This is a genomic window from Providencia heimbachae ATCC 35613 (genome assembly GCF_001655055.1).
GTDB classification, from domain to species: Bacteria; Pseudomonadota; Gammaproteobacteria; order Enterobacterales; family Enterobacteriaceae; genus Providencia; species Providencia heimbachae.
On the sequence record NZ_LXEW01000017.1, the window covers coordinates 1 to 102,166 of the forward strand.

The following is a 102,166-nucleotide window of genomic DNA, read 5'->3' on the forward strand; positions in this document are numbered from 1 at the left end:
CGAACCTGCGACCAATTGATTAAAAGTCAACTGCTCTACCAACTGAGCTAACGGCCCATCTGTACAACGATAAGTTTTTGAGAGCTATTTTAGATGGTGGGCCGTGCGGGATTCGAACCTGCGACCAATTGATTAAAAGTCAACTGCTCTACCAACTGAGCTAACGGCCCATCTAAAACTTTTTTAGCTAACCACAGTTTCTTACCCTTCGGGTTGAACCTGCGAACATCTTGTAAATCTTAACTTTAGATGGTGGGCCGTGCGGGATTCGAACCTGCGACCAATTGATTAAAAGTCAACTGCTCTACCAACTGAGCTAACGGCCCATCTAAAATTTTTCTAACTAATCACAGTTTCTTACCCTTCGGGTTGAACCTGCAACCATCTTGTAAAGCTTAACCAATCTATCAACTGAGCTAACAGCCATCTTAAATTTTTGACCTTGTTGATACTGCTACAAAACTCAAATTTATGCGTTTTCTAACGGAACGTATTCTCGTATCAACGGCGGCTTATATTACTGATTTCTGACGCTGGTGCAATGATTTTTTTGAAAAAAAGGTTTGAATGCGCACTTATCATACGGATAACCCCGAAATATTCGGTAATATTGCTTCGGGGTTATAAATTAAAGTGTGCTCAGCTTTTTTTCAGCCAATTTTGCGCCTGAACTATTTGGATATTGCTTTAACACTTGCTGGTAAACAGCTTTTGCTTTATCTGTTTGTCCCTTGTCTTGCATGATCAACCCTACTTTATATAGGGATTCACTGCTTTTTTGGGATTTTGGGTACTGCTTAACTACCGTCGCAAAGTAGAATGCTGCATCATCTTTGCTGCCTTTGTTGTAGTTTAGCTGTCCCAACCAATAGTTAGCGTTAGATTGGTATCCTGACTTCGGATAGGCTTTAACAAAACCTTGTAATGCGCCTATTGCCTCATCAATTTGTGCTTTTGATTTACTTTCCATCGCAAGCTTGACTGCGGCATTGTAATCATCTTTTTCATTTCCACCGGCATTCGATGCTGCGGATGAATTATCTGAAGATGACTGGCTATTTGATGCACTTGTATCGGATGCACCACTTGAATTAGCTGAATTACCGCCCCCTGCATTGTCTAATTGCATATACAAATCTTTTTGGCGCTCAACAACTTGATTCAATTTATATTCACTTTCTTGAATCTGTCCGCGTAACATATCGATGTCACGTTGATTGTCAGCGAGTTGTTGCTGGATTTGATACAGAATTTGACCTTGAGAGCTAACAGCAGTCTCAAGCTGGGAAAGACGGTCGCCTGGAGAACCAGATCCGACATTGTTGATTGGCGCTTGGGCAATAGCGGCCCAAGGGGCCGCTACGCCAACCAATAACGACAGACCGACTAGTAAGTGTCTGAAGTTACTGTTCATAATAGATAATTTCGCTTATCTATTAGTATGCAATGACTGCACGACGGTTTTTCGCGTAGTCTGCTTCAGTATGACCTAACACAGCTGGTTTTTCTTTACCGTAAGAAACCAGTGAAACTTGGTCACCAGAAACACCTTTGCTTTGCAGATACATTTTAACTGCATTAGCACGACGCTCACCCAGCGCGATGTTGTATTCTGGAGTACCACGCTCATCCGCATGACCTTCAACAACAACACGTACAGATGGGTTGCTACGCAGGAATGCTGCATGTGCATCTAACATATCAGCGTATTCTGGAGAAACGCTATATTTGTCGAAACCAAAGTAAACAGTGTTGTTTTGTTGCAGCTGTTCCATTTGCTGACGTGCCAGCTCTTCCGCAGACAGACCAGTATTAGTTTGATTTGTAGAAGTATCAACACCATCTTGGTCATTGTTTTTGTTAGAGCTACAAGCTGCGACTGCCATGATTGGTAACGCGATCATCAGCCCTTTAAGCACTTTATTCAGTTGCATCGTTTTGATCCTTAATATTTTTGCCACACATTATTATTATGCATCACAGATACGGCGACCAGGCAGGAAATTTAACCTGTCCATCGGTAGCCGGAAGACGCGCTTTGAAACGCCCGTCGGTCGAAACTAGCTGCAATATAGTCCCCAAGCCTTGAGAGGAGCTATAAATTACCATAGTGCCGTTAGGTGCGATACTCGGCGTTTCATCTAGGAACGTTTTCGTTAAAAACTCAACGTTATTCGTTGCCAGATCCTGTTTGGCGACGTGCTGCTGACCGCCCCCGGAGCTGACCATCACTAAGAAAGTTCCATCCGGGCTTACATCAGCGTCCTGATTTTGAGATCCTTCATAGGAAACTCGTACAGGACTGCCACCATTAATATTCATTTTATAAATTTGCGGGCGTCCCGCCTGATCTGAAGTATAGACTAAAGTTTGGCTATCTGGCATCCAGCTTGGTTCAGTATTATTACTGCGACCATCGGTTACCTGACGAATTTGCCCACTTGCTAAGTCCATAACATATAAATTCAGACTGCCTGTTTTTGATAGCGCAAACGCTAATTTAGTCCCATCAGGTGAGAACGCAGGAGCACCATTATGACGAGGGAATGATGCAACCTGACGAACAGCGCCACTTGATAGCGTCTGAATGACCAAGGCTGAACTACCACTTTCAAACGTTACATAAGCCAGTTTTTCACCATCAGGTGACCAAGCTGGCGACATCAGAGGCTCTGGAGAACGATGAACCGTAAATTGGTTAAACCCGTCGTAATCAGAAACTCGTAATTCATAAGGGTATTGACCGCCTTTGTTGACAACAACATACGCGATACGGGTACGGAAAGCACCTCGAATACCTGTTAATTTCTCAAAGACTTCATCACTTGCAGTATGACCTGCATAACGTAACCAGTCTTTGGTGACTTTAAATTGGTTTTGAGCAAGTACCGCACCTGGGTTTGCTGCAACATCGACCAATTGGTAGCTAATAACAAAGCTGCCATCTGCTGCTGGCTGAACTTGCCCAACAACAACAGCATTAATGCCTAGCGCGGTCCACGCTTCTGGTGTTACCTCAGAAGCTGTGCCTGGTTGCTGTGGCATACGGCTTGGCTCGATTGGGTTAAATTTCCCACTATTACGTAAATCAGCGCTAACAATTTGACCAATCTCTTGTGGAGGTGCACCTGCGCCTGACCATTTAAAAGGGACAACGCCAATGGGTTGAGCAGAGTTAACACCCTCTGTGATCTCAATACGTATTTCAGCCTGAGCCACTGTCGCCCATAGCATTAGGAACCCGATAACTACTTTAAAAGCCTGCTTCATCCTTAATCTCCCTTACTGCGATATTCATCACCGCAATAATTCGCTGAATTTTAACAAAGGTACAATAACAAAACTAGATAGTGTAGAAACTATTTATTCTATTGCGTTGATAATTTCAATACAGATAGCTCTGAGTTATTGAAAATCAAGGCTTAAACACTACCGTACTACCTGCTTTATTAAATGTATCATAAACATCTCTGCTAGGTGGTTTAGGCATTGTAGCAAGTTTAGCTGCTCTTATTGCCGCATCACATAGCGCTGCATCGTTAGTTGGGCTATTTTTTGGCGTAATACTAACCAATAACCCATCCGGTGCTAGCTTCAATTGGAGCTCGCAAGTTCGTCCACGATAACTTTCTGAATCATAGAACTTACTTTGGATCGCCGCTTTTACTTTACCTGCATAACTATCAACATCGGCATTAGAAGCGCCAGACTTTTTACCGCCTCCACTACCCGCTGCTGCTTGCCCGCCTTGCTTGCTTGGGCCTGATGCAGTTAAATCACCCAGCAAATCATCAACGGATGAAGCACTTTTGGCTGCTTCAGCTTTTGCTTTATCCGCTTTAGCCTTAGCATCCTTTGCTTCTTTATCTGCTTTAGCCTTAGCTTCTTTATCGGCTTTGGCCTTAGCTTCTTTCGCTGCTTTTTCTTTAGCTTCTTTCGCTTGAGTCTCAGCTTTAGCAGCTTCAGCTTTGGCCTTAGTGGCTTCTGCTTCTTTTTTAGCTTGAGCTTCAGTTTTTTGTTGCTCAGCTGCCTGCTCTTTAATCAGTTTTTCTTTTTCAGCTTTTGCTTGCGCAGCGGCTTCTTCGGCAATTTTTTGCTCTTCCTTTGCTTTCTTCGCCGCTTCTAGTGCTTGTTTTTGCTGCTCTTCAGCTTCTTTTTTCTGTTCAGCTGAATCACGCTCAGTTTTAATACGCTCTTCTTCAAGTTTCTGCAGACGCTTTTGTTCCTGCTCTTGCTTTTCCCTAAGCTCAGCATCTTGTTTCTGTTCTTGTTCTTTACGCTCTTTAGCCGCTTGCTTAGCACTATTTTGCTGCTGTTGAGTCTGATTATATTGCTCAACAATTGCACCGGGGTCGACCATCACTGCATCAATCACAGTGCCTTCTTCTCCCCCGCCGCCAAGTTTAACGACTGTCACTAAAGAGCCTATAATAATTAAGCCAATCAATAGGATATGTAAAACAACCGACATCACTAATGACCGTTTTAAGTTATCTTGTTTCTCTTTTGTCTTTCCCACTCTGGCATCCAAAAAAAGAATCCTGACTCATCAAAACTAAATCACTCAGCCTAAATAGGCTGAGTCATCAAGCCAACCGACTTAATTCCTGCACCATGCAAAATATTTAGCGCCTTAATCACTTCATCATAAGGGACTTCTTTTGCACCGCCAATCAAGAACACCGCTTTCGGATTTTTCTCTAGCTGTGATTTTGCTTCTGCAGAAATTTGTTCTGGTGGAAGGAGCTCTAAACGCTCTCCATCGATCAACATATTATATTGATCCACCCCTGCCACTTCTAAAATGATTGGCGGGTTATCACTTGATGATACGGTTTGCGTATCTGTAGCATCCGGTAGATCAACTTCCACGCTTTGAGAAATAATGGGTGCAGTTGCCATAAAAATCAGCAATAGCACCAACAAAACATCCAGTAATGGAACGATGTTAATTTCGGATTTCAGCTCACGTTTGCGTCTACTATTGCGCGCCATTCGCTTTTCTCCTCGTATTATTTCTTATCAGCAGAGAATGCCTGACGATGCAAAATTGCCAAAAACTCTTCCGTAAAGTTATCGTAGCTTTGCTCTAATTTATTGACTCGCAAGTTTAAGCGGTTGAATGCCATTACCGCAGGGATAGCGGCAAATAGACCAATCGCTGTTGCGATAAGGGCTTCAGCAATACCTGGCGCAACCATTTGTAGCGTCGCTTGTTTTGCTGCACCCAATGCAATAAATGCGTGCATAATTCCCCATACCGTACCAAATAGACCAATGTAAGGGCTAATCGACCCTACGGTACCCAAGAATGGGATATGCGCTTCTGCGGATTCAAGCTCACGATTCATCGAAATACGCATTGCACGAGACGCTCCGGTAAGAACGGCATCTGGCGCATGGATATTCGCTTGATGTAAACGTACAAACTCTTTAAAACCGGAATAGAAAATTAATTCTGTCCCACTTAACGCATCACGGCGAGCTTGGCTTTCTTTGTACAAGCGAGATAGCTCGATACCTGACCAAAACTTATCCTCGAACGCTTCGGCTTCGCGGGTAGCGGCATTTAAAGTTTTTGTTCGTTGAATAATGATCGCCCAAGATGCAATGGAAAAGCCGATCAAAACGAACATTATAAGCTGAACCAAAAGGCTAGCTTTTAGGAATAAATCCAGGATATTCATGTCAGTCACTGTTTAAACTCCGCGACAATAGACTCAGGAAGCGCTTTAGGCTTCATTTTTGATATGTCCACACAAGCAATAAGGGCTGTAGCCCCACAAAGCAGGTTACCTTGTGAATCAACCAACCTTTGATGAAAGGTTAATGAGGCGCGTTTCATTTGCACGATTTGCGTCTCAACTTCCAACAGGTCATCTAACCGAGCACCTCTAACAAAATCAATTGTCATGCTACGCACAACAAAGCCAAGGTTATCAGCGAGTAAACTTTGCTGATTGATACCTTTATTTCGCAACATCTCGGTTCTTGCTCGTTCAAAAAAAGCTAAATAGCGCGCATGATAGACCACGCCCCCCGCATCTGTATCTTCATAATACACGCGGACAGGCCAGCGAAATAACATATCAACCACTCCGTCTTAGGTTAAATTAATTAACGGTGTCACTATACGCAAGACGGTGACGCTTTGGAATCACTTTGAAAGTAAAGATATCAAAAATAATTATGGGCCAACTGACCCATAATTAGAAATTTAGATTAACTAAAGACTCTAATGAGTCCCCAGATAAGTATGATACCAGCAGGAAGTGGATGGAAAATAGCGCGCCAGATGACTTTATTTGGTTTAAAACCCACACCAAAAATCATTGCGCTGCACGTTGCCCATATTAATAACAACCCTTGCCAGATTTGAAATGAGCTGGTATTGGCTGCAAAGAGGGTTGGATCCCAAATCACAGTCCCAGCGGTAACTAAAGCTAAAATAAGGATAAGGGCCCTTACTGGCCCCTTATCCAATAGCTGATAGGTTTTATCCACCAGCATTTATTTACTCACCATCTTTAGCTGTTTTAGCAGCTTTAGAGTCTTCAGAATGCTCTAGCGCTAAGGCTGCAATCACTGCAAAACTACAAGCTAACAGAGTGCCGAGGATCCAGGCGAAATACCACATATGTTATGCTCCTTAATACAGTGAATGCTTGTTGCTTTCGATGAAGTTTTTGTCCAAACGGCCAAACATTTTGTAGTAACACCACGCCGTGTAAGCCAGAACGATTGGAACAAAAATGATAGCAACAACAGTCATAACTTGTAGAGTAAACAGGCTAGATGTTGCATCCCACATGGTCAAGCTTGCATTAGGCATGATGCTTGATGGCATGATGAATGGGAACATTGCAACGCCACAGGTTAAAATGATACAAGCGATAGTCAGTGATGAACTCACGAACGCTAAACCATTTTTGTCTGCTTTACTAAACAACATGGTGAACAGAGGTAGTGCTACACCCAGAGCAGGCAGAGCCCACAACACTGGATAAGTTTCAAAGTTCACTAACCATGCACCAGAAACCACTTCTACCGTTTTGTTCAGTGGGTTTGACACGCCGTAAGTATCGAGAGTTGAAGTGACAACATAACCATCAATACCCATGATCAGCCATACACCCGCACCCGCAAACGCTAACAAAGTGACTAATGACGTGATATAGGTTGTTTTACGAACACGTAAGTAAAGTTCGCCTGCGGTACGCATTTGCAGATAAGTTGCACCTTGAGTAACAATCATCATCAAGCTAACAACACCCGCCAACAAGCCGTACGGATTCAACAGACCAAGCAGATTACCTGAGTAGGTTAAATATTGTTGGTTATCAATTTGCAGTGGAACACCGAGTAATAGGTTACCAAAAGCAACACCGATAACTAATGGTGGAACGAAACCACCGATAAATAGACCCCAATCCCACATGCTACGCCATTTTGGGTTCTCCAGTTTTGAACGGTAGTCGAAACCAACCGGACGGAAGAACAATGCGGCTAATACCAAAATCATAGCGACATAGAAACCAGAGAACGCAGCAGCATAGACTTGTGGCCATGCAGCGAACATTGCACCACCCGCGGTGATTAACCAAACTTGGTTACCATCCCAGTGCGGCGCAACGGCGTTAATCATGATACGGCGTTCAGTATCCGTTTTACCTAAAATAGGTAATAAGAAGCCGACGCCCATGTCAAAGCCATCCGTGACAGCAAATCCAATCAGCAGTACGCCGATAAGAATCCACCACACAAATCGAAGAACTTCATAATCAAACATAAGTGGACTCCTATTTACTGAACGTCGTGTGTTGAACTGTTTTTCTGTTCAAAATGGTAACGACCCGTTTTCAGGCTGCTAGGCCCTTTACGAGCGAATTTGAACATCAAGAACATTTCAGCAATTAAGAACAGTGTATACAGACCACAGATCAGGACTAACGAGAAGATCAGGTCATGGGTTGTTAGGTTAGAGTGTGCGACTGAAACCGGTAACACCTCACCAATTGCCCACGGCTGGCGACCATACTCAGCAACAAACCAACCTGATTCAATTGCAATCCATGGTAATGGAATACCATACAGTGCTGCACGCAGTAACCATTTGCTTTGGCCAATACGATTGCGAACAACCGCGAGGAAAGCGAGTCCAATAATAAGCAGCAGTAAGAAACCAACACCAACCATGATACGGAATGCCCAGAATAGTGGACCTACGTTAGGGATGCTGTCTTTAACGGCTTGTTGAATTTGTGCTTCTGTTGCATCAACTACGTTTGGTGCATATTGTTTTAGCAATAGACCATAACCAAGGTCGATTTTGCTTGCTTCAAATGCTGCGCGCAGAGCCGGATCTTTATCACCTGCTAACAGTTGTTGTAGCTGACCGTATGCAATCATACCGTTGCGGATACGCACTTCATGCTGTTTCATTAAGTCTTTAAGACCAAGAACAGGTGTATCAACTGAACGCGTAGCAATAATACCCATCGCCCATGGAATGGAGATAGCGAATTTATTTTCTTGCTTTTCAGTATCCGGCCAAGCAATCAGGTTGAATGCCGCCGGTGGTGCATGGGTTTCCCATTCTGCTTCGACAGCCGCTAGTTTGGTTTTCTGTACGTCACCCATTTCGTAGCCTGATTCATCACCAAGAACGATAACAGATAGAACGGCAGCAATACCAAAGCTCGCAGCAATTGCAAAAGAACGTTTAGCAAAAGCAACATCGCGCCCTTTAAGCAAATAGTATGAACTAATACCAAGAATAAACATGGCACCAGTACAGTAACCTGCTGCAACGGTGTGGACAAACTTAACTTGTGCGACTGGGTTTAATACTAGCTCCGAGAAGCTAAGCATTTCCATACGCATGGTTTCAAAGTTGAAGTCTGAAGCAATTGGGTTTTGCATCCAACCGTTCGCGACCAAAATCCACAACGCAGAGAAGTTAGAACCTAAAGCAACTAACCATGTTACGGCTAAGTGTTGCGTTTTGCTTAAACGATCCCAACCAAAGAAGAATAAACCCACAAAGGTAGATTCTAAGAAGAAAGCCATCAAACCTTCGATTGCAAGTGGTGCACCGAAGATATCTCCGACATAGTGCGAATAGTAAGACCAGTTAGTCCCGAATTGGAACTCCATAGTCAAACCAGTAGCAACACCCAAGGCAAAGTTAATACCAAATAACTTACCCCAGAACTTAGTCATATCTTTATAAATTTGCTTACCAGACAGGACATATACTGTTTCCATAATCGCAAGCAAAAACGCCATACCGAGCGTTAATGGTACGAATAGAAAGTGATACATCGCAGTTAAGGCAAACTGTAATCTTGACAGTTCGACAATATCAAACATCTTGACTCCTTGCTCCTAGCAGGAAGACACCGACTTGCGGCAACCCAGTCCCCAGTTTAAAACGGGAGAACCTCTTAACTACCAGCAAAAAATGCCTCAAAACAACAAATAATTAACAAAATAGAAAGAACTAACGACACTATAATAATAGTACGCTTATCTTTACATACAATAAACTTCTTTTACGTGATTCAGATTTGAATTCTGAATTTATATCAATAATTATACTCTTTAATAGATAAGGGCATATTTGATCGAGCACCAATTTAAGCAATTTTAACAAATAAAGCCAGTGGCAATGAATTGATTTGAGTCAATTTTTTGCCCTTTGTTAATTGACTTGAGCCTCAGTCAATTAATCGTTATTTAGTTGTTAACTTACTGTTATTGATAATGATGCAAATAGGTTTGTTTTTTTAAAAGATTAACAAAAAATATAACTTTCTTTTAAACACTCGAAAAAAGAATATTTAATTTATAATAGTATCTTATTTTCGATTTATTATGAATTTTATTAATAAAAGAACCTATCTCAACTAATTGTCAATTTGCCGATAATTAAAATACATTTAAATCACTAAAATTGATTTACTACCAATTTATACTTTTTGGCACATAATGCCTTTTATCTCTTATTTCCTATTTTAGAATAAGGCAAAAAAATAACATTAAGTAACCATAAGCTCAGTATAGAGCATAGCGAGTGAGTGTGTTGGAATACCGTATAGCGGCTTCAAGCATTTTTTACGAATAAATACCCAGATAATAAAAAACCCGTATTCACAATGGAATACGGGCTTCCGTCTCTTACTTAATGCTACCCCACATATTTCAATATACGGGGTAAAAACATCTCACTACTTGTTCAGTAATGCGGTAACCGCATCGCCAATGTCTGCAAGGCTACGAACAGTCTTCACGCCTGCGGCTTCTAACGCAGCAAACTTCTCATCTGCTGTACCTTTACCACCTGCGATAATTGCGCCAGCATGACCCATACGCTTACCTTTAGGTGCAGTCACACCAGCAATATAAGCAACAACCGGTTTAGTCACGTGGTCTTTGATATATGCTGCAGCTTCTTCTTCCGCGTTACCACCAATTTCGCCGATCATGACGATCGCTTCAGTTTGTGGATCTTCTTGGAATAATTTCAGGATATCAATAAAGTTAGAACCTGGAATTGGGTCACCACCGATACCAACACAAGTCGATTGACCTAAGCCTGCATCCGTTGTTTGCTTAACCGCTTCATAAGTCAGCGTTCCTGAACGAGAAACGATACCGACTTTACCCGGCATATGGATGTGACCAGGTTGAATACCAATTTTACACTGGCCTGGAGTGATAACACCCGGACAGTTTGGACCGATCATGCGAACACCTGCTTCGTCCAATTTCACTTTTATCGTCAACATATCCAACGTTGGGATACCTTCAGTAATCGTGATAATCAGCTTAATACCTGCATCGATAGCTTCTAAAATAGAATCTTTACAGAATGATGCAGGAACATAGATAACAGAGGCTGTCGCACCGGTTGCTTCAACAGCTTCACGAACAGTGTTGAAAACTGGCAGGCCTAAATGGGTTGTGCCGCCTTTACCCGGCGTCACACCACCAACCATTTTTGTACCGTAAGCTATCGCTTGTTCTGAGTGGAATGTACCTTGACCACCCGTGAAACCTTGGCAAATTACTTTGGTGTTTTTATCGATTAAAATAGACATTATTTAGCCTCCGCTGCTGCTACTGCTTTTTTAGCTGCATCAGTCAGGCTGCTAGCAGCGATAATATTTAATCCGCTGTCTGCCAATTTCTTCGCGCCTAACTCTGCATTGTTACCTTCTAAACGCACAACAACTGGTACATTTACACCAACTTCTTCTACTGCACCAATGATGCCGTCTGCAATCAGGTCGCAGCGAACGATACCACCAAAGATGTTAACAAAAACCGCTTTCACGTTTTCATCTGAAAGAATGATTTTAAACGCTTCAGTTACACGTTCTTTTGTTGCACCGCCGCCAACATCTAAGAAGTTAGCTGGCGCGCCACCGTGCAGTTTAACGATATCCATGGTACCCATTGCTAGGCCCGCACCGTTAACCATGCAACCGATGTTGCCATCAAGTGCAACATAGTTCAGTTCCCACTCTGCCGCTTGTGCTTCACGGGCATCTTCTTGGGAAGCATCACGCATTTCGCGCATTTCTGGTTGGCGATACAATGCGTTGCTATCAATACCCAATTTGCCGTCTAAGCAAATCAAGTCACCTTCAGTATTAATAACTAATGGGTTGATTTCTGCTAATGCAAGGTCGCGCTCAAGGAATAATGTTGCCAGACCCATGAAAATTTTAGCAAATTGGCTAACTTGTTTACCTGTTAAACCCAATTTAAACGCTAATTCACGGCCTTGGAAAGGCATTGGACCTGTCAGCGGGTCGATAATTGCTTTATGAATCAATTCTGGTGTTTCTTCAGCAACTTTCTCGATTTCCACGCCACCTTCAGTCGATGCCATGAACACCACACGACGTGTGCTACGGTCAACAACGGCACCTAAATAAAGTTCTTTTGCAATATCCGTCGCTGTTTCAACAAGAATTTGATTGACTGGCTGGCCGTTTGCATCTGTTTGATAGGTCACTAATTTTTGACCTAACCATTTTTCAGCAAATGCGCTGACATCATTGATATCACTAGTGACTTTAACGCCGCCAGCTTTACCGCGTCCACCTGCGTGAACTTGGCATTTAATCACCCATGGGCCATTACCAATTTTCTTAGCAGCCTCTACGGTTTCCGCGACTGATGAACAGGCATAACCTGTTGGTGCAGGCATCCCATAACGTGCAAACAACTGTTTTGCCTGATACTCGTGTAAATTCATGATGTTCTATCCATAATTGAGTCTGAAGAGGCGTTTATTCGCCTCCTGCAATTGTTACTGATTTAGCAACCAGCGAACTGGTTGCATCGGTTACTTCAGACCGGGCAGGTTGTACCCTGCCCTGTTATGTTGCTATACGTCCAGCAGTAAACGAGTTGGATCTTCCAGCATATCTTTGATAGCAACTAAGAAGCCGACTGATTCACGACCATCAACCAAACGGTGATCATAAGACAGGGCTAAGTACATCATAGGAAGAATTTCCACCTTACCATTTACAGCCATAGGGCGGTCTTTAATGGCATGCATGCCTAAAATTGCGCTCTGTGGTGGGTTAATGATAGGTGTGGACATCAGAGAACCGAATACACCGCCGTTAGTGATAGTGAAATTACCACCCGTCAAGTCTTCAACAGTTAATTTACCGTCACGACCTTTAACAGCCAGTTCTTTAATATTTTTCTCGATATCAGCCATGCTCATTGCATCAACATCACGCAGAACCGGAGTTACCAGACCACGAGGTGTTGAAACCGCGATACTGATATCAAAATAGTTATGGTAAACCACGTCAGTACCATCGATAGAAGCATTCACTTCTGGATAACGCTTCAGTGCTTCAACCGCAGCTTTAATATAGAAAGACATAAAACCTAAGCGAACACCGTGGCGTTTTTCAAAGGCTTCACCGTACTGGGTACGTAAGTCTTTAATTGGTTGCATATTGATTTCATTGAATGTCGTCAACATTGCAGTGGTGTTTTTCGCTTCAAGTAGACGCTCAGCAATACGCTTACGTAAACGTGTCATTGGAACGCGTTTTTCGCTACGATGAGCCAGTGGCGCAGCCGGTGCTGCCGGTGCTTGCGCCGCTGGAGCTGCAGGTTTATTGCTAGACAGATGTTTCTCAACGTCTTCACGCGTTAAACGACCACCAACGCCCGTGCCTTTAATATCAGCAGGGTTCAAACCATGCTCTGCAACTAAACGGCGAATTGCTGGCGTTAGCGCATCATTACTTTCCGCTTCTAAGCTTGCAGTTTGGCGTTGTGCAGGCGTTGATTCCTGAGATCCTTTAACTTCAGCAGCGATACCGGTGCTATCACCTAAACGAATACGACCTAATAGCTGTTTAGATAAAACAGTTGCGCCTTCTTCTTCTGTAATCGCCTCTAAAATACCCGCTTCACTTGCAGGAACTTCTAAAACAACTTTGTCTGTTTCGATCTCAACCAGCACTTCATCACGCTCAACGCTATCACCTGGTTTTTTATGCCAAGTGGCAACCGTGGCATCAGCAACGGATTCAGGAAGATCGGGAACAAGAATTTCTATGCTACTCATTTTTTATCCTTTATTTATTCAATGTCCAAAGCGTCATTAACCAAGGCTTTTTGCTGTTCTTGGTGAACGGACGTGTAACCAACTGCTGGAGAAGAAGAAGCAGCTCGGCCTGCATAGCGTAAAGTCGCCCCAGCAGGGATAGCTTCGCGGAAATTATGTTGACTACAATACCAAGCACCTTGGTTTAATGGCTCTTCTTGACACCAAACATAGTCTTTCGCATTAGTGAATTGCGCTAATGCTTTTTGGATATCTTCGTGTGGGAACGGATATAACTGTTCAATACGCACGATAGCAACGTTAGTTTGTTCATTTTTACGACGCTGTTCTAACAGATCGTAATAGACTTTGCCTGAACACAGCACGACGCGTTTCACATTTTTCGCATCGATTGCATCTATTTCACCGATAACCGTTTCAAATGCACCATTCGCTAGCTCATCCATGCTGGATACGGCTAATGGGTGACGTAACAGTGATTTCGGCGACATCACAATCAGAGGACGACGCATACCACGTAGAGACTGGCGGCGTAACATGTGATAAACCTGTGCTGGCGTTGATGGCACACACACTTGCATGTTTTGATCTGCACACAGTTGCAGGTAACGCTCTAAACGTGCTGAGGAGTGCTCTGGGCCCTGACCTTCATAACCATGAGGCAGTAGCATAACCAGACCACACATACGACCCCATTTCTGCTCACCTGAGCTGATAAATTGGTCGATAACCACTTGTGCACAGTTTGCGAAGTCACCGAACTGAGCTTCCCAAATGGTCAGCGTGCGAGGGTCAGTCGTGGCGTAGCCATATTCAAATGCAAGTACCGCATTTTCAGTCAGGACAGAGTCCCAAACATTAAATGTACCTTGGCCATTATGAACATTTTGCAGCGGAACATAGACTGAACCGTTAGTTTGGTTATGGACAACTGCATGACGATGGAAGAATGTACCGCGGCCAGCATCTTCACCAGATAAACGAATCGGGATACCTTCATCAACCAATGTTGCATACGCTAATGTTTCAGCCGCACCCCAATCGAGTAATTTCTCACCTTTCGCCATTTCTAGGCGATCCGCATAAATTTTCTCAACACGGGACTGAGCAACAATACCTTCAGGGATTGTACTTAACTTAGTCGCAAGCTCAGTTAGGCGTTTGATATCAATAGTTGATTTATATGATGCATCCCACTCATGGTTTAAATATGGCGCCCATGTGTAAGCATTGAGTCCCATTTCACGGTACTCTTCAACCACGCAGTTACCCGCATCTAGTGCATCACGGTAAGAATTGACCATTTCAGTCACTTCATTTGCAGACACAACACCGCTTTCAATTAAGCGATCTGCATAAATTTTACGTGGCGTTGGATGCTGTTTGATTTTTTGGTACATAATTGGCTGAGTTGCATTTGGCTCATCAGCTTCGTTATGGCCATGACGGCGATAACAGACTAAATCAATCATCACATCGCGTTTGAATGTGTTACGGAAATCAAGTGCCAAACGCGTAACAAACGCAACGGCTTCAGGGTCATCCGCATTAACGTGGAAAATTGGCGCCTGCACCATTTTCACGATATCCGTACAGTACTCGGTTGAGCGCGTGTCTTTTGGATTTGAAGTGGTAAAACCAATTTGGTTATTAATCACGATACGCATGGTACCGCCAACTTCATAACCACGAGCCTGAGACATGTTCAAGGTTTCTTGAACAACGCCTTGACCTGTTACCGCTGAGTCACCATGAATGGTAATCGGTAGAACCATGTTGCTGCGGCCTTCGTCCAAACGATCACGACGAGCGCGGACAGAACCGATAACAACTGGGCTAACGATTTCAAGGTGAGATGGGTTAAATGCCAATGCCAAGTGAACACGAGAGCCTGCGGTTTCAAAATCAGAGGAGAAACCTTGGTGATATTTAACGTCACCTGCACTTGAATGGTCTTTATGCTTACCGGCGAATTCATCAAATAACTCTGCGGGCTTTTTACCTAAAATATTGATCAGGACGTTAAGACGACCACGGTGAGCCATACCCAGAACAACTTCACGGGTATCTTGCTTGCCAGCATGGTGGATCAAATCCTTCAACATTGGAACTAAAGCGTCACCACCTTCCAGAGAGAAACGTTTTGCACCCGGGAATTTCGCACCTAAGTAACGCTCAAGGCCTTCGGCTGCTGTTAATTCAGCTAAGAAACGACGTTTTTCTTCTTTCGAAAATTGCTCAGCAACATTCACAGACTCTAAGCGCTGTTGGATCCAACGTTTTTCTTCTGTGTTGGTGATGTGCATATATTCTGCGCCGATTGAACCGCAGTAAATGCGCTTCAGCTCTTCATATAGGTCACTTAATTTCATGGTTTCTTTGCCAATAGCAAAAGAACCCACGTTGAATGTTTCGTTGAAATCTTCTTTGGTTAAGTTATGGAATACGGGATCCAGATCAGGAACAGATTCACGTTTCCAAAGTCCTAACGGGTCAAGATTAGCATTTTGGTGTCCGCGGAAGCGGAATGCGTTGATTAATTGCAAAACTTTAACTTGTTTTGCATCGATCGTCGGATCGCTAACAGAGGTGTGATAACGCGTAGAATCTTTTGCTAAGCGACGGAAATAATCGCGCGCTTGCGAGTGTAATTGCTCACCATTACTGCCTGAACCAGGCAATTGCTGGAAGATTTCTCTCCATTGAGCATCTACAGATGTAGGGTCAGTCAGATAATCTTCATACAGCTGTTCTATATAAGACTGGTTCGCGCCTGCCAGAAAGCTTGAATCCAGCCAGTCCTTCATTACGCCGTTCTGCATTGTGATCCCTTAAGCTTTTATAAGCTTTAGTTTTCGCCGTGGTTAACTAATTGTCGCATTTAAGCGACCTCGATAAAGGTTCTCTTGGACGTGCTTTATGCACGTTCTCACTTTGGGAGGCCCTTATATCAATTGAGGGTTTCCCTTTTAAGGAACCTTTAAAAACTGGCTGCGGTTTTTAAAGGTTCCTCGCTTACGCTCGTGTCTTCATCTTGTTTTGCAGTTGGCTTTTTGCTTTCACTTTTTTTACTTTATGCTTAATTTTACTGTTGAGGCGCTATTTTACTTTACGCTTTATTTTTACTTTATGTGTTTATTTCGTGCTATTGCTTGTTTAGCCTGCGATACCAAGGCATCGCAGGCTAATATCTGCTTTTAAGCACTATGTTTTAGTAACATAGATTTAATATGGCCGATAGCTTTCGTTGGATTTAGTCCTTTAGGGCATACATTGACACAATTCATGATGCTATGACAGCGGAAAACACTAAAAGCGTCGTTCAGATCATCTAATCTTGAATCCGTTTCAGTATCTCGACTATCTATCAAGAACCGGTACGCTGCTAACAGCCCCGCAGGTCCAATAAATTTGTCCGGATTCCACCAAAACGATGGGCAAGAAGTCGAACAACATGCACACAAAATACACTCATATAGACCATCGAGTTTTTCACGCTGTGCAGGCGTTTGTAAATTCTCACGCGCAGGTGGATTTTTATTATCATTAAGAAGATACGGACGAATTTTTTCGTATTGGGTATAAAATTGTGTCATGTCGATGATCAAGTCACGCACAACTGGCAGACCCGGTAATGGACGGATCACAACTTTCTTCCCACCTTGCATCAACGCGGATAATGGCGTGATACAAGCCAGTCCGTTTTTCCCGTTCATGTTCAAACCATCAGAGCCACATACGCCTTCTCGGCAAGAACGACGAAATGAAAGCGTTGGATCCTGTTCTTTAATCAGAATCAACGCATCCAATAACATCATGTCACGCCCTTCAGGTACTTCAAGGGTGTACTCTTGCATGCGTGGCGCGTTATCCACATCAGGGTTATAGCGATAAATCGAAAATTGTTGTTTCATAATTCATTTCTCCGCAACTGGATTAACACCACGCATTAGTAGGTACGAATTTTCGGTGGGAAAGCCTCACGCAACTTAGGTTGCATGTTCACTTCGCGACGAGTCATCGTTTCAGATTGCGGTAAATACAATGAGTGACATAACCAATTCGCATCATCACGATCTGGGTAGTCAAAGCGGCTATGTGCGCCACGACTTTCTGTCCGGAAATTAGCGGCTTGTGCTGTCGCATAAGCTGTTTCCATCAGGTTATCCAGTTCTAAACATTCGATGCGCTGAGTATTGAACTCGGTTGAGGTATCATCAAGACGTGCATTTTGCAGACGCTCACGGATCACTTTCAATTCTTCTAAGCCTTTCGCCATTGCATCACCTTCACGGAATACCGAGAAATTGTGTTGCATACACGTTTGCAGCGCTTTACGAATTTCAACTGGGTCTTCACCGGTACGTGCATTTTCCCAGCGGTTAAAGCGAGACATTGCCGCATCGATATCCGATTCAGAAGCATCACGCATTGAACCTTGTTCCATGATGGATTCTTTCAGATGCACACCCACTGAACGGCCAAACACCACGAGATCAAGCAATGAGTTACCGCCTAAACGGTTAGCACCATGCACAGATACACAGGCTATTTCACCCACAGCAAACAAACCTGGGATCACTTCATCTTCGCCTTTTTCGTTATAACGAATAGCTTGACCAGTGACTTTGGTTGGGATCCCCCCCATCATGTAATGACATGTTGGGATGACAGGGATTGGTTCTTTGATTGGATCAACGTGAGCAAAAGTACGAGACAACTCAAGGATGCCGGGTAAGCGCGATTCCAGAACATCTTTACCTAAGTGATCCAGTTTCAGTTTAACGTGTGGTCCCCAAGGACCCTCGCAACCACGACCTTCACGGATTTCAATCATAATTGAACGCGCAACAACATCACGACCGGCGAGGTCTTTGGCGTTTGGTGCATAACGTTCCATGAAGCGCTCACCGTCTTTATTCAGCAGGTAACCACCTTCACCACGACAACCTTCAGTCACAAGCACACCTGCACCGGCAATACCGGTTGGGTGAAATTGCCACATTTCCATGTCTTGCAGAGGAACGCCCGCTCGCGTTGCCATCCCAACACCATCACCCGTATTAATATGCGCATTGGTCGTTGACTGATAAATACGGCCAGCACCACCGGTTGCTAGAATAGTGGCTTTACCTTTGAAATAAACCAGTTCCCCCGTTTCCATACAGATTGCGGTACAACCAACAATATCACCATCCTGATTTTTAACTAAATCAAGGGCATACCACTCTGAGAAAATGGTTGTGTGGTTTTTTAGGTTTTGCTGATACAGGGTATGTAACAGTGCGTGACCTGTACGGTCAGCCGCTGCCGCAGTACGTGCTGCCTGCTCACCACCGAAATTTCTAGATTGGCCACCAAATGGACGTTGATAAATTGAGCCGTCATCAAGACGCGAGAAAGGCAATCCCATATGTTCTAATTCAAGGACGGCTTCTGGCCCTGTCTTACACATGTATTCGATAGCATCTTGGTCGCCGATATAATCGGAGCCTTTAACGGTGTCATACATATGCCATTCCCAGTTATCAGGATGTGTATTACCAAGTGCAACAGTAATACCACCTTGCGCTGATACCGTATGAGAACGCGTTGGAAAAACTTTAGATAACAAAGCACAAGAGAGGCCTTGTTGAGAAATCTGTAGTGCGGCACGCATACCTGCGCCGCCAGCACCAATAACGATAGCGTCAAACTCTCTGATTGGCAGATTCATTATGCACCCCACACAACAATTGTTCCGTAAATTAAGTAAGCCAGCAGAGCAACAACGATTGCCAGTTGCAGCACTAAGCGCAACGCGATCGGCTTAACATAGTCGGTCAGTACTTGCCACATGCCAATCCAAGCATGCACAAGAATTGAGAACAACGTGAGGATAGTGAATACTTTAGTCACAGAGGAAGCGAAGAAGCCACGCCATACTTCATAAGTAATATCATTAATTGCAACGAAGCCAACAATGTAAAGTACGTAGAGTACGATAACGATTGCAGAGGCTCGGATGAATAGCCAGTCCTGAATACCAGTACGGCCTAAAGCAGAAGCATTACTTACCATACGAGTATCCCCGCCAGAATTGCCAGAATTACAGTAATAACAAATGTAATTTTTGCAGATGAGTTTCCTGCAGCAAGGGTTTCATCAACACAGCCAAAATCCATCAGCATATGGCGGATACCACCACAGATGTGGTAAGCCAGTGCAGTCAAGATGCCCCAAAGAATGAACTTAGCAAAAAAGCCAGTCATCATTTCAGACGCGTATTGAAAACCTTCTGGAGAGGAGATAGATATCCCTAGCAACCAAAGCAGAATACCAACTGCGATGAGAGTAATGACGCCAGAGACACGGTGCAAGATCGACGATATTGCAGTGATCGGGAAATGAATCGTCTGCAAATCTAGGTTGACAGGTCTTTGTTTTTTCACAATTTTGCCCACACAGCTCTTTATTATTTTCCATCCTCCGGACCTGGGGTGGAAATCAGACAGCGACAGGGGTACTAAATGCAACTTAACACAAACTGTAATCCATCATGTTTAAATAAAGCTGCATACTGATCACGCTGGGAACTCCTACTACAGGGTAATCCGGAGACCTGCCGCCAGTATAAAGTCTTCACATAGCTATTACAATTCCCACACAAAATGTTTGGGGACATTTAGCCCGAACAGTGAGAAGGATCACGATTTAAACATTTTGTATAAATGTGCTTATCTTATTTGACAATGATTCAACATTTATCTTACATATAGGTCTGGCAGAATTATCTGAACGGTGTAGATTTGTCTCCATCGAAAAAATGAAAACAGATATGTTGTAATGTATATACCTTGATTAACACGGTTGTATGTCTGTGCTGAAGTGATGAAAACAGCAGCAAATTTCATGCAATTTGAAGTGTGGCAGGTATTAACAACAAAAGTTATGAAAGTTGTTCCCCTTACCACAAATAATGATATTGTAGAGAAAACAACAAAAAAGAACATAACATCTATACACTCATGAACAACCTAATTACATTGTCGTCGGTCGTCAGATTTCAGGTTTTATGTGATAACTCGCTGATTTCCTCAACACACCGGTAGAACAATGCGTAAAGACACAGTATAACGCTGGGTTCAAGGTTGTTGAGTGTTGATTATCAAGCGCTAAAGGAGACCATAAATGGCTGGTAACAAAGCTAAGCTAACGACCGTCGGCACAGGTGAAATCGAACTAGACATTCTCGAACCCACACTAGGTCAAGACGTTATCGATGTCCGTACTTTAGGTTCAAAAGGGTATTTTACTTACGACCCTGGTTTTACTTCTACTGCCTCATGTGAATCAAAAATCACCTATATCGATGGCGATGCGGGCATCCTGTTGCACCGTGGTTATCCGATTGATCAACTAGCCACTAACGCATCCTACCTTGAAGTCTGTTATATCCTGTTATACGGCGAAGCGCCGACCCAAAAAGAATACGACACCTTCAAACAAACGGTAACCCGTCATACCATGATCCACGAGCAAATCACTCGTATGCTTAATGGTTTCCGTCGTGACTCCCATCCAATGGCAGTCCTGTGCGGTGTAACGGGTGCACTTGCTGCGTTCTATCACGATGCGTTAGATGTCAATAACCCGCGTCACCGTGAAATTACAGCGTATCGTTTGCTATCAAAAATGCCAACTGTCGCAGCAATGTGTTACAAATATTCTATTGGCCAACCTTTTGTTTATCCTCGTAATGACCTGTCATACGCGGGTAACTTCTTGCACATGATGTTCTCTACACCTTGTGAAGAATACGTGGTTAACCCCGTCCTTGAACGCGCAATGGACAGAATTTTAATCCTACACGCTGATCACGAACAAAACGCATCAACTTCGACTGTACGTACAGCTGGCTCATCGGGTGCTAATCCATTTGCTTGTATCGCTGCGGGTATCGCGTCTCTATGGGGGCCGGCTCATGGTGGTGCTAACGAAGCCTGTTTACGCATGTTAGAAGAAATTCAAACCGTTGAGCATATCCCTGCATTTATTGAACGCGCGAAAGATAAAAATGACTCTTTCCGCTTGATGGGCTTTGGTCACCGTGTTTATAAAAGCCACGACCCACGAGCAACAGTGATGCGTGAAACTTGCCATGAAGTTCTAAAAGAACTTAATTTGAATGATGGCTTGTTAGAAGTGGCGATGGAGCTAGAACGCATTGCATTAAACGACCCATACTTCATTGAGAAAAAACTGTATCCAAACGTTGACTTCTATTCTGGTATCATCTTGAAAGCAATGGGTATTCCATCCACCATGTTCACCGTTATCTTTGCTATTGCTCGTACAATTGGCTGGATTGCTCACTGGAACGAAATGCACGATGACGGCTTGAAAATTGCGCGTCCTCGTCAGCTATACACGGGTTATGACAAACGTGAATTTGAATCAAAATCAGAAAAAAAATAATATTTAATTAAATCCGATATCCTACATGTACTTAAAGCCTCGATTTTTCGAGGCTTTCTTATTATTCTTCATACTTTAAGCTACAGCGTTGTTGGCTGCTCTCGGCTCCCCGAATCACATACTCACGAGGCGTAACGCCACTCATCTTGCGAAAAAAACTGATTAATGCGCTATCACTGGCTAACCCAAGCTCTTGAGTAATAAAGTGATATTCCTTTCCTTGTGACAATAATTCGATTGCCTTGATAAAACGCCATTGCTGACGCCATGTTTGATAAGTCATACCGGTTTCTTTGAAAAAGATCCGCGTAATAGTCTTTTCACTTGCACCAACAGTTTGTGCTAATTGGTTTAATGCGGGTGGCAACATTTCAATATTGAGGTGCTTAAAACGCCTATCTTGGGGGATTGCGAGCAGTGTTGGCTGTAGCGTTGCACTTTGTAATTCATCAATAAAAACAGGCAATAAATTAGCTAATCGCCCTTCCTTCCAATTACTCTCAAAGGGGGTTATGGCGATACGCTCAAGCAATTCTCTAAGGAGTGGAGAAATCGATAACACCATCACTTCATTGCCAATTTCTTGTGCATATTGCTCACTCAAATAGACTGAACGATAACCAACTGAAGCGCTCATTTGTGCTCGATGACTCACAAAAGGCGGTATCCAAGCTACTCTGCCCGGCGGTAATAATGAAATTCGATTATCTAAAGAAATACGGATACAGCCTTGTTGGGTAAATAAAAGCTGCCCCATTTCATGAACATGAAAACCTGAATCATGTCGCCCCATATCCGCAGCAATACCCAAAATGGGTGCACTGTACCAATCAGTTTGAAACCCATCTGTTTGCATTAACCAAGCCATAATGTCTCTTTTTTGATATTTATTGTCTTTATTGTTGTAATAAGCCATTAAAAATAACATTAAACTGCCTGCCATTGAATATCAATGCAGGAAAATTAAAATGAGACATCTTCTCTCACTCAGGTTAGCCGTTGCTTTAATGATGTTTCCACAAATCGTCGAAACCATTTACAGCCCAGCGTTAACCAATATTGCTAGCGCTTTTCATGTTAATGCAGAGCAAGCATCTCAAACATTATCACTCTATTTTTTTGCATTTGCGTTAGGTGTGGTGTTTTGGGGAAGAATGTGCGACCGATTAGGCCGCCGCCCAGCCATATTGGCGGGCTTGTTGCTGTATGGGATTGCTTCTGTGGCAACACTATTTATTAGCCAATTTTATTTATTGCTATTATTACGTATGTTATCAGCATTCGGTGCTGCGGTCGGTTCGATTGGCACACAAACCGTAATGCGTGACAGCTATCAAGGTCATGATTTAGCCAAAATATTCTCAATTATGGGAATTGCGCTCGCGATTAGCCCTGCACTGGGGATGTTAATGGGGGCTGGACTGGTCAGCTTAAGTGGTTATCAAGCCGTTTTTTGTGGCTTAGCGGCTTTCGCTATCATTCTATTATTATGGGCGAGCCTTCATCTTCCTGAAACTCGCCCCCATAATGTGATCGAGATCCCATTTATTGATACATTATTAGAGATGTGTACCGATAAAGGAATTATTAGAAATGCTACCTTGATCACATTTTTCAACATTAATTTATTCAGTTATTACCAACTTGGCCCGTTTATTTTTGAACAATTAATGCTATCACAAGCACAATTCGGCTTAACCGGAATTTTATTAGCCCTTGGAGTGGGATTAGGTTCGGTAATAAACCGCTATCTTTTGTCTAAAAAATACTCATCTGAGCAATTGGTCAAGCTTTCAAGTTTAATTTCGTTAATCAGCAGTTGTTTGGTTTTTGTTCTAATTGAGACCATCTGGTTTGTCATTCCCATTATCGGTGTGGTTATTGGCTATGGGATCGCGATTCCCAATATACTCGCACACGCTTTAAATCGTTATGACGATAGAAAAGGCACTGCCGGCGCAATATTGGGATTATTTTACTATATTGGCTTAGCCATCGGGTTGATGATTGCCGGTTGGAGTCAACATTTGGGATTAGTGCTGACGGTTTCAAGCTTAATTCTGATTTTAGCCGCTTTAAAATACCGGACTTAAATTAATTTTCAGCATGAAAAACAACGAAAAAACATTCTCTAAATAGTTCGCGTTGTGGCAAGGCGGTAAACGAAGACATCTTGGGGAGCATACACAAGTATGTGACTAGGATTCACGAATGTAGTCAACGCCGTCACAGTATAAAATATGATGAAAAAATATTCTCTAAATAGTTCGCGTTGTGGCAAGGCGGTAAACGAGGACGGCTTGGGGAGCATACATAAGTATGTGACCCAAGTGGCCAAGTGAAACCAACACCGCCACAGCGTGAAAGACGACGAAAAAACATTCTCTAAATAGTTCGCGTTGTGGCAAGGCGGTAAACGAGGACGGCTTGGGGAGCATACATAAGTATGTGACCCAAGTGGCCAAGTGAAACCAACACCGCCACAGCGTGAAATATGACGAGAATTAGGCTGGGTTGTCTATATCGATGAATACCGCATCCAACCCATGCTCATCCACCAACCACTTAGTCAGCGCCTTTATGCCATAACGTTCTGTGGCATGATGCCCTGCACTGTAGAAATGGATCCCCATTTCTCTTGCTATGTGAATGGTTTGTTCTGAAACTTCACCAGTAACAAAAGCATCGACACCAAACTCTGCTGCTTGCAAGATATAGCCTTGCCCACCACCTGTACACCATGCTATTTGGCGAATTTCATCTTTCGCATTATCACCACAATGAAGTACTTTTCGGTCAAGGCGTGTTTCTAATCGCTTGGTTAATTCCGCAGGGGTTATCGGTTGATCAAAAAAACCAAATGGCATTAATGGGTCAATTTGACCATTTACTTGAACGCCCATGATATAAGCAAGTTGTGTATTGTTACCTAATTTGTGATGCGCATCTAAAGGGAGGTGATACCCATAAAGGTTAATATCATTAGCTAATAACGTCTTCAGGCGATTTTTTTTCATGCCTTTAATAATTGAAGGCTCATTTTTCCAAAAATAACCATGATGAACAATCACTGCATCTGCTTTCATTTCAACGGCTTTATCAAGTAGTGCTTGGCAGGCAGTCACACCGGTGACAATTTTTTGCACATGAGGCCGACCCTCAACTTGCAGTCCATTAGGTGCGAAATCTTGGAATTCAGACACTTTCAGTTCATCGTTAATAATTTCTTCTAATCTGAAGTTATGCATTATGTTGTCCTTTTACTGCATGATTATTTTTTTGGCAGTAAAGCTAAAAAGTTTAGTTCACCATCTTATATTGTTCTCTAATAATAAGATGATAAACATAAAGGTAAACACAATTTTGACCGCGAAATTTAAAACAGAATGAAAATTAAGATAAATAAGAAGGGATTTACTCCATAAAGAAAAAAATCCCCACAACGTTTAATTGCAGGGATCTCTTTTTAGTGAGTTAACTCACTGATTAACGATGGTTTTCCATCGCCATTTCTGAACGTTCTAGCCATACAGGTTTGTCACTGGTTTTCGCCCAGACTTTGTGTAAATAGCTATAAAATTTTGCTCTTTTTGGGTAAAACACCATAACCGGAAACGCAATAATGCCAGCTGTAACAGCAGCAGTGCGGCGTGCTAAAACCTGATTACGGGAATATTCGCGATATGTGGACATCGGTATCCTCCTACAGTAGCCACTTTATTTGCTGATCTCAGTTCTGTTTTTACCTTCTAAAATTCGATAACCACAAAGAAGGCGCTAAAATCACACAAATAATATGAAATATAAATTAACTGAAATTATGATACCGCAAATTGTGTAATAAAACTACTCATCTGACCACTTAAGAATGAAAAATATTGCTAATTTATTCAACTTTCGTAATTTAATTACAAAATTTAACCTTGAAAGGTAAATAAAAAACAAATTAACAACAATAAAGCAACATCCAAGAAGCACAGATATCGCTATTTTTTTATTTCCTTCCCCGCTTCATCGTCATTTTTATACTTTTTTTACACCCTATCGCTTCTTTTTATCAGCTTATTTACAACGGAATCTCTACTCTAGCCTCATGGAAATAATAAGGGGATGACACTGTGTCACTACTTTCGATTGTTGGGGCAGTTATGGTTGTCGTACTGCTGGTTTATCTGATTTATGCCCTGCTTAACGCTGAGGAATTCTGATATGGCCGCAAATGCATTTTTACTCATCGCCAGTTTCTTACTGGTACTTTTATTACTCGCTAAACCGTTAGGTAATTTTATTGCCTGCCTGATTGAGGGGGACATGCCTCGTATTGTGACAAAAAGCGAATCACTGCTTTGGCGCTTTAGTGGCGTGAAACAGCCAGGTCGTGAAATGGCTGAAATGAGTTGGCAGCGTTATGCTCTCGCTATTCTCTTATTTAATCTTCTTGGCTTTGCTCTGCTGTTTGTCATTTTAATATTCCAAGGCAACTTGCCATTAAACCCACAAAAAATGCCGAGTATGAGCTGGGATCTGGCCTTCAATACCGCAATTAGCTTTGTGGCAAATACCAACTGGCAATCTTATAGTGGTGAAAATACTTTAAGTTATCTCAGCCAAATGGCCGGACTTACGGTACAAAACTTTCTTTCTGCGGCAACGGGTATTGCGGTTGTTTTTGCACTGATCCGCGCCTTTTCAAGGCATGGAAGCAAAACTGTTGGTAATGCATGGGTTGATATTTCACGAATTACCCTCTATTTACTTTTACCTTTAGCTATCATCTTCGCCTTATTTTTTGTTAGCCAAGGCGTGATCCAAAATTTTTCTTCTTATATTGTCAGTAATAACTTAGATAGTTCAGCTCAACTTCTGCCTATGGGGCCAGTCGCGTCCCAAGAAGCTATCAAATTACTCGGTACCAATGGAGGTGGTTTCTTTGGGGCAAACTCATCTCATCCCTTTGAAAACCCAACTGCATTGAGTAATTTTGTACAAATGCTCGCTATCTTCTTAATTCCTGCTGCATTGTGTTTTGCATTTGGCCGCACGGTGGGTGATAACAAACAGGGCCATGCTTTGTTATGGGCTATGACCATAATTTTTGTTATTGCCGCAGCTGTTGTTATTCATGCTGAATATGTGGGTAACCCATTCCTCAGTGATTTACAGGCAAATAGCAGTGCCAATATGGAAGGCAAAGAGAGTCGCTTTGGTATTCTAGGCTCAGCCTTGTTTGCCGTTGTCACTACAGCGGCATCTTGTGGTGCAGTCAACGCCATGCATGATTCATTTACCGCTTTTGGTGGCATGGTGCCAATGTGGTTGATGCAGATCGGCGAAGTAGTTTTTGGCGGTGTCGGTTCTGGCCTTTACGGCATGTTGCTATTTGTTTTACTCGCCGTATTCCTAGCAGGATTAATGATTGGTCGTACACCTGAATACCTCGGTAAAAAAATCGAAGTACGCGAAATGAAATTAGTCGCACTCGCTATATTGGTGACACCAACGCTTGTGCTACTGGGTACAACCATTTCACTGATGACCGAAGCAGGTCGTGCCGGTATTTTAAACCCCGGCGCTCATGGCTTTAGTGAAGTTCTCTATGCATTTTCTTCTGCTGCCAATAACAATGGTAGTGCCTTTGCAGGCCTGAGTGCAAACACACCATTTTACAATGTGATACTTGCCATCGCCATGTTTTTGGGGCGTTTCGGGGTGATCCTACCGGTTTTGGCCATTGCTGGCTCAATGGCGATAAAAAAACCGCAAGCAGCCAGCATTGCGAGTTTACCAACCCATGGTCCTCTGTTTATTGGCTTACTAATTCTCACCGTTCTTCTCATTGGTGCGTTGACGTTTATTCCCGCACTTGCACTTGGGCCAATAGCGGAACATTTGCAAATTTGGCAAACGGCGAAATGAGGGTAAATAAATGAAAAATCAAAAAACACAATTATTTGATAATGCACTAATTCGCCAATCTATTATTGATGCGATAAAAAAATGTACTCCCCAAGCCCAATGGCGAAATCCCGTGATGTTTGTGGTGTATATCGGCAGCATGATTACCACTTTTTTATGGCTGGCAATGTTAACGGGCTATACAACAGGCAATGCTTGGTTTAGCGGGATGATTACGCTATGGCTGTGGTTTACCGTGCTATTTGCTAACTTTGCTGAAGCGCTAGCCGAAGGTCGCAGCAAAGCACAGGCGCAAAGTTTAAAAGGCGTCAAACAACAAAGTAGTGCCACAAAATTATCATCGGCTTCACTTGAAGCGGCACAAGAAATTGTTAGCTCCGATGTGCTGCGTAAAGGGGATATTGTGCTCATTCGTGCCGGGGAAACCGTGCCTTGCGATGGGGAAGTGATTGAAGGTGGCGCATCCGTTGATGAAAGTGCAATTACGGGGGAATCTGCACCGGTTATTCGTGAGTCAGGTGGCGATTTCTCATCGGTTACTGGTGGAACTCGCGTCCTATCCGATTGGTTAATTGTCGAGTGTACCGTTAACCCCGGGGAAACATTTTTAGACCGCATGATCTCAATGGTTGAAGGTGCACAACGTCGTAAAACACCCAATGAAATTGCCTTAACCATTTTACTCACCGCCCTAACGATCATTTTCGTTCTGGTTTGTGCAACTTTGTATCCGTTTACCTTATTTGCCTCTGAGTATGCCGGCGCGGGAAGTGCGGTTTCTATATTAGTGTTGATCGCCCTGCTAATTTGTTTAATCCCGACCACAATTGGTGGACTTCTTTCTTCTATTGGTGTGGCTGGAATGAGCCGTATGTTAGCGGCTAATGTGATAGCTACCAGCGGGCGTGCCGTTGAAGCCGCAGGGGATGTAGACGTTTTATTACTCGATAAAACAGGCACCATTACCCTTGGCAATCGCCAAGCTTCTGAATTTCTTCCTTTATCGGGTATCACTGAACAACAGTTAGCGGATGCGGCGCAACTGTCTTCCCTTGCTGATGAAACACCAGAAGGCCGCAGTATTGTGATCCTCGCCAAACAAAAATTTAATCTCCGTGAAAGAGATATTCACGGGATGAATGCAACCTTTGTACCCTTCTCCGCAATGACCCGAATGAGCGGCGTTAATGTGGGCGAAAGAATGATCCGTAAAGGTTCCGCCGATGCTATTCGTCGTTATGTAGAGGCTAACCACGGTAAATTTCCACCCGAAGCGGATAAATTAGTTGAACAAGTGGCTCATTTGGGAGGAACGCCTCTGGTTGTCGTCGATGATCAAGCCGTCCTTGGCGTGGTTGCACTGAAAGATATCGTCAAAGGTGGCATGAAAGAACGTTTTGCTCAAATGCGCAGTATGGGGATCAAAACCGTAATGATCACCGGAGATAACCATTTAACCGCTGCTGCAATTGCCGCTGAAGCCGGTGTCGATGACTTTTTAGCCGAAGCCACCCCTGAAGCTAAACTGGCGTTGATCCGCCAGTATCAATCAGAAGGCCGATTAGTGGCAATGACCGGTGACGGAACCAACGATGCACCCGCACTCGCTCAAGCGGATGTTGCTGTAGCAATGAACTCAGGTACCCAAGCGGCAAAAGAAGCCGGTAACATGGTGGATTTAGATTCGAACCCAACCAAACTTATCGAAGTGGTTCATATTGGTAAACAGATGCTCATGACACGTGGCTCATTAACCACCTTCAGTATCGCCAATGATATCGCAAAATATTTTGCCATTATCCCTGCGGCTTTTGCGGTTACATGGCCACAGCTAAACGCTTTGAATATTATGCATTTACATTCTCCAGCTTCGGCATTGCTGTCTGCGGTTATTTTTAATGCATTGATTATCATGTTTTTAATTCCATTGGCGCTAAAAGGGGTTAACTATCGCCCAATGAGCTCGCAATCGTTGTTGCAACGCAACTTAAGCCTCTATGGCTTAGGAGGCCTGATTGTACCGTTTGTGGGAATTAAGCTTATTGACTTGTTTATCAGCCTGTTTGGTATTTAAGGAGTTCCCATGAACATGATCCGCTCATCAATTATATTACTTTTATTATTAACTTTGGTTACAGGCATTGCTTATCCGCTAATGGTTACCGGCTTAGCAAATATGTTCTTTCCCTGGCAAGCCACAGGCTCATTGATAAAACAAGATGATACTGTTATTGGCTCCGCCCTAATTGGGCAAAACTATCAAGGGGGGGGCTATTTTTATGGTCGCCCTTCTGCCACCGCAGAAATGCCCTATAACACCTTGGCATCTGGCGGCAGTAACCTTGCGATAAGTAACCCACTGTTGAGCCAAACCCTCACACAACGTAGTGAGGCGTTAAGAAAACAGAATCCAGAAGGCGGGCAAGCTATTCCTGTTGATTTATTGACCGCATCAGCGAGTGGTTTAGATCCCAATATTTCAGTTGCTGCTGCACTTTACCAAGCACCAAGAATTGCCAAACACAGACAGATCCCTCTAGAAGAGGTAAAATCGCTGGTCACGGCTCACACACAAAAAGCACTATTCAATTTTTTAGGCGAACCTGTCGTGAATGTGTTAGAACTCAATATTGCCCTTAATGAATATCAACAGCAGGCAAATAGCCTAACTCACTGAGGTTAGTTATGAATAATCAGGAGCCGGTTCGTCCAAATCCAGATGCCCTTTTGGCTAAGGTCAATGAGCATGGGCGTGGTAAACTCAAAATTTTCTTCGGCGCCTGTGCCGGCGTCGGAAAAACGTATGCCATGTTGCAAGAAGCTCAGCGCTTACGAGCTCAAGGGTTAGATGTCCTTATTGGCGTCGTTGAGACCCATGAACGGGAAGAAACTGCCGCACTTTTGGATGGATTATCTCAGTTACCACTTCGCCGGCTTCACCATCGAGGACGTCGCCTACAGGCTTTTGATATTGATGCCGCGCTGGCAAGAAATCCCGCCATCATTTTGATGGATGAATTAGCTTTCAGTAACCCAACCGGCAGCCGACATCCAAAACGCTGGCAAGATGTTGAAGAATTACTGGATGCCGGGATTGATGTTCTCACTACAATTAACGTTCAACACATCGAAAGTTTGAATGATATTGTTGGAAGCATTACGGGCATCCGGGTTCGTGAAACGGTTCCTGATCATATCTTTGATGCTGCCGACGAGGTAGTACTTGTTGACCTGCCCCCTGACGATCTACGCCAACGCTTAAAAGAAGGCAAAGTCTATATTCCGGGGCAAGCAGAGCGTGCCATTGAGCATTTTTTCCGCAAAGGAAATTTGATTGCACTGCGTGAGCTCGCATTACGGCGAACAGCAGATCGTGTCGATGACCAAATGCGTGAATTTCGCGATGGTAAAGGCCTAGCGCCTGTTTGGCACACCCGAGATGGTCTACTTTTATGTATTGGACACAATACCGGAAATGAAAAATTAGTCCGTGCAGCCGCTCGACTGGCGGCAAAACTCGGTAGTGTTTGGCATGCTGTCTATGTTGAAACACCTACATTGCACCAGCTACCTGAAAACCAGCGTCGGGCCATCCTCAAAGCGCTGCGCTTAGCACAAGAACTCGGCGCAGAAACAGCCACGCTATCAGATCCTTCGAAAGAAAAAGCCATTTTGCGTTATGCCCGAGAACATAATTTAGGCAAAATTTTGATTGGTCGTCGAGATACCATCAGTAAATGGAATCGGTTTAAAATCCGATCGGGGTTTGCCGATCGCCTTGGCAAGCTAGGGCCAGATCTTGACCTTGTTATTGTCGCACTTGAAGAAAAAAGTGATTGGGATAAAGAACCTGAAAGAAAACCCTTTAGTGAAAAATGGCGTTCAGATATGAATGGTTATTTGATGGCGATCTTAATCTGTGCTGCCATCACCTTATTTTCACGGGCATTTTTACTTGCGCTTGATAAAGCCAACCTCGTCACGCTTTATCTACTCGGTGTCGTTCTCGTTGCGCTATTTTATGGTCGCCGCCCATCGATTTTTGCTGCACTAATTAACGTGATTAGCTTTGATTTATTCTTTGTCCAACCGCATTTTTCCCTCGCTATCATGGATATGCAGTATCTCGTCACCTTCACAGTAATGCTGATTGTCGGTGTGGTAGTGGGAAATTTAACGGCTGGTATGCGTTATCAAGCAAGAATTGCCCGTTATCGAGAACAACGAACCCGCCATCTGTATGAAATGACAAAAGAGCTAGGTCAAGCACTTACCACTGACGAGATTGGCAAAACAGGCTACCATTTTATTAATAATGCATTCCAAGCCAAAACTTGCCTGCTACTTCCTGATGAACATAACCAATTATTGCCTTTGCAATGTGAAGGGCATAGTCCACTGCAAATTGATAAAGCGATTGCGAAATGGAGTTTTGATAAACGGCAACCTGCGGGTGCAGGAACCGATACTCTGCCAAGTGTACCTTACCAATTACAGCCTATAACCTTTGCCGATCAAACCCTTGCCGTACTAGCGATTGAACCGAGAAATATCCGCCAGCTGTTGATCCCCGAGCAACAACGAATGCTACAAACATTCACCGGGTTAATCGCCAGTGCCCTTTCTCGTTTACAGCTAACCAAACAAGCCGAAGCGGCGAAATTAGATATTGAACGCGAACAACTCAGAAATTCGCTACTCGCGGCTCTTTCTCATGATTTAAAAACACCGCTCACGGTGCTGTTTGGGCAAACTGAAATATTAATGTTAGATTTATCCGCAGAAAACTCACCCTTTACCGAACAAGTGGCGAGAATGCGTCAGCAAGTACTCAGCACGTCTCGTTTAGTTAATAATTTGCTGGATATGGCTCGCTTACAATCTGGAAGTATTCAACCTAATCTTGATTGGGAATCTCTGCAAGAAATTACCAGTAGCGCAGTACGAACTTTAGATTATACTTTACATAGCCACCCGCTCGATATTGATATTCCAGCAGATTTACTGCTTTACTGTGATGCAAATTTAATTGAACGCCTGCTCATTAACTTATTAGAAAATGCCGTAAAATACAGTGATGAAGATACCCCCATTGGTATTCGCGCATCGATAGAAGGTCAAAAAGCCCATATTGAAGTGTGGGATGCCAGTAATGGGATCCCTGATGGGCAAGAACAAACTATTTTTAATAAATTTTCACGGGCTCAAAAAGAATCTGCTATTCCTGGTGTCGGGTTAGGCCTCGCAATATGCCGTGCGATTATTCAATTACATGACGGCGATATTTGGGCTAACAATAACGAAAAAGGTGGAGCCAGTTTCCACTTTGTTTTACCTTTAAAGCAATTACCTGAAATTGAAGTAGAAATTTAGGAGACCACCAAACATAGTGAGCACGCATCAAATATTAATTATTGAAGATGAAAAAGAGATCCGTCGCTTTGTCAGACTCGCGTTGGAGGGAGAAGGCTGGAAAGTTTTCGAAGCTGAAAATTACCAACGTGGTTTAATTGAAGCTGGCACGCGACAACCTGATTTATTGATATTAGATCTTGGATTACCTGATGGTGATGGTATTGATTTAATTCGTGATTTACGAAAATGGAGCAGTATTCCTGTTATCGTTTTATCCGCTCGCGAAGAAGAGTTTCAGAAAGTCGCAGCACTGGATGCTGGCGCAGATGATTATCTAACAAAACCATTTGGGATCAGTGAATTACTTGCTAGAGTTCGCGTCGCATTACGTCGTTTTGGAAAAGTAGGACCCGAAAATTCCGTATTTCAATTCGGGGATATCAGCATCGACTTTATTAATCGTGTTGTGACCAAAAAAAATGAAGAATTGCATCTCACCCCAATTGAATTTCGCCTACTCAGTGAAATGGTCGCCAATAGTGGGAAAGTACTCACTCAACGCCATTTATTACTGCAAGTCTGGGGGCCAAGCTATATTGAACATAACCACTATCTTCGAATTTACATGGGCCATTTGCGCCAAAAGCTTGAAAATGACCCTGCCCGCCCGATCCATTTACTCACAGAAACCGGAATTGGCTATCGGTTTATGCCATGATTTCTCTTATTCCTAAAGATAATTTCTAAGCGTATTTCCGATAGTTTAAATAGGCTCGTTGTCTATAATCCTTATATCTTAGCGTATCGGAGAGAAAACCTTGCAACTGCTATCCAACCGTTTTTTATCTATTGTTGTTTTATTATTCAGTGTTTTTTTCGTCAGCCAAACCCTCGCTTTGAGTCCAGAAGAAAAAATTCGTACCGAGGCATTATTGACGGAGCTAGGTAAACAGCAAAATTTAACCTTTACCCGTAATGGCACAGAACATAGCGCCGTAGATGCAGAATCACATCTAAGATTAAAGCTAGGAAAAACACACAAGAGGCTGCAAACTGCCGAGCAATTTATTGATAATGTCGCCTCAAAATCTTCTATCACTGGCGAGCAATATCAAGTCAAAGATGGGCAAGGTAATATTATCCCCGCCAATAAATACCTGCATGACTTGCTTAAAGAGAAAGTCGATAAAAAGCCCCAGTAATTTTCTGATTTATTGACATAAAAAAACGCAATGATCATAAGACCATTGCGTTTTTTCTATTCTATTATTTAAGTAATCTTAACAGTTAACGCAGTTAATACTCGGAGTCATCCCCTAAATAATTTGGGTCATAGGTAGGCGGCAAATTAAGTTATCTCGATGAGCATACACAAGTATGTGATTCGGATAACTTAATGAAGCCAACACCCCTATGGCGCAAAGAATAACGAGAACTTTACCCCTAAATAATTTGGGTCATAGGTAGGCGGCAAATTAAGTTATCTCGATGAGCATACACAAGTATGTGATTCGAATAACTTAATGAAGCCAACACCCCTATGGCGCAAAGAATGACGGGGGGTTTAAGCACCTTCAGTCTTAGACCAAGTATCGCGCAACCCAACCGTCCGATTAAACACTAAATTATCAGCGCTGCTCAACTGGCTATCCGCGCAGAAATACCCTTCGCGTTCAAATTGATACGCTTTTTCAGGTGCTGCGTTTTTCAAGCTTGGCTCAACAAAACCTTGGCGAATAATTAATGATTCAGGGTTAAGCACCGCTAAGAAATCATCTTCTGCTGCCGGGTTCGGCACTGTAAATAAACGATCGTACAGGCGAATTTCTGCTGGCAATGCATGTGCTACACTAACCCAATGAATAACACCTCTGACTTTACGGCCATCGGCTGGGTCTTTATTTAACGTATCTGCATCATAAGTACAGAATATCGTGGTGATATTACCTTCTGCATCTTTTTCAATACGTTCGGCTTTAATGATATAAGCATTACGCAAACGAACTTCTTTGCCTAAAACGAGACGTTTATATTGTCGGTTAGCTTCTTCACGGAAATCGGCGCGATCAATATAAAGTTCATTGCTAAATGGCACTTCACGTGTCCCCATCTCAGGTTTATTTGGATGGTTAGGTGCATTTAGGATTTCTTCACCACTGGTTTTGTTTTCAATCACTAAACGAACGGGATCGATAACCGCCATTGCGCGTGGTGCAGACTCGTTCAAATCATCACGAATACAAGATTCCAGTGATGCCATTTCAACGTTGTTATCTTGCTTAGTCACACCAATGCGTTGGCAAAATTCACGAATAGAAGCTGCGGTATAACCGCGACGACGTAGACCTGAGATGGTCAACATACGCGGGTCATCCCAACCATTAACGTGTTTTTCCATCACTAATTGGTTCAGCTTACGCTTCGACATCACGGTATATTCGAGATTCAAGCGTGAAAACTCATACTGGCGCGGATGACAATCAATCGTGATGTTATCCAATACCCAGTCATATAAACGACGGTTATCTTGGAATTCCAAGGTACACAGTGAATGTGTAATGCCTTCTAACGCATCAGAAATACAGTGGGTAAAGTCATACATCGGGTAGATGCACCACTTATTACCTGACTGGTGATGTTCCGCAAACTTAATACGATATAGAACAGGATCACGCATAACCATAAAAGGTGATGCCATATCGATTTTCGCACGTAAGCAGGCTTTACCTTCATCAAAACCACCCGCACGCATTTTTTCAAATAAGGCTAAGTTGTCTTCAATTAAGCGTTCACGATAAGGGCTATTTTTACCCGGCTCTTTTAATGTGCCGCGATATTCACGAATTTCTTCTGGGCTTAACTCATCAACATAAGCAAGGCCTTTTTTAATAAGCTCAATCGCATATTGATATAGCGTATCAAAGTAATCCGATGAGTAACGAACATTACCTGTCCATTCAAAACCAAGCCACTTCACATCGTTTTGAATTGAATTAACGTACTCGACGTCTTCTTTAACCGGGTTAGTATCATCAAAGCGGAGGTTACATTGGCCTTTATAATCCTGCGCGATGCCAAAGTTCAAGCAGATTGATTTCGCATGACCAATGTGTAAATAGCCATTCGGTTCAGGTGGAAAACGGGTATGCACCGAAGTGTGTTTTCCACTCGCCAGATCTTCATCTATGATCTGACGGATAAAATTTGTTGGGCGAGCATCTGCCTCATTCATTGTCATCATTCCTCAATGCCGAAAGCGCGCTAAAAGCGTGTAGTATTTGAATATATTCTACCATAATCCATCAGGAAACAACCGTTTGATTGAGGTTAGCCAACAAAAGAGGTACCAAAGGGTTCATTTTATTAAAAAAGCACAATTATCCCGAGAAATATCACACCAATAACATCACACAAAGCACAATCATAAGCAGGATAGGATAACTTTGTGCATGTCGCTTATCGCTTAAATAAGGCATTAAAACAGCGGCAAATCGGATCCCTAGCCAAGACGAAGCAATTAGGATTAATGCGCCTTTTATATAAATCATACCAATAAAACCAGCACCTAATTCAAGGTGCTTTGCCACGGCAAAATAAAAATAGGTCAATGTTCCGGTTATTGCCATTGGTAGCGTTAATGGATTCGCAAAGGCCGCTGCTTGGATCATACTGGCGCCACGACGTCGCATTAATGGCACTGTCATTACGCTGCCACCAACCCCTAAGAATGCAGCAACGGCGCCAATAACGACACCGATTGGCGTATCCGCAAAAATTCCCCCTTTCGAGGGTGCTATACCATTCGGATCCGTTGTCATAAAGCCAGGACGAATAAAACAGTCCAAAATTGTCACAACTAAATAGCCAATAAAAATCCAGCGGATCCATTCACTTTCTACCGACAAAGCAACGAACGCTCCCGCAATACCACCTAATGATATTGGAATAATAAATGGCCGAATGATTTTCCAGCTAAGATTACCTTTCAAATAATGTGCCCGACTCGATAAAGTCGAAGAGAAAATCATCACACACGTTGAAGTTGCAACCGCAATTTGCATTGCGACATCTCCGGCGTTGCTACGCGGCCCCCAAACAACTGTAATCAATGCATATAACAACGGAACAGTAATAAAACCGCCACCAAAACCAAATAATGCCGTCGTGATCCCTGAAATAAAGCCAAACAAGCCAAGAAGAAGATCCACCGATAAATCCCCATAAATAAATTAGGTTTTTATCATATCGCTGAAAAAAGCCACTTGCTTATGCGGATCTGACAACCTAGTTTGAGATTGCGCCAAAATTATTAACAAACGTAACGTATTCGCTACAATTGAATGGAGTTCACACTAAAATAAATAGATGTTGATACTGCCAATAATTCTGTTTAAGAATAGGGAAAAATAAATCGTTAATAGTGAAGTTCATCGATGAAATGCATTAACTGTAATGAGCACGAAGCAAATAAAGAGTCGGGATGGTGTAATCAGTGTGAACAATTAGAAATCCATAAAATCAACGGCGTGCTATATCTCCCTGCTTTAGGGTTGATAATTACCGTATTACTGTCGATATTTGGTGGATATCAAATCACACAAATACTGCTGTATTATTATGAAAATACTCAAGCTATTCCCACATTTTATATTGGTGCGATTGTCTTGCAATTTAGCTATATTGCACTAACCCTTTTGGCATGTTGGTTTTTCTTTAATAAGAAAAAAGTGATCAAAAAGGTCATTATTCCTTATTATATTTTCGCCCTAATCATAACTCTATATTTCACGGTTGGGCTGTCTTCTGTTTATGGCGCTAAATTAACCAGTACCGATTTCCAACAAATTATTTCGAGTACTTTTAGTGCGATAATCTGGGTTTCCTACTTTCTGCGTTCAAAACGGATAGCACAGGTTTTTACGCAATAATTGTCATAAAAAAAATGCCAGTTAACCGAAGTTAGCTGGCATTTATATCTAAAACTAATTTAAAAGGATTATTTTAATACGTTATAAATAACCGTTTTACCGGCAATCACTTCGCCTTCAACTAAAATCTCAACCCCTGCAAAATCATCAATATTACTGATAATGACAGGGCTAATCATAGATTTTGCATTAGCTTCAAGGAAGGCTAGATCCAAGTTTAGAATTGGCGTTCCCGCTTCAACTTCAGCGCCCTCTTCAACTAAACGAGAACAACCTTCTCCTTTCAGTGCCACGGTATCGATGCCCATATGAACAATCAGCTCAACACCATTTTCTGTTTCCAAACAGAAGGCATGGTTAGTTTCAAAGATTTTAACCACTGTACCCGATGCAGGTGCAAGTACTTCACTGCTTGTCGGCTTGATAGCAATACCATCACCTACAATACGGCTTGAGAATGCTTCATCAGGCACATCGTCGAGTGAATAAACTTGACCACTAACAGGCGCAACCAACGATAAAACGATATTTCCTTTCGCTTTAGCTGGCTCACTGGCTTTTACGGCTGCCACTGCCGCAGCGGCTACTGGAGCAGATGCTGCAATAGGGCCTTTGGCGATAACGTCCGTCATTGCTTTAGCGACTAATTCAGCTCGAGTACCGACAATCACTTGTACGTTTTGTTTGTTCAGGCGGATAACCCCTGCTGCACCTAAACGTTTCGTCATCGCATCATTCACGACCGACGAATCTTTAACAGTTAGGCGCAAACGGGTAATACACGCATCAATATTCACGATGTTGTCGCTACCACCCACAGCAGAAACATACTGACGAGCTTCTTTTTGGATATCACTATCACCATTGTTAGCTGCGCTTAAACTCTCATCATAACCATCAATAGTTTCGTCATCTGAACTTTCTTCACGACCTGGGGTTAACAGGTTGAATTTACGTATCATGAAACGGAAAATTACATAGTAAATACAGAAGAAAACCAAGCCTTGAACAATCAACATAAACCACTTAACGGCTAATGGGTTACGTGTTTGTAATAGCATATCGACTAAACCAGCACTGAAGCCGAATCCTGAGATCCACTCCATGGATGCTGCAATATAAATAGAGATACCGGTTAATAGTGCGTGAATAACATACAACACAGGTGCCACGAACATAAATGAGAATTCAAGTGGTTCGGTAATACCTGTAAAGAAGGCAGCAAATGCCCCCGCAATCATGATACCAGCGACTTTGGCTTTATTTTCAGGACGCGCGCAATGATAGATAGCTAATGCCGCACCGGGTAAACCAAACATCATAATTGGGAAGAAACCTGCCTGATAACGACCGGTAATGCCAACAGTTGCTAGACCTGCATCGATGGACTTAGCACCGCCAAGGAAGTTAGGAATATCATTAATACCCGCAACATCAAACCAGAATACGGAGTTCAATGCATGATGCAGACCAACAGGAATAAGTAAACGGTTAAAGAATCCGTAAATACCCGCGCCCACTGAGCCCATATCTTTAATGCTTTCACCGAAAGAAACTAATCCGTTATACACCACTGGCCAGACATACATCAGTATGAATGCCAGAATGATCATCAGGAATGAAGTTAAAATCGGTACAAGGCGGCGACCACTGAAGAATGACAACGCTTTAGGTAGTTCGACACCACTATAGCGATTATACAATTCAGCTGACAACACACCCACTAAGATACCAACAAACTGGTTATTGATTTTATTGAACGCCGCTGGCACTGATTCCAATGGTACATTCATAATCATGGAATAAGATGCAGGAGAACACAGGGTTGTGACGACTAAAAAGCCGACAAAACCGGTTAGCGCAGCAGCACCATCTTTATCTTTTGACATTCCATAGGCAACACCGATCGCAAACAGCACGGACATATTATCAATAATTGCCGCACCAGATTTAATCAGTAACGCCGCGATTGCGCTATTGGCTCCCCAACCATCTGGGTCAATCCAATAACCAATCCCCATTAGGATTGCTGCGGCAGGTAGTACTGCAACTGGCACCATAAGTGCCCTACCAATCCGCTGTAAGTAGCTAAGAATATTCACAAACTCCCCCTTTATAGCCCGATTATTGTCCCATTTACGGGATCTTATTTTTCATACACCTAAAGAATAGTTTAGGTGATTGAGAGTATCAATTTGATAGTTTAAATTAATTGTTTCGCGTTGCAAAATAAATAGGTGAAATTTGTGATAAAAGTCAACGAATAGATCGATGCCATGCCTAAATTAGTGGCTATTATCCAAAACTTATTTTATGATTAAAAATAACTTTTTTACAGTATTAAACGGTATATTCTCAACGCGATGAAAAATGCCTGTTGCTGCGACAATCGATAGCATCGAAACAACAAACAAAGTCACCAAATAATCCTATAATTTAGGTAGCTAAGTACAATCAACGCATACACAATTTTAATGATGACGAGTATTCCTATATCCAATGAATAAAATCAGGGATACACATATATATGAAAGATTTCACAGACTTAATTAGAGGTAAAATGACATGAGGCTTCTCCCACTGAATAATGCGCATGATGTCGGTGTATGGTCCGCACAATATATCGCTGATAAAATCAACGCATTCAACCCAACGACAGATCGCCCATTTGTGCTTGGGCTGCCTACTGGTGGAACCCCCCTTGCGACTTACAAAGCATTAATTGCTTTATACCAAGCAGGGAAAGTGAGTTTTAAGCATGTTGTAACATTCAACATGGATGAATATATCGGTATTCCAGCCGATCATCCGCAAAGTTATCGAACCTTTATGTTTGAAAACTTCTTTAATCATATTGATATTCAAGAACAAAACGTCAATTTATTGAATGGCAATGCGCCTGATGTTGATGCGGAATGCCAACGTTATGAAGATAAAATAAAATCCTATGGGAAAATTAATTTATTCATGGGTGGTGTGGGTAATGATGGTCATATCGCATTCAATGAGCCCGGCTCATCACTCAATTCCCGTACCCGCATCAAGACCTTAACACCTGAAACACGCCAAGCAAACTCTCGTTTTTTTGACAACGATATCAATCAAGTGCCTAAGTTTGCATTAACCGTTGGCGTCGCGACATTAATGGATGCAGAGGAATTAATGGTGCTGGCAACGGGTGCCAACAAAGCAAATGCTGTTCATGCCGCTGTCGAAGGCTCAATTAACCACTTATGGACCGTGAGCTGCGTACAAATGCACCCAAAAGCGCTGATCGTCTGTGACGAACCTGCAACGCTTGAATTAAAAGTTAAAACACTTAAATATTTCAAACAGCTAGAATCAGAAATTATTGAAAAGTTTAACTAGTACGATACCCCAATAATATTAAATAGCCGGTCAGTGAATACGGATCGGTGAATGTTTTTTCTTTCAGAGATCAGGAGTTTTAAGCCATGTATGCACTCACTAATTGCATTATTTATACCGGTCATGAAAGACTGGATAACCATGCGGTCATCATTGATGGTGAAATCATTAAAGATGTTTGTCCTGTCTCTGAGCTACCTGCAACAATCACTCGGCACGATTTAAAAGGTGCGGTGCTTTCCCCTGGATTTATTGATTTACAAGTCAATGGCTGTGGCGGTGTGCAATTCAATGACAATAAAGAAAATGTGACATTGAAAAACCTCGAAATAATGCAAAAAGCCAATCAACGCACGGGGTGCACCAGTTACCTACCAACATTAATCACCTGTTCGGATGATCTTATGAAGCACGGTATCAGCGTGATGGCTGAGTACTTAAAAGATCATAAAAACCAAGCGCTTGGTTTACATCTTGAAGGTCCATATATTAATGTTATTAAGAAAGGGACACATAACCCTGAGTTTATTCGCCAACCTTCCGCTGAAATGATTGACTATCTCGCCGCTCATGCTGATGCCATCACCAAAGTAACATTAGCACCAGAAATGGTTGATAAACGCTTTATTCATCAATTGAAAGAGGCTGGCATTATCATTTCAGCAGGCCACTCAAATGCGACTTACGAAGAAGCTAAACTCGGTTTTAAAGCGGGGATCCGCTTTTCAACACACCTTTTCAATGCGATGCCATATATTTCAGGTCGTGGCCCAGGCTTAGTCGGCGCTATCTATGATACACCCGAAGTTTACGCTGGCATTATTGCAGATGGTCTTCATGTTCAGTGGGCTAATATTCGTAATAGCAAGCAACTTAAAGGCGATAAACTGATTTTAGTGACGGATGCAACAGCACCAGCAGGTATTGATCCTCAAACTGGTGAAATGGATCATTTTATCTTTGCAGGGAAAACAATATACTACCGTGATGGATTGTGTGTTGATGAAAACGGCACACTCAGCGGTTCATCTCTCACCATGATTGATGCCGTTAAAAATAGTGTAGAACACGTAGGCATAGCATTAGGTGAAACATTAAGAATGGCGACACTCTATCCAGCAAGAGCGATAGGTGTAGACGCGACTTTAGGTTCCATCGTTCCCGGTAAAATTGCTAACTTAACTGCGTTTAACCACGACTTCCGAGTCCTTGCCACTTATGTGAACGGAGAAGAAGTCTACAAAAATGAGTAAATAGCTAATGAATCAAAGCCACTCGCTAAAGCAAATTGGTAATATTGATCTCGTAAAACAACTGAATAGTGCCGTGGTATATAGCCTGATTGACCAAAATGGGCCAATATCAAGAATTCAAATCGCGGAACAAAGCCAACTTGCCCCAGCAAGTGTCACTAAGATCACACGCCAGTTACTCGAACGTGGTTTAATTAAAGAAGTTGATCAACAGGCCTCCACAGGAGGCCGTCGTGCCATCTCCATCGTTTCTGAGTATAAAAATTTTCATACCATTGGTGTGCGCCTAGGCCGCTACGATGCGACCATTGCACTGTATGATCTCAGTGGAAAAATGATTATTGATGGCCACTACCCCATCATAGAGCAATCACAACAAGCCGTTGAACAGAAACTCATTGCGGCTTTAGAAGACTTTATTGATATCAGCCAAAAGCGCATTAAAGAGCTTATCGCTATTTCGGTTATTCTTCCCGGTCTCGTCAATCCTAATCGCGGCATTGTGCATTACATGCCTCATATTAAGGTTGATAATTGGCATCTTATCGATAACCTGCAAAACCATTTTAATATTACCTGTTATGCCGGGCATGATATTCGTAGCTTGGCACTGGCAGAAAGCTATTTTGGGGCAACTCGAGACTGTGAAGATTCACTGCTGGTACGAATTCACCGCGGTGCAGGGGCAGGTTTAGTTATTAATAAAGAGATACTGCTCAATCATCGTGGAAATTTAGGGGAAATTGGCCATATTCAAGTCGACCCTCTGGGTGAACTTTGCCACTGTGGTAACTTTGGTTGCCTTGAGACTATTGCTTCCAACCAAGCTATCGAAGCGCGCGTAAAACAACGCTTAGAGCAAGGCTATGCAAGCTCCCTGACACTAGAAACCTGTACTATTTCGCATATTTGTCAGGCAGCTAATAAAAATGACCCTCTGGCAACAGAAGTGATCCAGCATGTTGGTCGACAAATCGGTAAAGCTATCGCCATCACAATTAACTTATTTAATCCCGAAAAAGTGGTGATCGCCGGCGATATTACTGAAGCTGAACAAATTTTGCTGCCTGCGATCCAAAGTTGTATTGATACTCAAGCCCTAAAAGGGTTTCGTGAGAACTTACCGATTGTGACTTCTCAGCTTGTTCATAACTCGGCTATTGGTGCTTTCGCTCTTACAAAACGAGCAATGTTAAATGGTGAGTTGCTGCAAAAATTATTTGAGAATTAGGCAAAAAATCACAACCAGTGAATTGTTACGATTCATAATTTTTTCAATTATAGGGTTGTTTTTTGCTGTCTTTATGGACAAAATGATTATTCATCAAACAAACAGACGCATTTTCTAAAAAATAGTGCAAAAAGCTGTTGACTGTACTGCTTGTAATTAGCATAATGCGCCCCGCAACGCCGATGAAGGTAATGCAAAAGAGTTGGCTATGTAGCTCAGCTGGTTAGAGCACAACACTCATAATGTTGGGGTCACAGGTTCGAATCCCGTCATAGCCACCATATTTGCGGGAGTGGCGAAATTGGTAGACGCACCAGATTTAGGTTCTGGCGCCGCAAGGTGTGCAAGTTCAAGTCTTGTCTCCCGCACCATTTTCCTTCTCGGTAGAATTGAATTTAAGATTGGGGTATCGCCAAGCGGTAAGGCACCAGGTTTTGATCCTGGCATTCCCAGGTTCGAATCCTGGTACCCCAGCCATCTTAATAAAATTTATTGCGAGTATCCTCGGATGGGGTATCGCCAAGCGGTAAGGCACCAGGTTTTGATCCTGGCATCCCCAGGTTCGAATCCTGGTACCCCAGCCAACTACTTCCCTATCAGGGTTGTCTTAGAGTAATTTCTTTAGTACTGAATATTAGAATGGCTATGTAGCTCAGCTGGTTAGAGCACAACACTCATAATGTTGGGGTCACAGGTTCGAATCCCGTCATAGCCACCATGTTTGCGGAAGTGGCGAAATTGGTAGACGCACCAGATTTAGGTTCTGGCGCCGCAAGGTGTGCGAGTTCAAGTCTCGCCTTCCGCACCATTCCCTTGAAGGGAACAAGATTTTAAATTGGGGTATCGCCAAGCGGTAAGGCACCAGGTTTTGATCCTGGCATTCCCAGGTTCGAATCCTGGTACCCCAGCCAATCCCTCGTTAGATAATATTCCCATAATTTAAAGCAATATCCCCCCCTGCAATAATCCCTATTTTTACCAAGTAAAAAACTTAATCTTATTATCAATTTTAATACGTAATCACGTAAATCCATCTTTTATTTTGCTTCCCTTTTACGCTATTGCTCCGTCCCGAACTCTGACCAATCACCGATATAACGCTATTCTAGTTACCTTGACGTTTATTTAACACTATGATTATTAATTAACCGCCACTTAATTTTTCAGAGTGTTATCAAAGCAACATTTCAGACATATTATTTACCTTTGCATAACTTTTCTATTAATTATGTGACTTCTATCATTTCTATTTAGCAGGCTAAAGTGGTAATCTGCCCGCGAATTGTAGTTAGGTAAGATTAATCGTAAATGCGCTATTTTCAGCCTCTTATCATTAAAAATTTCTGTCCAATCTTCCATTCCATAAAAATCAGTTCTCAAAACCTAAAACATTAGTTCAAAAAAAACCTAATAATTATAAATTGCCATCACGCAATATTTTTACAGAGAAAATTTATGCGAAACATAATAAAGCAACCACTATATAAAATCCTATATGTACAGGTTATTGTCGCCATCGTGCTGGGTATCGCGTTAGGCCACTTTTTCCCGGACGTAGGGGAATCATTAAAACCGCTTGGTGATGCTTTCATCAAAATCGTTAAAATGATTATCGCCCCCGTTATTTTCCTGACAGTCGTGACTGGTATATCGGGTATGTCTAATATGAAAGCGGTAGGAAGCGTTGCGGGTAAAGCAATGCTGTATTTCATTACCTTTTCAACCGTTGCCTTGATTATCGGCCTTATCGTTGCCAATGTTATTCGTCCTGGTGATGGTCTTAATATTGACCCTGCAACGCTGGATAATGCCAAAGTGGCTGGTTATGTCGCAAAAGCGCACGAATCCTCCATTGTCGGCTTCTTTATGAATATCATCCCTGACACGGTGATAAGCCCATTGGTGAATGGCAACATTCTACAGGTTCTATTTATTGCGGTTATTTTTGGATTGGCACTAGCAGCGACAGGTAAGCACGGAGAGCCCATCGTCAAGCTGCTACAAAACTTCTCTGAGCCCGTATTTAAAATGGTTGCCATGTTAATGAAGCTAGCGCCTATCGGGGCATTTGGTGCGATGGCATTTACCATTGGTAAATATGGAATATCCTCCATCGGTAACCTGATGATGTTGATAATGACATTCTATATCACTTCATTGTTGTTTGTTTTAGTGGTACTGGGCGCTGTTGCGAAATATAACGGCTTCTCCATTATCCAATTAATTAAATATATTAAAGATGAATTATGGCTAGTGTTAGGTACTTCATCTTCAGAGGCTGCATTACCAAGCCTAATGCGAAAAATGGAACATGCGGGTTGTGAGAAATCTGTCGTGGGGCTTGTCATCCCGACCGGTTATTCATTTAACCTTGATGGTACTAATATTTATATGACCATGGCTGCGCTGTTCATTGCACAAGCCACTAATATCGAACTCTCCATTTGGGAACAAGTTTCGTTATTATTAGTTGCAATGATCAGTTCTAAAGGGGCTGCGGGTGTAACTGGTGCAGGTTTCATCACCTTAGCCGCAACATTAATGGTTGTTCCAAGTATCCCTGTCGCAGGTATGGCACTGATCCTCGGTATTGACCGCTTTATGTCTGAGTGCCGCGCACTGACCAACTTAGTCGGCAATGCCTGCGCCTGTATCGTTGTTGCGCGTTGGGAAAAAGAGTTAGATACCGAAAAACTCGCGCACGCGTTCTCCGCTAAAAATGAAACGCTTGATGATGTCCTTACCGAAGATGACAACATCAATACAGATGTCAGTGAAGCTCAACCGATTGACCTTGCTAACAACAAATAATATTAGTTCTAATACGAAATAAGCGGCTAAATAGCCGCTTATTTTTTGTCATCTGCTAAATCTCAGATAGTATGGTTACAACCCTAAAGCATATTTCAGCGCAAGCTTTTTCGCTTCTCCCGCTCTTTGTGCTGCCATCAACCCAAGATTACGAAACATTTTTAGCCCCGGAAGATCCTCACTGAATGCCATGTAAAAAACATCCATGCCAGCTTGCATTACTAAATTATCCGGTAAACGTTTACGTTGATAACGTTTTAAAACATCTAAGCTATACCAAGGTTCGATACATTCTCTTGCACGGATCACCACATTAAGCAGCGCATCCACATCACGATAACCTAAATTAACCCCCTGTCCTGCCAATGGATTAATGGTATGAGCCGCATCACCAATCAATGCTAACCCATCAATAACATAACGATTTGCATGATGGCGGGTTAATGGGAATGCTCCCGCTGCAATCGCCGTTACCTTTCCTAAGCGCTCAGGAAACGCTTCAGTGATAGCATCAGTCAATTGTTGCATTGACATTGACTGTAAGCGTCTTATTTTAGCCGGACTGTCATACCAGACCAAAGAGGCCCAATTATCGTATAGTGGTAAAAATGCTCTTGGACCTGATGGGAAGAATTGCTGCCATGTTTTATCTTGCTGAGGCTCGGAAGTTTGAATCGAAATCAACATACATGACTGCCGGTATTGCCAACCACGACTACCGATACCCGCCAGCTTACGCACCTGGGAGTTAGCACCATCAGCCCCGACGACCAACTTAGTCTGCAAGGTTCGATGATCATCAAGTTCGATAACCCACTCTGATTGCCCTTTCGGCTGATAAAGATTCACCAACTGTGCTGGGCAAATCAACTCGAGGTTGCTGTATTTTTTGCATTCACGCCATAACGCTAATTGCAATACGCGGTTTTCCACCATAAAGCCCAGTTCAGGCAGCCCGAGACTATTGGCATCAAAAATAACATTACTGCCAACGTCTTCCCATGTTTCTAATTCGCGATAAGGCGCGCTACGCATGGCCTCTACATGTTGCCATGCGCCAAGTTGTTGTAATAATTCAACGGAGGATCGGCTTATGGCTGAAATACGCACATCAGGTGCACTTTGTGCGTCAAACTCTATCGGTTGCGCTTTTTCAAGTAGCGCAACACGCAACCCTTCTTGGGCGAGGCCCAATGCAGCAGCTGCACCCGTCATTCCCGCACCGACGACTACAGCATCATAAAATTCTGTTAGTTTATTCATCACGTTAGCTACTGTTAACTGTTTGACTGGCATAGTGTACCGAAAATTTATTACGCTCGCAGGGAATATCTACGTTTCAGCGCTAGTCACTGATGCCTCAAATGAATACAATACGCCTTAATCTTTAAATTAATAGGCGAATAGCCTGCCCTTAAATAACACGTAATGGTATTATTTAACCATTCTATTACAGGGTAATACTGGCATTTTTATCATCGTATCATGATGTCCTTAATCAAAATGCAGACAGATTCCCAAAATAAGGCAGGACTTTGGATTTACAACGCCTTTCGGAGTCCATTACTTGCCACTTCGAAAACACCGGATATACGACATGTCGACGAATAAAAAGTTATACATTAAAACTTGGGGTTGCCAGATGAATGAGTATGACTCATCCAAAATGGTTTCTTTATTAGAAAGTACCCACGGATATCAACTCACAGAGGTTGCTGAAGAAGCGGATCTCTTGTTGCTAAATACGTGTTCTATCCGTGAAAAAGCCCAAGAAAAAGTTTTCCATCAACTGGGACGTTGGAAGTTTTTCAAAGATAGAAACCCTGATATTATTATCGGTGTTGGCGGCTGCGTCGCCTCTCAAGAAGGTGATTTCATTCGCCAGCGCGCACCGAGTGTTGATATCGTCTTTGGCCCACAAACGCTACATCGCTTGCCTGAAATGATTAATCAAGTAAAGGGAACCCGCAGCCCTGTTATTGATATCAGTTTCCCTGAAATTGAAAAATTTGACCGCATGCCAGAGCCGCGTGCTGAAGGTCCCACTGCGTTTGTCTCGATTATGGAAGGTTGCAATAAATATTGCACATTCTGCGTGGTTCCTTACACCCGTGGTGAAGAAGTTAGCCGCCCTTGTGATGATATATTATTTGAGATTGCCCAACTTGCGGCGCAAGGGGTACGTGAAGTTAACCTCTTAGGGCAGAACGTGAACTCCTATCGTGGTCTCACTTTTGATGGTGAAATCTGCTCATTTGCCGAATTACTTCGCCTTGTCGCCGCTATCGATGGTATTGACCGTGTACGTTTCACAACTAGCCATCCAATTGATTTCACAGATGATATAATTGAAGCTTACCAAGATACCCCTGAATTGGTTAGCTATTTGCATCTCCCAGTACAAAGTGGCTCTGACCGAATTCTGACCATGATGAAACGGGCACATACCGCACTTGAATATAAAGCCATTATCCGCAAATTACGCGAAGCGCGTCCTGGTATTCTGGTGAGCTCTGACTTCATTGTTGGTTTCCCCGGTGAAACAAATGATGATTTCGAAAAAACCATGAAACTGATTGCAGATGTTAACTTTGATATGAGCTTTAGCTTTGTCTACTCGGCACGCCCGGGGACACCCGCAGCTGACTTACCTGACGATGTTTCTGAAGATGAGAAAAAACAGCGTCTATATTTACTGCAACAACGTATTAATCAGCAAGCTTTGCATTTCAGTCGTACCATGGTAGGAACCGTTCAACGCGTTTTAGTCGAAGGGATTTCACGTAAAAATGTGATGGAAATCTCAGGGCGTACTGAAAATAGCCGTGTTGTAAACTTTGAAGGCTCGCCTGATATGATCGGTAAGTTTGTGGATGTCGAGATTGTTGATGCTTTCACTAACTCTCTACGCGGAAAAATCATTCGTACCGAAGAGCAGATGGGTCTACGTGTTAACGAGTCGCCAGCTTCTGTTATCGCACGTACTCGCAAAGAAGATGAACTTGGGGTTAGTCGTTACCAGCCATAAAAATGGGATACTCAGTGACCGAACAAAAAACATTGCAAATCGCAACACAAGAAATTTTTTTAGAGCCCGCAGATAATCAACGTTTAATGAGTCTTTGTGGGCCATTTGATGACAATATCAAGCAACTTGAACGTCGCCTTGCCGTTGAAATTAATCGTCGTGATAACCGATTCAAATTATCGGGTAAACCGCTTAATGTACAAGCCGCCAGCAAAATTTTGCGTCAGTTGTATGTGGATACCTCACCGATCCGCGGTGTTATTCCTGATATTGACCCAGAGAATATTCATTTGGCTATTTTAGACAGTCGTGTATTAGAACAAGCAGCTGATAGCGTCCCTGACTACGGCAAAGCGGTGAATATCAAGACTAAACGTGGTGTCATCAAGCCTCGCACGCCAAATCAAGCGCAATATATTGCCAATATTCTTGACCATGATATTACCTTTGGAATTGGTCCTGCTGGAACGGGGAAAACCTATCTCGCGGTTGCAGCGGCAGTTGACGCTTTAGAGCGCCAAGAAGTTCGCCGCATCATGCTTACCCGCCCTGCAGTTGAAGCGGGTGAAAAATTAGGTTTTTTACCTGGTGATTTAAGCCAAAAAGTTGATCCTTATCTGCGCCCACTTTATGACGCGCTCTTTGAGATGCTTGGCTTTGAAAAGGTCGAAAAATTAATCGAGCGCAATGTTATCGAAGTTGCGCCGTTGGCTTATATGCGCGGTCGTACACTAAATGACGCCTTTATCATTTTAGATGAAAGCCAAAACACCACCATCGAACAAATGAAAATGTTCTTAACCCGTATTGGCTTTAATTCCAAAGCGGTTGTGACGGGGGATATCACGCAAGTTGACTTACCTCGTGGCAGCAAATCCGGCTTAAGACACGCCATTGAAGTACTTTCAAATGTTGATGACTTGAGCTTTAACTTCTTCCACAGTGAAGACGTTGTACGCCACCCTGTTGTTGCTAAAGTCGTCATCGCTTATGAAGCATGGGAAGAACAAGACAATAAACGTCGTCAGCAACTTAGGGAAGAAAAAGAACAACAAAAAGATTTTGAAAGGCAGGAAAACAATTAAATGAGTAATGTCATTCTTGATTTACAAATTGCATGTGATAATGCAGAAGGCCTACCTTCTGAAGCCCTATTTCAACGTTGGTTGGATCAGGTGCTACCTAAATTTCAAGCAGAAAGTGAAGTCACCATCCGCCTTGTTGATGAAGCCGAAAGTCACGATTTAAACCTGACTTATCGGGGAAAAGATAAGCCGACAAACGTGCTTTCTTTCCCTTTTGAGGCCCCCCCTGAAATTGAGCTACCTTTACTGGGTGATTTAATTATCTGCCGTCAGGTTGTCGAACAAGAAGCCATTGAACAACAAAAAAGTGCTGAAGAACATTGGGCACATATGGTGATTCACGGTTGTTTGCATTTACTTGGTTATGATCATATCGAAGATGATGAAGCCGAAGAAATGGAAGCCTTAGAAACTGAAATCTTAGCTGAATTAGGTTACGCCGACCCCTATCTTGCAGAAAAAGAGTGACCTAACTATAATTTTCCAAGCGCCATTTTAAAAGAAAGCATTATTTTACAAAAAACTGACTGTAATTATCATGATAAACAGTCAGTTTTATGCTAAAAAGAATTGAATAAACTGTTTTATTAACTAACCTATATTCTAAGTACTTTGAAGCACGAGTTGCCGAGAGCAGCCAACAACGCTGTGGTTCGAAACATGACGAGTAATACTCTAAATAATTCGAATTACAGCTAGGCGGCCAACGAGGATATCCCGATGAGCATATACAAATATGCGATTCGGGTGGCCGAGAGCAGCCAACAACGCTGTGGTTCGAAGTATGACGAGTATAAACTGAGGAATAAGAAATTAACCGCCATGAGCGACGATAACCCTTCGAGTAGCGACAACCCTGGCCCTAAAAAAGGGTTCTTTGCACTTTTAAATCACCTTTTTCATGGTGAACCTAAAAATCGTGATGATTTAGTCGAATTAATTCGCGACTCTGAACAAAACGATTTAATCGACCCTGATACCCGAGAAATGCTTGAGGGGGTAATGGATATCGCAGATCAGCGTGTACGTGACATTATGATCCCGCGTTCTCAAATTGTTACCTTAAAGCGTAATCAAACCCTCGATGAGTGCCTCGATGTTATCATCGATTCGGCACATTCACGCTTTCCGGTTATCAGTGAAGATAAAGACCATATTGAAGGGCTATTAATGGCAAAAGATTTATTGCCATTTATGCGTACCGATGCAGAACCTTTCAGTATTGATAAAGTGTTACGCCAAGCCGTTGTGGTTCCTGAAAGCAAAAGAGTGGACAGATTACTCAAAGAGTTCCGCTCTCAGCGTTACCATATGGCGATTGTTATCGATGAGTTTGGTGGTGTTTCCGGCCTCGTAACCATTGAAGATATTTTAGAGTTAATTGTGGGTGAAATTGAAGATGAATACGACGATCAAGATGATGTCGATGTTCGCCAATTAAGCCGACATTCATACTCCGTCAGAGCCCTGACACAGATCGAAGACTTCAATGATGCATTTGGTACCCATTATAGTGATGACGAAGTAGATACTGTCGGCGGCTTGGTGATGCAAGCATTCGGCCATTTACCTTCTCGTGGTGAAACAATTACAATAGATAACTATCAATTTAAAGTTGCTATGGCTGACAGTCGTCGGATCCTTCTACTCCATGTAAAAATCCCTGACGATGCGCCTGTTCCTACTTTGGAAGAAGAACAGACTTAATGAATTCACCATCCATTTTTCAAAGCCAGTGGTTTAGACTGCTGCTGGCTTTACTCTTTGGAGCCAGTGGTACACTGGCTTTTTCGCCTTTTGACATCTGGCCTGCCGCATTACTGAGTATTTTATTCCTCCAATTACTCACCATCAATCGAAACACCAAACAATCTTTTGCTATTGCATTTGCATGGGGATTTGGTTTATTCGGCAGTGGTGTCAATTGGGTTTACGTCAGTATTGCAGACTTCGGCGGTATGCCTGAAGCCGTCAATGTATTTATTGTTATCTTACTTGCTGCCTATTTAGCCCTCTACCCTGGGCTCTTTGGCGCGCTGCTTGCCCGCTTTACACCAAAAGCTAACATCTGGCGGTTTGTATTTGCAGCGCCTGCATTCTGGCAACTGACTGAATTTCTACGTGGATGGGTATTAACTGGCTTCCCTTGGTTACAGTTTGGCTACAGCCAAATTGATGGGCCAATGAACGCTTTGGCACCAATATTTGGTGTCGAAATGATAACACTACTGTTATTTTGTATAAGTGGATTGATTGCACTTGCCATCGTTCGCCGCAGCTTTATCGCTCTGGCCGCCGCCGCTATATTGCTATTTTCACCTTTACTGCTTAAAAGCATCCAATGGTTCACCCCCCTTGAGTCAGACAAAATACAAGTCGCCTTAGTACAGGGAAATATTCCACAATCAATGAAGTGGGAAGCTGGGTTTTTACAACAAACCAAAGATACCTATATGGCGCTTTCAAGGCCGTATATTGGCAAAGCATCATTAATTATTTGGCCTGAATCAGCAGTACCTTCTGTGGAGTTAGATAACCAAGTTTGGCTTAAATCTCTCGACAAATTGCTTTCAGATACCAATACTAAATTGATTACTGGCATTGTTGATGCTAGGCCTATAGACGGTGAATATGAATTCTATAACACCATTATTGTGTTAGGGGATGAAAAACCGTATCTCTATCCGTCTAAAAACCGTTATAACAAACACCATTTAGTCCCATTTGGTGAATTTGTTCCTTTAGAAGATATCCTAAGACCTATTGCCCCTTTCTTTAATTTACCCATGTCAAGTTTCAGCCGTGGTGATTACCAACAAGCCCAGCTTGCCGTTGGGAACATTCATTTAACGGCTGCAATTTGCTATGAAATTATTTTAGGCTCTCAAGTTCGGGATAATTTCAAACCTGATACTAACTACTTGTTGACGGTGTCTAACGATGCATGGTTTGGGCAATCTATCGGTCCATGGCAACACTTTCAAATGGCACGAATGCGTTCCCTTGAACTCGGACGCCCTTTACTGCGTTCAACCAATAATGGCGTCACGGCTGTTATTCGAGCCGATGGTACGGTACAAGATATTTTGCCTCAGTTTAAAGCCGCAACGCTGGCGACAGAGGTAACACCAACGACTGGGTTAACCCCTTACGCTCGTTGGAGCAATTATCCTATGTGGGGAATGGTTATTGTGCTTGGTTTAATAGGGTTTATATTTAATCGACGCCAAAAATACTAATTTTTTACCAAAATATTAATGAAGACCTCGATTGTTATCATTGACACAATCGAGGTTTTTTTTATGACTATTGCAATAATTAAATTAGCCAATAAGCCGCCCTTGTACATTTGCTATCTCGATTGAAGCAATGCAACCGGCATTAAAAAGAAGGAAATCATCTTCAATACCATCGGAAAAAATCACGCTATTTTCTGGCATTAAAGATTCTAATAATAATGGTGTATTTTTTTCTATCGAACCAAAAACTAAATTTACGCCGGTGGTTTTACTCAAAAAAGGCTCTCGGACACTAAACTGTAGTCGATTTTCTCCCCAACCAAACCCTTGCGATAGTGGATGTTTATTTGCCCCTGAAATCGCTTGAGCACCTGCTAAAATAGATTGAAACCAACCGGTTGAACCTAACCCTGTCGAGACAATGATGCCCGATGATGATTGAACTTCTTGCTGCCCATTCCATTTCACGGCATAACGCGCTGATGTATGACTTTTGGGTCCAATAAACAAGTCATTTACTGCGAGTATTGATTGCCCATCATTCGTCGTTGCTTGGGCAAAAGTGACTGATTTATGCGTGACCTTATTTTTTAGTGTATTAGAGACAATCTCATGTAACTGCCCTATTTCAAAGGGCAATAATTTACCATCCCAACGTGTGGGATCCGGATTTATCGCTATAACGGGTTGACCGTTTAAATATTTAAGGGTATTTGCGACCAAACCATCCTGCCCGATCACAATGACAATATCTCGTGATGAAAACTGGTAGCTCGGTAATAATTTTCTTTCTAATAATTGAAAACGACCTAATAATTTAAGTATTGATTCAGCCTGAGTTAACTGTCTCTGATAATTATCATGCTCTTCAAGATAATCATTCACCTCCACATTATTATGTTCAAGGTAAAACTTAGCTTGTGGCCAAGTATTAAACCGCTCAATCAGTTCTTGTAAACGTGTTTTCCTCATCACTAACACAAAACGTACATCCGCTGATCCGCTCATGATTTTTGCCCTTTCTTCATTAACTGACCGAATAAATCAGGGGAAATATTTAATTCGCCAATTTTTCCTGCATTTTGCGCTAAAGATTCGAATGCCATTGCCATCAATTGCTCTGGATTCATTTTTGCCAACGCCATTGCTTTTAGATTTTCAACGGGTAAGTGGCTATAAGCTTTCATTTTTGATTCAATTGAATAAGCGTCTGCATCAGATTGAATTCTTTGGTTTTCAACACTTAGCGCGACTAACTCATTACGCTTCGCTTCCGAATGCACCTGTGCAACTAATTCTTCTTGCTCAATTTCAGCCTTTTCACGTAACAAAGTACGTTCATTATCGAGACGAGCCTCTGCAATTTGCTGCTGTTTGGCTTGCACGGATAAATCTGTTTCTAATTCAGCTTCTTTAATTGTTCTTTCTTGCTCTACTGAAAATTTGCGTCTTGCATAGATGGCATCGTCTGCTTCTTTAAGAATCGATTCTCTCGCTTGCGCTTCTAATGCTTTTAACGTCTCTGGTGATGGCGTAATCGCCGCAATTGAAACATCTAAAATTTGAATACCGAGTGAATCGACTGAGGAATGATCAGTAAGTTGCTTCGTCACCAGACTGACTAATGATTGGCTCATCAACAATGCATCACGTAGAGATGTACTTTGAATTTTGGCTTGGATCAGCGTTTGAGCCGTGCGCACTACCCGATCACTTAACTTCAACGGATCCTCGGATGCATAAGATTTACCATCTTTCGTTAGATTGAAATTTAAAACATCTGCCGTTTTCTCCGGTGATTTCACCTGAAACGAAATTTGTCCTTGAATACGCAAACTTTGGAAGTCCGCTGTTTGTAAATTAAAAATAAACGGTGCTTCTTGTGCATTCAAGGGTAAAGCGGCGATAGATGTGGTATCTGAGTTGTACCAAAAGCTGATCCCTTTACCTTGTTTACGTACTGAACCATTCACGGATTGAATAACGAATGTTGATGAATCTGATTTGAAATATTTAAAGTTAAACATATGTAGCTCCTATTAATGTCTTAATGACAGTAATTAATTATTGTCTTATAGACACTAACAAGTCAAGACATAAATGTCTTAATGACAATAAGTATTTTTTAACGTATGATTTCATCATTGGTCATTAACCTTGGTTTAAATGCTAACACGATGAATGAAAAAGATTTTTTAGAAAATTATAATCGAAATGATTATTTATCCCCTTTAATTAGCGTCGATACTGTTTTATTCACATACCATGAAAATACACTAAAAGTACTTTTAGTTGAGCGAGCGAACCATCCCGAAAAAGGCAAATGGGGACTTCCGGGAGGCTTTATTGATGAAAGCTGTGATAACACGCTGGAAGATACCGTTTTACGCAAGCTAAAAGAGAAGACGGGCGTGATCCCTCCTTATATTGAGCAGCTTTGTACAGTAGGGGGTCAGCAACGAGATAAACGTGGGTGGTCTGTCACCGTTTGTTATACCGCACTCATCGCGCACCAATCTTGTGAAGCGCATATTGATAGTGTGGATTCAGTGCGATGGGTTTCTATTGATGAAATTGAAAGTATGTCGCTTGCCTTTGATCATAGAGAACTTTACCAGCAAGCACATGAACGTTTAAGACAGAAATCGCTATATTCCATCGTACCCGGCTTTGCGTTGCCTGATGTATTTACTTTGTCGGAATTGCAGCATGTGCATGAAGTGTTAATTGGCAAGTCGATACAAAATAAATCCTTCAGACGCCGTTTAGAACAAGCAGATTTATTGATTGATACGGGAGAAAAACGTCACGAACGTGGCAGACCGGCAAATCTGTATCGACTAAAATCACAATCTGCTGACTATCGTTTTATTCGAAATTTAGAATTTTAAGCTCGGTGATTGCCCCATGGATCAGAGTCTGGATAATCAGGCTCATCCATCTCATCGTCACTGAATGAATCTAAATATAGCACTTCTACCTCAGCGCGGGCCCAAGGTGTTCTACGCAAGAATTTTAAACTCGATTTAACACTAGGATCGCTTTTAAAACAATTGATCTTGATAAGGTTACTTAACTTATTCCAACCATATTTGGCAACCAATGCGTTAATCTGCATTTCAAGTGTCACACCATGTAATGGGTCTTTAGAATTGTGTGCTGTCATGGTCTATCCTGTTAAGTACCGCAAAAAATTATGGAGAAGGTAACCAATCAACATAATGCATGCAAGTAAAAAATAGGAAATTAATGCGTTAAAACGCGAGCCGATATTCAACAACTGCGTTTTAACCATTATTCTCTTTAAAACGAAGCTAACCACAAACGCGTTTTTAGCCCCAAATAGCTTGTCCATCCTGTCGTAAAACTCACTAACTCGCCTTTATCAATAATCATAAATGTGGGTGTAGCGCTCACGCCTACAATATTGGCAAGCTGCCCATTGATGTCATTAATAACAGGAAATTCTAATTCCTTCTTTTCCATTCCAGTAAGCAGACGCGATGTTTCACCTGATCGTATTGCGATGGAGATAACAGGTACTCCCGACTTAGATAAATCAGAGACTGTGGGTGATGTTATTTTACAGACCCCACACCATGTCGCCCAAAAATAAACTAAGATCGGCTGTTCTTTACTAAGTTCTGCTAATGAAATTGTTTCGCCATTAGCCAGTGCCTGCGATTCCAACAATACCGGAGCTAAGCTTTGTGGCTTACGCCAAAGGTCCATCACCGTAAAAGCAACAAATAAAATAATTGCCAATACAATAAGTTCTTTAGACCACTTTTTTAATCTAGTCATAGTGTTTAACCCAAATCATAAACACACGCCGAAAATCTATTCTCTAAATATTTCGCGTTACAGCCCGAAAATACGTCAAAAAATTATTCTCTAAATAGTTCGCGTTACAGCCCGAAATACGACAAAAAATTATTCTCTAAATAGTTCGCGTTGTGGCTAGGCGGCAAAACAAGGTTATCTTGGGGAGCATACAAAAGTATGTGACCCGAGTAACCGAGTGAAGCCAACACTGCCACAGCGTGAAATATGACGAGAATTTATTTGAGCTTGGCGAGCTGATCTTTAACTATTGCCTCAAACTGCTGAGCATCAATCGCGCCGGGGATCAACTCATCGCCGACAAGTGTAGCTGGCGTGCCATTCACACCCAACTTTTCCGCTAACATCATATTTGTGCGGATACCTTCACGACTTTTGTCACTGGCTTTAAGTTTCTCATTGCCTGTTGCTTTAAGCGCTTCTTTAATGTTTGCATCCGTTAGCATGCCTTGCTTTTGCATAAATTTATGATGTAAGGCCTCGAAGGCTTTTGGATCTTCTTGCCACAGCGTCATCACTAGTTGTGATGAGTCTAATGACGTTTGGCCTTTGAAAGGTAAGTATTTGATAACAACCGCGACATCTGGATTATTTTTCACTAACTCAACCAGTTGCGGATCAAAACGCTTACAGAACGGGCAGTTAAAATCAGTAAAGCTAACTAAAACCAGTTTTGCATCTTTTGCGCCAATGCGTGGGCTAGTGGGATCATTATACAGTGCGTTATGCTCTGCTTTTAATGTCTCTTGCATCTGTGCTTGTTGCTTTTCACCTTGTTTTGCTTGCAAAGCAACAATCGCTTCTTCAAGAATTTCAGGATTTTCAACCAGCGTATCACGCACTAGTTTACGGACTTGTGCTTCTTGATCTGCGGTTAATGGAGCCGCATGTGCCGTTGCACCCAGCATTAGCGATGAGAATAGAACAGCTAAAATTGTTTTTTTCATTTTTCGGCTCCTTTGGCCTCTTTCATAATTGATAATAGTGATTCACGATCAAGTATCGTTGACAGTATTTTCCCCTCTGCCAAGTTAGGGCCATAAATTTGGTTAAATGGAACCGCGACTTGTCCACGTTGTTGCAAAAAGGCGGTAATTTCTGGAGAAGGTTTCGTCCAATCGCCTCTTAATGCCACAACATCAGGTTCACTTAATGTTTGCTGTATTTCATCTCTCAACAAGACATTATATTTATTCGCTTTACAGGTTACGCACCATTCTGCGGTTACATCAATAAATACCCGCTTATTTTGTGAAAGTGCTTGCGTGATTGCTTGCTCAGTTAAAGGCTGCCAATCAACACTGTCTTTCACCAATGTGTGGCTGCCTCCATTTTGATCAAGCGCCATCCAGCTAAATCCACCCGCAAGGATCGCAAAGAGAATAAACGGCAGTATTGTTTTAGCTATTCCATTGTTTTTTAATAGAAAAACAACAAGTAACAATAGGAAGATAACTGCAATAATAATAGAGTAAGTGGCGCCAAAGTGGGGGATCAATAAACTAATTAACCACAAACTCGATACCAGCATCATCATGCCAAGTACGGCACGAAGTTTGCTCATCCAAGCACCCGGTTTTGGTAATAACTTGGCGATGGCTGGAAATGCGGCTATCAGTAACCAAGGCAGGCTCATACCGACACCTAAAGCCGTAAAGATAAGCCATAGCTGTTCCATTGGTGCAGCAAGCGCAAATGCCACTGCAGTGCCCAGAAAAGGTGCAGAACAAGGCGTCGCTAATAACGTTGCAAAGACGCCTTGCCAAAAGTGCCCACTATTACTATGGCCACCCGCTGTCGCTAAACGTGTATTAGCTTTGCTGCCAAGGTTGATTTCAAAAAGACCAAATAAGTTTGCGGTAAACAATGCAGTCACAAGCACCATAAAGCCGATAAACCACGGATTTTGGAATTGAATTCCCCAGCCCACCACTTGCTGACCGACTCGCAGCAAAGTCATTAGCAATGCCAATAACCAGAAAGAAACTAAGATACCGGATGATGATAATAAAAATTGGCGGCGGATCGTTTTTTGTTCACCTTGCGGCACCATCAATACCGAGCCAAGTTTCATGGCTAAAACAGGCAAAACACACGGCATTAGGTTTAAAATCAGTCCACCTAATAATGCGAATGATATTATTTGCCATAATGGGATGGCTAACCCAGCACTGCTTTGTATTATCGAGCCAGTAAATGGTGAAACTTCGCTGCTAACTTGCTGAGAAATATCACCATCAGTGACAACAAAAGAGACCGTTTTACCGGTTAAATCCGGTGCTTCACCGCCCCAGTCATCACCCACATCAATCGTTGCTGTTAGGTTATTTCCAGACACATCAATTTTGGGTACGCCAAATGCAGCACCTTCAATCGCATCGGTAAATAGATTCGGTTTTCCCCATTCACTACCTGCCGTTTTCTGTAGTTCAACGACCAATTTATCGCCAGAGAAACCAACTTTTGTTTGTTCAACTAAGCCACTCGTTGGCGGAACACCGCCTTTAGCTTGGTTAAAAGCCCAACTAAAATCAGCAGGCGCTGGCTCTGTTAAATCTAACTCAAACGGGTAGTCAGTAAGGATACAAACATTGCTACAAGTAGACAGTGTTAAAACACCCGATAATTTATCAAGTTTTTCATCACTGGTTACCGTAATCGGAAAAACGATATCCCCCATGTAACCTTGTGTTGAAATACCGGCAACATCAAAGCGCCCTGGTGCTGGCCACTGCCAGTCAACGGAATTAACTGGGCTTTCCCAATTAATTGCAGGAGCAACCCCACCTTCTCCCGGTGATCGCCAATAGGTTTTCCACCCTTCTTCCAATTTAACATCTAATAAAATGTTAACTTTACCGTTTTCTTGTGCAGAGCTAAGTAAACGTACTTCTGCATGTCTTGGGCTGTTATCGTTCATCCAACCCGTTTTGGCAGGCTGTAACCACCCCGTATCGGCAGCCTGAAGGCTACTCGAAAATAGAGCAAATAATATAAATAATGAATTAATAAAAAAACGCATGGTTCCTCCAGAATAAATGACACCAACGAACTAAAAATCGTGGTGTTCTAATTCCGAAGATTACAGAACTGTAAGTGGAGCCTGACTTTAGGAGGGGCATGTTTCTCTTCACGGTTTGCTCTATATATAAAGAGGTTAGTGCAAAAAACAGCGAGTACAGCCAAAGAAAGAAACACAAAGAAAAACGGTTCAATAACAACAGGTATCAGTGTTAATAAAGACTTGGCACTGAGCTCACAGGTTGAAAGGTTTGAGTCGCTATCTTTTTGCTGTTCAGTATAGGAAAACAGAGATTCAGGATTAGAGTGTAACTGTGTAACGGAATGCGGAACTAAAAAATGGGCGAATAGACGCTCTCCGAGGGCTCTTTGATTCATACAAACCAATACCATCAGACAGGCGAGTATCACTAATCCATTGCCTAATTTTAAATGCCTATTCATTTATGTCTCAGATCATCATCCTAAAACCACACCAGTGAACCGCTTTCGGCCTGTGTACGTTGTTTATCTATACCCAAAATAATTCAAGGGAAATGTCGTCGCGACCTCAGTGATGCATAAGCGTGTGATTCGACGAGTTAAGTGACGTTAACAACCCGATAAAGTGATGAATGACGAGTATATAAGCCAAATAAAGATCACATCTTACACAGCAAAACATTCGGTACAAGTAGCAACGGCTAACCTTACAAACATTACCATTCATTTATCACATTTAAACTCATCCTTATCTGAAACTAGGCACAAAAATTGCAACATCTGTGGTTGAGAATCCTAAATGAGGATGATTTGCACCCAGACAGTGCGCGATTATCGATTTTAGGCAACTATTCACCATATTAGTGCAGTAATTCAAGAACAGCCCAAATAATATGCGAGATAGCTCCCGATTTTGAAACAATTCATTTTCATTAGTTAACAATTTTAATTACTTTTTAACAATAATAAAACATATAGCTAATGATCGCGGCATTGATGAAATCTGCGAAACATCAGCAAGCACAACACAATAAAACCAAAATAATTCGAGTTACAGGTCGCTGAACGTAGTCAACATCCCTGCAACTTGAAGTATGAGGGTTATACACCGATGTTCTAAAGGAGCTGTAATTATGCGTATAAGTAAGCTTGCATTATCGATGATGATTCTAGGTGCTACCTGTGCAGTTCAAGCAGAAGAGTTAAATGGCACTCTGAAAAAAATTAAAGACAATGGTGTGATTGTTGTTGGTCACCGTGAATCTTCTGTCCCATTCTCTTACTATGATAACAGCCAAAAAGTTGTTGGTTATTCACAAGATTATTCAAACGAAATCGTCGATGCAGTGAAAAAGAAACTCAACATGCCTGATCTTGAGGTAAAACTTATCCCCATTACATCACAAAATCGTATTCCACTTCTCCAAAATGGCACATTTGATTTCGAATGTGGTTCAACGACCAATAATTTAGAAAGACAAAAACAAGCCGCTTTCTCTAATACTATCTTCGTTGTCGGAACACGTTTGCTGACGAAAGGTGATTCTGGCGTGAAAGACTTCGCCGATCTTGCAGGTAAAAACGTGGTTGTCACTTCGGGAACAACCTCTGAAATTCTGCTTAATCAGTTAAATGATGAGAAAAACATGAAAATGCGCATTATCAGTGCAAAAGATCATGGTGACTCATTCCGCACACTAGAATCAGGCCGAGCAGTTGCCTTTATGATGGATGACGCACTTCTTGCTGGTGAGCGTGCTAAAGCCAAAAAACCGACTATTTGGGAAATCGTGGGCAAACCACAAACAGAAGAAGCATACGGATGTATGCTGCGTAAAGATGACCCTCAATTTAAAGCGCTCGTCGATGACACAATTGCTAAAGCACAAACATCTGGCGTAGCTGAAAAATCCTTTGATCGTTGGTTTAACCAACCTATCCCACCTAAAAACCTGAACCTGAAATTTACGTTGTCTGATGAAATGAAAGCATTATACAAATCACCTAACGATAAAGCATTGAACTAATAAAAAGACAAACAGGGTGTTACTGGAAGTAAGAATTGCAAGGCGGTCGTTCCCCGCCTTGCATCCTCTTCCCAGTTTTCGGGACAATGTTGTTGCCCACAGGAAGTCATATTATGTCTATAAATTGGAATTGGGGAATATTCCTACAGGAAGCCCCGTTTGGGAATACCACCTATTTAGGGTGGTTAATATCTGGCCTTGAAGTCACGGTTACATTATCCATTTGCGCATGGATCATCGCTTTCTTAGTCGGCTCATTTTTCGGTATTTTACGCACTGTTCCTAACCGCTTTTTAGCTTTTTTAGGCACAGCCTATGTCGAACTTTTTCGTAATGTCCCACTCATTGTTCAATTCTTCACTTGGTACTTAGTGGTTCCTGAGCTGCTGCCTAAATCTATAGGTGATTGGTTTAAAATGGAGTTAGATCCAAATTACCAATTCTTCATTTCTTCGATGCTTTGCCTTGGTCTATTTACCGCAGCTCGAATGACAGAGCAAGTTCGTGCCGCAATCCAATCACTGCCTAGAGGACAAAAAAGTGCGGCTTTAGCCATGGGATTAACGTTACCGCAATCTTACCGTTACGTTTTATTGCCAAATGCTTATCGTGTCATTTTGCCACCAATGACCTCGGAAATGCTTAACTTAGTCAAAAACTCGGCTATCGCATCAACCATTGGGTTGGTTGACATGGCAGCACAAGCTGGAAAGCTGCTTGATTACTCGGCTCACGCTTGGGAATCGTTCACGGCAATTACATTAGGCTATGTCGGTATCAACGTGATTATTATGATATTGATGACCCTGCTTGAGCGTAAAGTTCGCTTACCTGGCACACTGGGAGGGCGATAAGATGATTTATGATTTTGACTGGAGTTCCATAGCACCGAGTATGCCATTTTTGATTGATGGCTTCATCGTTACAGCAAAAATCACGGTCACAGCCATTGTGGTGGGCATTTTGTGGGGAACCGTACTTGCTGTTATGCGTTTGTCTTCATTCGCACCGATCCGCTGGTTTGCGGTGCTATACGTCAATACTTTCCGCTCAATCCCCCTCGTCATGGTATTGCTGTGGTTCTATTTGATTGTGCCTACCTTATTACAAAATGTTCTAGGCTTATCACCAAAAAATGATATTCGTTTGATTTCTGCAATGATAGCCTTTTCATTGTTTGAAGCGGCTTATTACTCAGAAATTATCCGAGCAGGCATTCAAAGTATCTCCCGAGGCCAAGCCTCTGCGGCGCTAGCGCTCGGTATGACGCATATGCAGACCATGAGACTCATTGTGTTACCACAAGCATTCAAAGCGATGGTTCCATTATTGCTAACGCAAGGTATTGTGTTATTTCAGGATTCCTCACTTGTCTACGTACTGAGTCTGACCGACTTTTTCCGCACCGCAACCAACATTGGTGAGCGTGATGGTACGCAAGTAGAGATGGTGCTGTTTGCAGGTCTGGTGTACTTTATTATTAGTTTTGGCACTTCTATGCTAGTGAATTATCTTAAGAAAAGGACTGTTTCATGATAACCCTGAAGAATGTATCTAAATGGTATGGCCAATTTCAGGTACTCACCGATTGCACAACTGAAGTCAAAAAAGGCGAAGTTGTAGTGGTCTGTGGGCCTTCTGGTTCTGGTAAATCCACATTAATAAAAACAGTGAATGGTTTGGAACCTATTCAGCAGGGTGAGATTTTTGTCAATGATATTCAGGTCAATAACAAAAAAACTGACCTCGCTAAACTACGTTCTAAAGTCGGCATGGTGTTTCAACACTTTGAGCTATTCCCTCACCTCTCAATCATTGAGAATTTAACGCTAGCACAAGTTAAAGTATTAAATAGGGATAAAAAAGAAGCTGAAGCTAAAGCACTAAAACTATTAGAGCGTGTAGGTTTATCTAACCATGCGAATAAATTTCCAGCTCAACTTTCAGGCGGGCAACAACAGCGCGTTGCGATTGCGCGAGCATTATGCATGGATCCTATCGCCATGTTATTTGATGAACCCACATCAGCACTCGACCCTGAGATGATCAACGAAGTGCTTGATGTTATGGTTGAGCTTGCCAATGAAGGCATGACCATGATGGTGGTAACCCATGAAATGGGCTTCGCTAAAAAAGTGGCCAACCGTGTTATTTTTATGGATGAAGGCAAAATTGTTGAAGACAGTAAAAAAGAAGACTTTTTTGCTAATCCTCAAACTGACCGCGCCAAAGATTTCCTCGCTAAAATTCTGCATTAATTTAACTCAGTCACCGCTCTGCTTGCAGGAAGCCCGAAAGGGCTTCACTGCTTCAATGACATCATCCCGCCTATTATCTGGCTTTTGATCGATAAATTTTTTTGAAAATGAAAATATGGAGAGCAATGTTGCTTAAGGCTTGTTGTTGTTAGGCATGATCCGTTATGCTATAGCGATCTAAGTTAAAGAAAAACATTCACGCATTACTTATTCCATAGGATTATCGGTGCCATGCAAGAACAATATCGTCCAGAAGATATAGAGCCTAAAGTACAGCGTCACTGGGATGAAAAAGAAACATTCAAAGTGATAGAAGACAACAGCAAAGAAAAATACTACTGCCTGTCCATGCTACCTTACCCTTCTGGTCGACTTCACATGGGCCATGTGCGTAACTACACCATTGGTGACGTAATCTCTCGTTACCAACGTATGTTGGGGAAAAACGTTCTCCAACCTATTGGTTGGGATGCGTTTGGCCTACCCGCTGAAGGCGCAGCAGTTAAAAACAATACCGCCCCAGCACCTTGGACCTATGCCAATATCGATTACATGAAAGGTCAGCTCAAAATGCTGGGCTTTGGTTATGATTGGGACCGCGAAGTCACCACTTGTACCCCTGAGTACTATCGCTGGGAACAATGGTTTTTCACTAAATTATATGAAAAAGGTTTAGTGTATAAAAAAACCTCTGCAGTTAACTGGTGCCCACATGATTTAACCGTGCTGGCTAATGAACAAGTGGTAGATGGTTGCTGCTGGCGCTGTGATACTCCTGTTGAACGTAAAGAAATCCCGCAGTGGTTTATTAAAATCACTGACTATGCAGAGGAGTTGCTGAACGACCTCGATAAACTGGAAGATTGGCCAGAGCAAGTTAAGACCATGCAGCGCAACTGGATTGGTCGCTCAGAAGGAACGGAAATTACCTTTAATGTGGCAGATCGTGATGAAACATTAACGGTTTACACCACTCGCCCAGATACTTTTATGGGTGCAACTTATGTTGCTGTTGCCGCTGGCCATCCTCTGGCAAAAGAAGCTGCCACGAATAACCCAGAACTCGCGCAATTTATCGATGAATGCCGTAACACCAAAACCGCCGAAGCTGAAATGGCAACGATGGATAAAAAAGGTATGGCGACCGGTATTTATGTTATCCATCCACTCACACAAGAAAAACTGCCAATCTGGGTAGCTAACTTTGTTTTGATGGAATATGGAACAGGCGCTGTGATGGCAGTTCCAGCACATGACCAGCGTGACTGGGAGTTTGCACACAAATACAATTTACCGATTAAAGCCGTCATTGCAAATGCTGAAGGTAATGAACCAGACCTGTCAGAAGGCGCCATGACTGAAAAAAATTCACTGATTAATTCAGGTGAATTTAACGGTCTCGATAACGAAGCAGGCTTTAATGCTATTTCAGACAAACTGGTTGCTGTTGGTGCGGGTAAACGTAAAGTTAACTACCGCCTACGTGACTGGGGTGTTTCACGCCAACGTTATTGGGGCGCACCAATCCCAATGGCAACTCTCGAAGATGGCACCGTTGTTCCTATTCCAGAAGACCAACTTCCGGTTATTTTACCAGAAGATGTGGTTATGAATGGGATCACCAGCCCAATAAAAGCCGATCCTGAGTGGGCAAAAATGACCATTAATGGTCAGCCAGCACTGCGTGAAACCGATACCTTTGATACCTTCATGGAATCTTCTTGGTATTACGCACGTTACACTTGCCCTCAACATCAAGAAGGCATGTTAGATCCAACGGCTGCAAACTATTGGTTACCCGTGGATCAATACATTGGCGGTATCGAGCACGCCATCATGCACTTGATGTATTTCCGTTTCTTCCACAAATTAATGCGTGATGCTGGACTCGTCAACTCAGATGAACCTGCAAAACGCTTGCTGTGCCAAGGTATGGTTCTGGCTGATGCTTTCTATTATATCGGCAATGATGGTCAGCGCGTTTGGATTTCGCCTGCCGATGCAATTGTTGAACGCGATGAAAAGAATCGTATTATCAAAGCCGTAGACAGTGAAGGTCATGAACTGACCTATACTGGCATGAGCAAAATGTCTAAATCCAAAAACAACGGTATTGACCCACAATTGATGGTTGATAAATACGGTGCTGATACCGTTCGTTTGTTTATGATGTTTGCTGCACCACCAGAGCTTACCCTCGAATGGCAAGAATCAAGCGTTGAAGGCGCAAACCGCTTTGTACGTCGTGTATGGCGTTTAGTGCATGAGCACTCACAAAAAGGGGCAACTCAACCCCTAGATATCAATGCATTAACGGCTGAGCAAAAAGATTTACGTCGTGATTTACATAAAACGATTGCTAAAGTGACTGATGATGTTGGTCGCCGCTACGCATTCAATACAGCTATTGCTGCTGTTATGGAATTCATGAATAAATTAGTTCGTGCACCACAAGAAACTGAGCAAGATCGTGCGTTAGTTCAAGAATCTCTTGAGGCGATCACACTGATGTTGTCTCCAATTATTCCTCATGCTTGCTTCGAAATGTGGCAAGCGTTGGGTCATAATGAAGACATCGACTTTGCTAGCTGGCCTGTTGCTGACGAAAAAGCCATGATTGATGACACCAAACTCGTTGTTGTTCAAGTTAATGGTAAAGTTCGTGGTCGTATTACCGTTCCCGCAGATGCCAACCAAGAATTTGTTCTTGATATGGCGAAGCAAGAAATCAGTGTGGCAAAATATCTTGAAGACGTTGCTATCCGCAAAGTCATTTATGTCCCAGGTAAATTGCTGAACTTAGTGGTTGGCTGATAAGGAGGCCAGGTGCGTTATTTGATAACTTTATTTTTAAGCCTTGCGGTGCTCGTCACCGCAGGCTGCGGTTTTCGCCTTCAAGGAACAACACAAATTCCTGATGAATTGAAAACATTGCAGCTAAGTTCAAATGATCCTTACAGCTACCTCACTCGAGCGCTAAGGGGACAACTCAGGCTCAATAATGTCACCATCCTTGAGTCTGGGGATGCGAGTGTGCCGATTTTGAAAATTATCAGTTCATCTGAAAAAACAGAAACTGTGTCAATTTATCAAGATGGTAAAGCCGCTGAGAAACAGTTGACCTTTGTCATGAATGCACAAGTATTGATGCCAGATGGCGCTATCTATCCTTTGCAAAGCCAAGTTGAGAAAGTGTTTTTTGATAATCCATTGGAAGCACTGGCAAAAGATGCTGAAAATGAGTTAGTTAAGCAAGAAATGCAAGAACAAGCAGCGCGTATTTTAGTACGTAAATTACTGCTTGTTCATACGGCTGAACTTGAAAAAGCGAAAGCACAAACTGCCGAGCCTGCAACTCAACCATAATGACACGTATTTATCCTGAACAGCTGGCCTCTTCGTTACAAGAGTCTCTAAGAGGCCGCTATTTAATCTGGGGCAATGAGCCCCTACTTCTTCAAGAAAGCCAAGATGCCATTCGCAATGCCGCGAAAGCACAAGGTTTTGAAGAGCATTTTACGTTTTCATTAGAGCAAAATACTGACTGGGATGAAATTTTTAGCCTATGTCAGGCGCTTAGCCTATTTGCGAGTCGTCAAACCCTCACTTTATTGCTCCCCGAAAATGGCCCTAATGCAGCAATGGCAGAAAAGCTGGCTCAATTAGCACAGCTACTCCACAGTGACCTGCTGTTGATTTTACGCGGACATAAGCTGACTAAAGCACAGGAAAATAGCGCTTGGTTTAAAGCAATTAGCCAAGATGGCATCTATATCAGTTGCTTAACACCTGAATACCAGCGTCTGCCCCAATGGGTTTCAAAACGGGCTTATAGCCTAAAACTGTCTTTAGAGGCGGAAGCAAACCAACTGCTTTGTTATTGCTACGAAGGTAACTTACTGGGTCTTGCTCAAGCGCTTGAACGGCTTTCATTACTTTACCCTGACGGCAAGTTAACCTACCCACGTGTTGAAAATGCCGTGAATGACTCTGCACATTTTACACCTTATCATTGGGTTGATGCGATACTGGCAGGAAAATCACGTCGTGCATGGCATATTTTAGAGCAGCTTCAACAAGAAGATGTGGAGCCTGTTATTTTACTGCGCTCAATTCAACGCGATCTTATATTGCTGATAACATTGAAACGTCAATCTGTTAATACGCCACTCAAGACCTTATATGACCAGCACAAGGTTTGGCAAAACCGACGTGCACTGCTCGGTGAGGCACTTCAACGCCTGAGCCAACATCAGCTACAATCTGCGCTCATGTTACTGACACAAGCAGAACTCCATACCAAACAAGATTTTAGCCACTCCGCATGGCCGGATCTTCAGGCTTTATCTATGTTACTGTGTGGAAAATCTTTAGCCGAGAATTTTATTCATGACCTGTAAAAAGCCTATCAACAATGAATCTAAAGGTCTCCAAGCACTTTTTGGGGGGACTTTTGATCCTATCCATTATGGGCATTTACACCCAGTTGAAGCGCTTGCTAAACAAGTCGGCTTACAAAAAGTTATCTTATTACCAAATCATGTTCCACCGCATCGTCCACAACCTGAAGCAAATCCAATACAGCGGCTGGAAATGGTGCGCTTGGCCATTCAAGACAATCCATTATTTACCATTGATACCCGTGAACTGGAAAGAAATACACCATCATATACTCTTGATACACTAACCGCCCTGCGTCAAGAGATGGGCTCACAACAACCGTTAGCATTTATCATTGGTCAAGATTCTCTGTTATCAATTAAGTCATGGTACGGTTGGGATAAACTTCTTGATAACTGTCATTTATTGGTTTGTTCTCGTCCAGGCTATGCGACTGATTTTAACGATGTACAAATGCAAGCGTGGCTAAAACAACATAGAACCGAAGATCCAAGCCAATTACGCAATGCTCCGCATGGTTATGTCTATCTTGCTGATACACCTTTAGTTAATATTTCCGCCACCGAAATTCGTCAAAAATTAAGCGCTGGAAATTTATGCAATGAATTACTCCCTCCTAAGGTTTTTGAATATATTCGCTCCCATCACCTTTATCAAAAATAAGGTAACTTTCTGAGCTTTTCACAATTAGGATATGGCTCAAAATAATATTGCCCACTTAAATAATTATCAGGATATAGCGTCAGTAACTGTTGCATCATCGCTAATGGCTGGCTAATCGGTAAACTCCCCTCGCGATAATCATTAATTAACCCGAGTAAGTGCTTTTTCTCATCTGGTGAGGCCTTTCGTTTAAAATAACCCTGCATGTGACTAAGTGCATTAACTTGAATATTTTTCGATGGCATGCAGCCGAATATCTCCATTAAATGGGCTTTATATTGTGAAAAAAGCAGCTTTAAATCATCGCCTTTTTTTAGCTCGGCCACTAATTTTCCGGTTAATTGATAACCGATCGGTGAATACGCCATAATGAGATACTTGTGCCGACTGTGAAATAGGATAATTTCATGATGCGTTAACTGCTGCGCAAGTTTTTCAATCCGTTGTAAAAGATAAAGTTGCGTAAAAAAATGGTCGAGTTTCTGCAAATCATGCCATTCAACATCGGCTATCATCGGTAAACTTGCAGGAAAAAATGCAAGTACCTTTTGCGCTTGATTATTTGGATAAATAAGACCTACGCTTTCATAATCAGTGGGTTTAAATTTCTCTGGCGAAAAACATTCCGCAATAGAATTGGTTAACTGTTGTATCTCGGATGATGGATACGTTATTTCATCAAATATGAAAATTTTTGGTTTCATTAATTGCACAATATTCCTCTTATTCTAAAATACTTTTGGAGTAGCTGAAGACTGAGTTAATTTTGTAAAGTTAGTATAAATTCCTTGCTCTAATGCTTAGATATCCCTATAAATTTCGAACCATTATGAATAAAAAAGAATTTAGCCGATTTTTATTGAAATCTAGGGTAAAATGGCAACGCCTCAAATGGGTCTAATCCCCAGTTCATAGGCATACTATAAGCAATGTTTAACATGATATTCTGTCAATTTGAATAAAAGGTGAACCTTTTGCAAGGAACTGAACTCCAAAAATTTATAATCGATCAACTTGATGATGCAAAAGCTGAAGATATCATCACTATCGATGTTCAAGGGAAATCAAGTATTACTGACCAATTAATCATCTGTACAGGCACATCAAGTCGTCATTTGATATCTGTGGCTGACCGATTGGTTGACGCTTGCCGTAAAAATGGGTTGATGCCTCTTGGTGTTGAAGGTCAAGGCATTTCTGATTGGGTTGTTGTCGATCTTGGCGAAGCCATTGTGCATATCATGCAAGACGAAAGTCGTCGTATGTATGAACTCGAAAAGCTTTGGAGCTGAGTTTGAAATTACAGCTCATCGCCGTTGGTACAAAAATGCCGGACTGGGTACAGACCGGCTTTATGGATTATCTCCATCGTTTTCCTAAAGATATGCCGTTTGAATTAACCGAAGTTCCTGCAGGAAAACGCGGAAAAAATGCGGATATCAAACGTATTCTCGAAAAAGAAGGCGAATTAATGCTCGCCGCTGTTGGCAAAGGTAACCGTATCATCACCTTGGATATTCCTGGTGAAAAATGGGATACCCCAAAACTCGCTGTACAGCTTGATAAATGGAAGCAAGATGGCCGCAATGTTAGCTTGTTGATTGGTGGCCCTGAAGGCCTAGCGCCGGCTTGTAAAGACGCAGCCGAACAAAGTTGGTCGCTATCAGCACTGACAATGCCTCATCCTCTTGTTCGTGTCCTTGTTGCCGAAAGTCTCTATCGGGCATGGAGTATTACGACTAATCATCCTTATCATAGGGAATAGTCAGGTTTAATATGTTCAATATGGCTATGGGATGAAAACACAACGCACCCCTTTTCGCGACCATACTGCTGAGTCAGTGTTATTTATACGCCGAGCACTTATTGCTTTCGGCATCATCGTCATTTTGACTGCCCTACTCATCACTAATTTGTATCACTTGCAGATTGTGCGTCATGAAGATTACCAAACACGCTCAAATGATAACCGAATTAAACTCGTTCCTATCGCGCCGAGCCGCGGTATTATTTATGACCGAAAAGGAACGCAACTCGCACTCAACAGCACGTTCTATCAACTCGAAATCGTCCCTGAAAAAGTTGAAAACCTGCCAGAAACACTAGAAAAACTGCGAGATGTTGTCGGTCTTACCGATGAAGACATTACTAATTTTGAAAAAGAGCGGAAGCGTTCGCGTCGCTTTACCTCTATTGCGCTAAAAACACGCTTAGATGAAGTTCAAGTCGCTCGCTTTGCTGTGAATCAATACCGCTTCCCAGGGCTTGAAGTTAAAAGCTATCAACGTCGTTCATACCCTTATGGTTCCGCATTAACCCACGTTATCGGCTATGTCGCAAAAATTAATGATAAAGACGTCGAACGGCTTGATAAAGAAGGGTTATTACCTAATTACGCTGCTAGCCATGATATTGGTAAACTCGGTATCGAACGCTATTACGAAGATGTTCTTCATGGTAAAACAGGCTATGAAGAAGTTGAAGTCAATAGCCGAGGCCGTGTTATTCGCCAACTTCATGAACAACCTCCACAAGCAGGTCGCGATATTTATTTAACGATAGATCTTGAGCTACAAATTTATATTGAGAAGCTACTAACAACCAGCCGTGCTGCCGTTGTCGTTACCGATCCTCGTAATGGTGAAATTTTAGCGTTAGTTTCTAATCCAAGTTATGACTCAAATCTATTCGTGAATGGGATTTCCAATAAAGATTATCAAGCACTACTCAATAATCCTGATAGACCACTCATTAACAGAACTACGCAAGGGCTATATCCACCAGCCTCAACGGTTAAGCCTTTTATTTCAGTCGCCGCACTCAGTGAAAAAGTCATAACACCAAATACCACTATTTTTGATCCCGGTTGGTGGCAACTTCCCGGTTCAGAAAAACGTTACCGAGACTGGAAGCGCTGGGGACATGGCAAACTGAATGTGATGAAGTCGATTATTGAATCAGCGGATACCTTCTTTTACCAAGTTGCTTATGATATGGGGATTGATCGCCTTTCCGCATGGATGACCCGCTTTGGTTTTGGCGAATATACCGGGATTGACATTTCAGAAGAGCGTTCAGGGATTATGCCAACCCGTGAATGGAAACAAAAACGCTATAAAAAACCTTGGTATCAAGGGGATACGATCCCTGTTGGTATTGGCCAAGGCTATTGGACTGCAACGCCGATTCAAATGTCAAAAGCCTTGATGACACTCATTAATGACGGGCAAGTCAAAACACCTCATTTGCTTTACGGAACCAAACTGGGTAATGCCATGGTCCCTTATGAAGATACCGAAACTAAACAGATTGGCGATATCCATTCAGGTTATTGGGAGCTAGCAAAACAAGGTATGTATGGCGTTGCAAATGCACCGAATGGAACGGGCCGACGCAGCTTCGTGGGTACACCTTATAAAGCGGCCGCAAAATCAGGTACCGCACAAGTATTTAGTTATGAAACCTATAACGCAAGCAAACTTGCAGAACATTTGCGTGACCATAAGCTGATGATTGCCTACGCACCTTATGATAAACCGACCATTGCAGTGGCTATCATTCTTGAAAATGGTGGCGCAGGTCCAACAGTCGGCGACTTAGTTCGCCAAATCTTCGATCATGTCCTTTTAGGCGATAATAGTACGCAGGTAGAAAGCTCACTTGCCGGTACTGAGGAAGACCGTTAATAAGATGGCTAACGAATAATATGACAGACGACAAGAAAAAAATATCGCTCTCAACACGTCTGCACATTGATGTGCCTATGTTATTGATCATTATTGCCCTACTTGCTTACAGTGCTTTTATTATGTGGAGCGCAAGTGGACAAGATCCCGAAATGATGGAAAGAAAATTAGGCCAAATTGCCACTGGCTTTATCGTGATGATTGTGATGGCGCAAATTCCACCCCGTGTGTATGAAAATTGGGCACCGCATTTATTTATCGTCTGCGTTATTTTATTAATATTTGTCGATGTTTTTGGGCATATAAGCAAAGGGGCACAACGCTGGCTCGACTTAGGCTTTATCCGTTTTCAGCCATCAGAAATCGCCAAAATATCTGTACCGCTCATGGTAGCGCGTTTTATGAATCGGGATGTTTGTCCCCCTTCAATGAAAAACACATCAATTGCACTGGTGCTGATCTTTGTGCCAACCTTACTTGTTGCCGCCCAACCTGATTTGGGAACTTCTATCCTTGTTGCCGCATCAGGTTTATTCGTTCTGTTTCTTGCCGGGATGAGCTGGCGTTTAATCACCGTTGCCGCCGCTGCCCTCGCCGCATTCATTCCTTTATTGTGGTTTTTCTTAATGCATGGCTACCAAAGAGCACGCGTTATGATGCTACTCGATCCAGAAACCGATCCATTAGGTGCTGGATATCATATTATCCAATCTAAAATTGCGATTGGCTCTGGCGGCTTAATGGGAAAAGGTTGGTTACAAGGAACGCAATCACAATTAGAATTTTTACCCGAAAGGCATACTGACTTTATTTTTGCTGTATTAGCCGAAGAACTAGGGCTGATAGGTATATTAATTCTACTTGGATTATATTTACTTCTTATTATTAGAGGGTTATATATTGCAGCCAGCGCACAAAATACCTTTGGCCGTGTTATGGTTGGCGGGCTCATATTGATATTGTTTGTTTATGTGTTTGTTAATATCGGCATGGTTAGTGGTATATTGCCCGTAGTAGGTGTCCCGCTTCCGTTAATGAGTTACGGAGGGTCGGCATTAATTGTGTTAATGGCTGGATTCGGTATTATTATGTCCATCCACACACATCGAAAATTCCTTTCTAAAAGTTTATAAAATGAGGCTTAGTATGCGTTTACAATGGATTATGCTTGGCATGACTGCCGCGCTACTCAGTGGTTGTGTTACTGATGAACCCAAGCAGCCACAAAATGTACCTATGAATGTGCCAACACAAGATGTGTTAGGTGCAGAGCCTCATTATGAGCCATATCACCCAACAGCCAATAGTGACTATCAACGTGATGGGAAACAATACCAAATTGTTCGTGACCCTTCGCAGTTTTCACAAGTCGGCTATGCCTCTATTTATGGCACTGAATCTACCGGGAACATGACGGCAATTGGTGAAAGAGTCAATCCAGTAGAGCTAACCGCGGCTCACCCAACACTGCCTATCCCAAGTTATGTTCGTGTTACCAACATGATGAATGGTCGTATGATGGTTGTTCGTGTGAATGACAGGGGCCCTTACACACCGGGTAAAAGTATTGCACTTTCACGTGCTGCCGCTGATAGATTAAATCTAATGGCGACAACCAAAATTAAAATTGATGCGATTCAAGTTGCACAAGACGGTAGCTTATCCGGTGCTGGAACTGTCGGTTCAAACTTCATAAAACAGAGCTATGCCTTGCCGGGTCGCCCACAATTAGGGGCAGGTCCAATGGGAACGCCAGTAATGGAAAACCTACCGACCCCTGAAAATACCCTGCCGGTTCAACAACCTAATGAACCTATGCAACCCACAATGCCAGACATGAGCATAAAATCCCCTGAACCCGAAGCTGCGCCACAACCTGCGGCAACAGAAACCGTTCCTGAACGCGGTTTCTTGGTACAAGCCGGTGCAATTAGTAGCAAAGACAATGCGCAAGCGATGCTTGATGAATTAAAAAATCAGTTTTCTGTTCCGGGACGCTTACAACCTTATAATGGTATTTACCGAGTGCAATTAGGGCCATTTAGCAACAAGCAACAAGCCGTTGATATCCAAGGCCGCTTGCAATCGGAAAAGAACCAAGCCTCAATGGTTATCGCACCTTAAATTATTTTGGGTATAGATTGCTAAATTATTGGCGTAAAGCAAGTGTGGCTTTTATTCTCCCCCACACTTTTGCTACACTGCGCCTCCTTGTGTTAACCGAATTTCGGATGTAATGGTACAACCATGAAAAATGTCTCCCCATCACGCTTCGTGCGTCAGACTGTACTGGGTTCTGCTCTACTTTTATTAACTGTCAGTGTTGTGAATGCCGATGAGGCTTTTCCAAACACTTCGATACCGGCTGTACCGACTATTGATGCGGAAGCTTATATCCTAATTGATTATAACTCAGGCAAAGTTCTCGCCGAAAAAAATGCTGACCAGCGCCGTGACCCAGCAAGTTTGACCAAAATGATGACGAGCTATGTCATCGGCCAAGCGATTAAGTCAGGAAAAATTGGTGCGGAAGATATGGTTACCGTAAGCGAAAATGCATGGGCAACGGGTAATCCTATATTTAAAGGCTCTTCATTGATGTTCTTAAAGCCCGGTGATCGAGTCAGTGTTTCCCAGTTAACTCGCGGTATTAACTTACAATCGGGTAATGATGCCTGTGTGGCAATGGCAGACTATATCGCGGGCGACCAAACTAATTTTGTTCAACTTATGAATAATTATGTTGGAAAACTCGGTCTACAAAATACCCATTTTGAAACTGTTCATGGCTTAGATGCCGATGGCCAATTTAGCTCAGCGCGTGATATGGCGCTAATTGGGCAAGCGCTTGTTCGTGATGTTCCTGAAGAATATGCCATCTACAAAGAAAAAGAGTTCACCTTTAATAATATTCGCCAAACTAACCGTAATGGGCTTTTGTGGGATAAAAGCTTAGCGGTTGATGGGATCAAAACTGGCCACACGAATGCTGCGGGTTATAACCTCGTTGCCTCTGCGACTGACAATGATATGCGCTTAATTTCAGTCGTCATGGGGGGGAAAAGCAGTAAGGGACGTGATGCTGAAAGCAAAAAACTGCTAACCTATGGTTTCCGCTTTTATGAAACAGTCAAGCCACTACAAGCTGGTGTTGATTTTGCTACTGCCCCTGTATGGTTTGGTGATGAAAGCGAAGTGAAATTAGGCGTTACTGAAGATCTGTTTTTAACTATCCCTCGTGGTCGTTTAAAAGACTTAAAAGCAAGCTATGAACTCACTACCACTGAACTGGAAGCCCCATTGGCAAAAGGCCAACAAGTGGGTGTGATCAGCTTCCAATTGGATGGCAAAACAGTTGAACAGCATCCATTAGCAGTGTTGAAAGACGTTGAAGAAGGTGGTTTTTTCAGTCGTTTAATTGATTACATCAAGCTGTTATTCCATCGCTGGTTTAGTTAACCCTTGAAACAAATATGGGTCATCCCCATATAGTTATCATCTGAAAGCTTGTTGAAATAACAAATCATTTATTGGCTGGTGAGATAATCTGTCTACCAGCCAATTTTTCAACCAGCGTTATATTATCGAAAACGAGGAGTGCCCATGAAAACGAAATTAGGAGAACTGCTTGAGTTCCCATGTCCATTGACTTACAAAGTAATGGGCTTGGCACAGCCTGAACTGGTTGATCAAGTAATTGAAGTGATACAACGCCATGCGCCGGGCGACTATAGTCCGGATGTAAAACCAAGCAGCAAAGGCACTTATCACTCCGTTTCAATTACGATTAATGCCACCCATATTGAACAAGTCGAAACCTTGTATACCGAATTAGGCGCATTAGAATTAGTTAAAGTCGTTCTTTAATTTTAATTCACTCAATAAAAACCGAATAGTCTATATAGGCTTTTCGGTTTTTTTATAACAAAAATACCTGTATAAAATTAACATTTGAGGCACTAAATAACTCGAAGCTCAAGGTAATAGAAAAAATAAGCTTCAATATCATGTACTTGCATGTGATTAGGCAAACGAATCTAAGCAATCCTTCAACCGCTTAAAATATGACGAGTATGTTGAAGTATGACGAGTATCAGCGTTATACTGCCCTCCTCATTTTCTATACTGCGTGGACATTAAAATTTTGTCAGAAAGAACGATAATCGTACGCCAGTTAGGGCTCGCACCGTATCAACCCGTATCCGATGCCATGCATCAATTTACTGAAAGCCGAGATCAAAATACGTGTGATGAAGTCTGGCTAGTTGAGCATCCTCGTGTGTTTACCCAAGGTCAGGCTGGAAAAGCAGAGCATGTCCTTGCCCCTGGTGATATTCCTGTCATTCAAAGTGACCGAGGTGGACAAGTGACATATCACGGTCCCGGCCAGCAAGTGATGTATGTTTTGCTCGATTTAAAACGCAATAAAATCGGCGTCCGAGAACTCGTCACTGCGCTCGAAAACACCGTCGTTAATACCCTTGCCCACTTTAATATTGAAGCCTATCCCCGTCCTGATGCCCCCGGTGTTTATGTTAATAAAAATAAAATTTGTTCACTGGGTTTACGTATAAGACAAGGCTGCTCTTTTCATGGCTTAGCCTTAAATATCGATATGGATCTCGAGCCATTTAATCGAATAAACCCTTGTGGTTACAGTGAATTGAAGATGACAAAGCTAAACGATTTCGTGCCCAATGTATCACTAAATGATGTTCAGCCTGTGCTAATTAAACAATTCTGTGACACACTAGGATTTCATATTGTTCAATAATAATGCTATAATTTTTTAACATTTCTCAAAAATATTTGAATAAATAGGTAATAGAAATTACTGAGTTTGCGTAATGAAATTCCTATATATAACCAAAATAGATAACTGGAACTGGCACATTATTATGAGTAAACCAATTCAGATAGAACGCGGAATTAAATATCGTGACGCCGATAAAATGGCGCTGATCCCAGTCAAGAACGTGATTACCGAGCGTGAAGAAATTCTTCGTAAACCTGATTGGATGAAAATTAGGTTACCTGCCGATTCAACACGTATTCAAGGCATCAAAGCCGCAATGCGTAAAAATGGCCTTCATTCGGTTTGTGAAGAAGCATCGTGCCCTAACCTGTCTGAATGCTTTAACCATGGTACTGCCACCTTTATGATCCTTGGGGCTATCTGTACCAGACGCTGTCCGTTCTGTGATGTGGCTCACGGCCGACCAAATGCACCGGATACCAATGAACCCGCTAAACTTGCTCAAACCATTAAAGATATGGCTTTGCGCTATGTGGTTATCACTTCCGTTGACCGTGATGACCTACGTGATGGCGGCGCTCAACACTTTGCAGATTGTATCAGTGCTATTCGTGAAAAAAGCCCAACGATTAAAATTGAAACATTGGTTCCAGACTTTAGGGGCCGCATGGATCGCGCATTGGAAATTTTAACCGAGACGCCACCTGATGTATTCAATCATAACCTCGAAAACGTGCCACGTGTTTATCGCCAAGTTCGTCCTGGTGCTAACTATGATTGGTCACTAAAGTTATTGGAAAAATTTAAAGAAGCTCACCCTGAAATTCCAACAAAATCGGGTCTTATGGTTGGTTTGGGCGAAACTAATGCTGAAATTGTTGAAGTGATGCGTGATTTACGTCGTCATGGCGTAACAATGTTGACCCTTGGGCAATATTTGCAGCCAAGCCGTCATCACTTGCCTGTAAAACGCTATGTAAGCCCTGCTGAGTTCGATGAAATGAAAGAAGAGGCAATGGCTATGGGATTTACTCACGCAGCCTGTGGACCGTTTGTACGCTCATCCTACCATGCAGACATGCAGGCAAAAGGTGAAGAGGTTAAATAACTCTCTCAATACGTTATTTTATTCAATATCGGCCTGATTTGGGATCTCTCAATCAGGCTTTTTTATTTTTAAGCCATCTTAGAGACAATTTGAATTTTCTTAGGGACTCCAAAATAAAAAAACTCGCTCTAGTTATACTAGAGCGAGTTGATAGCTGTTCGTTTTAGTTGCTTAAATTACAGAGCGACAACGTTAGCAGCAGATGGGCCTTTAGCACCTTCAGTGATTTCAAATTCAACTCTCTGACCTTCAGCTAAGGTTTTGAAACCTTCGCTAGTAATAGCAGAAAAATGAACGAACACATCTTTGCTACCATCTTCTGGAGTGATAAAACCGAAACCTTTAGACTCGTTGAACCACTTAACGTTACCTTTAACTTTAGACATCAAATATTACCTTTAAAATAAAATAGACACACCATCTGTATCAAGCACAGTACATCAGATCTTTAAGTTACTTGTCTACAACCTAGATCACGAAAATTGATAAAAAGCATAAAAAAATGTTATTTATTGGCATAATTAGCTAAAAACCCACCAATTATTCTTGATAATAGTTATTAGTACAATTATTAACACCATCAATTGTCAATTAATCAGGCTTTACTTCTCATGATTCAGTAACCAATCTTTTATATCTAAGCCCCCTGTGTAACCCACTAATTTTCCATCATGTCCTAAAACTCGATGGCAAGGCACAATCAGTGAAATAGGATTACGTGAATTTGCCATTCCTACAGCACGACAATAATTAACAGAGCCTAGCTTCAAAGCAAGGTCTTTATAACTCCAACGCTCGCCATAAGGAATATCACAAAGGTGTTTCCATACTTTTTTCTGAAATTCTGTGCCTTGTGGATGTAAAGCAACCGTAAATACTTTTCTTTTATGGCTAAAAAATTCCTTTAGTTCTTTTACACATTGCTTGGTATGCGTGCTCTTTAGCTCTTTTTCGGTCTGTTCATCGACAAAGTAAATGCTCGTTACACCTTCATCATCAGCCGTAATATGGATCCACGGCTTAGGAAATTTTTCCGGTGATGCTAAGTATTGATGATACATATTATCTCCTCAAAGGATTCAATTACCTGAATGTATATACAGTTATAAAGTAAATTATTTCTACATTGCAATGATCTTTTTTCTCAGTATGACTAACTGAACCATCAAACCCTGCTTTTTATTATTCTCAATATTAATAACAACCTAGAGGATAATTAGAATAATTATCATTCAATATGTAATTTTCACTATATATTGTGTGGTTGATAAAAATTAAATCTATATATAGTATTTAAGCATCAATTACACCCTTACAGAAACTCTCAAGAAATGAAAAGGTAAATACCATGTCTGAGATTACCATTTATAGTAAACCTAACTGCGTCCAGTGTAATGCAACCTATCAAGCTCTCGACCGGAAAAGCATTTCCTACCAAGTTATTGACCTTACGCAAGATAGCCAAGCGCTTGAGCTTATTAAACAACTCGGTTACCAACAAGTGCCGGTTGTTATTGCGGGAGAGCAGCATTGGTCAGGGTTCCGTCCAGATATGATAAGCCGCCTAGTTTCATAGGAATGACTATGATAACGCAATCACTGATCTATTTTTCAAGCCGCTCCGGCAATTGTCACCGATTTGTTGAAAAATTGGCAATACCGGCGACACGATTACCTATAGGTGGCACGGAAAATCCCCTTTGTGCAAGTGCCCCCTTTATCTTACTTCTTCCTACCTATGGCGGAGGCGGTTCTCGTGATGCAGTGCCAAAAGAAGTGATTCATTTTTTAAATATCGAATCAAATCGATTACTTATTCGAGGCGTTATTGCGGCTGGCAATACCAATTTTGGAGAGGCTTATGCCATTGCTGGCGATATTATCGCTAAAAAATGCCAAGTCCCCTACCTCTACCGATTTGAATTGTTAGGTACACAGCGTGATGTCGAGTCAGTGAGAAACGGTTTGCAATCTTTCTGGCAACAAAACACAAATTAGAGTCATTCCAATGGATAAAATGCAAAATATAAACACTGTTGATTACCATGCACTGAATGCGATGCTAAACCTATACGATAGCCAAGGGCATATTCAATTTGATAAAGACAAAGAAGCTGCACATCACTATTTTCGTCAGCATGTTAACCAGAACACGGTATTTTTCCATGATCTGAAAGAAAAATTAGATTTTTTAGTGAATGAAAATTATTACGAAACCGAAGTATTGGAGCAGTATGAATTCCAATTCATTAAAGCACTATTTAAACAAGCTTATGCCCATAAATTTCGCTTCCAAACATTTTTGGGTGCATTCAAGTATTACACCAGTTACACCTTGAAAACCTTTGATGGAAAGCGCTACCTTGAACGCTATGAAGATCGCGTCTGCATGGTCGCCCTTACGCTCGCTCAAGGTTCTCAATCTCTTGCCTCCTTGTTAGTTGATGAAATCATCAGTGGGCGATTCCAACCTGCGACCCCCACTTTTCTTAATTGCGGTAAAAAACAAAGAGGTGAGTTAATTTCCTGTTTTTTATTGCGAATAGAAGACAATATGGAATCAATTGGTCGCTCAGTTAACTCCGCGCTACAGTTATCTAAACGCGGGGGCGGCGTTGCCTTTTTGATGACCAATTTACGCGAGCAAGGTGCACCAATTAAATTTATTGAAAACCAATCCTCTGGCGTTGTTCCTGTGATGAAGATGCTTGAAGATGCATTCTCCTACGCCAACCAACTTGGTGCTCGTCAAGGTGCAGGTGCAGTCTACTTACACGCTCATCACCCTGATATTATGCGTTTTCTTGATACTAAGCGTGAAAATGCGGATGAAAAAATTCGGATAAAAACACTTTCTTTAGGTGTCGTTATTCCCGATATTACTTTCCAACTCGCCAAAGATAACGAAGATATGTACTTATTTTCGCCTTATGATGTTGAACGTGTTTACGGTGTTCCAATGTCTGAAATCAGTATTTCGGATAAGTATTACGAGATGGTCAATAACAAATCCATCAAAAAATTTAAAATTAATGCACGGGAATTTTTCCAAACAATTGCTGAAATACAATTCGAATCGGGTTACCCATATATTTTATTTGAAGATACCGCTAATCGCGCTAACCCAATTGCTGGACGAATTAATATGAGCAATTTATGCTCAGAAATACTGCAAGTTAATCGCCCAAGCCTGTATGAAGAGGATTTGAATTATAAAGAGATAGGCAAAGATATTAGCTGCAATCTAGGCTCAATGAATATTGCAAAAACAATGGACTCTACCGATTTTGCACTTTCTATTGAAACGGCTATTAGGGCATTAACGGCCGTTTCCGATATGAGTAATATTCGCTCGGTTCCTTCCATCGCCCATGGTAATCACCAATCCCATGCCATTGGTCTCGGCCAAATGAATTTACACGGCTATCTCGCAAGAGAGCATATTCATTACGGTTCTGAAGAAGCGCTCGATTTCACCAATATTTATTTTTACACCGTTGCCTACTATGCCTTAAAAACCTCAAACCAATTAGCCATTGAGCGCCAAGAAGCATTTCATGGCTTTAAACAGTCAAAATATGCTAGCGGTGAGTATTTTGATAAATATATCAACAACATTTGGTCACCAAAGACACAAAGCGTTCAGGAATTATTCCGACGCTCGGGTATCGAAATTCCTACACAAGAAGATTGGCAGCACTTAAAACAATCCGTTATGGCGTATGGTATTTACAACCAAAATCTACAAGCGATACCACCAACGGGATCGATTTCTTATATCAACAACTCAACATCAAGTATTCACCCTATCGTTTCTCGTATAGAGATCCGTAAAGAAGGCAAGATAGGTCGTGTCTATTACCCCGCTCCTTTTATGAGTAATGAAAATCTTGAGTATTACCAAGATGCTTATCAAATTGGCCCTGAAAAAATTATTGATACCTACGCAGTTGCGACACAACATGTCGACCAAGGCTTGTCTTTAACCCTCTTTTTTAAAGATGATGCAACAACGCGAGACATTAACAAAGCACAGATTTATGCGTGGCGAAAAGGAATAAAAACACTGTACTACATTCGATTACGCCAAACTGCTCTTGAAGGTACTGAAGTCGAAGGTTGTGTGTCTTGCGCACTCTAAAAGGAAAATTCGTATGACGATTAATACATCAAATGCACACGTTAAAGCCATTAATTGGAACCGGATCCAAGATGATAAAGATCTTGAAGTTTGGAACCGACTCACCACTAATTTTTGGCTACCTGAAAAAATTCCTTTATCAAACGATACACCTTCATGGAATACGCTAACAAAAGATGAACAAAAATTAACCATTCGCGTTTTCACCGGACTGACTCTGCTGGATACCATCCAAAATACCACGGGTGCCCCTTGCTTAATACCCGATGCACAAACTCCCCATGAAGAGGCGGTCTTATCCAACATCAGCTTTATGGAAGCCGTCCATGCTCGCTCTTATAGCTCTATATTTTCGACATTGTGTTCAACTGCTGAGATTGATGATGCTTATCGATGGAGTGAAGAAAATATTCCACTACAAAATAAAGCAAAAATTATTTTGTCTTATTATTGTGATTCACATCCATTAAAGAAAAAAATTGCCAGTGTATTTTTAGAATCATTCCTTTTTTATTCGGGATTTTATTTGCCGATGTATTGGTCAAGCCGTGGAAAGTTAACCAATACTGCTGACTTAATTCGATTGATTATTCGAGATGAAGCAATACACGGCTATTATATTGGTTATAAATTCCAAAAATCATTAATGGAATATGACCATAATACACAGCAAGAAATTAAAGACTTTACCTTTTCCTTGCTGTTTGATTTATATGAAAATGAAGTTAAATATACTCAAGAGTTATATGATACGGTTGGATGGTCAGAAGATGTTAAAAAATTCCTTCATTATAATGCCAATAAAGCATTAATGAATTTAGGCTATGAAGCTTTATTTCCAGATACCGTAACAGATGTTAGCGCTGAGATATTATCTGCACTTTCTCCTGATGCAAATGAAAATCATGATTTCTTTTCAGGATCAGGCTCTTCTTATGTTATCGGCAAAAACGTTAGTACTGAAGATGATGACTGGAACTTCTAATCAATAAATTTAATTTACATTTGGTTTAATTTCATTAAAAAAATATATCCTGATGAATAATAATACTTTTATTTATCAGGATACATTAACGCTCAAAAAACAGACAAATAACTTCGAAATTTATATCTATATCTGTTAAATAATTCATTTTTAATGAGCTAATCAGGCAATGTTTAGCTAAAAAAAACATTCAAGCCTTATTTTTGATAAATAAAACTTATGATTCTGGTATTTTTATGCATTTATTTTCCATCTTTAAATAGAGACTTATTTTTAATCCGTATTGATTTTAATTTTCTTTCATATCGCTTTATTTTTATTTGTAATACATATTCGATAAACTCAATACCAACAGTAAGTTAACTCTAATATTATTTTTCATATTATTGATGACAAAGTTTGCAACTTTCATCATCAACTATCTTAATTAATAGATAAAATCAGACTATTTTTTTGATTAATTCTGCTTAATCGAGGGTTGTCAGGGCGTTTTATTATGCTAGGTTATATTGCTTGCAAATTTTACTAATAATCTAGATAGGAGAGATTAAGTTTAAACCATAATTATTAAAATCATATAACAAAAATAGGAATCTCTACCCTGATAATTTTCAAAGATAGTGACAATTAACATTTTAATATTCTCAATATGGGATCATTGGATTAGCCTATTCAATGAAGACTATCTTTCTTCTTATAATTTGAAAATTGGGTAAAAAATATATGGCAATAAAATTAGAAGTTAGAAACTTATATAAAATATTTGGGGAAGCGCCAGATCAAGCATTTAAGCTTTTAGAATCCGGTATGAATAAAGATGATATCTTTGAAAAAACAGGCCTAACGGTCGGTGTTCAAGATGTCAATCTGGCGATTGAAGAAGGCGAAATCTTCGTTGTTATGGGGCTTTCCGGTTCAGGCAAATCCACTTTGGTGCGCCTCCTCAATCGCCTGATAGAACCGACTAGCGGGCAGGTCCTTATTGATGGCGACGATATTTCCAACATTTCTGATAAAGCGCTACGTGAAGTAAGACGAACTAAAATCAGCATGGTTTTCCAATCTTTTGCACTTATGCCTCACATGAATGTCATTGATAATACTGCCTTTGGTATGGAATTATCAGGAATGGAAAAAGAAGAACGTCATAAGAAAGCGATGGATGCCCTGCGCCAAGTTAATCTTGAAAAGTGGGCAAAATCCTATCCAGATGAACTGTCCGGTGGTATGCGCCAGCGGATAGGGCTTGCTAGAGCACTCGCTAATGATCCTGATATTCTATTAATGGATGAGGCATTTTCAGCCCTTGACCCCCTAATCAGAACAGAAATGCAAGATGAGTTGCTGTCCTTACAGGGGGATAAACAACGTACCATTGTCTTTATTTCTCACGACCTTGATGAAGCGATGCGTATCGGTGACCGAATTGCCATTATGCAAGGAGGCGTCGTTGTGCAAATTGGTACACCAGACGAAATTCTCAATAACCCCGCTAATGATTATGTGAGAACCTTCTTCCGTGGTGTTGATATTAGCCAAGTATTCAGTGCTAAAGATATTGCTCGTCGACGTCCTAATGCCCTTTTACATATCGCTCCCGGATTTGGTCCTCGCTCTGCATTAAAAGTACTTAATGATGAAGATCGTTATCATGGTTACCTGATCTCAAAAGGACATACCTTTGCCGGTATTGTCTCTATCGAATCATTAGAAAAGGCCTTACATGATAAAGCAGGTATTGAAGCCGCTATTCTACCTGATATCGAACCTATTCAAGGAGATACTCCTCTTAATGAGGTTATCTCTACCATTGCACAAGCTCCCTGCGCCGTTCCTGTTGTCAATGACAAAAATCGCTATTTAGGCGTGATATCAAAAGGAATGCTGCTACAAGCGCTAGATAAGGAGACGCCAAATGAGCAATAAAAATACAGAACAAACAACCCAACAAGATCCTTGGGCAGATAGTGAAGCGACAAATGCATCGCCACAACAAGTGGATACTCAAGCACCCGCAGACGATCCTTGGGCTGCCAGCTCAGAAGATACCACGACATCAGGAGATGATCCTTGGGGAAACGCCTCAGATACCACGACGACAACAGATTCAGGTTCGAGTGATTGGTTAGATGCGGCACCAACAGACAGCATAGCCCCAGAACACTTTAATATTATGGATCCATTTCAACATACATTAATCCCTTTGGATTCATGGGTTGCTCATGCAATTGATTGGATTGTTCTGCATTTTCGCCCTGTATTTCAAGGCATCCGTGCGCCTATTGATTTCATTCTTAGCGGGTTTGAACAATTATTGACCTCACTTCCGTCCCCTGTCGCCATCATTGTGTTTGCTTTATTAGCATGGCAATTGGCAGGTCGAACAATGGGGATAGCAACCTTTATCTCAATGATTGCGATCGGTGCGATCGGTGCTTGGTCTGAAGCAATGGTGACCTTATCCCTTGTTTTAACCTCACTATTCTTTTGTCTCGTTATAGGGCTACCTTTAGGTATCTGGCTGGCTCGTAGTGATAGGGCCGCAAAAATTATTCGGCCATTACTCGATGCAATGCAGACCACGCCAGCATTTGTATACTTAGTTCCTATCGTTATGCTATTTGGTATTGGTAATGTGCCCGGTGTTGTGGTGACAATTATCTTTGCTTTACCGCCGATTATTCGTTTGACCATATTAGGGATTAAGCAGGTACCAGCAGATTTAATCGAAGCGGCCGAATCGTTTGGTTCAAGCCCACGACAGCTACTTTTCAAAGTCCAGCTTCCTTTAGCAATGCCAACCATCATGGCAGGGGTTAACCAAACATTGATGTTAGCGCTTTCAATGGTTGTTATCGCCTCGATGATCGCCGTCGGTGGGCTTGGTCAAATGGTACTGCGCGGAATTGGCCGCCTTGATATGGGACTCGCTTCCGTCGGTGGCGTCGGTATCGTCATACTGGCTATCGTACTAGACCGATTAACGCAATCAATTGGTCAAGACTCACGCAATAAAACCCCCGTACGCTGGTATCAAAAAGGACCCATCGGGTTATTAGCTCGCCCATTTTGTAAAAAAGCTGACTAATTATTAGAAAATATATCCTCCATTCACTTGGGCACTCTTTTATTCGGTGCTTAGCTTGCAAACACAAGCAAAATAAAACAGAGGTACAAATACCATGAAAAAACCACTCATTCTGGCATCTGCACTCACGGCAATCCTGACTGTTCCATTAGCTGGAGCTGCTGACCTTCCCGGCAAAGGGATAAAAATTACCCCAGTGCAAAGTACGATCAGTGAAGAAACATTCCAAACCTTGCTCGTCGCCAAAGCTCTTGAGCAATTAGGTTATGAAGTTGGTTCGATCAAAGAGGTTGATTACAACGTGGCTTACGCATCAATCGCTAACGGCGATGCCACTTACCTCTCCACCAGCTGGGTTCCTTTGCATAATGCTCAATATGATGCCGCGGGCGGTGATAAAGTTTTCTATCGTCAAGGAAACTATGTGGTGAATGCAGCACAAGGCTATCTAATTGATAAGAAAACCGCAGAAAAATATAAAATAACCAACGTTGAACAACTCAAAGATCCTAAAATTGCCAAACTGTTTGATGCAAATGGCAATGGCAAAGCAGATCTAACTGGTTGTAACCCAGGTTGGGGTTGTGAAGCTGCCATTAACAATCATTTAAAAGCCTATGATTTAGAAAAAACGGTGGATCACAACCAAGGAAACTATGCAGCGATGATGGCAGATACCATTACTCGCTATAAAGAAGGCAAACCTGTTTTATATTACACATGGACACCTTATTGGATCAGTGATGTATTAAAACCAGGTCGTGATGTGGTTTGGCTAGAAGTGCCATTCTCTTCAATGCCTAACGGTGAAAAAACAGATACTGCGCTACCAAATGGTAAAAATTATGGCTTCCCACCCAATACTATGCATATTGTCGCTAACAAAAAATGGGCAGCAGATAACCCAGCGGCAGCAAAACTATTTGAAGTAATGAAATTACCAATTTCCGATATCAATGCGCAAAATTTGAGAATGCATAACGGTGAAGCGTCACAAGCCGACATTCAACGTCATACTAATGCGTGGATCAAAGCTCACCAATCCACCTTTGACGGTTGGGTAGATCAAGCACGCCAAGCTGCAAAATAATTTATTTTTCAAATCATTATCAAAGCCATCTTCATATTGAGGATGGCTTTTTTTTGCGTTATATCATAATTAATCATTTTACGACCATTCATAAAAAGGGATAACATAATGGTAATAATTACGTTTAAACATTCACCTTGCTGATTATTGGTAATAACATAATGAAACAACACCAAAGTGCTGAGTTAACTTCCGGTCTAACAATTCTGATGGCCATCGCGACAGGTTTGGTCGTCGCTAGCAACTATTATGCACAACCCCTCTTAGAAACCATTGCGGTACAATTTAATTTAACGACCAACATGGCTGGGTTTATTGTGACTACGGCTCAATTAGGTTATGCCGCTGGATTGCTTTTTTTAGTCCCGCTTGGTGACCTTTTTGAGCGTAAGCGCCTTATTTTAATCATGACTTTATTGTCTGCGATTGGTTTGTTAATTACCGCGCTTTCTAATCATATTTGGCAAATTTTATTAGGCACGGCTCTGACGGGGTTATTTTCAGTTGTCGCTCAAATTTTGATCCCAATGGCCGCTTCCATTGCCAAACCACATCAGCGCGGTAAAGCTGTTGGCATTATAATGAGTGGATTGTTGTTAGGGATATTACTAGCACGAACCGTGTCAGGTGCAGTTGCCATGGTCGGTGGCTGGCGAGCGATTTATTGGGTTGCTTTTGGGCTATTGATGATATTACTGATTGTTTTGGCAATAAAATTACCTCGCTACCAACAAAAATCCAACCTCAATTATTTTCAATTAATTTATTCAATTGGTCAGTTATTTTGCAGTACACCTGTTTTTGCCGTTAGAGCATTACTCGGAGCACTCTCTTTTGCTAATTTTGCTTTACTATGGACAGCGATGGCTTTTTTACTGGCGAGCCCTCCATTTAATTATTCAGAAGGTACGATTGGCTTATTTGGCTTAGTTGGCGCGGCTGGGGCTTTGATGGCGTCACAAGCAGGCCATTTAGTCGATAAAGGAAAAGGGAAACGCCTCACAACCTTTGGGCTTATACTGCTATTACTATCATGGATCCCAATTGGTTTTGCGCAATACTCATTAACGGCTTTTATTATTGGAGTATTAATACTCGACCTCGCCGTCCAAGCTGTTCATGTGACAAGTCAAAGTACGCTATACCGTATTTTACCTGACGCAAGAAATCGTCTTACCGCCGGTTATATGACAAGTTACTTTATTGGTGGCGCTCTAGGTTCATTATTATCAGGTTATGCATATGAACATGCAGGCTGGGCTGGAGTCGCTATTTCAGGCATTATTTTAACGGCGATAAGCTTAATTGTTTGGGCAATAGGTATCCGATTCGACCCAACGATAAGCCCAACAGATGAATAATAACGTAATTCGCTAATCAATGTTTTGTCGCACTTCATCAATAAGCGCGACAAAACGAAATCAACACATAAGCAACAATAATGTATATCTGGTGAAATAATAAGCTAAATTTGGTTTTTAACGTGTTTTTTACTTATTAATAAGCACGAATACTTATAAATAATTATTCATTGTTATTGTTACTTCCGCAAAAGTTTGTAAATGACACAGTTAAACAAAAGATATACCTTCATCTAAAGTTATAATTATCGTTCATATGGCTAATTATTACGATAGTAGATGATAAACCTCAAAATCAAATTTAGGTAATTTCACTTATTTGACCAGAAATTTAATCTAAATTGTAATAATTGAGTAACAAAAAAAATGGTATTAAGTTAATGCAATGTGATTATATATTGTTTTATATGATTTTATTATGTATGTAAATTGGCGTTATTTTATCTATACGGAATCGTTTAGTACTAATAAAAGCAACTTTTTTAAATTACGCTATACTGAAACCCGTAATTTACATTCATAAAATTTATGAATCATGTATCATTATCAAAATAAAATTGATGATATTAATTAAGTATAATTGCTAATTTTATCTTTTAATATAACATTTAGATGGTTGATGACAGTTGTAATCTTACCGACTGAAACTAATAAGGTATCCAAATAATGGAAAGTTCATTTACACCGACCGAAGAGTTAATTAAGGCTCGTGTCGAACAGCAAAAGTTACAAGATAAAGAAATCCCGGATGATGAAATTTTATTAACACGTCTTTGTATGCATGTTCACGGTAAATTGCTTGACTCTCGTAACAATATGCTAAGAGCGCAAGGTATTAATGAAACACTCTTTATGGCACTGATGATCCTAGATACGAAAGATTCCGGTAGTATCCAGCCATCAGAATTGAGTGCAGCGCTTGGATCTTCTCGTACAAATGCAACTCGTATTGCAGATGAACTTGAAAAAAATGGCTGGATAGAACGTAAAGAGAGTCATAACGATAGGCGCTGTTTACATCTGCATCTCACCGAAAAAGGCTCTGAATTTTTAAATAGCTTATTACCTCCACAGCACGCTGCAATCGCGGATATTTGGTCAGTGCTCGATAAAGACGAAAAAGAACAATTGGGTAAATTAATGCGTAAATTACTCAAAAAATTGGATACAGTAAAAAACTAGCAAACATTAACCCCTAGATTTACAAGGTTAATGTATTTGAGGCATTCTTAAGCTTAAAGGCGAAAAAAGACTTTTCAGCGACTGATATTTCATTATCCTTCTACCTTGTGCTTTACGATATCCCATCAAGCAACTAAATCATTAGTAGTCTCAGTTTCCAGTGGTTAACAAATAACTGCTGGAAACGTTTGTGATCTAATCCATACACTATGGGGAAATACCAGTATGAGCTCCCGCGAGGAAATGCAGGAAACGCAAAAGCCACCATTAAATAAAAAAAGACGGCGTAAAAATGCGTTGATATTCCTAACCTTCATATTTATTGCCATCGGTATAGGCTGGAGTGTGTATTGGTATTTAGTCCTTCGTCATTATGAATCGACTGATAACGCTTATGTTGCGGGCAACCAAGTTCAAATCCAATCTCAACTCTCTGGTAGCGTGATGACCGTCAACGTCGACAACACTGATTTTGTTGAAAGTGGCACTGTATTAGTGGAACTTGATCCAAGAGATGCTGAAATTGCCTTAGATAAAGCTAAAACAGAGCTCGCGAATAGTGTTCGCCAAACACACCAAAATGTGATCAACAGTCGGCAATACCAAGCGAATATTAGCGTAAAGCGCTCTGAACTAAGCCGTTTACAAAATGATTTAAAACGTCGTGAAGTCCTTGGTAACAGTAATCTTATCGGCAAAGAAGAATTGCAACACGCAAGAGAAGCCGTTGTCAGTGCTAAAGCGGCTCTGGATGTTGCTATCGAACAATATAATGCAAACCAAGCCATTGTATTGGATTCTCCTTTGGAAAAACAACCCGCAGTTGAACAAGCAGCAACTCAAGTGAGAAACGCTTGGTTAGCCTTACAGCGCACTAAAATCGTTAGCCCAGTTGATGGTTACGTTTCACGTCGTAGTGTCCAAGTGGGTTCACAAATAACACCCGCAACTCCGCTTATGGCTATCGTTCCATCCGATGGCATGTGGATTGATGCCAATTTCAAAGAAACCCAACTCGCAGATATGCGTATTGGGCAACCCGTTAAAGTCACTACCGATTTCTATGGTAAAGACATAAAATTTAACGGTACGGTTGTAGGTTTAGATATGGGAACAGGTAGTGCTTTCTCTTTATTACCAGCTCAAAATGCAAGTGGAAACTGGATTAAAGTTGTTCAACGCCTTCCTGTCAGGATCGCTCTTGATGCAGCGCAACTGGAAAAATATCCTTTGCGTATCGGGCTATCAACCGATGTTATCGTTGATACCTTAAATAAAGATGGCAAAGTACTCTCGAAAGGTATGCGTGAAACCCCTGCTTACCACACATCCGCTTTAGTTATTGATATGTCTCCTGCCAATAAAATAGTTACTGAGATAATTAATAATAACTCTAGTAACAAATAAGCGAAGGGGTAGCTGTGACTAACGCACCGTTAACAGGATCAAAGCTAGCTTGGATGACTATCGCCCTTTCATTGGCGACATTTATGCAAGTTCTTGATTCTACAATTGCTAACGTCGCTATTCCAACCATTGCAGGTAACTTAGGTGCATCCAATTCTCAAGGCATCTGGGTCATTACCTCATTTGGTGTAGCTAACGCAATATCAATCCCCATTACTGGCTGGCTTGCACGTCGAATTGGTGAGGTTAGATTATTTTTATGGTCAACTGGCCTTTTTGCGCTAACTTCATGGCTATGTGGCATTTCGGGTAATTTAGAAATGCTAATCCTCTTTCGTGTATTACAAGGGTTAGTCGCCGGGCCTTTAATTCCTTTATCGCAAAGCTTGCTACTGAATAATTACCCACCAGCCAAACGTAATATGGCGCTGGCACTTTGGTCTATGACCATCGTTATTGCGCCAATTTGTGGTCCTATTTTAGGTGGGTATATTAGTGATAACTTCCATTGGGGCTGGATATTTTTTATTAACGTCCCTTTCAGTGTGGTGATCATTTTTGCCATCATGAAAACACTAAAAGGCCGAGAGACAACCATCTCTATCAGGCCAATTGATACTGTTGGGTTAGTCCTATTAGTTGTCGGTATAGGCGCTTTACAGATCATGCTAGATCAAGGTAAAGAGCTTGATTGGTTTAATTCGACTGAAATTATTGTTCTGACTGTTGTTGCTGTCGTCGCTATCACATTTTTAATTGTCTGGGAACTCACTGATGAGCACCCCGTTATCGACCTTTCACTCTTCAAAGAACGTAATTTCACTATTGGCTGCATTTCACTTAGCCTTGCGTATATGCTGTATTTTGGCACAATCGTTCTTCTTCCGCAGCTACTGCAAGAGGTCTATGGTTATACGGCAACGTGGGCAGGGTTAGCTTCTGCGCCGGTTGGTTTATTACCTCTCCTAATTACCCCTATTATCGGGCGTTTTGGTAATCGTATTGATATGCGATACTTAGTGACATTCAGCTTTATTATCTATGCGGTTTGTTACTATTGGCGGGCTTATACATTTGAACCGGGAATGAGCTTCGCTGAAGCCGCTTGGCCCCAATTTGTGCAAGGCTTAGCGATTGCCTGCTTCTTTATGCCTCTGACAACCATTACATTATCTGGATTACCACCCGAAAAAATGGCGTCTGCGTCCAGCTTATCTAACTTCACACGGACACTGGCAGGCGCAATTGGTACATCAATAACGACCACCATGTGGACACAACGAGAAGCGATGCACCATGAAAATCTTACCGAGTTTGTGAACCCGTTTAACCCAAATTCTCAGCATATGTACAGTGAGCTAGCAAAATTGGGTATAAACGAGCAACAAAGTGCTGCCTATCTTGCAAAAACTATTACAGATCAAGGATTGATTATGTCTGCCAATGAAATTTTCTGGTTATCTGCGGGGATCTTTATTTTGCTTATGGTCGTTATCTGGTTTGCGAAGCCACCTTTCGGCGCGGGATCTAAAGACGGTGGCGGCGGGCACTAATTAACTCAGTGAATACTTATAATTAGCAATAAAAAAGCCATACATGACTCAGTGTGTTTGCTGTTCCTGTATGGCTTTTATCAACTCAGTGATCTAACTAATTACTCAGTTTTATTTTGCTGCCACCATTGTGCCAACATAACACCCGTTGCTACGGAGACGTTTAGACTTTCAACTTTACCCGTACCGCCGATATATAAGCTCATATCACCTTCATCCCAAACACTATCGCTTAAGCCATCACTTTCTTGACCTAATACCAGTACCATTTTGGCAGGTAATTGTGCTTTAGCGATATCTTGGCTACCTTTATGACTTGAAGTCGTGACAATGGTATAACCTGCTTGACGGAACTTATTCAGAGTCGCCGTTAAACCGTCTGCATCAATGGCTTTAATATGCTCTGCACCACCTTCAGCTGTACGAATTGCCGCACCAGACTCCAATATACCCGCATCTTGTAATATCACGCCTTGCACACCAAAGTGCGCACAACTACGCATGATCCCACCCAAGTTATGAGGATTCCCCACATCTTCAAGTGCCAATACACAATCTTGTTCTGAAGCTTGCTCTAAATACGTTTCAACATCCATACCACCACGTTTCTTAATGATGAAACAAACGCCACCGTGGTGTTCAGTACCAGATGCTTTAGCCAACTCTTCTTCATCAACTACATGATAGGCTTTACGGTTTGCTGCCATCCATTTTAACGCGTCACGGAAGCGTGGCGTAACGGATTGTAAAAACCATGCACGTACAATTGCATCAGGGCGGTTCTTAAACATCGCTTGGCAAGCATTCTCACCATAAATGCGCGTTTCTTCCATACGTTGTTTACGCAATTGTTCAGGGTCAATTTGGCTTTTACCTGAAATACCACCATGATCATTAATTAATTCTTCGCTATCCGGACGAGAAACGGTGCGCCATGGAGAGCGTTCGCTAGATCCACTGTCTCTGTTATCTGAGCGTCGACTGTCTGAACGTCTATCATCCGAACGTCTATCTGAGCGTCCACCTTCTGAGCGTCCAGCATAACCTGAGCGTTCATTACGTCCACCCGTTCTTCTATCTGAACCTCGGTTATCATCGCGACCACCGCGACGCTTATCGCTGCCTTTATTATCGTCCTGCCCTTCACTGCGGACATACATCACTTTTACTTTGCCGTTTTTACCACTAAATTCATTCGAATCGTTCATCATTATCCCCTACTGAGCTATGGCGCGAAGATTACATGATGTTTCAAGGCTGCGCCACTGATTCACATCATTATCTCATCGAAAAGATATTGAATATACTTCTATCGTATACAACGTGTTTTACGTACAATGTGCGCCTCATTTTTGCTATGGCTGAACCCCCCCAATTAACATGACTAAAAACGCGGTTTACCACTTACGCCAACAGCGTCTTGCTCTTTCAACTAAACCTTTTAAAGCAAGAGGTTGTAGAGTAAAACGTTGCCAATATTGCTTACTGCCAATTCCGCAATGTCTATGTTCAGATACAGTTTCTGTGCAAGCGAATAGCCAATTTTGTTTAATCATGTTCGATGGTGAAGTTTTTAAACCAAGTAATACGGGTAAACTTATTGCTGACGTATTACCTGATACACTGGCTTTTCAATGGTCAAGAACCGATCCAGACGCGCAACTATTAGCAGCGCTAGAAGATACCACTCGCCAGCCTTATCTTATTTTTCCCGAAAGTTATGCTCAAAATGACCGTGTTGTTGTCAATCAGCCAAATATTTCGGATAAACCAGCTCTCTTTATCTTGCTTGATGGTACTTGGCCCGAAGCCCGTAAAATGTTCCGTAAAAGCCCTTATTTAGATAACATACCCATGCTATCAATTAATACCAAAGTAAGAACAGACTATTTACTGCGTACCCCCTCAAAAGAAGAGCAGCACTGTACAGCCGAAGTCGCAGCAACAATATTAGAGCTTGCTGGGGATCTCGATGCATCACAACAACTGTTTAGCCACTTTAACCTCTTCAAATACAAGTATCTTCAAGGTAAGCCCTCTCATCCTCTCTCAAAATTAATTTTAGCTGAAACCACTCGATAGCTTTTTAGGGTACTGCCTTTAGTTTTTCTATCCGCAGTATCAATAAGCACATATTTTCAGATAACCTTCATCATAAAACGTGAACATGCTTGTATAATTTAATTAAATTAACAGGATAAACTAGCGCTATAGAAAAGATGCGGCATAGTATTGGTATAAGCTCATTTTTAATATACGCAAGTGTCACTTCAGCTCTCAATATCAATAGGGCGAAATCCTTCGCTCACCAAAGTAAAAGGTTACCTGCCATGGGTTTAGTGAGTCAGTTAGAATCTTTATTCAGGCCAAAGTCAATTGTGGTGATTGGCGCATCAGAAAACCCTAGCCGGGCAGGCTCGGTTATGATGAGAAACTTACTCAGCAGCGGTTTTAAAGGTCCTATTTTACCCGTTAACCCAAATAGAAATTCAATTCTTGGCGTTCTCGCTTATCCCTCTATTGATAAACTCCCACTTAAACCTGACCTTGCTGTGATTTGCACACACTACTCAAGAAACATTGAATGCTTGCGTCAACTCGGAGAAGCTGGCTGTAATGTCGCGATTATTCTTTCTTCACCATCGATTCAATTTAATGAGCTAAAAAAAATCGCGCAGCAATATCAAATTCGGCTACTCGGTCCTAATAGCTTAGGTTTTTTAGCACCATGGCAAGGGTTAAATGCTAGCTTTTCACCTATTCCAATTTTAAAAGGAAAATTGGCATTTATTTCGCAATCAGCAGCGGTGTCTAATACTGTTCTTGATTGGGCAAGGCACCGTGATATCGGTTTTTCTTATTTTATTGCATTAGGCGATAGCATCGATATCGACATTGATGATTTGCTTGATTATCTTGCTCGTGATAGTAAAACCAGCGCAATTTTGCTCTCTCTCGAAAATATTAGTGATGCGCGGCGTTTTCTCTCTTCATCTCGTAGCGCTTCACGCAACAAGCCTATATTAGTGATAAAAAGCGGTAGAACTCGTAAAGCACAAGAATTACTTGGGGAAAAACCAAGTTTAGATGCAGCTTATGATGCAGCGATACAACGAGCAGGCCTGCTTCGAGTACAAGATACTCACGAGATGTTTTCTGCGGTAGAAACACTGAGTTATATGACACCTTTACGCGGTGAACGCTTATCGATTATAAGCAATGGTTCGGCTCCAGCCGCCATGGCATTGGATGAACTACTCCAGCGAAATGGAAAACTCGCCAAACTTAGCACCGAAACTGAAAATGAATTAAGTGCACTTTTACCTCTCGATCTCTCAACTCATAACCCAATTGATCTCGGTGATGATTCAACAGCGGATCGTTATATCAACGTATTGAATAAGATGCTTGATAGCCACGATCATGATGCTTTGCTGTTAATCCATACCCCTAGCGCCATTACTGAAAGTAAAACCATGGCTGAAAAAATTATTAAAGCCATCAAACAACACCCTAGAGGCAAATGGCTAACTATTCTGACAAATTGGTGTGGTGAATACTCGTCTCAAGAATCGCGTCGATTATTTAGTGAAGCTGGCATTCCAACCTATCGAACACCAGAAGGTGCGATTACGGCTTACATGCATATGGTGGAATATCGTCGAAACCAAAAACAGCTTAAAGAGACCCCGGCACTACCCATTGGAATAACCGCTAATACCCAACAAGCTCACCAATATATACAACAAGCTTTGCAGAATAATAATCTTCATTTAGATACCCACGAAGTGCAGCCGATCTTAAAAGCTTATGGCTTAAATAGCCTACCAACATGGATTGCTCACTCAAGTAATGAAGCAATTGAAATTGCGGAAAAAATTGGCTATCCCGTCGCCTTAAAACTACGTTCACCGGATATTGTACATAAATCCGAAGTTCAAGGGGTTATGCTGTATTTGCGTAATGCTAAAGAAGTTGAAGATGCGGCAAAAGCAATTATTGAACGCGTATCGACCAATTTTCCGAATGCACGAATTGAAGGCTTATTAGTACAAAGTATGGCAAACCGCGCAGGAGCCCAAGAGCTGAGAATTGCAGTAGAATTAGACCCCGTTTTTGGTCCATTGATAATGTTAGGAGAAGGGGGAGTTGAATGGCAACAAGAAAGCCAAGCCGCTGTCGCCCTACCCCCTCTTAATCTTGCATTAGCTCGATATTTAGTTATCAATGCAATTAAGGGGTATAAAATTAAGGCGAGAAGCGCATTAGCGCCACTGGATATTCCCGGCCTTGCCAGCTTATTAGTGCGAGTCTCAAATCTAATCATTGACTGCCCAAATATATCTCACCTAGATATACATCCATTACTTGCCGCAGGTAACGAATTTACATTACTCGATGTCTCTATGACGCTGAGTACTATAGAGGATACGCCAACATCAAGACTCGCTATCCGCCCTTATCCCAGCGAACTCGAAGAAACAATCCAATTAAAAGACAATGAGTCCTGCTTATTACGCCCTATTCTTCCTGAAGATGAACCTCTGTTAAAATCCTTCATTGAACAAGTCACTAAAGAAGATTTGTACTATCGTTATTTTAGTGAGATTAGTGAATTTACTCACGATGACCTCGCCAATATGACGCAAATTGATTACGACAGAGAAATGGCATTTGTCGCAGTTAAAAACGTCAATGCCACTCCTGAAATCATTGGTGTTACTCGTGCAATGGCCGATCCTGATAATCAAGAAGCAGAATTTGCTGTTTTAGTTCGCTCTGATATGAAAGGGCAAACTCTTGGTTACCAACTAATGCAAAAATTACTAAATTACACGCGTTCACATGGGATTAAAAAGCTCACAGCTATTACCATGCCAGAAAATCGTAATATGATCAGCCTCGCGAAAAAATTAGGCTTTGAAGTCGATGTTCAGTTCGAAGATGGTGTCGTAAATTTAACACGACACCTTTAAAGATGCATAAACGGTAACTTGTATAACAATTAAACAGATGTTCAATTTATTCCTAACGGCTTGGCTAAATATGCTATCATCCCTAGATCATTCGCTTAAATATTTGTGCAAAGCGAGTTGCTATTAGACTAATAAGAGAAGATTCACACTGTGATGTTGTCAAAATTAAAACAAGCAAAACATCAACAATATTTGGCTAATTTGCCTAAATTGTCTCAATCCGTTGCTGATGTTAGAACGCTATATAAGACAGAAGATTTTCGTGATGCTCTGCTTGAGCAAATCTCTCAGGCTCAAAAGACTATCTACATTGCGGCTCTGTATTTAGAAAAAGATGATGCAGGGAAGGATGTGCTTCATGCTTTATATGCAGCAAAGCAAGCTAACCCATCCCTTGACATCAAAGTGCTCGTTGATTGGCATCGAGCTCAACGTGGTCGTATCGGCGCAGCCGCAAATTTGACGAATGCTGACTGGTATTATGAAGTCTCTCAGCATTACCCTAATGTCAATATTCCTGTTTTTGGGATCCCGGTTAATACACGTGAAGCATTGGGTGTACTTCACCTTAAAGGCTTTCTTTTTGATGATACTTTAATTTATAGCGGTGCGAGTATTAACGATGTTTACTTACATCGCCATGAAAAATACCGTTATGACCGGTATCAAATCATCAAAAATAGTCAACTAACCGCTTCGATGAAGCAGTTTATTGATAATGCATTACTTCAATCAGATGCTATTCACCTATTAAATAAGACAGATCGACCAAAAACTACTGAATTCAAACACTTAATTAAACAATTCCGCCTTTCATTAAGAAGACAATCTTATCAATTCGTCGGGAATGCCTCTAATGAAGAGCTTGCCGTCACCCCCTTTGTCGGCCTTGGTAAGAAAAATGATTTAAACCGAGTTATTACTCATTTAATGGGTTCCACGGCAAATAAACTCACTATCTGCACGCCTTATTTTAATCTTCCCGCTATCCTTGTTCGGATCATCAGTAGATTGCTGCGAGAAGGCAAACAAGTTGAAATTATTATTGGCGATAAAACCGCGAATGATTTTTATATTCCACCTGAAGAGCCTTTTAAAATAATTGGCGCGCTACCGTATTTGTACGAAATAAATTTGCGCCGGTTTATCAGTCGATTACAACGATTTGTAGATACGAAGCAACTGACTGTTAGGCTCTGGAAAGATGGTGATAATACCTACCATCTGAAAGGAATGTGGGTCGATGATCAGTGGCAATTGATCACAGGTAACAATTTAAATCCTCGAGCTTGGGGATTAGACCTTGAAAATGCCGTATTATTCCACGATCCAAAGCAAGAGTTACAAGAACAACGTAACCATGAGCTTGAGTGTATTCGTACACATACAAAAGTTGTTGGGCACTACGGTGAACTCGATAGCATTCAAACCTATCCAGTTAAAGTGAAGAAGCTTATCCGACGGTTACGACGTATCCGTGTTGACAGGCTAATCAGTCGTATTTTATAAGCCAGTTAATATCAAGACGTCACTTCATTAAGTGGCGTTTTTTTATCTACTATAACTATTGATAAACAATATAATGAGAATTAAAACACTTAAAGTTTTAATTGTGATGACTCTATTTATCACCTTAACTGGATGCTCTGGATTTCATTGGGCAAATGATAATTGGAAAGGTAAAGACAAAGCACAACACTTTGCTTTCTCCGCCGCAATGGCTGCGGCAGGCAATGCTTATGCTGACAAGCAAAATATACAGCATCGAAATGCAGCCCAATTTGGCGTTTTATTTTCATTATCACTTGGTGCAGCGAAAGAATTTTATGATAGCCGCCCTGAAGGGACAGGCTGGAGTTGGCACGACTTTGCTTATGATGTCGCTGGTTCTATAGCGGGATATAGCTTGTATCAAACTTTTAAATAAAACTTTATGCTTTACTGGCATGACTCAATACAACCAGATAAATCATTATTTAATCTCATTTATGAATATTTCATATCCTCACTTTTTAAAAAATCGCTAAACTCACGCAGCCTAATTTCTTATTTAATGGTGAGTTGATGCTCACTACTTTATATTCAAGCAACTTACCCTTTTAGTTTATGCGTACCGCTTGTCGACGATCTAAATAAAACGATGGCTGAGGCCAAACTATCAATTCTGCATTCACTTAAAATATAATTGAGCTTAAGGTTTGTTAGTCTATTAGCGATAATAAAATATATTGAGTTGAGTTGAGTTGAGTTGAGTTGAAAAAATATGCTATTTTTAGTAACGATCTCTATTTTTATTTTTTGATATAACAAAATAAAAATACAAAAACCCCGTAATTTTCATTACGGGGTTTCGA

At 41.8% G+C, this 102,166-nt stretch carries 89 protein-coding genes and 9 tRNA genes; 59 read left to right on the top strand and 39 right to left on the bottom strand.

Features of this window, described 5'->3' with window-relative positions; all coding sequences use genetic code 11:
* Positions 1-94 precede the first annotated feature (94 nt).
* From M998_RS05555 to sdhC, 21 genes are all read right to left on the bottom strand, one after another.
* A tRNA-Lys gene (locus M998_RS05555) sits at positions 95-170 on the bottom strand.
* A gap of 80 nt (positions 171-250) precedes the next feature.
* Positions 251-326 (bottom strand) — tRNA-Lys (locus M998_RS05560).
* 302 nt (positions 327-628) lie between these two features.
* On the bottom strand, positions 629-1,414 hold the full coding sequence (cpoB, locus tag M998_RS05565; RefSeq protein ID WP_068441594.1) for a cell division protein CpoB: 786 nt from the start codon (positions 1,412-1,414) through the stop codon (positions 629-631).
* Between the two features lie 22 nt (positions 1,415-1,436).
* Positions 1,437-1,934, bottom strand: a complete 498-nt coding sequence (pal, locus tag M998_RS05570) for a peptidoglycan-associated lipoprotein Pal (RefSeq protein ID WP_068441592.1) — start codon at positions 1,932-1,934, stop codon at positions 1,437-1,439.
* A 43-nt stretch (positions 1,935-1,977) separates the two neighbouring features.
* Positions 1,978-3,270 (bottom strand): Tol-Pal system beta propeller repeat protein TolB, encoded by a 1,293-nt coding sequence (gene tolB / locus M998_RS05575; RefSeq protein WP_068441590.1) that lies wholly within the window; start codon positions 3,268-3,270, stop codon positions 1,978-1,980.
* Between the two features lie 145 nt (positions 3,271-3,415).
* The gene (gene tolA, locus M998_RS05580; protein WP_068907985.1) at positions 3,416-4,519 is read right to left on the bottom strand and encodes a cell envelope integrity protein TolA; all 1,104 of its coding nucleotides are present in this window, start codon (positions 4,517-4,519) and stop codon (positions 3,416-3,418) included.
* Positions 4,520-4,569: 50 nt separating this feature from the next.
* A complete protein-coding gene (tolR, locus tag M998_RS05585) occupies positions 4,570-4,995 on the bottom strand; it encodes a colicin uptake protein TolR (protein WP_068441583.1) in 426 nt (141 codons plus the stop codon).
* A gap of 17 nt (positions 4,996-5,012) precedes the next feature.
* The gene (gene tolQ / locus M998_RS05590; protein WP_068441580.1) at positions 5,013-5,696 is read right to left on the bottom strand and encodes a Tol-Pal system protein TolQ; all 684 of its coding nucleotides are present in this window, start codon (positions 5,694-5,696) and stop codon (positions 5,013-5,015) included.
* Positions 5,693-6,097, bottom strand: a complete 405-nt coding sequence (gene ybgC, locus M998_RS05595; protein ID WP_175403152.1) for a tol-pal system-associated acyl-CoA thioesterase — start codon at positions 6,095-6,097, stop codon at positions 5,693-5,695. The genes tolQ and ybgC overlap by 4 nt, the downstream gene beginning before the upstream one ends.
* Positions 6,098-6,222: 125 nt before the next feature.
* Complete coding sequence (gene ybgE, locus M998_RS05600; RefSeq protein ID WP_068441574.1) at positions 6,223-6,510, bottom strand: cyd operon protein YbgE; 288 nt, start codon at positions 6,508-6,510, stop codon at positions 6,223-6,225.
* 4 nt (positions 6,511-6,514) lie between these two features.
* Positions 6,515-6,637, bottom strand: a complete 123-nt coding sequence (gene cydX, locus M998_RS05605) for a cytochrome bd-I oxidase subunit CydX (RefSeq protein ID WP_068441571.1) — start codon at positions 6,635-6,637, stop codon at positions 6,515-6,517.
* Between the two features lie 12 nt (positions 6,638-6,649).
* Entirely contained in the window at positions 6,650-7,789 is a 1,140-nt protein-coding gene (gene cydB / locus M998_RS05610) for a cytochrome d ubiquinol oxidase subunit II (RefSeq protein ID WP_068441568.1), read from the bottom strand.
* A 14-nt stretch (positions 7,790-7,803) separates the two neighbouring features.
* The gene (gene cydA, locus M998_RS05615; RefSeq protein ID WP_068441565.1) at positions 7,804-9,372 is read right to left on the bottom strand and encodes a cytochrome ubiquinol oxidase subunit I; all 1,569 of its coding nucleotides are present in this window, start codon (positions 9,370-9,372) and stop codon (positions 7,804-7,806) included.
* A gap of 857 nt (positions 9,373-10,229) precedes the next feature.
* The gene (gene sucD, locus M998_RS05620; protein WP_068907989.1) at positions 10,230-11,102 is read right to left on the bottom strand and encodes a succinate--CoA ligase subunit alpha; all 873 of its coding nucleotides are present in this window, start codon (positions 11,100-11,102) and stop codon (positions 10,230-10,232) included.
* A complete protein-coding gene (gene sucC / locus M998_RS05625; protein WP_068441560.1) occupies positions 11,102-12,268 on the bottom strand; it encodes an ADP-forming succinate--CoA ligase subunit beta in 1,167 nt (388 codons plus the stop codon). Before sucC ends, sucD begins: the two co-directional genes overlap by 1 nt.
* A 132-nt stretch (positions 12,269-12,400) precedes the next feature.
* Positions 12,401-13,612, bottom strand: coding sequence for a 2-oxoglutarate dehydrogenase complex dihydrolipoyllysine-residue succinyltransferase (gene odhB, locus M998_RS05630; protein WP_068441556.1), 1,212 nt, complete (start codon positions 13,610-13,612; stop codon positions 12,401-12,403).
* Between the two features lie 14 nt (positions 13,613-13,626).
* Positions 13,627-16,434 (bottom strand): 2-oxoglutarate dehydrogenase E1 component, encoded by a 2,808-nt coding sequence (gene sucA / locus M998_RS05635; RefSeq protein WP_068441552.1) that lies wholly within the window; start codon positions 16,432-16,434, stop codon positions 13,627-13,629.
* A gap of 375 nt (positions 16,435-16,809) precedes the next feature.
* Positions 16,810-17,526 (bottom strand): succinate dehydrogenase iron-sulfur subunit, encoded by a 717-nt coding sequence (locus M998_RS05640; RefSeq protein WP_068441548.1) that lies wholly within the window; start codon positions 17,524-17,526, stop codon positions 16,810-16,812.
* A 35-nt stretch (positions 17,527-17,561) separates the two neighbouring features.
* On the bottom strand, positions 17,562-19,328 hold the full coding sequence (gene sdhA, locus M998_RS05645) for a succinate dehydrogenase flavoprotein subunit (RefSeq protein ID WP_068441542.1): 1,767 nt from the start codon (positions 19,326-19,328) through the stop codon (positions 17,562-17,564).
* Positions 19,328-19,672 carry a succinate dehydrogenase membrane anchor subunit gene (sdhD, locus tag M998_RS05650; RefSeq protein WP_068441539.1) on the bottom strand — a complete coding sequence of 115 codons (345 nt, stop codon included), beginning with the start codon at positions 19,670-19,672 and terminating at the stop codon, positions 19,328-19,330. The genes sdhA and sdhD overlap by 1 nt, the downstream gene beginning before the upstream one ends.
* Positions 19,666-20,055, bottom strand: a complete 390-nt coding sequence (sdhC, locus tag M998_RS05655) for a succinate dehydrogenase cytochrome b556 subunit (RefSeq protein WP_068441537.1) — start codon at positions 20,053-20,055, stop codon at positions 19,666-19,668. Before sdhC ends, sdhD begins: the two co-directional genes overlap by 7 nt.
* Before the next feature lie 727 nt (positions 20,056-20,782).
* Between sdhC and M998_RS05660 the strand changes: the two genes are divergently transcribed.
* On the top strand, positions 20,783-22,069 hold the full coding sequence (locus tag M998_RS05660; RefSeq protein ID WP_068907991.1) for a citrate synthase: 1,287 nt from the start codon (positions 20,783-20,785) through the stop codon (positions 22,067-22,069).
* A 61-nt stretch (positions 22,070-22,130) separates the two neighbouring features.
* On the opposite strand, the gene M998_RS05665 is transcribed toward M998_RS05660, so the two are convergent.
* Positions 22,131-22,937: an AraC family transcriptional regulator gene (locus M998_RS05665; protein WP_068908053.1), complete on the bottom strand. Its 807-nt coding sequence runs from the start codon at positions 22,935-22,937 to the stop codon at positions 22,131-22,133.
* Between the two features lie 100 nt (positions 22,938-23,037).
* Between M998_RS05665 and M998_RS05670 the strand changes: the two genes are divergently transcribed.
* Positions 23,038-24,162, top strand: a complete 1,125-nt coding sequence (locus M998_RS05670; protein WP_068441530.1) for a multidrug effflux MFS transporter — start codon at positions 23,038-23,040, stop codon at positions 24,160-24,162.
* Between the two features lie 411 nt (positions 24,163-24,573).
* On the opposite strand, the gene M998_RS05675 is transcribed toward M998_RS05670, so the two are convergent.
* Both M998_RS05675 and M998_RS05680 read right to left on the bottom strand, forming a co-directional pair.
* Positions 24,574-25,317: a type 2 GTP cyclohydrolase I gene (locus tag M998_RS05675; protein ID WP_068441529.1), complete on the bottom strand. Its 744-nt coding sequence runs from the start codon at positions 25,315-25,317 to the stop codon at positions 24,574-24,576.
* 238 nt (positions 25,318-25,555) lie between these two features.
* On the bottom strand, positions 25,556-25,762 hold the full coding sequence (locus M998_RS05680; RefSeq protein WP_068441526.1) for a YbfA family protein: 207 nt from the start codon (positions 25,760-25,762) through the stop codon (positions 25,556-25,558).
* A gap of 425 nt (positions 25,763-26,187) precedes the next feature.
* Here M998_RS05680 and kdpF point away from each other — a divergent pair, with 425 nt between their 5' ends.
* From kdpF to M998_RS05715, 7 genes are all read left to right on the top strand, one after another.
* A complete protein-coding gene (kdpF, locus tag M998_RS20050; protein WP_068907993.1) occupies positions 26,188-26,277 on the top strand; it encodes a K(+)-transporting ATPase subunit F in 90 nt (29 codons plus the stop codon).
* Between the two features lies 1 nt (position 26,278).
* Positions 26,279-27,985 carry a potassium-transporting ATPase subunit KdpA gene (gene kdpA, locus M998_RS05690; RefSeq protein ID WP_068907994.1) on the top strand — a complete coding sequence of 569 codons (1,707 nt, stop codon included), beginning with the start codon at positions 26,279-26,281 and terminating at the stop codon, positions 27,983-27,985.
* A gap of 10 nt (positions 27,986-27,995) precedes the next feature.
* Positions 27,996-30,059, top strand: coding sequence for a potassium-transporting ATPase subunit KdpB (gene kdpB, locus M998_RS05695; RefSeq protein WP_068907996.1), 2,064 nt, complete (start codon positions 27,996-27,998; stop codon positions 30,057-30,059).
* 9 nt (positions 30,060-30,068) lie between these two features.
* Positions 30,069-30,662, top strand: coding sequence for a potassium-transporting ATPase subunit KdpC (gene kdpC / locus M998_RS05700; RefSeq protein ID WP_068907998.1), 594 nt, complete (start codon positions 30,069-30,071; stop codon positions 30,660-30,662).
* A gap of 8 nt (positions 30,663-30,670) precedes the next feature.
* Entirely contained in the window at positions 30,671-33,358 is a 2,688-nt protein-coding gene (gene kdpD / locus M998_RS05705) for a two-component system sensor histidine kinase KdpD (RefSeq protein ID WP_068441515.1), read from the top strand.
* Between the two features lie 16 nt (positions 33,359-33,374).
* Complete coding sequence (gene kdpE, locus M998_RS05710) at positions 33,375-34,058, top strand: two-component system response regulator KdpE (RefSeq protein WP_068441513.1); 684 nt, start codon at positions 33,375-33,377, stop codon at positions 34,056-34,058.
* A gap of 100 nt (positions 34,059-34,158) precedes the next feature.
* The gene (locus M998_RS05715; protein WP_068908000.1) at positions 34,159-34,542 is read left to right on the top strand and encodes a DUF5329 family protein; all 384 of its coding nucleotides are present in this window, start codon (positions 34,159-34,161) and stop codon (positions 34,540-34,542) included.
* A 362-nt stretch (positions 34,543-34,904) separates the two neighbouring features.
* On the opposite strand, the gene glnS is transcribed toward M998_RS05715, so the two are convergent.
* Complete coding sequence (glnS, locus tag M998_RS05720) at positions 34,905-36,572, bottom strand: glutamine--tRNA ligase (protein WP_068908001.1); 1,668 nt, start codon at positions 36,570-36,572, stop codon at positions 34,905-34,907.
* Positions 36,573-36,732: 160 nt separating this feature from the next.
* Positions 36,733-37,548, bottom strand: a complete 816-nt coding sequence (locus tag M998_RS05725; RefSeq protein WP_068908003.1) for a sulfite exporter TauE/SafE family protein — start codon at positions 37,546-37,548, stop codon at positions 36,733-36,735.
* Positions 37,549-37,773: 225 nt separating this feature from the next.
* Between M998_RS05725 and M998_RS05730 the strand changes: the two genes are divergently transcribed.
* Positions 37,774-38,268: a DUF2569 family protein gene (locus tag M998_RS05730; RefSeq protein ID WP_068441500.1), complete on the top strand. Its 495-nt coding sequence runs from the start codon at positions 37,774-37,776 to the stop codon at positions 38,266-38,268.
* Between the two features lie 68 nt (positions 38,269-38,336).
* Here the strand turns inward: M998_RS05730 and nagE are convergent, their stop codons facing one another.
* The gene (nagE, locus tag M998_RS05735) at positions 38,337-40,370 is read right to left on the bottom strand and encodes an N-acetylglucosamine-specific PTS transporter subunit IIBC (protein ID WP_068908005.1); all 2,034 of its coding nucleotides are present in this window, start codon (positions 40,368-40,370) and stop codon (positions 38,337-38,339) included.
* Positions 40,371-40,833: 463 nt separating this feature from the next.
* On the opposite strand from nagE, the gene nagB reads away from it, so the two are divergent.
* The 11 genes from nagB to M998_RS05790 all read left to right on the top strand — a co-directional run bounded on the left by nagB (position 40,834) and on the right by M998_RS05790 (position 46,932).
* Positions 40,834-41,637: a glucosamine-6-phosphate deaminase gene (gene nagB / locus M998_RS05740; RefSeq protein ID WP_068441493.1), complete on the top strand. Its 804-nt coding sequence runs from the start codon at positions 40,834-40,836 to the stop codon at positions 41,635-41,637.
* Between the two features lie 86 nt (positions 41,638-41,723).
* Complete coding sequence (gene nagA / locus M998_RS05745; RefSeq protein ID WP_068908006.1) at positions 41,724-42,890, top strand: N-acetylglucosamine-6-phosphate deacetylase; 1,167 nt, start codon at positions 41,724-41,726, stop codon at positions 42,888-42,890.
* A 7-nt stretch (positions 42,891-42,897) separates the two neighbouring features.
* A complete protein-coding gene (gene nagC, locus M998_RS05750) occupies positions 42,898-44,121 on the top strand; it encodes a DNA-binding transcriptional regulator NagC (RefSeq protein ID WP_068908009.1) in 1,224 nt (407 codons plus the stop codon).
* A gap of 204 nt (positions 44,122-44,325) precedes the next feature.
* A tRNA-Met gene (locus tag M998_RS05755) sits at positions 44,326-44,402 on the top strand.
* Between the two features lie 5 nt (positions 44,403-44,407).
* A tRNA-Leu gene (locus tag M998_RS05760) sits at positions 44,408-44,492 on the top strand.
* A gap of 31 nt (positions 44,493-44,523) precedes the next feature.
* A tRNA-Gln gene (locus M998_RS05765) sits at positions 44,524-44,598 on the top strand.
* 32 nt (positions 44,599-44,630) lie between these two features.
* A tRNA-Gln gene (locus M998_RS05770) sits at positions 44,631-44,705 on the top strand.
* Between the two features lie 57 nt (positions 44,706-44,762).
* Positions 44,763-44,839: transfer RNA gene (locus M998_RS05775), tRNA-Met, on the top strand.
* 5 nt (positions 44,840-44,844) lie between these two features.
* A tRNA-Leu gene (locus M998_RS05780) sits at positions 44,845-44,929 on the top strand.
* Between the two features lie 28 nt (positions 44,930-44,957).
* Positions 44,958-45,032, top strand: a tRNA-Gln gene (locus M998_RS05785).
* A 544-nt stretch (positions 45,033-45,576) separates the two neighbouring features.
* Positions 45,577-46,932 carry a dicarboxylate/amino acid:cation symporter gene (locus M998_RS05790; protein WP_068908011.1) on the top strand — a complete coding sequence of 452 codons (1,356 nt, stop codon included), beginning with the start codon at positions 45,577-45,579 and terminating at the stop codon, positions 46,930-46,932.
* 75 nt (positions 46,933-47,007) lie between these two features.
* Here the strand turns inward: M998_RS05790 and ubiF are convergent, their stop codons facing one another.
* Positions 47,008-48,195: a 3-demethoxyubiquinol 3-hydroxylase gene (ubiF, locus tag M998_RS05795; protein ID WP_068908013.1), complete on the bottom strand. Its 1,188-nt coding sequence runs from the start codon at positions 48,193-48,195 to the stop codon at positions 47,008-47,010.
* 334 nt (positions 48,196-48,529) lie between these two features.
* Between ubiF and miaB the strand changes: the two genes are divergently transcribed.
* From miaB to lnt, 5 genes are all read left to right on the top strand, one after another.
* Complete coding sequence (miaB, locus tag M998_RS05800) at positions 48,530-49,960, top strand: tRNA (N6-isopentenyl adenosine(37)-C2)-methylthiotransferase MiaB (RefSeq protein ID WP_068908014.1); 1,431 nt, start codon at positions 48,530-48,532, stop codon at positions 49,958-49,960.
* 2 nt (positions 49,961-49,962) lie between these two features.
* Positions 49,963-51,045 carry a PhoH family protein gene (locus M998_RS05805; RefSeq protein WP_111750963.1) on the top strand — a complete coding sequence of 361 codons (1,083 nt, stop codon included), beginning with the start codon at positions 49,963-49,965 and terminating at the stop codon, positions 51,043-51,045.
* The gene (gene ybeY, locus M998_RS05810) at positions 51,046-51,513 is read left to right on the top strand and encodes an rRNA maturation RNase YbeY (RefSeq protein WP_068908016.1); all 468 of its coding nucleotides are present in this window, start codon (positions 51,046-51,048) and stop codon (positions 51,511-51,513) included.
* A gap of 354 nt (positions 51,514-51,867) precedes the next feature.
* Positions 51,868-52,752: a CNNM family magnesium/cobalt transport protein CorC gene (corC, locus tag M998_RS05815; protein ID WP_068441748.1), complete on the top strand. Its 885-nt coding sequence runs from the start codon at positions 51,868-51,870 to the stop codon at positions 52,750-52,752.
* Positions 52,752-54,284, top strand: a complete 1,533-nt coding sequence (lnt, locus tag M998_RS05820; protein WP_068908018.1) for an apolipoprotein N-acyltransferase — start codon at positions 52,752-52,754, stop codon at positions 54,282-54,284. The genes corC and lnt overlap by 1 nt, the downstream gene beginning before the upstream one ends.
* An 84-nt stretch (positions 54,285-54,368) precedes the next feature.
* Here the strand turns inward: lnt and M998_RS05825 are convergent, their stop codons facing one another.
* Together M998_RS05825 and M998_RS05830 are read right to left on the bottom strand one after the other, a co-directional pair.
* Positions 54,369-55,292, bottom strand: a complete 924-nt coding sequence (locus tag M998_RS05825; protein WP_068908020.1) for a diacylglycerol kinase catalytic domain-containing protein — start codon at positions 55,290-55,292, stop codon at positions 54,369-54,371.
* Complete coding sequence (locus tag M998_RS05830; RefSeq protein WP_068441468.1) at positions 55,289-56,311, bottom strand: SPFH domain-containing protein; 1,023 nt, start codon at positions 56,309-56,311, stop codon at positions 55,289-55,291. The genes M998_RS05825 and M998_RS05830 overlap by 4 nt, the downstream gene beginning before the upstream one ends.
* Before the next feature lie 150 nt (positions 56,312-56,461).
* Here M998_RS05830 and M998_RS05835 point away from each other — a divergent pair, with 150 nt between their 5' ends.
* The gene (locus M998_RS05835) at positions 56,462-57,175 is read left to right on the top strand and encodes an NUDIX hydrolase (RefSeq protein ID WP_068908057.1); all 714 of its coding nucleotides are present in this window, start codon (positions 56,462-56,464) and stop codon (positions 57,173-57,175) included.
* Here the strand turns inward: M998_RS05835 and M998_RS05840 are convergent.
* From M998_RS05840 to M998_RS05860, 5 genes are all read right to left on the bottom strand, one after another.
* The gene (locus M998_RS05840) at positions 57,172-57,450 is read right to left on the bottom strand and encodes a VF530 family protein (protein WP_068908022.1); all 279 of its coding nucleotides are present in this window, start codon (positions 57,448-57,450) and stop codon (positions 57,172-57,174) included. The genes M998_RS05835 and M998_RS05840 overlap by 4 nt on opposite strands.
* A 137-nt stretch (positions 57,451-57,587) precedes the next feature.
* Positions 57,588-58,088 carry a protein disulfide oxidoreductase gene (locus M998_RS05845; RefSeq protein WP_068441462.1) on the bottom strand — a complete coding sequence of 167 codons (501 nt, stop codon included), beginning with the start codon at positions 58,086-58,088 and terminating at the stop codon, positions 57,588-57,590.
* Positions 58,089-58,345: 257 nt separating this feature from the next.
* On the bottom strand, positions 58,346-59,074 hold the full coding sequence (locus M998_RS05850) for a DsbA family protein (RefSeq protein WP_068441458.1): 729 nt from the start codon (positions 59,072-59,074) through the stop codon (positions 58,346-58,348).
* Positions 59,071-61,149: a protein-disulfide reductase DsbD family protein gene (locus M998_RS05855; RefSeq protein ID WP_068908023.1), complete on the bottom strand. Its 2,079-nt coding sequence runs from the start codon at positions 61,147-61,149 to the stop codon at positions 59,071-59,073. The genes M998_RS05850 and M998_RS05855 overlap by 4 nt, the downstream gene beginning before the upstream one ends.
* 47 nt (positions 61,150-61,196) lie before the next feature.
* Entirely contained in the window at positions 61,197-61,592 is a 396-nt protein-coding gene (locus M998_RS05860; RefSeq protein WP_068441452.1) for a metal resistance protein, read from the bottom strand.
* Between the two features lie 671 nt (positions 61,593-62,263).
* Here M998_RS05860 and M998_RS05865 point away from each other — a divergent pair.
* From M998_RS05865 to nadD, 8 genes are all read left to right on the top strand, one after another.
* Positions 62,264-63,157, top strand: coding sequence for an amino acid ABC transporter substrate-binding protein (locus tag M998_RS05865; protein ID WP_068441449.1), 894 nt, complete (start codon positions 62,264-62,266; stop codon positions 63,155-63,157).
* Between the two features lie 113 nt (positions 63,158-63,270).
* On the top strand, positions 63,271-64,011 hold the full coding sequence (locus M998_RS05870; RefSeq protein WP_068441446.1) for an amino acid ABC transporter permease: 741 nt from the start codon (positions 63,271-63,273) through the stop codon (positions 64,009-64,011).
* A gap of 4 nt (positions 64,012-64,015) precedes the next feature.
* On the top strand, positions 64,016-64,693 hold the full coding sequence (gene gltK / locus M998_RS05875) for a glutamate/aspartate ABC transporter permease GltK (protein WP_068441743.1): 678 nt from the start codon (positions 64,016-64,018) through the stop codon (positions 64,691-64,693).
* On the top strand, positions 64,690-65,415 hold the full coding sequence (locus M998_RS05880; RefSeq protein WP_068441443.1) for an amino acid ABC transporter ATP-binding protein: 726 nt from the start codon (positions 64,690-64,692) through the stop codon (positions 65,413-65,415). Before gltK ends, M998_RS05880 begins: the two co-directional genes overlap by 4 nt.
* Positions 65,416-65,646: 231 nt before the next feature.
* Positions 65,647-68,229 (top strand): leucine--tRNA ligase, encoded by a 2,583-nt coding sequence (gene leuS / locus M998_RS05885; RefSeq protein ID WP_068441441.1) that lies wholly within the window; start codon positions 65,647-65,649, stop codon positions 68,227-68,229.
* Positions 68,230-68,241: 12 nt separating this feature from the next.
* Positions 68,242-68,781: an LPS assembly lipoprotein LptE gene (lptE, locus tag M998_RS05890; protein WP_068908025.1), complete on the top strand. Its 540-nt coding sequence runs from the start codon at positions 68,242-68,244 to the stop codon at positions 68,779-68,781.
* Positions 68,781-69,815 (top strand): DNA polymerase III subunit delta, encoded by a 1,035-nt coding sequence (gene holA, locus M998_RS05895; protein ID WP_068908027.1) that lies wholly within the window; start codon positions 68,781-68,783, stop codon positions 69,813-69,815. Before lptE ends, holA begins: the two co-directional genes overlap by 1 nt.
* Entirely contained in the window at positions 69,805-70,479 is a 675-nt protein-coding gene (nadD, locus tag M998_RS05900) for a nicotinate-nucleotide adenylyltransferase (RefSeq protein ID WP_068908028.1), read from the top strand. Before holA ends, nadD begins: the two co-directional genes overlap by 11 nt.
* Here nadD and M998_RS05905 read toward each other — a convergent pair.
* Positions 70,470-71,183 (bottom strand): YbgA family protein, encoded by a 714-nt coding sequence (locus M998_RS05905; RefSeq protein WP_068908058.1) that lies wholly within the window; start codon positions 71,181-71,183, stop codon positions 70,470-70,472. The genes nadD and M998_RS05905 overlap by 10 nt on opposite strands.
* A gap of 261 nt (positions 71,184-71,444) precedes the next feature.
* Here M998_RS05905 and rsfS point away from each other — a divergent pair, with 261 nt between their 5' ends.
* The 9 genes from rsfS (at position 71,445) to lipA (ending at position 80,029) form a co-directional block, all read left to right on the top strand.
* On the top strand, positions 71,445-71,771 hold the full coding sequence (gene rsfS / locus M998_RS05910; RefSeq protein ID WP_073890061.1) for a ribosome silencing factor: 327 nt from the start codon (positions 71,445-71,447) through the stop codon (positions 71,769-71,771).
* Between the two features lie 2 nt (positions 71,772-71,773).
* On the top strand, positions 71,774-72,244 hold the full coding sequence (rlmH, locus tag M998_RS05915; protein ID WP_068908030.1) for a 23S rRNA (pseudouridine(1915)-N(3))-methyltransferase RlmH: 471 nt from the start codon (positions 71,774-71,776) through the stop codon (positions 72,242-72,244).
* Positions 72,245-72,275: 31 nt separating this feature from the next.
* Positions 72,276-74,165 carry a peptidoglycan DD-transpeptidase MrdA gene (gene mrdA / locus M998_RS05920; RefSeq protein WP_068441422.1) on the top strand — a complete coding sequence of 630 codons (1,890 nt, stop codon included), beginning with the start codon at positions 72,276-72,278 and terminating at the stop codon, positions 74,163-74,165.
* A gap of 20 nt (positions 74,166-74,185) precedes the next feature.
* Positions 74,186-75,298, top strand: a complete 1,113-nt coding sequence (mrdB, locus tag M998_RS05925; RefSeq protein ID WP_068441417.1) for a peptidoglycan glycosyltransferase MrdB — start codon at positions 74,186-74,188, stop codon at positions 75,296-75,298.
* A gap of 13 nt (positions 75,299-75,311) precedes the next feature.
* On the top strand, positions 75,312-76,289 hold the full coding sequence (gene rlpA, locus M998_RS05930) for an endolytic peptidoglycan transglycosylase RlpA (protein ID WP_068908032.1): 978 nt from the start codon (positions 75,312-75,314) through the stop codon (positions 76,287-76,289).
* 123 nt (positions 76,290-76,412) lie between these two features.
* On the top strand, positions 76,413-77,624 hold the full coding sequence (dacA, locus tag M998_RS05935; RefSeq protein ID WP_068908034.1) for a D-alanyl-D-alanine carboxypeptidase DacA: 1,212 nt from the start codon (positions 76,413-76,415) through the stop codon (positions 77,622-77,624).
* Between the two features lie 144 nt (positions 77,625-77,768).
* Positions 77,769-78,032, top strand: a complete 264-nt coding sequence (gene ybeD / locus M998_RS05940) for a DUF493 family protein YbeD (protein ID WP_068441408.1) — start codon at positions 77,769-77,771, stop codon at positions 78,030-78,032.
* Between the two features lie 262 nt (positions 78,033-78,294).
* Positions 78,295-78,939, top strand: coding sequence for a lipoyl(octanoyl) transferase LipB (gene lipB / locus M998_RS05945; RefSeq protein WP_068908035.1), 645 nt, complete (start codon positions 78,295-78,297; stop codon positions 78,937-78,939).
* A 124-nt stretch (positions 78,940-79,063) separates the two neighbouring features.
* Positions 79,064-80,029 carry a lipoyl synthase gene (lipA, locus tag M998_RS05950; RefSeq protein ID WP_068908037.1) on the top strand — a complete coding sequence of 322 codons (966 nt, stop codon included), beginning with the start codon at positions 79,064-79,066 and terminating at the stop codon, positions 80,027-80,029.
* Between the two features lie 176 nt (positions 80,030-80,205).
* On the opposite strand, the gene cspE is transcribed toward lipA, so the two are convergent.
* Positions 80,206-80,415 (bottom strand): transcription antiterminator/RNA stability regulator CspE, encoded by a 210-nt coding sequence (cspE, locus tag M998_RS05955; protein WP_068441402.1) that lies wholly within the window; start codon positions 80,413-80,415, stop codon positions 80,206-80,208.
* A 216-nt stretch (positions 80,416-80,631) separates the two neighbouring features.
* The gene (locus M998_RS05960; protein ID WP_068441398.1) at positions 80,632-81,090 is read right to left on the bottom strand and encodes a methylated-DNA--[protein]-cysteine S-methyltransferase; all 459 of its coding nucleotides are present in this window, start codon (positions 81,088-81,090) and stop codon (positions 80,632-80,634) included.
* 287 nt (positions 81,091-81,377) lie between these two features.
* Here M998_RS05960 and nrdH point away from each other — a divergent pair, with 287 nt between their 5' ends.
* From nrdH to emrB, 11 genes are all read left to right on the top strand, one after another.
* A complete protein-coding gene (nrdH, locus tag M998_RS05965; RefSeq protein ID WP_068441395.1) occupies positions 81,378-81,605 on the top strand; it encodes a glutaredoxin-like protein NrdH in 228 nt (75 codons plus the stop codon).
* An 8-nt stretch (positions 81,606-81,613) separates the two neighbouring features.
* Positions 81,614-82,027: a class Ib ribonucleoside-diphosphate reductase assembly flavoprotein NrdI gene (gene nrdI / locus M998_RS05970; protein ID WP_068908039.1), complete on the top strand. Its 414-nt coding sequence runs from the start codon at positions 81,614-81,616 to the stop codon at positions 82,025-82,027.
* A 10-nt stretch (positions 82,028-82,037) separates the two neighbouring features.
* Positions 82,038-84,170, top strand: coding sequence for a class 1b ribonucleoside-diphosphate reductase subunit alpha (nrdE, locus tag M998_RS05975; RefSeq protein WP_074379428.1), 2,133 nt, complete (start codon positions 82,038-82,040; stop codon positions 84,168-84,170).
* Between the two features lie 7 nt (positions 84,171-84,177).
* Positions 84,178-85,155: a class 1b ribonucleoside-diphosphate reductase subunit beta gene (nrdF, locus tag M998_RS05980; RefSeq protein ID WP_282956365.1), complete on the top strand. Its 978-nt coding sequence runs from the start codon at positions 84,178-84,180 to the stop codon at positions 85,153-85,155.
* Positions 85,156-85,878: 723 nt separating this feature from the next.
* Positions 85,879-87,081 carry a glycine betaine/L-proline ABC transporter ATP-binding protein ProV gene (gene proV, locus M998_RS05985; RefSeq protein ID WP_068441387.1) on the top strand — a complete coding sequence of 401 codons (1,203 nt, stop codon included), beginning with the start codon at positions 85,879-85,881 and terminating at the stop codon, positions 87,079-87,081.
* Positions 87,071-88,243, top strand: coding sequence for a glycine betaine/L-proline ABC transporter permease ProW (proW, locus tag M998_RS05990; RefSeq protein WP_068908043.1), 1,173 nt, complete (start codon positions 87,071-87,073; stop codon positions 88,241-88,243). The genes proV and proW overlap by 11 nt, the downstream gene beginning before the upstream one ends.
* 94 nt (positions 88,244-88,337) lie before the next feature.
* A complete protein-coding gene (gene proX / locus M998_RS05995; RefSeq protein ID WP_068441381.1) occupies positions 88,338-89,333 on the top strand; it encodes a glycine betaine/L-proline ABC transporter substrate-binding protein ProX in 996 nt (331 codons plus the stop codon).
* A gap of 161 nt (positions 89,334-89,494) precedes the next feature.
* A complete protein-coding gene (locus M998_RS06000; RefSeq protein ID WP_068908045.1) occupies positions 89,495-90,694 on the top strand; it encodes an MFS transporter in 1,200 nt (399 codons plus the stop codon).
* A gap of 666 nt (positions 90,695-91,360) precedes the next feature.
* Complete coding sequence (gene mprA / locus M998_RS06005) at positions 91,361-91,876, top strand: transcriptional repressor MprA (protein WP_068441375.1); 516 nt, start codon at positions 91,361-91,363, stop codon at positions 91,874-91,876.
* Positions 91,877-92,101: 225 nt separating this feature from the next.
* Positions 92,102-93,283 carry a multidrug efflux MFS transporter periplasmic adaptor subunit EmrA gene (gene emrA, locus M998_RS06010; RefSeq protein WP_068908047.1) on the top strand — a complete coding sequence of 394 codons (1,182 nt, stop codon included), beginning with the start codon at positions 92,102-92,104 and terminating at the stop codon, positions 93,281-93,283.
* Between the two features lie 14 nt (positions 93,284-93,297).
* Positions 93,298-94,836 carry a multidrug efflux MFS transporter permease subunit EmrB gene (gene emrB, locus M998_RS06015; RefSeq protein ID WP_074379429.1) on the top strand — a complete coding sequence of 513 codons (1,539 nt, stop codon included), beginning with the start codon at positions 93,298-93,300 and terminating at the stop codon, positions 94,834-94,836.
* A gap of 101 nt (positions 94,837-94,937) precedes the next feature.
* On the opposite strand, the gene M998_RS06020 is transcribed toward emrB, so the two are convergent.
* Complete coding sequence (locus M998_RS06020) at positions 94,938-96,044, bottom strand: tRNA/rRNA methyltransferase (RefSeq protein WP_068908049.1); 1,107 nt, start codon at positions 96,042-96,044, stop codon at positions 94,938-94,940.
* A gap of 172 nt (positions 96,045-96,216) precedes the next feature.
* On the opposite strand from M998_RS06020, the gene M998_RS06025 reads away from it, so the two are divergent.
* The 4 genes from M998_RS06025 to M998_RS06040 all read left to right on the top strand — a co-directional run bounded on the left by M998_RS06025 (position 96,217) and on the right by M998_RS06040 (position 101,739).
* Complete coding sequence (locus M998_RS06025) at positions 96,217-96,918, top strand: tRNA-uridine aminocarboxypropyltransferase (protein WP_068908051.1); 702 nt, start codon at positions 96,217-96,219, stop codon at positions 96,916-96,918.
* A gap of 248 nt (positions 96,919-97,166) precedes the next feature.
* A complete protein-coding gene (locus M998_RS06030) occupies positions 97,167-99,812 on the top strand; it encodes a bifunctional acetate--CoA ligase family protein/GNAT family N-acetyltransferase (RefSeq protein WP_068441359.1) in 2,646 nt (881 codons plus the stop codon).
* Between the two features lie 153 nt (positions 99,813-99,965).
* On the top strand, positions 99,966-101,321 hold the full coding sequence (gene pssA, locus M998_RS06035; protein WP_068441356.1) for a CDP-diacylglycerol--serine O-phosphatidyltransferase: 1,356 nt from the start codon (positions 99,966-99,968) through the stop codon (positions 101,319-101,321).
* A 106-nt stretch (positions 101,322-101,427) separates the two neighbouring features.
* Entirely contained in the window at positions 101,428-101,739 is a 312-nt protein-coding gene (locus tag M998_RS06040) for a YfiM family lipoprotein (RefSeq protein WP_375342646.1), read from the top strand.
* Positions 101,740-102,166 lie beyond the last annotated feature (427 nt).

Excerpts from the sequence above, each read along its gene's own strand:
- cpoB (WP_068441594.1), bottom strand. The coding sequence starts at position 1,414 with ATGAACAGTAACTTCAGACACTTACTAGTCGGTCTGTCGTTATTGGTT.
- pal (WP_068441592.1), bottom strand. The coding sequence starts at position 1,934 with ATGCAACTGAATAAAGTGCTTAAAGGGCTGATGATCGCGTTACCAATC.
- tolB (WP_068441590.1), bottom strand. The coding sequence starts at position 3,270 with ATGAAGCAGGCTTTTAAAGTAGTTATCGGGTTCCTAATGCTATGGGCG.
- tolR (WP_068441583.1), bottom strand. The coding sequence starts at position 4,995 with ATGGCGCGCAATAGTAGACGCAAACGTGAGCTGAAATCCGAAATTAAC.
- ybgE (WP_068441574.1), bottom strand. The coding sequence starts at position 6,510 with ATGCTGGTGGATAAAACCTATCAGCTATTGGATAAGGGGCCAGTAAGG.
- cydX (WP_068441571.1), bottom strand. The coding sequence starts at position 6,637 with ATGTGGTATTTCGCCTGGATCCTCGGCACTCTGTTAGCTTGTAGTTTT.
- cydB (WP_068441568.1), bottom strand. The coding sequence starts at position 7,789 with ATGTTTGATTATGAAGTTCTTCGATTTGTGTGGTGGATTCTTATCGGC.
- cydA (WP_068441565.1), bottom strand. The coding sequence starts at position 9,372 with ATGTTTGATATTGTCGAACTGTCAAGATTACAGTTTGCCTTAACTGCG.
- sucD (WP_068907989.1), bottom strand. The coding sequence starts at position 11,102 with ATGTCTATTTTAATCGATAAAAACACCAAAGTAATTTGCCAAGGTTTC.
- sucC (WP_068441560.1), bottom strand. The coding sequence starts at position 12,268 with ATGAATTTACACGAGTATCAGGCAAAACAGTTGTTTGCACGTTATGGG.
- odhB (WP_068441556.1), bottom strand. The coding sequence starts at position 13,612 with ATGAGTAGCATAGAAATTCTTGTTCCCGATCTTCCTGAATCCGTTGCT.
- sucA (WP_068441552.1), bottom strand. The coding sequence starts at position 16,434 with ATGCAGAACGGCGTAATGAAGGACTGGCTGGATTCAAGCTTTCTGGCA.
- M998_RS05640 (WP_068441548.1), bottom strand. The coding sequence starts at position 17,526 with ATGAAACAACAATTTTCGATTTATCGCTATAACCCTGATGTGGATAAC.
- sdhA (WP_068441542.1), bottom strand. The coding sequence starts at position 19,328 with ATGAATCTGCCAATCAGAGAGTTTGACGCTATCGTTATTGGTGCTGGC.
- sdhD (WP_068441539.1), bottom strand. The coding sequence starts at position 19,672 with ATGGTAAGTAATGCTTCTGCTTTAGGCCGTACTGGTATTCAGGACTGG.
- M998_RS05660 (WP_068907991.1), top strand. The coding sequence starts at position 20,783 with ATGGCTGGTAACAAAGCTAAGCTAACGACCGTCGGCACAGGTGAAATC.
- M998_RS05665 (WP_068908053.1), bottom strand. The coding sequence starts at position 22,937 with ATGGCTTGGTTAATGCAAACAGATGGGTTTCAAACTGATTGGTACAGT.
- M998_RS05670 (WP_068441530.1), top strand. The coding sequence starts at position 23,038 with ATGAGACATCTTCTCTCACTCAGGTTAGCCGTTGCTTTAATGATGTTT.
- M998_RS05675 (WP_068441529.1), bottom strand. The coding sequence starts at position 25,317 with ATGCATAACTTCAGATTAGAAGAAATTATTAACGATGAACTGAAAGTG.
- M998_RS05680 (WP_068441526.1), bottom strand. The coding sequence starts at position 25,762 with ATGTCCACATATCGCGAATATTCCCGTAATCAGGTTTTAGCACGCCGC.
- kdpA (WP_068907994.1), top strand. The coding sequence starts at position 26,279 with ATGGCCGCAAATGCATTTTTACTCATCGCCAGTTTCTTACTGGTACTT.
- kdpB (WP_068907996.1), top strand. The coding sequence starts at position 27,996 with ATGAAAAATCAAAAAACACAATTATTTGATAATGCACTAATTCGCCAA.
- kdpC (WP_068907998.1), top strand. The coding sequence starts at position 30,069 with ATGAACATGATCCGCTCATCAATTATATTACTTTTATTATTAACTTTG.
- kdpD (WP_068441515.1), top strand. The coding sequence starts at position 30,671 with ATGAATAATCAGGAGCCGGTTCGTCCAAATCCAGATGCCCTTTTGGCT.
- glnS (WP_068908001.1), bottom strand. The coding sequence starts at position 36,572 with ATGAATGAGGCAGATGCTCGCCCAACAAATTTTATCCGTCAGATCATA.
- M998_RS05730 (WP_068441500.1), top strand. The coding sequence starts at position 37,774 with ATGAAATGCATTAACTGTAATGAGCACGAAGCAAATAAAGAGTCGGGA.
- nagB (WP_068441493.1), top strand. The coding sequence starts at position 40,834 with ATGAGGCTTCTCCCACTGAATAATGCGCATGATGTCGGTGTATGGTCC.
- nagA (WP_068908006.1), top strand. The coding sequence starts at position 41,724 with ATGTATGCACTCACTAATTGCATTATTTATACCGGTCATGAAAGACTG.
- nagC (WP_068908009.1), top strand. The coding sequence starts at position 42,898 with ATGAATCAAAGCCACTCGCTAAAGCAAATTGGTAATATTGATCTCGTA.
- M998_RS05790 (WP_068908011.1), top strand. The coding sequence starts at position 45,577 with ATGCGAAACATAATAAAGCAACCACTATATAAAATCCTATATGTACAG.
- ubiF (WP_068908013.1), bottom strand. The coding sequence starts at position 48,195 with ATGAATAAACTAACAGAATTTTATGATGCTGTAGTCGTCGGTGCGGGA.
- miaB (WP_068908014.1), top strand. The coding sequence starts at position 48,530 with ATGTCGACGAATAAAAAGTTATACATTAAAACTTGGGGTTGCCAGATG.
- M998_RS05805 (WP_111750963.1), top strand. The coding sequence starts at position 49,963 with ATGGGATACTCAGTGACCGAACAAAAAACATTGCAAATCGCAACACAA.
- ybeY (WP_068908016.1), top strand. The coding sequence starts at position 51,046 with ATGAGTAATGTCATTCTTGATTTACAAATTGCATGTGATAATGCAGAA.
- corC (WP_068441748.1), top strand. The coding sequence starts at position 51,868 with ATGAGCGACGATAACCCTTCGAGTAGCGACAACCCTGGCCCTAAAAAA.
- lnt (WP_068908018.1), top strand. The coding sequence starts at position 52,752 with ATGAATTCACCATCCATTTTTCAAAGCCAGTGGTTTAGACTGCTGCTG.
- M998_RS05825 (WP_068908020.1), bottom strand. The coding sequence starts at position 55,292 with ATGAGCGGATCAGCGGATGTACGTTTTGTGTTAGTGATGAGGAAAACA.
- M998_RS05830 (WP_068441468.1), bottom strand. The coding sequence starts at position 56,311 with ATGTTTAACTTTAAATATTTCAAATCAGATTCATCAACATTCGTTATT.
- M998_RS05835 (WP_068908057.1), top strand. The coding sequence starts at position 56,462 with ATGAATGAAAAAGATTTTTTAGAAAATTATAATCGAAATGATTATTTA.
- M998_RS05840 (WP_068908022.1), bottom strand. The coding sequence starts at position 57,450 with ATGACAGCACACAATTCTAAAGACCCATTACATGGTGTGACACTTGAA.
- M998_RS05845 (WP_068441462.1), bottom strand. The coding sequence starts at position 58,088 with ATGACTAGATTAAAAAAGTGGTCTAAAGAACTTATTGTATTGGCAATT.
- M998_RS05850 (WP_068441458.1), bottom strand. The coding sequence starts at position 59,074 with ATGAAAAAAACAATTTTAGCTGTTCTATTCTCATCGCTAATGCTGGGT.
- M998_RS05855 (WP_068908023.1), bottom strand. The coding sequence starts at position 61,149 with ATGCGTTTTTTTATTAATTCATTATTTATATTATTTGCTCTATTTTCG.
- M998_RS05860 (WP_068441452.1), bottom strand. The coding sequence starts at position 61,592 with ATGAATAGGCATTTAAAATTAGGCAATGGATTAGTGATACTCGCCTGT.
- M998_RS05865 (WP_068441449.1), top strand. The coding sequence starts at position 62,264 with ATGCGTATAAGTAAGCTTGCATTATCGATGATGATTCTAGGTGCTACC.
- M998_RS05870 (WP_068441446.1), top strand. The coding sequence starts at position 63,271 with ATGTCTATAAATTGGAATTGGGGAATATTCCTACAGGAAGCCCCGTTT.
- M998_RS05880 (WP_068441443.1), top strand. The coding sequence starts at position 64,690 with ATGATAACCCTGAAGAATGTATCTAAATGGTATGGCCAATTTCAGGTA.
- leuS (WP_068441441.1), top strand. The coding sequence starts at position 65,647 with ATGCAAGAACAATATCGTCCAGAAGATATAGAGCCTAAAGTACAGCGT.
- holA (WP_068908027.1), top strand. The coding sequence starts at position 68,781 with ATGACACGTATTTATCCTGAACAGCTGGCCTCTTCGTTACAAGAGTCT.
- nadD (WP_068908028.1), top strand. The coding sequence starts at position 69,805 with ATGACCTGTAAAAAGCCTATCAACAATGAATCTAAAGGTCTCCAAGCA.
- M998_RS05905 (WP_068908058.1), bottom strand. The coding sequence starts at position 71,183 with ATGAAACCAAAAATTTTCATATTTGATGAAATAACGTATCCATCATCC.
- mrdA (WP_068441422.1), top strand. The coding sequence starts at position 72,276 with ATGAAAACACAACGCACCCCTTTTCGCGACCATACTGCTGAGTCAGTG.
- mrdB (WP_068441417.1), top strand. The coding sequence starts at position 74,186 with ATGACAGACGACAAGAAAAAAATATCGCTCTCAACACGTCTGCACATT.
- rlpA (WP_068908032.1), top strand. The coding sequence starts at position 75,312 with ATGCGTTTACAATGGATTATGCTTGGCATGACTGCCGCGCTACTCAGT.
- dacA (WP_068908034.1), top strand. The coding sequence starts at position 76,413 with ATGAAAAATGTCTCCCCATCACGCTTCGTGCGTCAGACTGTACTGGGT.
- ybeD (WP_068441408.1), top strand. The coding sequence starts at position 77,769 with ATGAAAACGAAATTAGGAGAACTGCTTGAGTTCCCATGTCCATTGACT.
- lipA (WP_068908037.1), top strand. The coding sequence starts at position 79,064 with ATGAGTAAACCAATTCAGATAGAACGCGGAATTAAATATCGTGACGCC.
- cspE (WP_068441402.1), bottom strand. The coding sequence starts at position 80,415 with ATGTCTAAAGTTAAAGGTAACGTTAAGTGGTTCAACGAGTCTAAAGGT.
- M998_RS05960 (WP_068441398.1), bottom strand. The coding sequence starts at position 81,090 with ATGTATCATCAATACTTAGCATCACCGGAAAAATTTCCTAAGCCGTGG.
- nrdH (WP_068441395.1), top strand. The coding sequence starts at position 81,378 with ATGTCTGAGATTACCATTTATAGTAAACCTAACTGCGTCCAGTGTAAT.
- nrdI (WP_068908039.1), top strand. The coding sequence starts at position 81,614 with ATGATAACGCAATCACTGATCTATTTTTCAAGCCGCTCCGGCAATTGT.
- nrdE (WP_074379428.1), top strand. The coding sequence starts at position 82,038 with ATGGATAAAATGCAAAATATAAACACTGTTGATTACCATGCACTGAAT.
- proV (WP_068441387.1), top strand. The coding sequence starts at position 85,879 with ATGGCAATAAAATTAGAAGTTAGAAACTTATATAAAATATTTGGGGAA.
- proW (WP_068908043.1), top strand. The coding sequence starts at position 87,071 with ATGAGCAATAAAAATACAGAACAAACAACCCAACAAGATCCTTGGGCA.
- proX (WP_068441381.1), top strand. The coding sequence starts at position 88,338 with ATGAAAAAACCACTCATTCTGGCATCTGCACTCACGGCAATCCTGACT.
- M998_RS06000 (WP_068908045.1), top strand. The coding sequence starts at position 89,495 with ATGAAACAACACCAAAGTGCTGAGTTAACTTCCGGTCTAACAATTCTG.
- mprA (WP_068441375.1), top strand. The coding sequence starts at position 91,361 with ATGGAAAGTTCATTTACACCGACCGAAGAGTTAATTAAGGCTCGTGTC.
- emrA (WP_068908047.1), top strand. The coding sequence starts at position 92,102 with ATGAGCTCCCGCGAGGAAATGCAGGAAACGCAAAAGCCACCATTAAAT.
- M998_RS06020 (WP_068908049.1), bottom strand. The coding sequence starts at position 96,044 with ATGAACGATTCGAATGAATTTAGTGGTAAAAACGGCAAAGTAAAAGTG.
- M998_RS06025 (WP_068908051.1), top strand. The coding sequence starts at position 96,217 with ATGACTAAAAACGCGGTTTACCACTTACGCCAACAGCGTCTTGCTCTT.
- M998_RS06030 (WP_068441359.1), top strand. The coding sequence starts at position 97,167 with ATGGGTTTAGTGAGTCAGTTAGAATCTTTATTCAGGCCAAAGTCAATT.
- pssA (WP_068441356.1), top strand. The coding sequence starts at position 99,966 with ATGTTGTCAAAATTAAAACAAGCAAAACATCAACAATATTTGGCTAAT.
- M998_RS06040 (WP_375342646.1), top strand. The coding sequence starts at position 101,428 with ATGACTCTATTTATCACCTTAACTGGATGCTCTGGATTTCATTGGGCA.